The sequence below is a fragment of the Bacillus sp. 0102A genome (assembly GCF_036765155.1).
Classification (GTDB): Bacteria; Bacillota; Bacilli; order Bacillales; family Bacillaceae; genus Bacillus; species Bacillus subtilis_G.
Genome location: NZ_JBAIZW010000007.1, coordinates 1 through 115,343, shown reverse-complemented (window position 1 = coordinate 115,343; position 115,343 = coordinate 1). Strand labels below are relative to the sequence as shown.

Below are 115,343 nucleotides of genomic sequence, written 5' to 3'. Positions count from 1 at the left end.
CCCGCCTAAACCAAGCGCAAATAAGAACAAGGCAATTAAGCTCAACATACTGGAAAGTCCGCCTCGTTGAAGCAAGCTATCAACCATGTCAATGCCTGATTCAACTGTATACCCGCCATAGAACGTATTCATGACATCTTGAAAACCCAAGCCTTGATAGAACATCGCGATAACGCCGCCAACAGCTGCCCCAATGAAAATGGAAGGAATCGCTGGTTTCTTTAACATTAACAGCGCAATGAGAACAACAATCGGAATCATTGGTACAAGTCCTAGATGGAACGTTTCGTTCAAATAAGACGTCAGTTGATTGACACTTTCTGAATTTACAGATGCGGAATTGTATCGCAAACCAACAATCGTATAAATGATCGCTGCAATGATATATGCAGGAATTGTCGTCCAAAGCATGTGTTTAATATGGCTGAAGATTTCTCCGCCGGAAACAGTAGGGGCTAAGTTCGTCGTATCCGATAGCGGAGACATTTTATCTCCGAAATACGCTCCGCTGACAATAGCGCCGGCAGTCAGCCCTGCCGGTATCCCCATCGTGGCTCCAACACCCATCATTGCAACCCCGGCAGTTCCGACTGTTCCCCATGACGTACCTGTTGCGACAGATACTAATGAACAAAAGACTAAAGTAGTGACTAAAAAGAATTGTGGTGAAATCGCGTGTATACCGTAATAAATTAATGTAGGTACTGTCCCAGATGCGATCCATGCGCCGATTAAAATCCCGACGGTTAGCAGTATCAGCCCAGGCTGCAGTGCCCTGCTCATCGATTTCATCATCGATTTTTCTACTTGTTTATAGGTAAAACCCAATCCCATCATAAAGGGGATCAATACAAGCATGCTGATAAACATCAGAATTTGAATCGGTGCATCAAATACAAGAATTCCAATTGATATCACACTAACCGCTGCAATCAGCATCGATAGTGCATACATAAACGAAGGCCTTTTTATCTTATCGGTTTCCAACAAACCACTCCTTTGAATAAGTTGATCTTACATCTAAATCTGGAATACGTATTGACTGGCACTTTCATAAGATCAAGTGAATTTTTAAAACGGGGACTCATTTTGATTGAATGGAGAATACTTTATACGCCGGGCGAAGGATTAGGTCCATTCACCCATAAATAAATGATGGGGTATAACGTTTTACCACATGGGAAATGGTATGTGAACATCTTACTACAAAACAAAATGTTCAGTAAAATTGAATATCCTCTGATATTTCATCATTATCTCAGTTGAACCGGTCTGAAAGTCATTATCCTGCTATATCTATAAAAATGCTCCGTTATCGTGCCAAATCATCTAGAAAACAGGATCGTACGTTCGCTATCGGCTTTTTATCCCGGCCATTTTCCTAAAAATCGCCAACGAAATGATAAAGATCAGCAAAAACCCATCTTTTACAGAATTACTGTATTATTATATTATCGAAATAATCAACATGCCGAAATATCATCCGGTTTTCCGACCTCCATGTTTCACCGCACGATCCATTTCAGTAATTGGCATTTTCTTCTTTTCACCATACCCCTTATCTTTTTTGTCTAAACCTTTTAGCTGACCTATTTATTGAGAAAACGCAGCATTCACATTGATAATGAGAATCAAGTCAGCAATCGGGCAAGTAGTTTTAGCATCTGCTTCAAAAAAGAGAAACACCCGTATGTGACTTTAATTGTGATATTTTGAGCTGTAGGAAACCATACTATATAATAGAAAGTTGAAACCTCTCCCGAGCAGCTTCATGTTTTTTATCCGAATCTCTCCTTTTCACTTGACAAGAGAAAAGGTATTATATAATAATTTATACAGAATTATAATTATTATAGATAGCGGGAGCATGGCTTCACATCATCTATAATGTCCATTTATCACTATTAGGAGGAAGATATTATGTCTTTAATTGGAAAAGAAGTACAACCATTCGAAGCGAAAGCATTTAAAAACGGTGAATTCATCGATGTAACAAACGAATCTCTGAAAGGCCAATGGAGCGTATTCTGCTTCTACCCAGCAGATTTCTCTTTCGTATGTCCAACTGAACTTGAAGATCTTCAAAACCAATACGCTGCACTTAAAGAATTAGGTGTTGAAGTATACTCTATCTCTACAGATACTCACTTCGTACACAAAGGCTGGCATGACAGCTCTGAAAAAATCGGCAAAATCACTTACGCAATGATCGGTGATCCTTCTCAAACGATCTCTCGCAATTTTGACGTATTAGATGAAGAATCTGGTCTAGCTGACCGCGGAACATTCATCATCGATCCAGACGGCGTTATCCAAACTGTTGAAATCAATGCAGGCGGTATCGGCCGTGATGCAAGCAACCTGATCAGCAAAGTAAAAGCAGCACAATACGTTCGTCAAAACCCAGGTGAAGTTTGCCCGGCTAAATGGGAAGAAGGCGGCGAAACTCTTACACCTAGCCTTGACCTAGTAGGTAAAATCTAAGGAGTGCATTCCATTGGTACTTGATGCAAATATCAAAGCACAATTAAATCAATACATGCAGCTTATTGAGAATGACATTGTTCTCAAAGTGAGCGCAGGTGAAGATGACATTTCTAAGGACATGCTGGCTCTCGTTGATGAGCTGGCTTCCATGTCATCTAAAATCACAGTTGAAAAAGCTGAATTAAACAGAACGCCAAGCTTCAGTGTCAATCGTGTCGGAGAAGATACTGGCGTTACATTCGCCGGTATCCCTCTGGGCCACGAATTTACATCATTGGTTTTGGCGCTGCTCCAAGTAAGCGGCAGACCGCCTAAGGTAGACCAAAAAGTCATTGATCAGGTGAAGAAGATCAGCGGTGAATACCACTTTGAATCTTATATCAGCCTGACATGCCACAACTGTCCTGACGTTGTACAAGCCTTAAACATGATGAGCGTGCTCAACCCGAACATTACGCACACGATGATCGACGGTGCAGCATACAAAGCAGAAGTAGAAAGCAAAAACATCATGGCAGTGCCGACCGTTTACCTGAATGGCGAATCCTTCGGAAGCGGCCGTATGACGCTTGAAGAAATTCTTGCGAAAATGGGCAGCGGCGCAGACGCATCCGAGTTTGCTGGCAAAGAGCCGTTTGACGTTCTTGTTGTCGGAGGCGGACCAGCTGGGGCAAGTGCAGCCATCTACACTGCGCGTAAAGGCATCCGCACCGGTGTTGTCGCTGAGCGCTTCGGCGGACAGGTTCTCGACACAATGAGCATCGAAAACTTCATCAGCGTCAAAGCGACGGAAGGACCGAAGCTTGCTGCAAGCCTTGAAGAACACGTGAAGGAATATGATATTGATGTCATGAACCTTCAGCGCGCAAAACGCCTTGAAAAGAAAGACCTGTTCGAACTTGAACTCGAAAACGGCGCTGTCCTGAAAAGCAAAACAGTGATCCTATCAACAGGTGCCCGCTGGCGCAATATCAACGTACCTGGTGAACAAGAGTTCAAAAACAAAGGTGTCGCGTACTGCCCGCACTGTGATGGGCCATTGTTTGAAGGCAAAGACGTAGCGGTCATCGGCGGAGGAAACTCTGGAATCGAGGCTGCTATCGATCTCGCAGGCATCGTCAAACACGTCACTGTGCTTGAGTTTGCACCTGAACTGAAAGCTGACGAAGTCCTGCAAAAACGCCTCTACAGCCTGCCTAACGTCACTGTCGTGAAAAACGCACAAACGAAAGAAATCACAGGCGATCAAAGCGTAAACGGCATCACATACGTTGACCGTGAAACAGGCGAAGAAAAACACGTTGAACTCCAAGGTGTATTCGTGCAAATCGGTCTCGTGCCAAACACAGATTGGTTAGATGAAACGGTTGAACGCAACCGCATCGGCGAAATCATCGTCGACAAGCACGGCGCGACAAGCGTTCCAGGCTTATTCGCTGCCGGCGACTGCACAGACAGCGCGTTTAATCAAATCATTATTTCGATGGGATCAGGTGCAACTGCCGCTCTCGGCGCGTTTGATTACCTTATCCGCAATTAATACAAGAAATCCGCTATATTGCCAGATTGGCAGGATAGCGGATTTTTTTCAAACTCCGGGCCAGCTGATTATAAGTCCTCGCCGTTCGTTTGAATGACGTTTTTGTACCACTCAAATGAATCCTTCTTATATCGTTTCATGGATCCGTTTCCTTCATTATCACGATCAACATAGATCATGCCGTAGCGTTTTTTCATTTCGCCTGTTGTAAAGGAGACAATATCAATAATGCCCCATGGCGTGTAGCCTATCAAATCTACACCGTCATAAGTGACCGCTTTTTCCAATGCTTCAATATGTGATTTCAAATATTGGATGCGTTCCGGATCATGGATCTTGCCGCCTTCCTCCACCCTATCCACCGCGCCAAAGCCGTTTTCCACGATGAATAACGGGATTTGGTACCGATCATAAAAACGGTTTAACGTATATCTCAACCCGGTTGGATCAATCGCCCAACCCCAGTCACTCGATGTGATGTACGGATTTTCGACACTATTCGGCAATCCGCCGTTGACGATATCACCCGTATTATCATTTTCCACATCGCTTTTCACAGTTGTTGACATGTAATAGCTAAAGCCTAAGTAGTCGACGGTGCCGTTTCTTAAAATCTCATCATCGCCATCTTCGAAAGTGATGTGATAGCCTTCTCGTTCAAATTCCTTCAGCGCGTAGCTCGGATAATAGCCGCGAACCTGCACATCCGGGAAGAAATACCGCTGCCTCATTTCTTCCTCAGCCAGCATCACATCTTCAGGATTGGAGGAGAAAGGATAAATCGGCACGTGTGACACCATGGCCCCAATCTGGAAGTCTTGATTGATGTCTTTTCCTTTTGCCACCGCTAATGCGCTCGCCACTAATTCATGGTGCGCCGTTTGATACATGACTTCCTTGGCATTTTCGTTTTCTCCGACCGTAACACCTGAATTCGTCCATAGGAACAGCTGGTTATTCACATCCATTTGGTTGTTGATCTCGTTAAAGGTCATCCAGTACTTCACTTTATCTTTGTAACGACTGAAGCAGGCCTCTGCGAAATTGACGAAGAAGTCCACGACTTTCCGATTTCTGAAGCCGCCATATTCTCTTGCCAGATGCAGCGGCATTTCAAAATGGGACAAGGTAATGACCGGCTCGATCCCATGCTTCAGCAACTCATCAAACACATCATCATAGAACTGCAAGCCCGCTTCGTTCGGCTCAGCCTCATCGCCTTTCGGAAAAATCCGGCTCCACCCAATGGACGTTCGCAAGCATTTTAAGCCCATTTCCGCAAACAAAGCGATATCTTCCTTGTATCTGTGATAGAAATCAATAGCTTCATGGTTCGGATAAAACTCGTTCTCTTCAATCGTATCCGTGATTTTTCTTGGCACGCCGTGCGCACCCGCCGTCATCACATCAACGACACTCGGCCCTTTCCCGCCTTGATTCCAACCGCCTTCAAATTGGTGTGCAGCCAATGCGCCGCCCCATAAAAAATTCTTCGGCATGTGTCCCATGTTTTATTCCTCCTCAGCTTACGACTGTAAATAATTTTTGGTCTAACGCACTTTCTTCAATATCTTCGATGAGAATTTCCTGATACGCATGTGAATTCGTGATGATGACTGGGGTAATCGTTGTTAACCCTTTCTCTTCAATGAAAGCTTTATCAAATTCTACAAGCACTTCGCCTTTTTTGACTGTATCGCCCTCTTTCACTTTCAAGGAAAAAGGAGTGCCGTCCAATGTCACTGTATCCAGCCCGATATGCACAAGCAACTCGACGCCAGACGCCGAACGAAGGCCGATCGCATGCTTTGTAGGCGCGACCATGACGACGGTTCCGTCAAACGGAGCATAAAGCTTATTTTCAGATGGCTCAATCGCCAACCCTTGTCCCATTGCGCCTGAACTGAATACCTCATCAGGCACCGTAGAAAGCGGGATCACCTTGCCGCTAAACGGTGCATATACTGTTTCTTCATTTGCCTGTGCCGTTTTAAGATTTTCCTTATCCGGCAGTGCAGCTGTATCTTCACCGTAGCCAAAGATTTGAATCAGCACAACAGGGAGAATAATCGCAATCGCCGCACCGATCAAAATGCCCCAAATGGACGTAGGGAATTGTTCATTGATGCCATTCACGATCGTCAGCGGTCCCGGAAGCCCCGCATACGCAAAGTAATACGGATTGAAAAAGCTTGCCACAACGGCCCCAACCGCGCCGGATATACAGCCAAAGATAAATGGTTTCTTAAATCTCAAGGTCACACCGTAAATCGCCGGCTCTGTAATGCCAAACAAGCCTGTAACCCCAGCTGAAACGCTGACTTTTCTCGTTTCCTTGTTTCTCGCTTTAAGGATGACGCCAAGCACCGCCCCAACCTGCGCAATGACCGCAATCGTTTGATACGCCTGGAATGAATCCCGTCCGTATAAATCATAGTTCGCCAATACCATCGGCGTGATGCCCCAATGTACCCCAAAGATGACGATGACCTGCCAGAAGGCGCCGATGATCGCTCCAGCCAAAGCTGGCACGTTTTCCGCCAAGAAGTTGTAACCGTTTGCAATTCCATTTGCGCCTAATGTTGTCACAGGGCCAATGAGGACAATCGTTAACGGCACCATAACCACCATGCACAGAAACGGAACAAATAACGGCCTGACCACTTCGTTCATTCTCTTATTCAAAAATCGTTCAAGGTAAGACAAAATCCACACTAAAAATAATGGCGGCAGAACGGAGGACGTGTATGTTGTTTCCGATAAAGCAATCCCTAAGAAAGAAATACTCTTTCCGTCTGCGATTTGAACGGCTATCTCCGCCCATGTCGGACTGACTAACGCGGCACAGCACGCCACAGCGATATACATGTTGGTCTTAAAATGCTTTGATGCCGTAATTGCGATAAAAATAGGCAAAAACGTAAACGGCGCCCAAGATATGAAACTAAAGACCTGATAAGCTCCTGTTTTCTCAAAGCCATCAAACAATAAATTAATGATAATTAATGCCCCTTGCAAAATACCAGCTGCGGCCAGAATGTATACAAACGGCGCAAACACCGCTGACATCGTCGCAATGATCCGGTTCAGAACCGTCCCTTTATTCTCGCTCTGTTCCTCAGACAGATCAATATTGACCAGCTCTGAAAATTCTTCGAAGACTTCTCCCACGTGCTGTCCAATGACAATCTGAAATTGGCCGCTGTTCTCTACCACCGTAATGACGCCGGGCATCGATTTCACGATATCCTTCGCTTTAGGGTTAGACCGCTTCAGCACCAACCGAAGCCTCGTCGCGCAGCGAGAAGCTCCAATGACGTTCTCTTCCCCGCCTACGGCCTCCAAAATGTCTTTTGCTAGTCTGCTATAATCTCTCACTTTCCCCGACATTTTCACCCACCCCTTCGTTTTGGTTACGCTTTCATTATAATTGTACCGGTATAATTTATCAATACCCAAACAAAATATTTATTCATTAACTATAATTGTAAGCGGTTTATGCTATAATTTTGACAAGTGAAACTAAACGAAAAAATGAGGAATGCGTATGTTAAAGTACCAGCAAATCGCAGCAGAAATTGAAAAGTATATAGAAGAACACGAGCTGAAACAAGGAGACAAACTGCCAGTGCTAGAAACCCTTATGACCACATTTGAAGTCAGCAAAAGCACAATCACAAAATCCTTAGATCTATTAGAACAAAAAGGCGCGATCTTTCAGCTCAGAGGAAGCGGCATCTTCGTCAGAAAACATAAACGAAAAGGCTACATCAGCCTCCTGTCGAATCAGGGATTTAAAAAAGACCTCGAGGATTTCAATATCACCTCAAAAGTCATTGAACTGGACGTGAGAAAGCCGACACCGGAAGCGGCAGAAAATCTGAACATCGGACTTGATGAGGACGTCTACTTTGTTAAAAGGGTCCGTTACATCAACAACCAAACCTTATGCTTCGAAGAGTCCTATTACAGCAAATCCATTGTGACATATTTAAACAACGAAATCGTTTCTCATTCAATTTTCCATTACATCCGCGAAGGACTGGGATTAAAAATCGGTTTTTCTGACTTGTTTCTTCACGTGGGACAGCTTAATGAAGAGGAAGCGAAGTATTTGGAGCTGAAGGCTGGACTGCCGAAGCTGTATATAGAAAGTATTTTTCACCTGACGAATGGCGTTCCGTTTGATTTCTCGAAGATTTCTTATAATTATGAGCAGTCGCAGTTTGTAGTGCAGGCGAATAGTTTTTTGTTGTAGGGCTGCTTCGCTACAGAAGGTGTCGACATGTACAAAATCATCATTCCTGCCATACTAGCCATCTTCGTACTTTGGATACTATTACAGATTTCACTAGAGATGAGCATCTTTAAGAATCCAATGAATTACTTTATCTTATTCATTATCTTTTTCCTCTTTATGAAGGTGATGAAAGAAAAACAACAATAGATTGGGTGATACAAGCAGGAAGACCCCCCTTAACAAAATCAACAGGCCACATGGATTTATCTCAGAGTTTAACGACAATATAGATGCACACAAAAAGCTACTTCACTGAGAGAAGTAGCTTCCTTTATCATATGCCCATTTTGATCCATCTTGTTTTAGAAAAGCGAAGTATAATCGCATTTATGATCATGATTGAAACTAAATATAAAATAATATATAAAATGTCATTATTCCCAAGTGTCATGTTATCAGATTGTAATACTCTTTCTATTCGGGGATACATCGTGTTACCTGCCTCAAATGGAGCAATAAAACCAAACACTTTATTGCTTACAGCTACTAAAATAACAGAAGTCATCCAATAAACGATACTTACACCTATGCTAATTAATATATTTGGACATAGCATGCTTATCGTTCCAATGATGAAAATATACTGTAATATAACTGCGGAAAATAAAAACAGTAATAATGTAAAATGCGAAAAATCACCGTACATCAACGATATAATTAGCAGGCCTAATGCGATAAACGCAAAACATTCCAAAAACAAAACAGCTATCTTTTTATAAAAGAAGGTATAGATGTTGTCCCCAATTAATTTGTAAAAGAGAATATTTTTGTTTGAGTACTCTCTATTAATAAAGAAAGCTATAACAAATGAAAATAACATTAAACCAAACTGGGTCGCAACGGTATAGGAGCTAAAGAAAAACATCTCAGGTGTAACATGGCTGACTTTATCGATTCCAACCAGTAAAAAATATCCCAGTAAAAATAAAAACACGAACATAGATCCTAAAATAATGAAAACTTTGTTGCTTATACTCTTTTTAAACTCTAATTTCATCTTAAGCCCCCACTGTTTTATTACTCATTTATATACACTTCAATTAATTGATCCACTGAATGATACTGTTGGATTTCTTGGTGATTAAATATAAAATAATCCCCTTCTATCGCCTTTAAATCAGACAAATCATGTGTAATATTAATGATAATCTTCTCTGGGTTCTCCTGAATATACTTGTTTATGAAGCCATGAATCTCTATAACCGTTTTTTTGTCTAATGAATTCGTTATTTCATCTAGAACAATAATATTTTTATCCTCTAGTAAGAAGCTAAGCAGTTTTAATTTTTGCTTTTGGCCATCACTCAAATTCTTAATAAGAACTTTACCGTCGATATTATCAAGATTAAGTAAATGTGCAATCTTATTTATCTTTTCGGAATCAAACCTTTCGCTCAAAAAGTGTAATAAAAAGTCCTTAGAAACATCATGAGGTATATTCGACGAGCTAGATATTAAAGATACATTTTGACGAATATCTCTGCCGATTCGTTTGCTATTATTTAATAAAAAGTCTTTAGCAAGCTGTGATTTACCGACTCCATTTTTTCCGACAACATGATTGATTCTCCCACTCGAAAAATGCAAGTCAGTGTCCTGAAGTAACGTTTTCCCCTTAACTTTTAAAGTATAATTCGCTATATTCATATACATACTCCTAGGAAATATTTGAATTTTCAAGGTGCCTCTTTCGTTTCCGGTTCGGAACTGTAAGAAATGTTGTTTGATGATTAATTTGGATATCTTTTACTCCAGTTTACAATATATAACACTCAATGTACAACAACGGCAGTTTCCTCAAGGTAATTCCTTACATGATAATTGACAAGCCAAATAAACGGATCGTCAATACCATATCAATACATATTGATAACAAGAATAAGGGGGATACTGAACCTTTCAGTCTAAGCCCTTGACTAAATAACCTCCTCCGTAGATACTGCTGAAAGGTTTTTTAGCTCTAGCTGCCTTAATCTTTCTCTCTTTTTTCTGCTTTTTCTTTATCCCCGCTCATCTCGGCCCTCTTTCCCTCATTTTCATTGTCTCTAAAAGGAGTTATGCGTTACTATCATATAAAGGTCTAATGATGAAAAATAATGTCATACTTTTAAATTCACCTGATCATGCACATGCTCATAAATAGGGGTTTATTCTAAAAAGGGGATGGACGATTTTGGAAAGCAAATACTTAGATTTACTCGCGCAAAAATACGATTGTGAAGAAAAAGTGGTAACGGAAATCATTAATTTGAAAGCGATTCTGAACCTGCCAAAAGGCACCGAGCATTTTGTCAGTGATCTGCATGGGGAATATCAGGCATTCCAGCACGTGCTGCGTAATGGTTCAGGACGAGTAAAAGAAAAAATTCGCGATATTTTCAGCGGTGTCATTTACGATAGAGAAATTGATGAATTAGCAGCGTTGGTCTATTATCCAGAAGACAAACTGAAGTTAATCAAACACGACTTTGATAAGAAAGAAGCATTAAATGACTGGTATAAAGAAACGATTAACAGAATGATTAAGCTCGTTTCTTATTGCTCCTCGAAGTATACCCGCTCCAAACTGCGCAAAGCACTGCCTGCCCAGTTTGCTTATATTACGGAGGAGCTGCTGTACAAAACAGAAGAAGCCGCCAACAAGGAGCAATATTACTCTGAAATCATAGATCAGATTATTGAACTTGGCCAGGCTGATAAGCTGATCACCGGCCTTGCTTACAGCGTACAGCGACTGGTGGTCGACCATCTGCATGTTGTCGGCGATATTTACGATCGCGGTCCGCAGCCGGATCGGATTATGGAAGAACTGATCAACTATCATTCTGTCGATATTCAGTGGGGCAATCACGATGTCCTTTGGCTCGGCGCTTATGCCGGTTCCAAAGTATGCCTGGCCAATATTATCCGTATCTGTGCCCGCTATGACAACCTGGATATTATTGAAGACGTGTACGGCATCAATCTCAGACCGCTGCTGAACCTTGCCGAAAAATATTACGATGATAATCCAGCTTTCCGTCCAAAAGCTGATGAAAACAGGCCTGAAGCTGAGATTAAGCAAATCACAAAAATTCATCAAGCGATTGCGATGATCCAATTCAAGCTTGAGAGTCCGATTATTAAGAGACGGCCGAACTTTAATATGGAAGAACGCTTGTTACTAGAGAAAATTGATTATGATAAAAATGAAATCACGCTGCACGGGAAAACATATCAACTGGAAAACACCTGCTTTGCAACGATTAACCCGGAACAGCCAGATGAGCTGTTAGATGAAGAAGCAGAAGTGCTGGACAAGCTGTTATTCTCTGTCCAGCATTCCGAAAAGCTGGGCCGCCATATGAAATTCATGATGAAAAAAGGCAGCCTTTATTTAAAATATAACGGCAACCTGTTAATTCACGGCTGTATTCCTGTCGATGATAATGGCAATATGGAAACAATGATGATTGAGGATAAAGCCTATGCGGGCCGTGAGCTGCTCGATGTATTTGAACGGTTTTTACGAGAATCTTTTGCTCACCCAGAAGAAACCGATGATCTGGCGACAGATATGGTCTGGTATTTATGGACAGGCGAGTACTCTTCCCTCTTCGGAAAACGCGCCATGACGACATTTGAGCGGTACTTCATTAAAGAGAAGGAAACGCATAAAGAGAAGAAAAACCCGTATTATTATTTACGTGAAGACGAGGAAACCTGCCGAAACATCCTGGCAGAATTCGGACTCAATCCAGATCATGGCCATATCATCAACGGCCACACACCAGTAAAAGAAATCGAAGGAGAAGACCCAATCAAAGCAAACGGAAAAATGATCGTCATCGACGGCGGCTTCTCCAAAGCCTACCAATCCACAACAGGCATCGCCGGCTACACGCTGCTATACAACTCCTACGGCATGCAGCTCGTTGCCCATAAACACTTCAACTCCAAGGCAGAAGTCCTAAGCACCGGAACCGACGTCTTAACCGTGAAGCGATTAGTGGACAAAGAGCTTGAGCGGAAGAAAGTGAAGGAAACGAATGTTGGTGAAGAGTTGTTGCAGGAAGTTGCGATTTTGGAGAGTTTGCGGGAGTATCGGTATATGAAGTGAGGGTATGGGGTTCAGAGATCATGGTATACTCTCCCGGAAGGTAGATAGATGAATTATAAAATCTGTTTCTTCAGGGAGTTTTTTCAGGATTGGAAAAACGTAATAAAAAGGAGGAAAACTCTGAATGTGATAAATGCTTCGGTGAAAGAGATTCAAAAAAATACAGCATTCACACCTATTCGAGAATGGAGAACTTCTGCACGTCATAGTCAAGTTGAGAGTGCGGTACATTAAAATATCATAAGTTCTACTCAATGGAACTGAGGCACATTGCTGTGAAGGACCTCTTATCCATCATCAACTCTCAGAGATATATCACGATAACATATCAAATTTCCATATCTCCGTGTTGAACAGATGAAGAAGGGGATCGGGATCGCTCCCCTCTATTGTTACTTACTATGGAAGGTTGTCGGAAATGTACAAAATCATCATTCCAGCAATACTAGCATTGTCGTTCTCTGGATACTATTACATATTTCACTAGAGATGAACATCGTTAATAATCCAATGAATTACTTTTAAGTATTCATTATCTTCTTTCTCTTTACGAAGATGGTGAAAGAAAAATAAAAATAGTTTACTTCAAACACTGTGGGGAAAACAGACTTGCATTAGAATTTTGCTTCGAACAATCCTTTTACAATAAATCCATTTATGTTTCATAAGGTCTCCCACTCACTTCCATTTTCAAACTCTATACACTCTTCAATACTATTTATCCAAATTGCAATTAATTACATAATTTTAATCTGCAGCTAATTTTTCTATGTCATATAGAAAATCTTTCACCTCTTCCTCATTTTTCATTTCCCACAAATTGTAAAATATATCAACAACTAAATTAAAATCGATATGCGTTTTATTTGATATTTCCATCAACCAATCATGTGATTCACTGCCTTGAAGATTACCTAATATCATTCTAAAATCTCTCTCATCAATACCTAATTTAGTACTTAGTTCAACAAAATGAGAGCGAGTTAATTCCATAAATTCTTCCTCCAGGCTTTTTTCACCTGGTAAAAACTTATATGGCATATTTAGAGATTCAATCGAAATCTTACCACTATTCTTCATATCTCCATCATAAAAGCCTACAATATTATATTTCATATTATCTAGTCGAGGAATGCTTAAAATTTTAGTTATTTCAGAAAAGCCATTAACCTTTTCTAAATCAAAATATTTCAATAAATAGTTTGCATGTTTTTTACACATGCTTTTGAAAAACTCAATAGCTAATATATCTTCAAAAATAAAAATGCCTTTTTTGTTAGTATAAAGCCCTAAATTCTCTAATGTTTCTTCTTTAGATTTTGGACTATTTACGTCAATAACATCTAAATAATTATTTAAAATCAACATCCTTTCAGTACTTAGATTCTTCAGAATAAAAGGAGAATGTGTAACTAGAATTACAGAGAATTTGTGATCATTGATCTTCTTAGCAATAAAGTTCATTAATTTAACTTGTGACTTTACACTAATAAATACTTCTGGCTCTTCAATCAATAATATTCCGTATGTAAAAATCCTTTTGAATAACCAATAAATGTAAAATAAGAAGTGTTCTCCTGTACCCATTTTTAAACTGTCATACTCAAGACCATTACATTTCACTTGAAAATAAGGGATAACTTTTTCATCCTCTACTTCAATTTCCCTTAAAACTACAGAATCATATGTTTTTCCAATTAAATAATTAAGGGATTGTAAATCATCATAATCAAATATGTTATCATCATGTTGTTCAACTAATTCATTAAAGTTAGGTTGGTCAATATAATCATAAATTCGGATAAGCTTTTGAAAGTTGATATCTTCTAAGGTGAGTTCACCTTCAACAACATCTATTAATCTTTTTCCATCAATATTCTTGAGTGTAATATCTTTATTACCATCTTTTAGTTTGCCCGTAACCTCAATGTCTTTTATCTTAACCCTATCTCTATCACTTATACTTAAGCCTAAAATATCTTTTACTGCTGTAAAAACTGTTGATTTCCCAACTCCATTTAAACCGCAAATCGAGAAGATACCTTTTCTAAAACTAATTGGTTCATTTATTCCTAAAATTCCATTTAAATTTATACTCTCAATATAATATCTATAATTATTTCTATCTATTTTCCTCCATATATCAGGGACTTTAGCTGAACGTATCATTGATTAATAGTGCCTCCCCAATTAAATTTATGTGCTATCAACTCAAGTAAAGAACCTACACTTCTATCATTTCCATTTATGTTATATACATCTAGATCAACGTTATTTCTTATATTAGGGAAATATATTTTTAGGTATAGTTCTAAAATAATATCTCTATATATTATTGAATTTACATCAGTGCTTCCCATGCTAGCTCTTTGATTAAAAATTAACAGCATTTGATTTAAAAGAACGTTACTATCCAGAAGATCTGCTATTTTTTGGAACCCCAATGGTATTATTTTAATTTTGCCTTTGATAACTTCGCGCGCATATTCAAATGTGTAAATTAGCTCTGCCATCTCTTCCATCATAATGTTATTTTTATTCCTATATGAAAATACTAACCAACTAAACAAAGTAGCCTTGTTAATATTCAAATTTGCTATTAGAAACTTATCTTGACCTTTCTTTGAACTCTTTGTAAAAAATTCAATAGTATCTTTAACTTCCTCTAATACCTCATTACTAAATGGATCGTTATTTCTATACTTTTCTGATATATTAGAAGATGTAATTTTCTTTTTGAGACTTTTAAGCTCAAGGGTATAACAAAATTTCGAGATAATATCATCATAAGCCATTCTCGAATTGGAAAATCCAATTGTTTCTTTATTAGCACCTAGTTCTTCAAAATAGTTTACAAGTTGTTTAATTTGATTTCTTGTGTCTCCAATATAAGAATTTCTTTGCTCTGCAGAAGTTAAAGTTGCAGGCTGATTCAGTCTGAAAAATAACTCGGCTGGTTCCTCCGGAGAAAATTCAGTTAATCTAATAACAGTTAAACTATACTTTTTAAATTTCCGTCGATAGTTTATTTCTAAATCAGTAAACTTTAAGTTGTCTAAAGTTGAGATGTTTTTATCTATTGGTTTTAAATTACCATCAATTTTAAATCTATTTTCTATAAAGTCTCTTATAGCTGCTAACCTTTGTTGTCCATCTAACACCTCATCTGTATACTCTGGAGTTTCAATGAGATGTATAGGTGGTATTCTCCATCCCCTAAGTATTGAATCTATTAACTTTTTCTTTTTTGCAACACTCCAGACTTCCCCTCTCTGGAAGTCTGGACTTAAATTTAAATCGCCACCTTTAATTCGTCCATATATTGTTTCTATTTCTAATTCAGTAACAGTACATTTCAAAAAAAGTCCTCCTCATAGCTTATATAAAGTTTTTACTCATGAATATTTTAAAAAAAAATTAAAAATGACCCAACATAAATTTAATAACTAGACAATTTATATCACCTTATGGTTCATACTTTAAATAGAGCTCGTTGTGCCCTTTGTAAAAGCTATATGCATTTCAAAATCATCTATAGAAGGATCTTATATTTCTGGATTTATCAATCTTAATTTTTCTATTATTACTCTGCAATATGCTCTTCTAATTCTTCCTTAATTTCTATCAAACGCTTACGAAATTCATCACCTAAGTATTTTTTATTTTTAAAATACCTAATTGGCCCATCGTTCCTTTGGCGTGTCATAAGGTCTTTTTCCAGTACATTAAGCTCCTTAACGAATGATTTATTGAAATTAGTTCCTGATAAATCAAATTCCGCCAATACAGGCATGTTATCTACACCTTTAAAAAACATACGTATTGTATACCTTTTCATTATCTCATTGATCGCTTCATCATTAGTTACAAATATTGGTATTTTATTATTGTGTTTTATTTCTTGACATACATCTACAACCCAAGCTAAATCAAGAGCTGCATTCCAGATTCCCCTTATATATGACTCCCTTTTTGACATGTTTTTCTTTTTAGTAATATGTATTAGCTTTGTTATGTTCTTTCCGCTTTTTAATTTTAGTCCCCCGAAGCAAAGTATAGCTGTGCCCCAATGAACTAAACTAATAACATCAACCTTATTAGTCATAAAGTCATAAAAGTCTCTTAATTTTTGAAAATTATTCTTACTGGTGTCACTAATTAGTTGCTTTATCTTAAGTGTAAAAACATATGATAATATTAAATTCGTTGATGTTTCTGGAGAATCAAAGGCATTAATTATGGGTTGAAAAACCATCCTCATATAATTGATATCATTACTTGAAACAAATGGCCCAGAAGGATAAAGAACATCTTTTATAGATAAATCCTCAATTAAATACTGAGCTTTGTCTATTCTACGAATAAATTTATCTGTATTTAAAGAATAATCCCCCAGAATATCTCTGCAATTTTCATTTAATGCGTTACTAATACTAAATTCTAATTTTCTTCCTCTTATACACTTAATCATTTCAAAAAAGTCTGTTAATAATTCATGATTATTATTATTATTCCAATTACTGATTGTACCAACGGGGTCATCAAAGTAGTTTTCTAAATATATACTTACATTAGAATCCATAATCAAAATATAATCTCTTGATTCCTTTTCTCTCAAGAAGTCGTCTAAATTAATAAAACTAATCATTTTAGAAGCAGGAGATGAATACATTAAATGCATTAGTTTCCCTCCATTTCTAAGAGTTTAAATCCTTTGGTGTAATATTAAAGTTGGTTAGTTTACCGTCTATATTTAAATAATCAATTACTGCAACTTCTAAATACATTAAACCTCTCCCTTAAAATGCAATTTTTCTAAAAAACTCATTCACTTATGATAAGGCTCCCCACGATTAATCCGAAAAGCCCGATAAATCTGCTCGACTAGTATGAGACGCATCAACTGATGAGGAAACGTCATTTTTGAGAACGACAGCTTCTCATCCGCTCGCTTCATCACTGCGTCACTCAATCCGAGTGATCCGCCGATGACGAAGGTGACTTTGCTTTTTCCATAAGTAGCCAGCTTATCTATTGTATCGGCTAGTTCTTCGGATGTTTTCATTTTTCCTTCGATGGCGAGGGCGATGACGTGGGCGTCGGGGCTGATTTTTGATAGGATGCGGTCGCCTTCTTTGTCTTTTATGATTTTCATGTCCTGGTCGCTTAGGTTTTCCGGCGCTTTTTCGTCCGGGAGTTCGATGATGTCGATTTTTGCATAGGCAGAAAGTCGTTTGGTGTATTCTTCAATGCCTTGCTTGAGGTATTTTTCTTTTAGTTTTCCGATTGTCACAATATTGATATTCACAGGTCATCCCCACTTTAGAAACAAGTTATTCATATATGTTGTCCACAATTGTGGATATCTTTTCTGTATTTTGTGTAAGATCATTCGTTCCCCACTATATATACTGCGGGGTCTCCACATAATTCACAGGCTGTGGATAAACTGTTAGTATGTTCGATTTTTCTGATTTCGGGCGGCAGCTCGTGGTCGTCTATGTACATATCCAGCACCGTTTCGATGTGTTCTTCACAGGAATAATAAGCATTTTTCATTTTTAAGTCCTCCGATGTTTTCTTGCATTCTGCAAATGTTCTCTTCCCAATATAACCTATTTATTCACATGTTAGTAGTGCTTCGGGCTGAGTTTTATCCACAATTCGACAAGCAAAGCTGTTGATGAATTCGTTTTCTCACAAAAAAGCCGGCGTTCCCAGAACGTCCGGCTTTCCCTCTTGATTTAGTTCAACGTTCCATGCGGATCAATCACAAATTTCTTCGCGGCACCTTTGTCGAAGTCGCTGTAACCGTTTGGCGCGTCGTCCAGAGAAATGACGGTGGCGTTGACGGCTTTTGCGATTTGCGCTCTGCCGCTCAGGATCGCTTTCATCAAATTGCGATTGTATGTCATAGCGGGTGTTTGTCCGGTGACGAAGGTGTGGGCTTTAGCCCAGCCGAGTCCGAAGCGGATTTTTAAAGAGCCTGTTTTGGCGTCCGCATCCTTTGCACCGGGATCTTCGGTCACGTATAAGCCTGGAATACCGAGACTTCCGCCAACCTGGGTGACGTCCATGATCGAGTTCAGTACGGCGGCTGGCGCTTCCCCCTGGCTGCCGTGTCCAGTTGCTTCAAAGCCGACACAGTCCACTGCGGCATCAACGGTCGGTTCACCTAGTATTTGTTCAATTTGCTCGCCGAGACGGTCGTGTTTTTGCACGTTGACCGTTTCACAGCCGAAGCTTCTCGCCTGTGCCAGTCTGTCTTCGTTCAGATCGCCGACAATCACCGTCGAAGCACCGAGGAGCTGGGCGGAGTGTGCAGCTGCCAAGCCAACAGGCCCCGCTCCCGCGATATAGACGGTTGAACCTGTTTGCACGCCCGCTGTATAAGCTCCATGGAAGCCAGTCGGGAAAATGTCGGACAGCATGGTCAAATCGAGAATCTTTTCTAGCGCCTGTTCTTTATCAGGGAACACCAAAAGCTGAAAGTCGGCGTACGGCACCATGACGTATTCAGACTGGCCGCCGACCCAGCCGCCCATATCGACGTAGCCGTAAGCCGATCCTGGCCGTTCCGGATTGACATTCAGGCACACGTGCGTTTTCTGCGTTCTGCACATCACACAGCGCCCGCAGGCAATATTGAAAGGTACGGATACAATGTCGCCTTTTTTGATAAATTCGACATCCCGACCCGTTTCAATGACTTCTCCCGTGATTTCATGCCCGAGCACCAAGCCTTCCGGCGCGGTCGTGCGGCCTCGCACCATGTGCTGGTCGCTCCCGCAGATGTTTGTGGTAAGCACCTTCAAAATCACCCCGTGCTCACATTTTCGGTTCACATTCGCTTTCGGAACGCCGGGCCCGTCCTTCAAGATTAACTCCGGATAACCGATATCCTCCACCGCTACAGTTCCTTCGCCTTTGTACACAACCGCTTTGTTTCCAGTCAACGTCATTCCTCCCATTCATGTTTTTGGACTCTGCGTCCTTGAACATGACTTCGGTTCGGCATGACCCTTTCCCTTTTTCACGACTGTTTTTTCTGCATCTTAACGACAATAAAAATACCAAGCCAGCACCCGACAATGGTTCCGACGATGTCCAGCCAGCCCGCTTTTCCCCCGTTCAGCAGGAACACAGTAACCGCCGAAGTCAGACCAATAATCGCTGCTTGCAGCATGACACGTTTGGTGCCCATTTGATCCCTCCTTTACATTCTTTTCTATACCATACCTAAAATCACTGCAATATTGGATTCAACAAAAAAAGAGACTTCACAAGTCTCTTCATAAACAGCGGTCAGTTGAATAATAATTTCCTGAGAAATAATGTGACAACACTGGCTGCTAATGCAATTGCAGTATAAAGCACAACCCAAAACATGAATGAACTGTTGCCAGAGGCTAACGTAAACAACAATATCAAACTCGCAATAAGCACGATGAGCGGACCAATCCAAACTTTCTTCCATAGGAGATAACCCGCTGCACCGATTACGCCTGACATCATCGGAAAAACAAAAACGACGAGCAGTATAACGGCTCCCAAATCGGAACCCCCTTCACCTTAAAAATCCTTCATCACCTCAAAATCATACAGCTTCAAATGACTCTTCGGCGTCACGACATCTTTTACCTTCCCATTCTCTTTTTCCTTCACTTTCTTTCCGGTTTTTAGGCTGTATTGTTCAATGTATGCAGGCTGGTTGTAGGCGTATGTGAAGAAATAAAGATTGCTGCCTTTTCGGGTAATTTCTTTGAAATCGGCTTTCATTTTTTCTGGTGAAAGGGTGAAGGCAATGGTTGATTTTCCTGTCTTGCCATTGATTTTGTATACCTTTCCGAAGCCGTCAATGAAGTACAGGTATCCATCATGAGAGAAAAAGCTGTTTTTAAAGCTGAAGGGCATGGAGTTGTAAATCGTTTGTTCGTCGTTTTTGTATTCGGCAATATCGTACAGCTCTACTTTGCCGCTTTTCTTGTTGATTTTGACCATTTGATATAGATTGCTCGCCTTTTGGCCGCGCATCATGACATAGACAGCTTGATCGTCTACAGCAAGCTGGGATTCGATTGAGGCTCCTTCCCGGTACTGCCATTCTGTTATCGTGTGATAGGTGAGCTTCTGTTGATCCACTTGAATCTGGAGGAACTGATAGCCTTGTTCGTCAGCTGTCGGGATCAGTGCGTAAATGGCGCCGTCATGAAAACCGGATGCGCGGATGTAATAGGGGATAACGTCTTTTTTCCACTCTCCGTCCATCTGGCGGTACAGCTCTGAGCGGTACCCGTCTCCCTTTTTATCGTAGCCGGAGTTGTAAAGGGTGTAAAAACCGTCCGTCTGTTGTAAAAAGCCCGCGCTGTCACCGGTGTGTTGATAGGCTCTTTTATGGGAGCGCAGGCCGTTTTTGATTGTGAAAATCGTGTTTTTGTCCTCCAGCATCACACTATCGTCGTGAACCTTGGCTGAGCCCAGCTCAAGACCCTTCATCTTAAAAGAAGACAGCGACCCGTCTCCGCTGATAAACAGGGCGTAGCTTTTCCCGCCGCCAAATGCATCTTGATCCGCAGAGGTTGAGAGATACAGTAGGATGTCCTTGTCGTCCAGAAAATCGGTGTCCCTGAGATCCTGCTGATTCACGGCTTTATGGCTTTTGAGAGGAGAAACGAAGACAAATAGTGCGATCCCTGCAAGAATCAGCATGGAGATGGTAATCATCCACTTCTTCATATCTTTCTCCTTAGTAAATGGTCATGATGGTTGACGTATAGGAAGAGCTTGTAATGTCGCGCGGATATACGCCTAAGCCTCCGTTGCCATCTATATCAATGCCTGCTTTCAGCAAAAAGGCGGACCATAGGAGCTTTGAACAGTTTTTGGCGCCATCATGGCCGGTATTTCTGTTATTGACGAAGTTAAATGAGTATGCGTCGCCGACTCTTGAGACCGCCCAGTCGGCAGCGGATGTTTTTTGAGAAGAGGTTACGCTGACTGTTTGCACGATGGAGTTGTCTTCCACGTCTCTGGCATTGTAAGCGATCTGCCTGACCCCGTCGCTCGGGACAGATTCAACAATTTTGTCAGCGGCGGAGTACATGCCGACGTGGCCGTGGTTGTAGAAGGCTGTGTAGGAGTTGGTGTAATAGATATTCCCTTTCGCGCTTGTCGGAAGTTTTTTCGTACCGGACGAGCCGCCCATGATGGACATGCCGCTTTCCTTGGCGAGCCTGTCGCCTTCTGCTTTATCCGCAGTGATTTCTTCATAGAATTGTTTCAGAATGACGTCTTGCTTGACGTGCTGCTGTTTGGCAATCTGACTGGCGGACTTCATGATTTCTTCCGGTGTCGTGCCTGGCTGAAGTGCGGCGATTTCTTCTGCATAGTTTGTGGTCTTGACGGCTTTGGCGGGAGAAACAAACAGTCCGCCACACATTGTAAGCGCTACCATAAACAATACCACCCGTTTCTTGAACTTCATTACATCTCCTCTTTTCTTTTGAATGTAGGGAAGGTGACTTCCTTCACCCACATTATATTAGGAAAATAAGGAAAGTAACTAGGTCATTTACAGAATTTTTAGAAATCATTTACAGAAGGTGTCCGCAAAAAAAGGCCTTTATCAGGCCTTATATAACATTAAAGCTTCTTACTCATCACCACGTCCGTTTCTTGAAATCCGGTTCGCTCATATAACTTCCGCGCCGCCTGATTGTGGGCAAAGACGTGGAGGGACAGCTTCCGAATTCCCATACTGCGTGCTTGCTGGTCTAATACCGCCAACGCTTGCTTTGCGTAGCCCTTGCCTCTGTATGGTTCATATAACCCGAAATCGTAAATAAACGCTTCCTGTTGCGCATGCTCCGGTTCAGCGTGTATCCAGAGCCAGCCAACGATTTCCTTTTCATTCAGCGTGAGACTCCATAAGTGATGATGGGGAGTTTCCAGGCCTTTCGGAAGCAAATTAGAAAAGGTCTGCTTAGACAATAGCTGTGCGTCTTCAGGCAGCCATGTCCCCGCCTTTACTTTCTCTTCCGCGTAATGCTTCGCTGTGTACGTAAGATAAGACTTAAATTCTTCTGTCTGCATGGGTCTCAACATCATTGTCATATCATCGCTCCTTCATTTATTGACTATAGGGTTTTACATAAAATAGAAAGTGGTGTTACTATCAGAATAAACAACTGAGGTTGATAAGTCACTAGAGAAAGGAGCTTCAAATGAATAAGATTGCACCCGCAGAAATCGCTAACATGCTCAATGACTGGTATCTTGCGATCAAGAAACATGAAGTTGAAGAGTCCTCCCGTATTTTTGAAGAAGTGAAGCCTTTATTGGATGACATGGAAGAGGATCAGGAGGTGCTTGCCTACTTCTCCTTATTGGAACTGCGCCACAAGGTTTTGCTTCACGAGGCGAGAGGACAGGGTTTTCAGCATGAGGAGCCTTCTCATATGAATGCTACGTCAGACATGCTGAAATATTACTTTTTTCTGTTTGAAGGCATGTATGAAGCCTATAAAAATAATTACGACATCGCCATTGGGTTGTATAAAGAGGCGGAGCAGTATCTTGGCAACATTCCCGACCCGATTGAAAAAGCCGAATTTCATTTGAAGGTTGGAAAGCTCTATTATAAACTGGGACAAAATATTGTGTCTCTCAATCATACACGGCAAGCAGTCAAAACGTTCAGGGAAGAGACTGATTATAAAAAGAAACTGGCCTCAGCGCTGATCACCATGTCAGGCAATTTCACCGAGATGAGCCAGTTTGAAGAAGCTGAAACGTATTTGGACGAGGCGATTCGGATGACGAAAGAATTAGAGGATCATTTTTTCGAAGCCCAGCTTCTGCATAACTTCGGACTTCTTCATGCGCAAAGCGGCAAATCAGAAGAAGCGGTCTCCAAATTAGAAGAGGCCTTACAACACAAAGAATATGCACGCTCCGCCTATTACTATCATTCTAACTATTTGCTGATTCGAGAGCTGTTTAAGACTCAAAAGAAAGAACAGGCCTTATCTTATTACCAAGAAGTGAAGGAAAAATTGACGGCTGAGCCGAATAGAATATGTGAGGCAAAAATAGATATTTTATATGCCATTTACGCAGAAGGAGGTCATGCGGAAACGTTTCACTTATGCAAACAACATATGGATGATTTGTTGTCCGAGAAAGAGTATGACAGTGTAAGAGAACTTTCCATTTTGGCTGGCGAACGGTATAGGGAATATGAGCTTTACAAAGAAGCTGCCCACTTTTTTTATGAGGCATTACAAATTGATGAATTCATCAAAAGAACGGAGGTTATATAAATGAAAAAATGTCTGATTGGTATAGGCGTCGCAGCGGTGATTTTATCAGGATGGTTTATTGCGGATCATCAAACCCATTCACAGGAGATGAAAGTCGCTGAGAAAATGATTGGATAAATCAAAACCCCCGCAGAATGCGGGGGTTTCAGATTGTAGACAAAGTCCTAAAACGGTTTTTGTTTTAGGACTTTATCATCTATCAGCGTGATTGAAAACCCTTGAAGTCGAGGAAGGACGAGCATTGGAGCAGACTTTCACAGGATGTGATGACGGCGGTGTTTAGGCAGGACGCCTAAGCATTTAGCCGCCGTTCCTTCCGTAATTCGTGAGCACCAACGCGCAGGACTGACAACGAATGCGAGGGTTTGTCGACACGCTGAAACCCCCGCGGGATGCGGGGGTTTTCTTATTACAGCAACTTCTTCCCTAGCAGGGATTCTGCGAGCTCTACTGCTGTTCGTCCAGTCTTGTTTTCATGGTCAAGAATCGGATTGACCTCAACGAATTCAGCTGAGGTGATGATGCCTGCGTCATACAGCATTTCCATTGCCAAATGGCTCTCCCGGTAGCTGATGCCGCCGATGACAGGGGTTCCGACACCCGGTGCGTCGTTTGGATCAAGTCCGTCCAGATCAAGGCTGAGATGGACGCCGTCACATGATGATAAATAATCTAGGGTTTCTTCCATAACTTTTGTCATGCCAAGACGGTCGATTTCGTGCATCGTGTACACCTTCATGCCGCTTTCCCTGATATACTTGCGCTCCCCTTCATCAAGTGACCGGGCGCCAATGATGACGACGTTTTCCGGTTTGATTTTAGGCGCATAGCCTTCAAGATTCACCAGTGACTCATGGCCGATTCCGAGGCTGACGGCAAGCGGCATGCCGTGAATATTTCCCGATGGTGATGTTTCAAGCGTATTCAGGTCGCCGTGCGCGTCATACCAGATGACGCCGAGATGATCGTAATGCTTCGCTGTGCCTGCCAGCGTACCGATCGCAATACTGTGATCGCCTCCCAGAACAAGCGGAAATTTTTTCTCTTCGATGACTTTGTTGACCTTTTGAGCGAGTTTTTCATTTCCCGCCAAAACCGAATTCAGGTTCTTCAGGTCTTCGTCATTGTTGATCTTTTCGCGGTTGATCGGAATGTCACCGAGGTCTTCAACCTTATAACCCATGTCTGACAGTCTCTCAATCAAATGGGCGTACCGGATGGCACTCGGGCCCATGTCCACTCCGCGTCGTGCTTGTCCTAAATCCATTGGCATTCCAATAACCGAAATCGTTTTATCCATCTGTGATTCCACCTCAACATATAAGATAATGTCCTATGCGGGTTATAACAAAGATGACTTGCGGACAATGTTTTTAAAGCTCTAGCTGACGATTTGCCTGCTGGCGTTTTTTAATGACGACATGATAAATGATGTAGCAAATGATCATAAACGGTATGCCGCAATACAGCGCGATACGCTGCTCCGGATCAAACGCAAGGCTGATGAGAACCACCGTATTTAACGTCAGGCCGATCAGCGGAAGCACCGGATACAGCGGTGTTTTGAATTTCAAATCTTCCTTCTTGCCGCCTTCACGAATATATTTGCGTCTGAACATGATTTGAGAAAGCGTAATCGTGATCCAGCCGACCTGAGCGCTCATGCCCGCCAAAGATAGAAGCACCATATACACGGTTTCAGCCGCCGCCACTTTCGATAGAAGCGATAGGCAGGCCACAGCCATCGTTACGATTAACGCATTCAGCGGCACACCTCGTTTGTTTGTTTTGCCCAGCGCTTGGAAGGCCTGTCCTTCATTCGCCATCGCGTACAGGATACGTGTCGATGCGTATAAACCTGAATTCGCAACAGATAATAGCGCGATTAAAATAACAAAGTTCATGATATCAGCGGCATACGGGATTCCGATTTGCTCAAATACGGCAACAAACGGACTTTCCACAACTCCCGCCTGCTTCCACGGAATCATGCCGGCAATGACAATGATGGATAGAACAAAGAAGACAAGCGTTCTCCATACTGTCTGTTTGATTGACCGCGGAATCGTTTTTTCAGGATCTTCACTTTCTCCGGCTGCAACCCCGATCAGCTCAGTCCCCTGGAATGCGAAGTTTACAGCAATCATCGTTATCAATATTGCCTTTATCCCGTTCGGGAATAACCCGTCTTCATAAAAATGTGTCAAAAACGGTGCCTGCTCTCCGCCTTTCAAATCAATCAGGCCAAACATGGCAGCTCCACCGAGAATAATAAATAAAAGGATAATCAAAATTTTAATGCCTGAGAACCAGAATTCCGATTCTGCAAAGGCTTTGGCTGTTATTGCATTTAGTATAAACATCAGTGCCGCAAATACCAGACACCAGATCCACACGTCTACGTGCGGAAACCAGCGGAGCATCAGCTGCCCCGCTGATAAGAATTCAATGGCGCATGTAACCGCCCAGCCGAGCCAGTACAGCCAGCCGAACGCAAATCCAAAGGCCGGGCTGATAAATTTTGTCGCATAGGTCTGGAAGGACCCCGACACAGGAAAGGCGACTGCCAGCTCCCCTAAGCAGAGCATCGTCAAAAACATGATAAAGCCGCCTACTAAATAGGACAGAACCGCGCCGAGCGGTCCCGCTTGGTTAATGGTAAACCCGGTTCCAAGGAAGAAACCGGTTCCGATCACTCCGCCCAATGAAATCATGAACAAGTGGCGTGATTTCATTGTCCGCTGGAGCTGATTTCCGTTATCTTGGTTTGTATTCACATTCTGCACCCCTTCAGCAACTTGTATTGGATCTAAGCTGGAACGACTACACGGTGCATATCCCAGTTTGCTGTCCAAAGAGCCTTTATCTATTTAATATAAAATTCACTTCTTCTCATAAAGATACATTATACTAAAATATTGTAGCTGGGCAAATAGGGAGTGCTGATTTTTCTGTTGTAAATTTATACAAACGAAGTGAATATCCCACCGTGGTGCGGATTTATGCGTTTTGCAGCACGTGCTTAATTTTCTCTATTGCCCAATCCAAATCTTTTTTCGAAATGATTAATGGCGGTGCAAAACGAATAACTGTATCATGCGTTTCCTTGCATAAAAGCCCTTCTTTCTTCAAGCGCTCACAATACGGGCGCGCGGCTTCCGTCAATTCCACACCGATAAACAGCCCTCTGCCGCGGACTTCTTTAATGACAGGGTTATCAATGCTCTCAAGTTCTCTTTTAAAGTATTCGCCAAGCTCAAGAGAACGTTCCGCCAGCTTTTCATCCTCCATCACTTCCAACGAAGCGATAGACACCGCACATGCAAGCGGGTTTCCGCCAAATGTCGAGCCGTGTGAGCCCGGGTTAAACACACCTAAGATCTCGCGGTCCGCCGCAATGCATGAGATCGGGAACACACCGCCGCCAAGCGCTTTACCCAAGATATACATATCGGGAACAATGCCGTCCCAGTCACACGCAAACGTCTTGCCTGTACGTCCAAGACCCGTCTGAATCTCATCGGCAATAAACAGGACATTCTCTTTCTTACAAATCGCCGCCGCTTCCTGTAAAAATCCTTCAGGCGGAATGACAATCCCCGCTTCGCCTTGAATCGGTTCAAATAAAAATGCCGCTGTATTCGGCGTAATGGCCTGACGAAGCGCTTCCGCATCGCCGTAAGGGATTAACTTGATTCCCGGAAGCATCGGGCCGAATCCTCTTTTATATTCCTCTTCAGAAGACAGAGATACCGCCAGCATCGTCCGGCCGTGGAAGTTCCCGACACATGCGATAATTTCAGCTTGATTGTCTGCCACGCCTTTTACTTCATAAGCCCAGCGTCTCGCCGCTTTCACCGCAGATTCAACCGCTTCAGCTCCTGTATTCATCGGCAAAATCATCTCTTTGCCCGTCAGCTTAGCTGTTTTTTCGTAAAACGGTCCCAGCTGATCGTTGTGAAACGCGCGTGACGTGAGGGTAATTTTATCAGCCTGATCCTTCAATGCCTGAATGATTTTCGGATGTCTGTGACCTTGGTTTACCGCAGAATAAGCACTCAGCATATCCATATATTCATTGCCTTCCGGGTCCTTTACCCAAGCACCCAGCGCTTCAGAAATGACAATCGGGAGCGGATGGTAATTGTTGGCTCCATAATGAGACGTCTGATCAATAATTTCTTTGGATTTAGATAAAGCTGGCATATTTGAATTCCCCCTTGTTTTCTGTTTCAACATGTTATCCTGCTTTCCCTTTTTATAAATGCAAGTTCTGTGCCAAATCAAGATTTCGTGTGTTTTCTACAAATTTCGTGGACAAGGTGCAAAAACATTCAGATATTTCGAGCAAAAATTTCAGCAAGTGCAAAATTCTTTTGCATATCCTCTCCATTCTTTTATAAAATAGAAGCAATATTAAGAAAATAATTGAGGGAGGTTCATACAGTGGTCAAGGACAGCGAATTCCTCACATTGGTTTTTCAAAGCATTTTGGATGAGATTGATGTTGGCCTGCACGTGGTAGACGAGCATGGAAACACAATCGTTTATAACAACAAAATGATGCAGATTGAAGATATGGAGAAGCATGACGTCCTCAATAAAAACCTGATGGATGTGTTTATGTTTTCTAAACAGCAGGACAGCACTCTGGTACAGGCCCTTCAGGAAGGCACAACGATTAAAAATGTGAAGCAGAGCTACTTCAATAATAAAGGCCAGGAAATCACGACGATCAATCATACATATCCCATCGTCCAAGACGGCAAAATCAGGGGCGCAGTCGAAATTGCCAAAGATGTGACAAAGCTTGAACGGCTGATCAGGGAGAATATGAATAAAAAAGGCAGCACAACTTATACATTTGACAGCATTCTCGGCACCAGCCCTGCCATTCAAGATGTCATCGAAAACGCGAAGCGGGCAACCCGCACGTCATCATCGGTCCTTCTCGCAGGCGAAACCGGCACGGGAAAAGAGCTGTTCGCGCAAAGTATTCACAACGGCAGCGACCGCTCAGGCGGCCCGTTTATTTCGCAAAACTGCGCGGCGCTGCCAGACAGCCTTGTAGAAAGCATTTTGTTTGGAACGAAAAAAGGCGCGTTTACAGGCGCTGTCGACCAGCCCGGACTGTTTGAACAAGCACATGGCGGCACGCTGCTGTTAGATGAAATCAACTCGCTGAATCTGAGTCTTCAGGCGAAGCTGCTACGCGCTCTTCAGGAACGGAAAATCAGGCGCATCGGTTCGACAAAGGATACGGCGATTGACGTGCGTATAATTGCCACAATGAACGAAGACCCGATTGACGCGATTGCGGGCGAACGAATGCGGAAGGACTTGTATTACAGGCTGAGCGTCGTGACACTGATCATCCCGCCGCTTCGGGAACGGAAAGAAGACATTTTGCTTCTCGCGTCAGAATTCATCCAAAAAAACAACCACCTGTTTCAAATGAATGTCGAACACATCAGCGAAGACGTGAAGCAATTTTTTCTATCTTATGACTGGCCGGGAAATATTCGTGAGCTTGAGCATATGATCGAAGGCGCAATGAATTTCATGACGGATGAGCAAACGATTACGGCTTCCCATCTACCCTATCAATACCGCATGAAAATCAAGCCAGCCAACATCTCAGAACCGGAAACAGCAAGACACCAGCCGGCCGCGGACTTAAAAGAAAAAATGGAGAGCTTCGAAAAATATGTGATTGAGAATGTGTTAAGAAAGCACGGCCATAACATCTCACAAGCTGCTCAGGAGCTTGGCATCAGCAGACAAAGCCTTCAATACCGGCTGAAGAAATTTTCCCACCCGCCTGCCGAGTAACAGCCCTATTCCGGCGCAGGAAGCCTGACGTGTATGTCGTTAAACGGCAAAGCTCACACCCAACTGCAACAGCGGAAAAGCCTTCAAACATCATGTTGACAGCAAACCGCAATCACAAAAAACATCGCGCTGAACACATGCAAAAGGCACAATAAAACTTCTGTATCGAGGGAAGAAAATGAAATCTATGTATACATCATAAAATTCATCACCAGCAACCATACGGAACAAACCATTAAGTCAATGCTGGTCAGGCACTGCCTATTGTTTCACGTGTAACCCCATCTAGTATTTTTCTTCATATTCGATAGATCCTTTTTCAACTGAACGAGCGTGACCCTCGTTCAGTTTTTTTTTTGCATAAAAAAACAGTCTGGCACGGTGCCAGACTGTTTCTGTTAACTTCCTAATTGGTCTGCGGAGGAGAGCTGAATGTCAACGGCTTTTTCTTTTCCGCCACGGTAAAACTTCACTCTCACCCGGTCACCGACTTTTTTCTGATAAAGCCGTTTCCGCAGATCAACAATGTCATTTACTTTGTGACCGTCAAATTCTGTGATGACATCCAGTTCCTTAAGCCCTGCTTTTCCGGCAGGTGAGAAGGCATCTACCCCCATCACAACCGCTCCATTGGTGACATCCTTAGGAAGCTTCAATGTTTCGTCCCAATGATAGCTGGCGATGTCGCTTAGCGATTTCATCTCAATGCCAAGGAACGGACGTTTAACCTCGCCGTATTTCTCCAAATCCTCTATCACCGGGATCACAAGCTTAGAAGGAATCGACAGGCCAATTCCTTCAACCGCCGACTCGGCAATTTTCATTGAATTGATGCCAATGACTTTTCCGTCCATATTTAACAAAGCGCCGCCGCTGTTCCCAGGGTTAATGGCCGCATCTGTTTGCAGGACTTCTGCATTCCAGTCAGGCTGTCCATCACCATTCGAATCCACTGGGATGGCTCTCTCCGTACCCGAGATGACGCCCTGTGTGACAGAGCCTGCAAATTCAAGGCCTAACGGGTTCCCGATCGCAATAACCGGCTCCCCTGATTTCACTTTATCTGAATTACCAAAATCAGCGACTGCTTTAATTTTATCGCTTTTCACTCGTAAAACAGCAAGATCCATCAGCTGGTCGCTGCCGATAAGTTCAGCCGATACACGCGAGCCGTCTTTCAGGCTGATTTCAATTTGGGAAGCGCCCTCGATGACATGATGGTTGGTCACGACATAAGCGGAGTTGTCATTTTTCTTATAGATGACGCCAGAGCCGCTCCCAGCCTCACCGCTCTCTCCCCAAATATCTGATTTTTGAATGTTCACAACACCGACAACGGCGGGCGACACATTGCTGACAATCTTGGTGACTGCGTTGTTGACACTGACATTGACCGTCCTGATTGATTCCCGGTTATTGTTGTTCTGCTGCTCTTCTAAGACGCCCGTATCTATCCCTTCATTTGAAAGGTACGGCATGATAAACGCCATTAATACGGCACCGACAATCACGCCAATCAGACTAGAAAGGAAATATCCTTTTTTGCTTCTCTTTGGCTGTTCAGGAGCAGTATGTTCTTCCTCACGATCGTAATCCACCATATTCCATCCTTTCCAAGAACGTTAATATGGTTATATTGTGGGTTAGAAACTCCTATAATAGTCATGATTTACATAGAAAAATTATACAGCACAGAGCGGTGTGGCCTTCTTCGGATCGGTGTCAAACAAATCAAATGTTTCCCCCGTCACAAACCCTTTAGAAGCCAATGTCTGCTGTACAGACATTCTCGCCAAATCCTTCATGTTGTTGTCCTGGCTCAAATGCGCCAAATAAATACGAGACGTCTCGTCGCCAATGACATCGGTCATCGCTAAGGCAGCATCTTCATTTGAAACGTGCCCGACGTCACTTAAAATCCGCCGCTTAATGCTCCATGGATATCTTCCCATTTGCAGCATGCCGACATCGTGATTGCTTTCAAACACAAACATATTCGCTGAGCGGATGATCCCTTTCATCCGGTCGCTGACGTACCCCGTATCTGTCATTAAAGCAAGCTTTCGGCCGTTATAATGGAACACATAAAACATGGGCTCCGCCGCATCGTGTGAGACGCCAAACGATTCCACATCAAGTCCGCCGAACGACTTCACCGTCTCCATCGGAAACACAAATTTTTGATCGGTATCAATTTTGCCAATTTGGTTCTCCATCGCTTTCCATGTCTTCTCATTCGCATAGATCGGAAGCTTGTACTTTCTGGCGACCACGCCAAGGCCCTTAATATGGTCACTATGCTCATGCGTCACAAAAATGCCGTCTACATCATCCAGCTTACGCCCGATTTGCGCCATCAATCCATCCATGGCTTTCCCGCTCAAACCGGCGTCTACCAAAAATGCGTGATCCTCGGTTTCAAGGTAAAACGCATTTCCCGTACTCCCGCTCGCAAGTACGCTAAATTGCAAGCTCATGTGTCTCACTCCATTATTTTCATTGATCTGTATCTAAAATCGTACTCTCCAAAGCATTCACTGTAAAATACTCTTGTACTGTCTTTTTCTCACCGTTCACTTTTTTATCGTACTCGACTGTAATTCTCCATACCGGCGCCAGCACCTGTGTACTTGTCAGCGGATATTGCGCGACGTAGCCAAATTTGACACTTTTTATCGTACTGTTCTCTTTTAATTGATTTTGATAGTACAATAACTCAACCGCATCCATTTCAGTGATTAGGCTTTCCTTCTGAATTTGCTTAAAGGTCTCAAGCGTCGTCTGGTCGTATGACACAACCTCGTTTTTATCGTTTAAACGCAAAATCACTTGCCCGATCATATTAGAAGAAGTGTCGGTCTGCTGATAAATATAATGGCCCTCATATGTTTGGAAGAAAATAATTTCTTTTTGCGATTTATCAACCTTCCAAAGCTCATATTTTTCACCGTCTTGGATTTTCGAAGAAACAAGCGCCTGAGCATCGTCCTCAATCTTCTTCTTTGACAGGGCGATCGGATTCGTAAATTTCATTTTCAGGGTCGTTACTTTACGATCATCACTAGGCATGTCCATCAACGGCTTTTGATCCTTGAGCGCCTCAATTTCGTCCTTGGTGAAGGCCTTTTGATTCGCTGTGATTCTATAGCCTTCTGTTGCTTCCTTATTCAGCCCTTCATACGTAATATGATCGGCCTTCATGTCATGCTCGACATCATTTTTAATGACTTCATAATCTTTGCTGGTAGACTGCCATTTTTGAAAAAACTGATAGCCTAAAAAAATATCTAAAATGAGGAAGGCAACGATGAAGATTGATTTTGTCTTATTCCACTCCACTGTTTGCCCCCTCCTTCGTTAATAGGTCCTTCGTGATCGGCACAATTTTCCCGTTTATTTTCATCCCCCAAACCGGTTCCAGTTCAACAAGAGGGTCATTATTGGATGATGTTGATACCAATTGATACGAAAGGAAGATCTGATCAATTTTATCCGTATTATATGCGGTTTGTTTAGAAAGCAGCATCTTTACTTCGCTCCCGCTCATCAGCTCAGTCTCTGTCGTTTTAATCGGATTCGTTCCGAGACTGTAATTCGGCCGCTTATAGCTGAGAATTTCATCGTTGGCCCATTGCACCGTAATCGCGGATGTCGCTCCGAATGGTTTGGCGGTACTGTTAATGACCGGCATCTGGTCCATAAAGATATAGAAGCTTAACTGCTGGCTGTCATTGATATTGAAAAATTGATAGTGATCTGTCCAGCTGCCCGTATCCTCAAGGTATTTTTGGCTTTTTTTAATTAATTCACCTGTTTGATAGGAAGTGCTCTGCACCAAATTGCGCTGTTGGAATTGTACCTGGCGCTGGCTTAGATTCACATCTAAACGGCTGATTCCATCTGTCAGCACATTTCTGTTGTTGTAATTCGAATCTTCCCTTACAATACTTGGATCGCTGAACAAGGCCTGCTTAAAGGTGTTTGTTTTAATCGATTCTGTGACAAATTCTTTTTTGTCCATCGTAAGCGTTTTGTTCGGCAGCAGAAACTCTTTCTTTGAACCGATTGAGAACAGACTGAATGCCGGCATGTTTGATTGACTGTTTTTCAAGTCATTCATCATGTTCCGGTAGTTAGCCGATTCAACGGTCACTTCCAGAATCAGCTGCTTACTGAAAGATACCAAATAGATTTTCTTGTTCGCTTTTGTTTCATTAATCGGAATCAAAATGTGATCAAATGAACTGTACTCAAATGACTGGTTAGACCATTTAAACAGCGTTTGGTAGATATCAATAGGAATCGTGTCGTTGAATTGCAAGTCAAGCTTCGCATCATAACCGCTTATCCCGTAAAACCAGCTCTTAAATGAAGTCTTATCATACTGATCAGAAATATCTTTGATCCCTTTTACATCCCAATGCGGCAAGTCAGACCAGACTTCGTTATAAAGTGAATCATCATTCACTTTATAATGAGCACCGCCATCATGGATAAACATGTCTCTCGGCCTTACCGTTTCAGACAGCTTTTGGGTGTTTTTTTCAATTTTATGCTTCTCACGCACAGGAGACGCTGTTGATGATGAGCCTCCGGAAAAGTTTGGCTGGAACGTCCATATCCCCCACGTAAACACAAGGCTGATGACGACGAGTATCGTAAGTAATATCGTTTTTATATTTTCACGCTTCATCCCAATCATCCTCTTGTTCCTCTTTATATGGAAGAGTAAATGTAATCGTCGTGCCTTTTCCTTCTATGCTGTCCGCCCAAATATCTCCGCCATGCGCCTGAACCATTTCTCTGGCAATCGCCAGTCCCAGACCGGTGCCGCCGAGCTTTCTCGTTCTTGCTTTATCCACCCTGTAGAAGCGGTCAAAGACTTTTTCGACATCTTTTTTCGGAATACCGATCCCTTCATCCTTGACGCTGATATAGAGAAGCTCTTCCTCTTCGTTTACGTCAATTGAGAACGTCACATGTCCGCCTTCCGGTGAGTATTTTAAAGCGTTGGAAATAATATTATCAAGCACCTGTGTAATTTTATCCTGGTCAATCTCAACGTACAGATTTCTGTCCGGCAGATTACGAATAAATTCCACATGCTGTTCTTTTGTCATTTCAAAACGGTCAATAATCAGAGACATAAACCGGACAATTTGAATCCATTCCCGGTTAAATTGATAATCCTTGCTGTCGAATTTCGAAAGCTGAAGCAAATCATTGACAAGCCGGATCATGCGCTCTGTTTCATTTTGCGTCACCATTAAGAAACGCGGGGCAATGTCTTTATTTTCCCATGCACCTTCAGCTAACGCTTCTAAATAACTGCGCATTGTCGTAAGCGGCGTCCGCAGCTCGTGTGATACATTCGCCACGAATTCTCTGCGTTCCTGATCCATTTTCTCTTGCTCGGTTACATCGTAAATAACAGCAATTAAGCCATCAATTTTGCCATGTTCCCTTTGAATCACAGAAAAATTCACGCGAAGCACTGTTAATTGATCATCTCGCTCAATTTCAAGCAGCAAAGAATCCTGCTGCTCCACTAAATCTTCAAACGTATAATTCTCTTGAATCCCAAGCAAACTCGTAATCGGCATTTCTAAAGCTGTTTCACGTGAAACGTTCAACAGCTCCAGGGCCGGGCTGTTTAAGAGAATAATCGCTCCGTTACGGTTTGTGGCGATCACGCCGTCTGTCATATAAGCAATAACAGAAGCTAGCTTTCTACGTTCTCCTTCTGTCATCGCCTGGGCATCTTCAAGCTCTTTCGTTAAGTGATTAAACGTGGTGGCCAGCTGCCCGATTTCATCATGCCCATACTTTTTAACCTTCCTCGAGAAATTCCCTTTCGCGAGCTCCATGGCCTGCTTTCTCATATCTGAAAGCGGGTGGGTGATGGTTCGTGCCAGAAAAATACCGAGAAGGGCCGTCAAAACGAGCGCCAAACCAGTGCCGGACGCCAGTATGGTGTTGATAGTCTTCATTTGATTAAAGACTTCTTCCATACTCGCGACAACATAGATCGCGCCGACAACCTCTTGGTTTTCAGTCATGACAGGCTTTGCGGAAATGAGAACTCTGATTTTGCTTTTCGGGTCATAGTACTTTCTTAAATACGATTGTTTAGTAGAAAAAATCCTTTTAAATATCAGATCGGTCGTTTGTTTCCCTGCCACTTCCTCACCATACGGCTTTGAAGAACCGACCACTTCATAGCTTTTATCTACAAAACTAATTTCCCGGACCTCATCACTTTTCGTGAAATCATTCAATATACGGCTGACATCATCCTTAATGACGGTGCTGTCGTTATCGCTTTTATATTCTTGTTCGATATAGTAAGAAAGGTTGTCGATTCGCTGATTCAGCGATTGTTCATAAGAGCTCATCAGCGATTTCTCGACCTGATTGACAAAATACACCCCAATGATTTGCATGGCAATGATGATCAAAAGCACATATATCAAGGTAATCTTAAATTGGATCGACCGAAAAAAACCAACCTTATTCATAAGGGCATTAGTCCTGTTCTGGATTTCTCAAGTAATAACCTACGCCGCGGCGTGTGACAATCCAATTTGGATGGCTTGGGTTATCCTCAATTTTTTCACGAAGCCGGCGGACTGTTACGTCAACCGTTCTGACGTCACCAAAGTAATCATAGCCCCAAACGGTTTGAAGCAAATGTTCACGGGTCATCACTTGTCCGATATGTTTTGCTAAATAATGAAGCAATTCGAACTCACGATGAGTCAATTCGATTGTTTCATCTCGTTTTGATACGACGTACGCGTCAGGGAAGATGACGAGAGAGCCGATATGAATTTCGTTAGAGGACGACTCTTCCTCCGCAGGCGCTGTTGTCAGCTGGCGGCGCAAGTTCGCTTTCACACGAGCCAGAAGCTCACGTGTGCTGAATGGTTTTGTGACATAGTCATCAGCACCGATTTCAAGCCCGATGACCTTGTCAATTTCTGAATCCTTAGCTGTCAGCATAATAATCGGCATATCGTATTTCTTTCTGACTTCACGGCACACTTCAACGCCGTCTTTATTAGGAAGCATAATATCTAAAAGAATTAAATCAGGCTGAAGCTCTTCTACCATTTCAACCGCTTCATTTCCGTCGTGGGCACAGTGCACTTCATAGCCTTCTTTTCTTAAGTTAAATTCCAATATATCTGCAATCGGTTTTTCATCATCTACTACAAGGATCTTCTTATCCATCATTTTGATTTCCTCCTGCCGAATAACTTCTTTTCATCTAAATAACATTCGTTTCATCAAATGGCCCGTGTAAACATTGGGTCCTTGTCTATTATAACGGTTAAAGGTCAAAAGATAAAAAAAATAAAGGTTTAGAAAAAAACACATGTTTCACCTTTATCCGCCAATTGTTTCTCTTTTGTCATCCTGGTCAACTTTTTTTAAAAAAGATAACTTAACTGAAACCTCCCGACATCGGAGTGCGTCTTTATAGATGACGTCTTCTTCTTTGAGCCGGCCGCAGAGCCGGTTCTCCCTTTTTCTTCTATTATAACACTTCTCATGTTCGCCTTTTCCTAAAAGAAAAAACGCACCTACAATTGCAGATGCGTTTGGTAAGTGGCTCGGGACGGAATCGAACCGCCGACACACGGATTTTCAGTCCGTTGCTCTACCAACTGAGCTACCGAGCCAAATGTTTATTTTTCTCTACTAAGTAAAGTAAAATGGCGGTCCGGACGGGACTCGAACCCGCGACCTCCTGCGTGACAGGCAGGCATTCTAACCAACTGAACTACCGGACCTTACAGTAATTGCCTGGAGAGCTGTCGTGTCAGCCCTCGCAGACAAATAAGGAATTTAGCAATAACGCTAAAGTAAATCAATGACCCGTACGGGATTCGAACCCGTGTTACCGCCGTGAAAGGGCGGTGTCTTAACCGCTTGACCAACGGGCCTTCACGAAATGGTGAGCCATGAAGGACTCGAACCTTCGACCCTCTGATTAAAAGTCAGATGCTCTACCAACTGAGCTAATGGCTCTTAAGATGTCGGAGTTTCCATAGAGCAAACAACTTTGACCAAGTTCTTATCTAGTACTCTATTGAAGCAGTTTCCGTAACAACGAGATTTATAATATCACGAACAAATAGAAGTAGCAATAACTTTTTTGGTTTTTTTTCATATTTTTTTCTCAGACCAACTTAGATGCGGCTTTCAAACAAAAAACAAGCCCCTGAATTCAGGGGCCTGAAGCATAATCTATTTAGTTCGCACGGTACACGCTGCGAAGGACATTTGTCTGTGAACGGTCTGGGCCGACAGAGAAAATAGAAAGCGGAATGCCTGTCAGCTGAGACACACGCTCAAGATAGTGGCGCGCGTTTTCCGGAAGCTCGCTCAAGCTTTTCGCACCTGTGATATCCTCAGTCCATCCCGGCATTTCTTCATATACCGGCTCACATTCAGCAAGTGCTTTAAGGCTTGCCGGGAATTCTTCAATGATTTCGCCTTTGTAGCGGTACGCCACACAGATTTTCAGCGTTTCAATTCCTGTTAAAACGTCGATTGAGTTCAGAGAAAGATCTGTAATTCCGCTCACACGGCGGGCGTGGCGGACAACGACGCTGTCAAACCAGCCGACACGGCGCGGACGGCCTGTTGTTGTTCCATACTCCCGCCCGACTTCACGGATTTGATCGCCGATTTCATCTTTCAGCTCAGTCGGGAAAGGACCGTCGCCGACACGAGTCGTATATGCTTTTGATACACCGACAACGTGCTGAATTTTGGTCGGGCCGACGCCAGATCCGATCGTGACACCGCCGGCAACCGGGTTAGATGACGTAACAAACGGGTATGTTCCTTGGTCGATATCGAGCATTACCCCTTGCGCGCCTTCAAATAACACGCGGCGCCCATCATCAAGAGCATCATTTAAAACAACAGATGTATCGCAGACATATTTTTTAATCTGCTGGCCGTACTCATAATATTCGTCTAAGATATCCTCAATTTTAAACCCTTCTGTCTCGTACATTTTCTCGAGCAGGCGGTTTTTTTCTTCAAGATTGCGTTCAAGCTTCTCCGCAAACGCGTCACGGTCTAACAGATCCGCGATGCGAATTCCGATGCGGGCTGCTTTATCCATATAAGCAGGGCCGATTCCTTTTTTCGTTGTGCCGATCTTGTTAGCCCCTTTTCGCTCTTCTTCCACTTCATCCAATTTCAAATGATACGGCAGAATGACGTGAGCTCTGTTGCTGATTCTCAGGTTGTCTGTACTGACGTTGCGCTCATGAAGATACGCAAGCTCTGTGACTAATGCTTTCGGATCTACAACCATTCCGTTTCCGATCACACACGTTTTATCCTTATAGAAAATTCCAGACGGGATTAAGTGAAGCTTGTATGTGACTCCGTCAAACTTGATTGTGTGCCCTGCGTTATTTCCGCCTTGATAACGGGCGATCACTTCTGCATTTTCTGAGAGGAAATCTGTAATTTTACCTTTTCCTTCATCGCCCCATTGCGTACCTACTACAACTACTGAAGACATGTCCGTGCACCTCCGTTAACCTTTAAAACGATTCTATTCAAACAAATCAAGTTTATCAGTGAAGAAACAGAAAGTCAATCTTAAATCCGAACATTAAATTAATATAAAACTATATTCGTTCGCTTCCTTTCTTTTTAGAAGCGTTTTCTAACGGCTTCATCATAAAAAGCTTGTGAAACTTTTGTCCTTTAGCATGAAAAAGTATCATTTGCCTGAAATCCCTTTGGTATTCATAAAAACGACTCGCCAGCCGTCCGGATCCTCTATCGTCACGCCTCCATGACTCCAGTACGGGTTCTCTGATTCGACCTCTTGATAGCCCATGTGTTTTAGCCTTGAAGTGATCGATGCCAGTTCATCCGTATTCGGCACATAAAAAACGAGGAGGCTGTCGGGATGCGGAACGGGAGCAGTGCTTTCCCCATCCTCATACTGGGTGAATTCCAAATGATAATCGGCATGAGGAAGGCCGAACATGACACCTCCATACCCGTTATGCTGTGAAAATTCGCCGATTCGTTTCAAATCCAGTCCCTCTTCGTAAAAACGAATGATCTCATCAAGCTGGCCTGTAGGCCGCGCAATCCGGATTTGCGCTGCGTGAAAAGATGAAAAACAGTATCCCATGTTACCATCTCCTTTACGCCCTATTTTATTAAACCGCTTTCAAATTCACATCCGCTGTGCGTCCGGTTTTTCTTCCATCTTTCGAATGAAAAAACCCCAAGATCAGCTCTTGGGGTTTATGCGCCGGGCGGAACACCTGCGTCATCAAAACGCCGTTCCAGGTTGACGAATTTATTGTATTCTTTTACGAACGCAAGAGACACGGTTCCTACCGGGCCGTTACGCTGTTTGGCAATAATGATTTCGATAATATTTTTATTCTCAGATTCTTTGTCATAGTAGTCGTCACGATAAAGGAACGCGACAATATCCGCGTCCTGCTCGATACTTCCAGATTCCCGGATATCAGACATCATCGGACGTTTATCCTGACGCTGCTCAACGCCCCGGGAAAGCTGAGAAAGTGCGATAACAGGGACTTGCAGCTCCCTGGCGATCGACTTCAGTTCACGGGAAATTTCTGATACTTCCTGCTGACGGTTATCCTTTGAACGTCCGCTTCCCTGAATCAATTGCAGATAGTCGATCAAAATCATGCCTAGTCCGCTTTCCTGCTTCAAGCGGCGGCATTTGGCGCGGATTTCACTCACGCGGATACCCGGTGTATCGTCAATGTAAATCCCGCTGTTCGACAGGCTTCCCATCGCCATTGTCAGTTTGCCCCAATCCTCTTCCGTCAGGTTGCCGGTACGAAGATTTTGGGCATTGATGTTTCCTTCGGCACAAAGCATACGCATAACGAGCTGCTCTGCACCCATCTCAAGACTGAAAATCGCTACGCTCTCGTCGGTTTTGGTCGCCACGTTTTGTGCGATGTTCAGGGCAAAAGCCGTTTTCCCCACTGACGGACGGGCGGCGACAATGATCAAATCGTTGCGCTGGAACCCGGCAGTCATCCGGTCAAGCTCCGTAAATCCTGTCGGAATTCCGGTTATATCGCCTTTACGATTGTGAAGCTGTTCGATATTGTCATAGGTCTGGACAAGGACGTCCTTAATGTTTTGGAAGGCACTCGTGTTTTTGCGCTGCGCCACTTCCATAATCGTTTTTTCCGCTTCACTGAGTAAATCCTCAACCTCATCCTCACGGGTATATCCGTCTTGAGCGATGGTTGTCGCCGTTCTGATTAATCGGCGAAGAATCGATTTTTCCTCAACGATTTTCGCATAATATTCTATGTTAGCCGCTGTCGGCACTGAGTTTGCGATATCTGTCAGATACGAAATGCCACCCACTTCTTCCAGCAGTTCTGTGTTCGCAAGCTCTGACGTAACCGTCACTAGATCAACCGGTTCACCTCGGTCACCGAGCACCAGCATTGCATTATAGATTTTTTGGTGGGACATTCTATAGAAATCATCTGGAATCAATACTTCTGAAGCCAGTGTTAAAGCAGACGGCTGTAAAAAAATAGCGCCTAACACGGCTTGTTCGGCTTCTATATTTTGCGGAGGAAGCCGATCATTTAGAAGGTCTGTCATGCTAAGCACCGTCCTCTCATTAAAAAATCTCCAAACTCCATTCTACCATTTCTACAGAAAAAAAATAGAAAAATTGTCTGTTTCCTGTTTTTTTCAGGTAGCCGATTGGATCGTTTCGGACAGTAACAGGTCGGGAAAGACGAAATAAAACGTGAGGGAGGAATGAAAGATGATGAAAGAATATGCCGTTACACCCAATGTCGATGCGGATGGCTGGTTTATTAAGGTGGAGAATGTGGCGCCGACAGCTTTGTATACATCTAAAGACGCCGCAATTGAAAAAGCCAAACAGGTGGCAAAAGAAAACAGTCCGGCAAAGCTTGTGATTTATGACAAGTTTAAAAATGTAGAAGAGGAATACTCATATTAATGAATGAAACCCTTCGCTGCAGCGGGGGTTTTTTTACGGATATCTCTTATTTCATCCATTGGAACCCTGTGTGCATCATCAAATCCGCCGCTTTTTGATACAGATCCCACTCCTCGAACGAAGCACATTTTCTCATCAGCTTCTGAAGCTTTAGCCTCACTGCTAAATATTCTTCAACGGTAACAGCTTTCTCAGTGTCTTTTTGATGTTCTTTCAGCATTTGTTTTAATATTGGCAACTGCGCATGCATAAAGGAACCCTCCTTACCTCTTTTATAACGGGCATTTTCGAATTGCTCCACTCCTTTGTGACATCTTCTTACGTTTCCCATCTGATTCTTGTACAATGGACAGAAGAGAGGAGGGATCTTTTGTGAGACCTTTGCAAATTTCTGCTGAAACTGCCCAAAAGCTTGCAGAGTCCTTGAATCTGCCGCTTGAACAGATCATGCATATGCCTCAGCATATCCTGCTCGCCAAAATGGCCGAATTGCAGAAAGAAGAACAATCGTAGCATTCATTCGCATACTTGCTTACATCTTACGGAATTATATTTAGTATATGTTAGAAAGAAGGAGTAACTGCTTTGCCAAAACATAAAAATATCCAATCTTTTTGGCTGATCATCGGCATTATATTTATCGCCTTTAACTTGAGACCTGCGATCACTTCAGTTGGTCCGGTTATCAGCTCGATTCGGGCAGATCTACATATGTCGAATGGGACAGCCGGATTTTTAACAGCGCTGCCGCTGCTTTCGTTTGCGGTTCTTTCTCCGCTTGCGCCTAAGTTTGGACAGCGGCTTGGAAATGAACGGACCTTATGGCTCGGCCTTTTGATGTTATTGATCGGGATTTTGCTTCGTTCTGCCGGCTTGACCTGGACCTTGTTTGCCGGAACGGCATTAATCGGCATCGGCATTGCCATCGGAAACGTTCTGCTCCCAAGCTTAATTAAGCATAAATACCCTGAAAAATCAGGAATCATGATCAGCTTATATACCACCTCAATGTGTATATTCGCCGCTTTAGCGTCAGGTGTCAGTGTACCTCTGGCAGCACAAATGGAGGGCGGATGGAAACAGGCCTTTCTCTTATGGGGCGGTTTGGCTTTCCTTGCATTGCTCATCTGGATTCCTCAGCTGCGCCACCGGGATACGGCAAACAAGGCGGTAAAGCTACAAACCAGCTCCATTTGGGCTTCCAAAATGGCATGGCATGTCACCATTTTTATGGGACTGCAATCCTTTTTATTTTACAGCAGCATCGCATGGTTTCCCGAAATTCTCCGTTCACACGGGATTGATACGTCAACAGCCGGATGGATGGTGTCACTCATGCAATTTGCGAGTCTGCCTTCCACGTTTCTGACACCTGTTTTCGCAGATCGCTTGAAACACCAGCGCGGCATTGTTGCGGGGCTGACTGCCGTTTATCTCATCGGGCTATGCGGATTGCTGGCGGGCGGTAGCCATATCCTGCTTGCCGTCTGGATGATCATCATCGGTATCGGACAAGGCTCCAGCATTAGTCTGGCGCTCACTTTGATTGGTCTCCGCAGTGAAAATGCCCAGCAGGCCGCAGCGCTGTCAGGCATGTCTCAGTCGTTCGGCTACCTGCTTGCAGCCGTCGGGCCAATCTTTGTCGGCTATCTCTTTGACCAGACGCATTCATGGACAATGCCGCTTGTCCTTCTCATTGCCGCCCTTATCGCAATGGGAGCAGCCGGGCTGGGAGCCGGTCGGGATCAATACATTCTTCAGCCAGAGAAACAAAGAAATTCAGCCTAAAAAGCGGGGAAGATCTCTCCGCTTTTTCCCATGAAATTCTTTGAACATTTATGGTTTATTCATAAGTTTTTCATATTTGTTTTTTACAATTAGACACCATAAAGAGGTGAAAAACGATGAAAAACAAACGATTCGACTTTATCCTTATTCTCATTTTGCTTGCAGCGGCTTTTCTGAATACGTATAACATTTGGCAGGATGACACGGTGAACCAATACTATTTGGCGGCTGTGAAAAGCATGACGCTAAACTTCCACAATTTCTTCTATGCGTCATTTGACCCTTCCGGATTTGTAACAGTGGATAAGCCGCCTGTTGTTTTATGGATTCAAACGATTTTCGCACTGATTTTCGGCGTTCACACGTGGAGTGTAATCATGCCTCAGGCTCTCGCCGGAGTTGGATCTGTATACCTTATCTACAGAATGATCAAACCGGCCTTTGGAATTGGAGCGGCCCGCATTGCCGCACTTGTCATGGCACTGACGCCTATCGCAGCAGCCGTCAGCCGAACAAACAACATTGACAGCATGCTTGTCTTTACCTTATTGCTCGGTTCAGCTTGCCTGCTCCGGGCAGTAAAGCAAGGCAAACTGCTTTGGCTGTTGACGGCATTTGCCCTGATTGGACTCGCCTTTAATATGAAAATGATGCAAGCGTTTATGGTATTACCTGCATTTGTGTTATTCTACCTGATTGCATCTCGGGTTTCTCTGAAGAAAAAAATCGGCTCTCTGATTCTGTCTCTCATCCTTCTGACAAGCCTTTCGCTCTCATGGGCAGTTGTGGTCGATTCAGCCTCATCCTCCAGCCGCCCGTATGTCGGAAGCAGCCAGACCAACTCAGTGTTAGAACTGGCCTTCGGTTACAACGGCACAGAGCGTCTGTTAGGACAAACCACTGGTCTTGCAAAGGGTGATACAAATGCCGCCGGCGGTAACACGCAGAATCATAACACCATGCAACCGCCAAACGGCAACGGATCATCTTCCTCTCAGGACGGAACCAGCAAGCCTGACGGAAGTACCTCCAATCAAAACGGCAATCAATCATTCGGAAACAATTCACAGGCACCTCAGCCGCCCAGCGGACAGACCGGCGCTTCCAATGGAGGCGCCGGCACACCTCCAACAGGCGGTAATGGACCTGGAAACGGCGGGCCCGGCGGTGGTGACGGAAAAAGTATGAATATGTTCGGCACCGGCGATGCAGGACCGCTTCGTCTCTTCCAATCGGCGCTTTCCGGCCAAATCAGCTGGATGCTTCCATTTGCATTGATCGGATTGCTGGGCGGAATCGTTAGCTGGTACCGTGATCGCCGCGGACAAGCAGCTGAAATGAAAGAAACGATCTTCTGGACGGCTTGGCTCGTTCCTGTGGCTGGTTTCTTCAGCGTCGCAGGATTCTTCCACCAGTATTATTTGATCATGCTGGCACCGCCGATTGCCGCACTTTCCGGTATTGGCTGGTATACGATGTACCGTTTATACAAAAACAATAAAGACTGGGCCAGCTGGCTGCTGCCCGCAGCCGTTCTGATCACAGCCGCGTTTCAGGTTTATATTCTGAGCGGTTATACAAGCCAAATCGGCAGTGTATGGATGTATGTACTGGGGCTATTAGGACTTGGCGTCACTCTTGCGCTTCTGATGCTTAAACGCAGCCATCCGTTCAGCAAGCAGCTGACCATCATCAGCCTATGCGTTCTGCTGCTCACACCGGTCTACTGGTCAGCAACACCCCTTCTATACGGAGGCAACAGCGTCCTCCCGGAATCGGGTCCGCAGCTCAAAAGTTCAGCAAACGGCGGGAGCATGTTCTCCTCAGAGGTCGACACCGCACTCCTGTCCTATCTGAGAAAGCATAATACCGGTGAAGAGTATTTATTCGCTACTTTGACAACCGTAACAGCTGCGCCATATATCATTAATGAAAATGAATCTGTTATGGCAATGGGCGGATTTAACGGCACAGATCCTATTCTGACTGTTTCCGAACTGAAAAAACTGGTCAAAGAAGGCAAAGTGAAATACTTCCTTCTGCCAGGAAATAACTCAGGCAACAGCGATCTTGTTTCCTGGATTAAGAAAAACGGAAAAGAAATATCATCTGACGAGTACAGCAGTTCCTCCAGCAACACAAACAGCAGTCAGCAAGGCATGAGAGGAGGACCTGGCGGTGAAAGCCAGCAAACTCTTTATCTTGTAGAATAAAAAAAGAGGCTTGGATTGCTCCAAGCCTTCTTTTCTATTTCTATTAAGCTTCTTCTTTCACATGTACCTTCAACACAGCCTGCACCTCAGGATGAAGCTTCACAGGCACGTTTGTATATCCCAACGCACGAATGCCGTCCGGCAAGTCAAGCTTCCGCTTATCTACTTTAATCTTATGATCTTTTTGGAGCTGTGCAGTAATTTGTTTACTTGTTACAGAACCGAATAAACGGCCGCCTTCACCTGATTTCGCGCTGAGCTCAACAGTCAGTTTTTCTAAAGTCTCTTTTAAGTTCTTTGCCTGCTCAAGCTCGGCGATGGCTTCTTTTTTCTCTTTCTGCTTTTGTCCGTTTAGCACGCTGATATTTGACGCGTTCGCTTCCACTGCGAGGCCTTTTTTAATCAGAAAGTTTTGCGCATATCCGTCTGCTACGTTTTTGACTTCGCCTTTTTTTCCTTTTCCTTTTACATCTTGTAAGAAAATAACCTTCATCTCTGTACGCCTCCCTCAAAATACTCATCTATGGCGTGCTTCAGCCGTTCCAGCGCTTCCGTTACTGAAATGCCGGACAACTGAGTCGCCGCATTTGTTAAATGTCCTCCGCCTTCCAGCGCCTCCATGATGATCTGAACATTGACCTCGCCAAGTGACCGCGCACTGATACAAACGGTTTGTTCATCCCGTCTCGCCACCGCAAATGAAGCCTCAACCTCACTCATAGAGAGCAGCGAGTCAGCCGCCTGCGCCACCAGCACTTGATCGAAGTATTCCTCCTCATTTTCAGGAAGAGAAGCAATCGCAATGTTCTCTTTATAAAGGACCGTATGCTGGATCAGCTTCGCCCGTTTAATATAGGAATCAACGGTTTCTTTCAGGAACTTCTGCACAAGCACCGTATCGGCGCCTTTTGCCCTTAAATAAGAAGCAGCATCAAAAGTCCGCGATCCTGTGCGGAGAGAAAAGCTCTTTGTATCCACTATTATACCAGCTAATAGGGCTGTTGCTTCAATCATATTGATTTTTAAGCGCTTCGGCTGATATTCAAGCAGCTCTGTCACCAATTCAGCTGTCGAAGAAGCGTACGGCTCCATATAAACGAGCAGCGGATCTCTGATAAACTCCTCACCCCTGCGGTGATGGTCGATGACCACGACATGTTCAATTTTATTGACCAGCCGTTCCTCCATGACCAGTGACGGCTTATGTGTATCAACGATCACAAGCAACGTGTCATCATTGGAAATCTCCATCGCTTCTTCAGGGGTAATAAACCTTGACCACAGCTCTTCGTATTTTTTGATTTCTTCAATCAAACGCTGGACACTTGATCCGATTTGGTTTGGATCAATGACGATAAAACCATCTTTGTTATTTGCCTGAGCCACCTTTAAAATTCCGATCGCTGCGCCGATAGAATCCATGTCAGGGAATTTATGCCCCATGATAATCACATTGCTGCTTTCAGAGACGATTTCCTTTAAGGCATGGGAAATGACACGGGCCCGCACCCTTGTTCGTTTCTCCATCGGGTTTGTTTTACCTCCGTAAAACTTCACCTTGCCGTTCGGCAGCTTAATGGCTACTTGGTCTCCGCCGCGTCCCAGCGCTAAATCCAAGCTGGATTGCGCCAAATCGCCAAGTTCTTTCAGCGAGGAGACTGAAGCCCCGACACCAACACTTAACGTCAGCGCAACGCCGTCGAATGAGGTTTTTTCCCGTACCTCATCAAGAATTGAAAACTTCGAATTTTCGAGTTCAGTTAAGATGTGTTCATTAAGTACAGCAATAAAGCGTTCTGAAGACGTCCTTTTCAGGAAGATCCCGTACTCCTGCGCCCAAGCGTTCAGCAAAGATGTCACCTGGCTGTTCATTGTGCTTCTCGTCTGGTCATCCAACCCTTGTGTCACATCATCATAGTTATCAAGGAAAATATACGCCAGCACGGTTCTTTCGTTTTCATAAAGCTTTTCAATCTGGATTTGTTCCGTTACATCAAAGAAATACAACAGGCGCTCATCCCGTTTGATGACAACCTTAAACTTACGGTCATTCAATGTAACCGTTTCCGATTCCACCTCTTGTTTGATGAGCGGCACAACCGATTCACAGGTATCGTAAAGTGATCTCCCCACTAATGTGCTTTCATTAAAGCAAGAAGAAAGAAACGGATTTGCCCATTCTATATAATATTGATCATTAAAAAGCATGATGCCGATCGGCATTTCCATCAATGCCTCTTCACCGACTTTTTTCAACCTGTAGGATAACGTAGAAATATAATCATCAATCTCTTGTCGAATAAGAGAATCAGCGCGTTTAATAAAAAACAAAATAACTGCAAGCAGCAGCACTTCGACGGTTCCTAATATCCAGTTAAAATAAAAGCTGATGAGGATTGCCATGATTGACAGAGCAATCATGGCATAGATGGGATACCGAAACAGCGGTTTTTCATAAAAGCTTGGCATTTCTATCACTCCCCACCATGTGAGTAAAACTCATGTTCATTTCACCTTATTCCTTATATTAAAGCCTATATCTATAACGCCTAAAATGCGAATCGCTGCCGTAAAAATCGGATGCACGAGCCCAAGAACCACTGCAATCACAGCCACAGCCTTGGGATATTGTTTTTTATGGCAATAGAAAAAGATAAATGATAAACCTTGGATGAAAATCAGAAACCCGAGTATAAACTCCCCATTTAAAGCGATAGAGTACAGCATTTGGCCCTTTTCTAAAGGCAAAAATGAAAGCAACACAATCATTAAATACAGCACTACAACACTTTGCGGAAACTTCAACTCTCTAAAAGGCTTTAGATTAGGAATATCGGGGGAGAATCGCCTTAAGAGCGGCTTAGCGATAAGGTAACTGAGGAAAGAAAAAACAGCTCCTACCATCACAATAGCTGTTGGAAAAAGATATTGAACGATACCCAATTGTTCTTCCATCAGTTTCAATTGCTTCTCAAGCTGTTCAGCATTGCCCGACTGCTTCACTACCGTTCCTACCATATCAAGGGACTGTCGGTATTGTGTCATTGCTTCATCAATGATATTGATACCCAAAAATTGAATGCTTATCACAAAATAGAAGACAATACAGAGCATATAAATAAGAGCGCCCGAAATGACAGCGTTCCCGGGTTCTTTCTTTTTGAAAAAATGCCCCATGGCAATGCCGGCGCAAGCTGACATAAAAGCTAAAATAAGGCCGTTAAAGGACCCGACAATAAAAACAACCGGAAGACTGACAGCGCCCATCCATATTCCCAATTTGAATCCATGTCTAATCGTATACAGAATCATGGGCAGCGGCAGTGCAAAAAACAAAATTGTTCCGATCACAGGTACATATACGACCAAAAGCGTGATGATCGCAAACAGACTGATTAAAACAGCGCCTTCCATTAAAGCTCTCGTTTGTTTCACTTAGTCACCTCGTATCATCCTTAAAACACGAATAGAAAAGAGCAGCATAAACGACTGCTCTTTTTTCATCGTTGCAACATGCTTTGCATCGAATGTTTTAATATCTTCTCTACATTTTACTTTTATATTTTAACATAAGTCCAAATCGCAAGTAAAATGACGCTGATGTTTCATGTGAAACATTGCAAATGAAAAGACATTCTTTGAAAAGAATGCCATCACGATTAATGTTTATCATCCATAAAGCCAGAAGATTCCTTGTTTTTCTTTTTCGTTTTTCTGACATACATAAAGATTATGATCACCAGTAAAAGGGTTGTTGCCTGCAGAACGCCGCTGCTAAACAAGAAAAAGTTCTTTATCATGTCCCACATGTGTTTCACCTCTTTTTGCATTTCTCAACCCGTATCGTATATAAGATGAATTTCCCGTTTTAAAAACTTCAAAACATCATGAACAATATTGAGCGTTAGGCATATGCTGATATGGAATCTGATTGATAAAGGAGAATTGTTACATGGATGAACGCAGAACATTGGCTTGGCATGAGACATTAGAGTTGCATGAGCTGGTCGCTTTTCAGGCAATCGGACTCATTAAACTGAAGAAAATGATAAAAGAAGTAAAAGACCCTCAGCTTAAACAGCTTTATGCCGTATCCATACAAGCCATTGAGCAAAATTTAAGAGAGCTTCTCCAGTTCTTCCCTCAGGCACCGATGCCTCGTGAAGACGAAGAGGAACGTGCGGATAACCCATTCTACAGCGGCGACTTGCTTGTTCTTGCCAAAACATCTGTCCGCAACTACGCCATTGCCATCACTGAAACAGCGACACCTCAATTAAGAAACGTGCTTGTTAAACAGCTGAATGCAGCCATTAAATGGCATGCGCAAATATTCCAATACATGTATCAGCGTGGATACTATCCAGCTTATAACCTTTCCGAACTTTTGAAAAATGATGTCAGAAACGCCAACAAAGCCCTTTCAATGAAATAAAACAAGCAGCAAAGGAGTTCCCTTTGCTGCTATTTCTGCTGATCCTTCAGCAAGCCGTTCGAACGATAAGATTCCAGCACATCTCTGTTGGATTCTCCCCATTCCTTCATTTGCAAAACAATCGGTTCAAGCGTTCGCCCAAATTCCGTCAGAGAATATTCAACCTTGGGCGGCACCTGATGGTAAACCTCACGATGCACGATACCATCCGCTTCCAGCTCCCGCAGCTGGAGGGTGAGCATTCTTTGGGTGATACTCGGGCAGATTCGGCGAAACTCATTAAACCGTTTCTTGCCATCTATCATGTGATAAAAAAGAATTCCTTTCCACTTTCCGCCAATGACATCTAGCGTAAATTCAACTGGACAGCCTTCTTTGTTCGGGTATTTATTCTTTTTTTCACTCATACTTGACCTCCCATAGTACCTTTTTTGATACTACATCACATTTCGCAACTTAGCTACCCAGTATTTTACACGCCTTTTCTCTTCAGCTCAAAGAAAATGCTTCTTATTCACATCAATTTTTAAGGGTTTGTATGATTACACTCGCAACAAGACGTGTTAAACTATATAAAGATTACACTACTTAAAAAGGATAAGGAGCTATCATGGAAAAGATACTTATTTTCGGACACCAAAACCCAGACACAGATACGATTTGTTCTGCGATTGCTTATGCTGATTTGAAAAACAAACTCGGCTTCAATGCTGAGCCAGTCCGTCTTGGACAGGTCAACGGCGAAACACAATACGCGCTTGACTACTTCAAACAAGAAAGCCCTCGTCTTGTAGAAACAGCTGCAAACGAAGTGAACGGCGTTATCCTTGTTGACCACAACGAACGCCAGCAAAGCATCAAGGACATTGAAAACGTTCAGGTTCTCGAAGTCATCGACCACCACCGTATCGCAAATTTCGAAACAGCTGAGCCGCTTTACTATCGCGCTGAGCCTGTAGGCTGTACGGCTACAATCTTAAACAAAATGTACAAAGAAAATAACGTGAAGATCGAGAAAGAAATTGCCGGCCTTATGCTGTCTGCGATCATTTCTGACTCACTGTTATTCAAATCTCCAACTTGCACAGACCAAGACGTAGCGGCAGCAAAAGAACTTGCGGAAATCGCTGGCGTAGATGCTGAAGAATACGGCTTGAACATGCTGAAAGCTGGCGCTGATTTAAGCAAAAAAACAGTGGAAGAGCTGATTTCTCTTGATGCGAAAGAATTTACACTCGGCAGTAAAAAAGTCGAAATCGCACAAGTGAACACAGTAGACATTGAAGATGTGAAAAAACGCCAAGCTGAATTAGAAGCTTCGATTTCTAAGGTTGTGGCTGAGAAGAAGCTTGACCTATTCCTTCTTGTCATCACAGACATCTTAGAAAATGATTCACTTGCCCTTGCGATCGGTAACGAAGCAGCGAACGTGGAAAAAGCGTTCAACGTTACATTAGAAAACAACACAGCCCTCTTAAAAGGCGTTGTTTCCCGTAAAAAACAAGTCGTCCCTGTCTTAACAGACGCAATGGCTGAATAATGAAAAAGCATCCCGCGCAGGGATGCTTTTTTCTTATTCGCCCAGCTTTTCAATCTGCCACATCACATCAGTGATTTGATTTGCGTTTTGGACAATGTCCGACTGCTCCAATGTTTCCAGCGATACCTTGCCTTCTTCCACTTGTTTTAATACATCTTCAGCGCTTTTCTGCAAGGTTTCGTTATGCTCCTGAATGGTTTGATGAATCTTCGCTGCGGCATCAGGCGGTGTTAATTCATTAAAATCAGCGGCAGCTTGCTGAATCGACTCAAGCTTTGCTTCAAGTTTTTCTTTCGCCCCTGTATCGTTTACGGCTTGCTCTGCAAGTTCAGGCGCCTCCTCTGCAAATGTCTTTACCTTTTCCACATAGCCTGCGGCTTCACTTGTATAATTCAATCCGTCATTCACCTGGTCCAACATGCCACATCCGCCTGCACTCAAAAGCACCACACCGGCAAGAACAGTCAAAATGATTTTCATCGTTAGCCTCCTCATCGCTTCTTCTTCATTTTTTCCTTTAAGATCGGGATCAATTTCTCTTTTGCTAACGGCAGCCCTTTCCTCACCATTTCACGCTTCAGCCACTTTTTCAGCTTAGACATACCGACGCTCCTCTCCATTTTTGATAAAAATGAAAAAACTCCACCGATTTGGTGAAGTTCCGAAACAAAAAGACCTTCACCAAATCAGATTTGGCAAAGGTCTCGCTAACAATGAGATTGCCAGCAAAGCCGAGGACATCTTGTCCCGTAATGACGACTTTACTGTAAAAGCTACTCCCCTTTGGAGTGTTCATTTTTATTACTTTCATTCTAAAGCACCGGGCATTTTCAGTCAAACTCCTGCTGTCCGTTTACGCAAAAGCACGCTGTGGTATTTAAAATTTGAATGGTATTTTCATCAGGAGATCATGCTATGACAGAGGAGGTTTTCATGATGAGTCAAGAGCGCGTGAAACGGCCTGGGCATACCAGATGGTACATTTCTTCGTTACTCAGCGGCATTATTATTCTTAATTATTTTGACCGAGTGGCCATCTCTGTAGCGGCCCCTGCCATACAAGATTCGTTTCACCTTACAGCAACAGAACTCGGCATCGTGTTTTCAATTTACACCTATTCCTATACACTGATGCAGCTGCCTGTCGGGAGTTTGCTGGACCGGTTTGGCGTGGCATGGGTAACAAGGATCGGAATGACAATATGGAGCTTTTTAACGATCCTTCTTGCTTTTTTGCAAGGAAAATTGCTGTTATATTTGTTCCGTTTTCTCATTGGGCTGACGAGCGCCTCTGCGTTCCCTGCCGCTTCCAAGGCAACCGCTCTATGGTTTCCTCCAAGCGAGCGGGGCTTGGCCAACTCACTGTTCGACTCGGCCGCCAAGTTTTCAAACGTAATCGGCGCGCCATTGGTCGCCTTTCTTGTCACCGCGTTTGACTGGCGTGTCGCTTTTTTAACGATTGGGTGCATCAATGTGCTGTTTACGATCTTTTTCTGGCATTATTATGAGCAGCCTGAACGGCACAAACGCATTTCCAAAAGCGAGCTAAACTATATTCAAAAACACAATTCAATGAACACAGAGCAAACCCCTTACAAAACGGGTCCGCTTTTAAAAAAGCTTTTCTCCAACCGTAAAGTATGGGGCTTGATGATTGGATTTACTGGGTACGGCTATACATTCAACCTGCTGCTCACCTGGCTTCCGACTTTCTTTAAACATACATACGGAATGGATATCATGTCGTCCGGTTTATTTACAGCCGTGCCCTGGCTGATCTCAACCATTTCCGGAATTGTCGTCGGCGGCTGGCTCGTCGATTACTTCATTAAGAAAGGTTATCCTAACACCAAGGTGTACCGAACGGTAATCATTGTCGGCATGAGCTTTGGTTTTTTCTTTTTAGGATCTATTCTGACGAACAATATCACCATCGCGATTATCTGTATTTCAATCGGGCTTGCCGGTATTTCTGCAACCGCACCAGTCGGCTGGTCCATCTCCGCAGAATTGGCCCCGATCGGCTCCGTGTCCATGCTGAGCTCCATGGTAAATCTGGCAAATAACCTGTTTGGAGGCATTATTGCTGCTTCACTGACGGGATATTTGGTTGATGTAACAGGATCTTTTACGCTCAGCTTTCTGGTAGCCGGTTTTGTGCTGCTGCTCGGGCTGATTTTTTATGTGTTTGTATTAGGAGATGTAAAACGAATTAATCTGGAATAAAGAGTGCTCGTTGAGAGCGCTCTTTTTCTTTGATCATAAAAAGGAGCCATCAGTTTGTCGAACGGCTTTAAGGACCCATCACTTGTTTGGACTTCTATCTCATTCACCGGCCATATTCTATTCTCTCCGAATGAAAATACCTTCATTTTATTCTTGACTCCAACCAAAGGTAAGGCCTCATAGTGAAAGAAGAAAGGAGGAATTGGATTGTGAAATTAACAGTAAAAGAACTATCTCACATTGCGAACGTGACAATCAAAACGCTTTATCATTACCATAAAATCGGTCTGCTGGCTCCAAAAGAAATAAGCGAAGCCGGATATCGGTACTATGGTGCTGACGAACTAAAAAGACTGCAGGAAATCCTTTTTTACAAAGAATTAGATATTCCTTTGTCAGAAATAAAAACATTATTAGATGAAGATGCTGAAAGAACTAGTACATTAGAAAAACAAAAAAAGCTGTTTGAAAAGAAAATTGAAAAGTATCAGCGCCTCATTCAAACAGTCAACACGTCTTTAGAATACACAAGAAAAGGTGAGAATATGGATCATCAGGTCATGTTTAAAGGATTTGAAAGCGCTGAAGAATGGAAGCAATCTTTAGCAGAACAAAATGGCTATTTAAAAGATCATTACAATTTTGAATTAGATACCACTGCAATCAATGTAAATGAAATGAACAAAATGGCGATAGAGGCAAAACATTTTCTTGATGGAATGGCTGATTTTTTAAGAAGCGGCGTGACGTATCAAGCCCCTGCCGTACAAGAGCATGTCATGAATCATCTTAAGTTCCTAAATCAGAACGGGCATCCGATAAGTAAAGAAGATTACGTAAAACAAACGCGATTTTTTATGCAAGATGATTTCCATAGAGGAATGTTGGAAGAGCAGCAAACCGGTTTATCTTATTATTTGACCGTCGTTGCAGAACACCTGTAGCGTGAGTCTTTGTCACTCTATATAGGGAGACAGCCTTCATGAAGATGAGACAGCACCGCCAACAATTGATACATTCTGCCGGTCAACGGCAAAACTCCGCCCGTTCCATTTCAATACAGTTTGAACATATCCTAATGAGTCGGCGTTATACCTTCCCGCTATCCGCTGATACGCCAGCAGTTCGTATACGCCGTCTCTGTTGAAATCAATTGGATACAGGCCGGACAAAGGATTGACCCAGCCTTCTATCGGCATTTTCAATACTCCCTGCTGGGTATAAATCTCATTCAAATATTCCCTGCCCTTGTAAGTAAGGTCGAGGATATATATTTCGTTTTGCTGATGACTGATAACGCTCGCTTTATATTGATTTTGATAGCTCACACTGTACTTCAATTCAGCATTGAACACATCCGAATTAAAAATCTGTCGGAATTGCCGATTTAGATAGGCAAAAACATACGCATATATCGTGCCGCCGCTTCCCCCAGTGTCTATTACCACTGCCACATCATCCATCTTGTCGCCTGTCATATCCCCGAGAAAAAGAGACGGATTATATCCCATATTGTTTTGGAGCTGAATTCGCTGTTCCTGATGGGTTCTGCCGTCACGGATCACCAATGTGATATTTCTCCATAAAGGGCTGCCAGGCATTTGGATGCCAGTGAGAAAGACCTCATCAATAACGCCGTCTCCCGTTACATCTCCGCGGGCTGATGTAATGATTGCGCTGGAGGATGCAATGGGTTGCCGAAATACGTATGGATATTGAACAAACCCTCTGTGCCTGCCTGCATAAAACCAATAAGGATTCATTCTGATGTCATACAGATTCAATGAAGTCACCTTCCCTCATCAGCTGGATGAATCATTATATGCGCAAATAGCACATCAAAGACATATCTGGACGCTAAACACCAATTAAATCCGTACCATATGAATTATCGATGGCACAAAGCCACTCGCCTTGCGCATTCTTCTTAAACACATAGGTCGCCCTTCTTTCCATCGCATACTCGGAATCTGTCTTATCCGAATAAAGCAGTGTCTGAGATAGGACGAGTACAGTGTCACCTGCTTCCAACATGATCATTTCTCCTTGTGTCGGGACAATATGATGATTGAAATAGTCCGCGATCGCCATAAACGCTTTTTTGATTTCTTCTTTGCCTCGCGCGATCATGCCGGGCTTCACAACTAAAATGGCATCTTCCGTGTAGTAATTCATCAGTGTATCAATATCTTCATTTTGAATTGCCAAATCACACGCAGAGATGATGTCTTTTATTTGCTGTTCCAAAGGATTCCCTCCCAATCATCATGATTGGATATATTATACATTGTTTAGCCATCTGAAACCCTAAAAATAAAATGACAAGTACCCCTATTCCCTATATAATCAAATAGATATATTTAACAAAGTTCCCAAGTGGAGGGTGAACGATATTGTCTGCGGAAGTAACGTTACATGATAATATACATGATGATTTAAGTGCGGATTGCCAGCACTGTTTTGGCCTGTGCTGTGTCGCTTTGCCTTATGCGAAATCAGCGGATTTTGCTTTTGATAAAGACGGGGGCACGCCTTGCCGCAATTTACAATCAAACTATCAATGTTCTATCCATAAAGACCTCCGAGAAAAGGGGTTTCGAGGCTGTTCTGCTTATGAATGCTTTGGCGCCGGCCAGAAAGTATCCCAAATCACTTATGAGGGAAAGGATTGGCGAAACCACCCGGAAACAGCCAACAAAATGTTTGACGTTTTCCCTATCATGCAGCAGCTGCACGAAATGCTCTGGTATTTACATGAAGCGCTTTCTATAGAGACGGCCAAACCGCTTCATCGCGAGCTGCGGGCCTGTTTCGAAAAGATAGACAAGCTCACCAGACTCAGCAAGGAAAATTTGCTGACACTGCAGGTACACGAGCACCGGGCTGAGATCAATGAATGGCTGTTAAAAACGAGTGAGCTGGTGCGCGCCCAAGCACGCAATCCAAAACGCCCGAAAAAAATCAGCCAGGGAAGCGTCCTGATCGGCGCGAAACTGAAAGGGCTGGATTTACGCGGAGCAAACCTAAGAGGAGCGCTGCTCATTGCTGCGGATCTGAGAACTGCAGACTTGAGAATGTCAGACTTTATCGGTGCAGATGTAAGAGATGCTGATCTGAGCGGCGCCGACCTGACCGGGAGCATTTTTCTGACACAGGCACAGGTGAATGCCGCCAACGGCGATGCAAATACAAAGCTTCCTCCATCTCTACAAATCCCTGCTCATTGGAAATAAAAAAGGACCCGCCTGCGGTCCTTTTTTGCTGCCAGCATTTCAAACCTTTTCCCCTATTGCATGGAGTCATTTCCATGGGGTTTTGGTTTATTTGGGGTTATTTATGGATTCCAACTAACATCGGACTGCGTTATATTTCTCCGTTCCGTTTCACAGCCCGACGGTCACCTATAGGAATTAATCTACTAAAAAAGGCTATGAACGTAACCCTTTGTAGTACTATCATTTTCTATTTATTTTTGACTTTAAGGGCCTTAATTACTTCTTTTGTTGCCTCAGCAATAAGCTTGTCATTATAATCAGCATCTTTTTTATCACGACTTGAAAGTACAGCAAGAACAATAGGATCTCCTTTTGGTGGCCAAATAATCGCAATATCATTTCGCGTACCATATGATCCTGATCCAGTCTTATCAGCCACTTCCCAACCTTTAGGCACTCCAGCACGAATTAATGCATCTCCAGTAGTATTTCTCTTCATCCAATCTATCAAAAGTTCACGTTTCTCAGTTGGGAGTGCATCTCCCAGTGTAAAAGCTTGAAGACTAGTAGCAAGTGCTTTTGGTGTACTCGTATCATGAGTTTCACCTGGATTAACTTCATTTAAATCTGGCTCAAATCGCTCAGGGTTGGTAACATTATCACCCATTTCCTCAAGCGCCTTTTTAAATCCAGTCGGTCCCCCTAGTTGTTTGAGGATAAGGTTTCCAGCAGTATTGTCACTGTATCGAAGAGAAGCATCGGCAAGCTCCTTCAGGGTCATCCCCGTATCAACATGCTTTTCAGTAATCGGATTATAATTGACAAGATCCCCACGTGTATAGGTAATTCTTTGATTCAGGTCTTCTATTGACTTCTGTTGTAAAAGTGCTCCTACAGCTAGAGCCTTATGGGTAGATGCATAAGCAAAACGCTCGTCTGGATGATAGGTTACTGTTTGATTTGTACCAGTATCCAATGCAAAGACACCAAGTTTAACATCATATTCTTCTTCAAGCTTGGCAAAATCATGGTCGCTGGAAGTTTCTTTTTTTTGGTGTTTAGTTGATTCAGCATCAACGTTATTGTTTGAACAGCCTACAAGTGTTGCACATGAAAGAAATAGTACAGGTATCATCTTTCTGAATACTGAAGTACGAAAAATATTGCTCAACGATTTCATTTAAACTCAACCTCTTTCTAAAAAATATATTAAGTGTTTTTTTCCAAAGGGATCCTTTTGTCCTTTTTCCATATAAAAATGCACCCCAAGATACATACATAGATTACTTGGAAATTTTATCTATGTCTATCTTAAAGGGCGCACATCAAGCTATCTGGAAGGGAATTGAGAAGTTATATATACATTAAATTGCTTTAACATTAACCAGCAGACGTTCCTCCATCGATTGTCAATGTAGTCCCCGTTACAAAAGAGGCTTCGTCAGAGAGTAGCCAGGCGATGCCTTTGGCAATCTCCTCAGGTGTACCGACCCGCTTGCTTGGGATCATCTCTGAGTAACTATTAAGCAGAGCCTCATCATTTTCCATTTTCTCTGTTCGTGTCGGTCCCGGAGCTACGGTATTGATAGGAATGCCTTGGTTTGCATAGTCAAGCGCCGCTGATTTGCTCAGCCCTTCAACAGCATATTTTGACGTATCAGGACCATTTACATCAGTTATAACGCTTTATCAGGCATTTTCACACTTCTAGCCAAGTATCTCGACAGCCATAACGCAACCAACAGCATGAAGATGATCATGCCGACGACACCCAGCCAGTGAAAAGCAGACCAGAATAGCCCGCCGACTGTTCCGCAAATACTTGAACCGGCATAATAAAAGAACAAATACAGCGATGACGCCTGCGCTTTGTTGTGCAGTGCTCTCCTGCCCACCCAGCTGCTGGCGACTGAATGCCCGCCGAAGAAGCCGAATGTAAAGAGCGCAATCCCCAGAATTTTCACTGCTAACATACTGTTTATCGTTAATAAAGCACCTGCGATGACAATGAAGATATTCATCATCAGTATTTTCGGATAACCATATTGATCAACCATTCTTCCAATGAAAGACGAGCTGAAAATCCCTACAATCATCACAATAAAAATCCAGCTGACAAATGCTTTATTAAACGAATACGGCGGTTCCAACAGCACATACGCAATGTAGTTGAACAATGCAACATTGCTCCCGAGCAGTAAAAAACCAATGAGAAACAAGCTTAATAGTTTCCGATCCTTCAAGTGGCTGATTAAAGACATTCCCAATTGCCCGAGCTCCAATTTTCTCGGCGTGAAGTGCCTGGATGGAGGCAAATTTATAAAAAATATAATACTTGCGATCAAACTAATTACACCAATTGCCCCCATCGCCATATGCCAATTAAAAAACTCGCTCAGGAGCCCTGAAACGATCCTTCCAAAAACGGCGCCTATCGCGTTTCCGCTGATATACAGCCCCATCGCCGACCCAAGGCTTCCGGGTTCAATCTCTTCTCCCAGATAAGCCATCGCAATCGACGGAAGCCCGGCAAGCGCAATCCCTTGAATGGTTCTCAATACGAGCAGCGTATGAAAATTCGGGCTGAAGGCCGACGCCAGACAGAGCACGGATGCGGCCAGCATGGATACAGCCATAATCGGCTTGCGCCCCCACACCTCTGACAACGAACCAAAGACAAGCATACTCACAGCTAACAGCATTGTGGTAACAGATAAAGAAAGACTTGCCATCGTAGGCGTTACATGAAATTCCCGTGTGAATTCCTTCATAAGCGGCTGTACGCAATAAAGAATTGCAAATGTATTGAAACCTGCAGCAAAGAAAGCAAACGTAATTTTTCGAAAAACCGGTGTGCCTTTTTGAATGAATGTCATCGGGACTTTTTCGGTCTCTCATCATGTTGTTGAGCACAGCAATTCATAAACAACCATCCTTTATGTCTTACGAATTCAAACATCCTCGAGTCTGTTTATACATTTATCTTAGCACCGTTAATATATGTTGTATAATGCATATAAAATATGGTTTTCATGCTTATATGTAATATAGGAGGGATGATGATTGGAATGGGAACAACTTGAATATTTCCAAACACTGGCCCGGATGCAGCACGTGACGAAAGCGGCAAAAAGCCTCTCTATCACACAGCCTGCGCTTTCACGCTCAATCGCCAGACTGGAAAACCATTTAGGCGTACCGCTATTCGACAGGCAAGGACGATCCATTACCTTAAATCAATATGGTCACATCTTTTCACGGCGGGTTCAGACAATGATGAAGGAGTACACCGAAGGAAAAGAGGAAATCCAAGCTTTATTAAAGCCAGACCAAGGTGAGGTGTCTCTCGGTTTTTTGCATACGTTAGGGACAACGCTCGTGCCTGATCTCATCGGCTCCTTCCAGCAGGAATATCCCAACATTGCCTTCCAGCTGAAGCAAAACCATTCTTATTGGCTGCTTGAACGATTAAAATCCGGAGACCTGGACCTCTGTCTCCTCGCTTCGATCAACCCTGAAAAGCCGATCCAATGGATCAAGCTGTGGAGTGAAGAACTATTTGTATTTGTGCCAAATGATCACCCCTTAGCCAATCGTGAAAGCATTACCCTGAGTGAGATTGCCGGGGAGCGTTTTATTTTATTGAAAAAAGGCTACGCACTTCGAATGACAGTAGATGAGCTGTTTGAGAAAGCCAACATACAGCCGAACATTATATTTGAAGGGGAAGAAGCAGCCACTGCCGCAGGTTTTGTCGCTGCCAGGCTTGGCATATCCATTCTGCCAGACCTGAAAGGCTTAGACCAAAGCAAAATCACAAAAGTCCGTGTCAGCTGGCCGGAATGTCAGCGTGTCATAGGAATCGCCTGGATTAAAGGCCGGTTTTTATCGCCGGTCGCTGAGACCTTTAAACAATATGTCATCAGCCATTTTTCTGAGTAAGGGAGGATTACATCATGAAAGTTGAGAGAATAACGTCAGAACATGATTTACATACAGCGTTCGAAATCAGAAAGACAGTATTTGTAGAGGAACAAGGCTGCCCCGTTTCCGATGAATTCGATGAGTTCGATACACTCCGTGAAGATTGCCGGCATCTCCTCATTTATCATGAGAATGAACCTGTTGGCACTGCACGTGTGCGTATCGTGGATCACGCGGGCAAACTGGAAAGAATCTGCATTCTGAAGTCTTATCGCAAATGCGGACTGGGCAAAGTGATCGTTGATGCGTTGGAACGAATTGTAATGGAACAAGGCATTTCTTCATTCAAACTGTACGGCCAGACACAGGCGGCAGGCTTTTATGAAAAACTCAGCTATCAGACAGCATCAGAAGAATTAATGCTGGACGGCATTCCGCATGTGCTGATGACAAAAGAAGAAGATTCTGGCGAATAAATTGTTCACAAATTTATCACTTATGAGCATGAGCGGTTCATTGGTATACTAATCACCTATTATTAAGAGAAGGAATGTTTGTAGTATGCCAGCAAATAAAAAAGAAGGTCTTATCTTTGGCGTGATGATGTGTTTTGGGATGGTCTGCGTCATGTCGATTTACAATGCCATCATCAACGGAGCAATACATGATTTTTCATTGGTGACAGCTTTTAAAATGGTCATCGGTTTTATTGTCGCGCTTCTGTTAGATTTACTGTTAGTGGGCCCCCTTGCCAAAAAGATTGCATTCAGCATGCCGTTCGACAAGTCTAAGACATCATATGTCGTTCTTGCCGTGTCGACGTGTATGGTGATCGGCATGGTCCTTTGTATGTCTGTGTTCGGTGTAGTGACAGCTGCTTTATCGAATGGACTGAACGGGAACAGCCTTTTCAGCGCTTACCTAATGATTGTATTGAAAAATTTCATCTTAGCTTATCCATTGCAATCACTGATTATGGGTCCATTAGTCAGAGGGATTTTTATGAAATTTGTAAAACCAAAGCTCACAGCTGCTGTTTAAATAAAATAGGAGCGGGCGTTACACCCACTCCTTTTCCCAATGATTTTCAGCATACCGCCTCACGAACCGAATGTAAAACAAGCTCCGCAAAAGCCTCCGCGGCAGGCAGCTGCCATTTTTTCTTTTTGATTAACATATGAGAGTAAAGCGGATCAAAGGTTTCAGCATGATGAAGGATTTTCAGCTTGCCCGCCTCACTTGTATTCTGGATTATTGATTTCATTCTATTACAGCTTAAGTCTATTATTAACTTTTACGAGCCCTCCTTTTATTCGGTTAATACCAGTGAACGGAGAATAGAAAATAATAAAGTTTAACGTTAGTAAGATCACTTCAAGAAAGAGCAGAGTTTTTATACTTATTTACTCCCTTTTACCATCAGCCATCCTTTATTTTTATTCTCATAAGATATTACGTTATGAAACCCAGTGTTTATTAATAATTGCTCCATCTCATCCTTCGTTTTATAAGATTCCATGTGGTAGTTCATTTTGTATACCTCGGCAACCAACAATACGCACCCTCCATGTTTTAAAATTCTAAAAATCTCTTTCACACCACTTTCTATATCGTCCCAAAAGTAATGGGTTTGAAAACCAGTTATCGTATCAAAAAACTTCTCTTGAAAAGGAGCGTTTGTAACGTCTGCTTTAAAAATAGTTACTTTCCCTGTTTCTACATCCTTAAAATTCGCTTGGATAGAATCCTTTACAGCTTGTTCTGAATAGTCTATTCCATATATCTTACCTTCAGGAATGATTTTTGATAGAGCCTGTATGGTTTTTCCCCCACCGCAGCCTATGTCCAACATGATCGAATCCTTTTCTAAGGGTAACTTCTTAAAAGCCCATTTATTCATTCCAGTATGGACCGTATTCATCATCCGTAACATAAATGAACCTACCCAGCCATTCGGGTTTTTAGCTTGTTCTATCAAACTGTTTAAGATTCTCAACTTTCCACATCCCATCTCAAAAACTGCTATGATATGTCGAAGTACAAAAAATAAAAAAGATTTTCGTGTAAAACAGCTTTAGTATCACAACTGTCATGTCATATTCCTCATTTTACCTTTTACTCTATCATACTTCCTTTAGCCCCTATACCTTAACACGTAGCTTTTATACAACTCTTCGTTATAAACAATTTCTTCCCCATGTGAAGAGCAAATGAGCGTTGGTTTAATATCGTCTATGATTGCGCCGCTATCGATGTTCTCATTCATATCAACACTGAATCTTCTGATAGGCGGGTGTAAATTTTTCTTACTTGTGATAAAAAGATCACCTGATAATAGAACATGATCGACTTCATGATGATACACAACATGCCCCGGGGAATGTCCGGGTGTTAGATAGGATTGCAGCGGCAAGTGGGCAAGCGTTTGTTCCGTCAGCGGCTGGACAATATGGGCTACCCCTGTGTTCTCCACCTCATTTTTGTTCGGATAAGGCGCTTCCCCATTGATATAGATTAGTTCTTTCTGATGGGCATAAATTGGAATATCAAATCTCTCTAACCATTTTGATGCACCTTGAATATGATCGCTGTGGCCATGGGTAAGCAAAATGGCTTTTGGAAAGCCGATCGCTAACGCTGCCCTGATCTGAGCATCCGCAAAACGTTCTATTCCCGTATCAATGATATAAATATCATCACCATCTTTAATAAACCAAATATGAACCGGAATCCGAATAGGCACATCAAGCTCAAATTCACATTGAAAGACATGTTCTGACAATTGTCTCAAATTCATGCCAACCACTCCCTTTGGAAATTTTTTTATATATTTACTGTAATACATCTTAGTTAGTTATGTAATGACGCACATTTTTGTAACTTACATTGTGAGGTTACAGATATGGGAAACCGGTTAAATGGATTTGGCGCTTGCAGTGCAGATGTCGAAAAGGCTTGTCCAGTTGAAATGACGCTGCATATTATCGGCGGGAAATGGAGTAGCCCTTTTAAAAATACATACTGTTTGAATAGCACCAATCCCGTCAGGCACACTTGACGAACTTAAACCTTGTTTCTCGAAAATTAATCAGTTAAACTGATTATATGTTAAGGTGATTATCAGGAGGTGGACACTTCGTTGGAAAAATGGAATCAATCCTATGGTTTTCTACTCGGAAAAGTTCTCCAGCGAATGGAAAATACATTTGCTGAAGGGCTTAGACCGTATGAGATTAACGCAAGACAATACGGAGTTCTTTTATTTATCAAAGGAAACCCTTATTCATCACAAAAAGATATTTCTGAAAATCTGCAAATCGATCGGACTACGATGGTGAGTCATATCGATCATCTTGAGACTTTAGGATTTGTTGAGAGAACAAAAAATCCTAATGACAGAAGATCCTATAGCCTTAAGATTACTGAAAAAGGCAACGATGTATTGGATTCACGTTGGGAGTTTTTAGTTAATACGGAATTAGAGGTATTAGCTCCGTTAAATCAACAAGAAAGACAATTACTTAAAGATTTCCTTATTAAAATTTGGAGATCCCTTTAAAAAACAGGAGGTTTTACAATATGCAAGCTCTCGATTATTTTAATGCACGTCTCGAAGCAACGATAAGCCCTATGGATTTTTTGAAAGCTAAGCAAATGAATCCCGAGAAATACGTCTTAATCGATGTTCGAAACGGTCCAATTCATGTAAGGAATGTAACAATTAAAGATGCTCACATTATTCCTGAACAAGAACTGCAAGCTCGTTTAAACGAAATACCAAAAGAAAGAGAAATCATTGTTTATTGCTGGGATGTCTGGTGCAATACCGCTGCAAAAGTTGCAACATTTTTATTAGAACATGGATATAAAGTGAAAGAGCTGACCGGAGGGATTGCAGCATGGAAAGAAATGAACTTCCCTGTCACAAATACAAATCAAGACAATCACATATCTGATGATTGTGGATGCTGACTCTGTGCCTGTGCAACATAAAAGATACTGGGTGGGGGTGGCTTCCCGAGATCACGTAATAAAAGCAATTCAAGGCGGGTTTGCACAACTTTGTCATGGCAAAGAGGCACCCTTAAAAAAGATGAATAAAGGTGATTGGATCATTTATTATTCTCCAAAGGTCAATATTAAGGATAGTACGCCATATCAAAAATTTACGGCTTTAGGCAAAGTAGTAGATCGTCATATTTTTCAATTTGATATGGCAAATGATTTTCAGCCTTTTCGAAGACATATACATTTCATTCATTGCACAGAAATACCCATTCGCCCATTAATCCCATACCTTTCTTTCATAAAAGACGAGAAGCGTTGGGGCTACTCATTTCGGTTTGGGCATTTTGAGATCAGTGAAAAGGATTTTAAGCTAATTGCACAAAAAATGGTTGATGGTAAAGGAGATTAGATGGCTTTGATCTCCTTTAAGCTTTCTTTATACTCACAATATCACCTAACCATTCATTACATTGTGATATCATGACGATGAATCATTGGTTATTTCTAAAAATCGAGGTGGCGAGTTATGAATCACGAGGAAATGATCAATTACTTCCTGTCATATCCAGATACCTATAAAGACTATCCTTTTGGCGAAGGACGAACGGTGATGCGTCACAACGGGAATAAAAAATGGTTTGCGCTTATCTTTCATCTTGATGGCCATTTATGCGTTAACCTTAAGTGCGAACCTGAGCGAGCCAATTTCCTGCGTAGTATTTTTAAAGAGGTAAAGCCCGGGTATCATATGAATAAAGACCATTGGAATACAGTGATCTTAGATGGCAACCTCTCACAAGAGGCTCTTGATGATATGGTGCAACATAGTTTCGAATTGACAAAGCCAAAGAAGTCTTAATGTTTATTCACCATGATGATCAGCAGGAACCTATAATAAGTTCCTGTTTGTATCTTATCAAAATCTTTTACCGTTTCATTAATACGGATAACTCACCTTCAAACACTTTTTCCTCTTTTTGATTATAGGTAGATAACAATACAGTAAGTATTCCCGTTTGACTTTTATTTGGTTTTTTATCAATAACCTTAACTATAGTGTTCAGCTTATCATTCGGGTATACGGGTGCTAGGAATTTTATATGATTCATTCCTGTTCCAGCAATAATATCGTCCTCATGACACCCTTCTTCTATCCAGAGCTTAAAAGTGATGGCTAACGTTTGTATTCCAGATGCAATGATTCCGTTAAATCTGCCCATTTTTGCTTTCTCTTCATTTACATGCATGTATTGCGGATCATATTCTTCTGCAAAATTCATTACATTCTCTTTTGTTAATTCAAATGGTTTAGTTTGAAAAACCTGTCCAATAGAAAATTCATCTAACTTCATAGGGACACCTCCTTGTATCTCACCTTCATAAAATAACCTACGTAGCATTTTAACACATTCAGTAATCTCACCGAGAGGAATACCCTCTGCATGTTAATCGATGAGAAGTCCTTGTACCTGTTTCACCACGCCCACAATCGTGCGAACTGCCTACTTAAAAGCGAAATGCGAAAACCAGCCGGTTCTGGTTAGCATCGGTTATTCGGCTTGCATTTGGTGGTAAGTTGTATATCTACATATACTTACAGTCAATTTGTCTTAGCTATATTTATTTGTAAACAAGATAATCTATTATTGTTTCTATTGTTTTATTAAAATGTAAGGAGCTTTCAAAGTATTGAAGATTGTACTTTTGGCATTCCTCTTTTATCAGGATACTATCTGTTTTAATCCGCTCTAATTCTGATTTGATCTGAACATTATCTAGATTTCTCAATCCGTCATTCTCTGTCATGCTGGAGTGAAATTTCATTTTATCTATGTTATTTTCTATGTCTATTTCTGATATTCCTATAAAACAGGCCTTAACATTCCCAGAATAACGTTGCTCAAACTTTGCTACGTGGCTAGGAATGAATTGTACACCTTCTATTATGTAATCTATTTTGTTCTCAACCATAGCTATCATCAAAGGATTAATGATTTTCCAGAGTCGTTGCCCATTTTTAAAATCACCATCAGTTGGATGAACCTCCATTTCTGGTACCCCATTCGCAATTCCCATCATTAAATAGTCTAACGAGAAATAAGGGATTTTTGTTTCTGCTAACATTCTCTTTGCTGTAGTTGTCTTCCCACTCCTTGAAGAACCGCCAATAAGGTATAACACACTTATCTCTCCTAAATGATTAAAATTTCACAAAGCGATTGTTCACCTGATTAATCTAACTGTTTCTCCATACCTGACATTGATTTAAATCCAAACTTTTCATGCACTTTTTCACTGTAGAACTAGACCATAATCTAGCACGTTTTGTCCCCTTATTACTTTAATTATAAACAAACGACATCCACAAGTTGGTAGGTCACTCCGTTTCTTCTATGTTGCTTTAAAGTATAAACAGCTATTATCCAGCTGCAATATAGACACTATTGAATCCATACTTGCCCGCATCGGTTAGTCTACCCGTCATTGATGACATATAAAAAGCCTGGATGAATTGCTAATTCATCACAGGCTCTAAGTGCCTCACTTACAAAAAATTCAGATAAACGTAATCATCATTTCGGTTTTACCTCTACATAATGAATATGCCGGCCGTCTATTTTGTGCACTTTAAACACATATCCTTCGGCTTCTAGTTCAGAGCCAAGTTTGGCATCAATATTTTGAGTCATAAACCAGCCGCCTATTGTATCGACATCTGCACTCGCTAACGCGGTTTCCAATAGTTTATTTACATCCTCAATAAGCACTTTTGAATCTAAAATGTAATGATCATCATTTATTTTTCGAATGTCAGGCACTTCATGTTCATCAAATTCATCTCTGATGTCGCCTACTATTTCTTCAATAATATCTTCAACAGTGACCAAGCCTGAAGTACCGCCATATTCATCCACTAGAATAGCGATATGAGTTCGCTCTCTTTGCATTTTCACTAATAAGTCATGAATCGGAACCGATTCAATCACATGGATAACAGGGTTGATATGATTTTCTAACTTGAAATGATCCTTTGTTTTCTGATCTGTATCAATATAAACTGACAAGAACGCCTTGGCATTGATAAAACCAATAATCGTATCTTTATCTCCATTTAAAACCGGATATCTTGTATAGCTCTCTGTCTTAATAGTCTTAACAACAGATTCATAAGAATCATCGATAGAAATTGCTAGTATTTCTCTTCTTGGAATCATGATTTCTTTAGCGATTCTTTCATCAAATTTGAAAATGTTATTGACATACTTTAACTCGTTCTTATTGATTTCACCGCTCTTATAGCTTTCAGACAGTAAAATGCGCAGTTCCTCTTCAGAGTGGGCAAGCTCATGTTCTGACGCAGGTTTTAATCCGAAGAGTCCGACGATAAACCGGGCTGAACCATTTAAAAACCAGATAAAAGGATACAAAATGCGATAAAACCAGATAATAGACTTTGCTGTTAAAAGAGTGATCGCTTCAGCTTTTTGAATCGCAAGTGTTTTGGGGGCAAGTTCTCCAACGACCACATGCAAAAAAGTCGCCATGACAAAAGCAATAACTAAAATCAATACATGTGAGACGGGTTCACTTACATGAAAATAAACAAATAAGGGGTGTAGAATCACTTCAAAAGTCGACTCTCCAACCCAGCCAATTCCTAACGCTGTCACAGTGATTCCCAGCTGACAAGCTGACAAATATTCGTCCAAATGAGTCACAACTTTTTTTGCTGATACAGCACCTTTTTTGCCCTCTAATATGAGTTGGTCTATTTTCGAAGTTCTAATTTTTACAATCGCAAATTCAGTTGCAACAAAAAATGCAGTTAACACAATTAAAATGGCAAAAATAATAAGATTAAGGGTTGTCAATCGCTTGCCTTACCAAGTAAGGCGAACACCTCCTGTATAAAGACCTCCCTTACATATTCCTTAGTATTGATAATTTAAACATACAATAACCGAACAAAAATGTTTTATCTCCATTTCTGTTAAACATATATCACCTATATCATATCGATAAGTTCTTCTGAACCTAAAATCAATAATGATTATTTTAAAGTAACCTGTATGAGAATTTTTTTATCTGATTGTGATAAGTTAGTATTGAGAATACATTTATCAAAATCCAAAAATGAAGAAAGAAGGTGATCCCATGCCCACTAACAATAAACCCAATCGTTTAATCGCTGAGAAGTCTCCTTATTTACTTCAACACGCTCACAACCCCGTCGACTGGTTCCCTTGGGGAGAAGAAGCCTTCGAAAAAGCAAGACGCGAAAACAAGCCGGTTCTGGTCAGTATCGGTTATTCGACTTGCCATTGGTGCCATGTCTATTAAAGTAACCAAAATAGACAACCAAGGATCATTGAGTACAAATCCCTGTGATTTTTTCAAAGATGGAATGAGAGAGAAGAAATTATCCGTAAGTAGTTGGAGGGATGATTGAAGTATGTTAACAAGAGAAGATATCTTTAAACACGTCAAAGAAAAATACGGTACATCGCCTGATTACCCGTGGAAGAAATACCCACAATATGCTTCTTTGAGACATGAATCAAACAATAAATGGTACGGTCTTATAATGAATGTTCTCCCTGAAAAATTAGGATTAAATGGAAGTGACGAAATAGATATTCTGAATCTAAAATGTCCACCTGAAATAAGTGATAGTTTAAGAAACGGAAAAAATATCCTGACCGGATATCATATGGATAAGGAACATTGGATTTCACTTGTTTTGGAACGTACAGATCCAGAAGGAGAAATTTATTACTTAATCGAGCAGAGCTTTAATTTAACCAAGTAAAGATAAAGAGTGTTCCTGCTAATCAAGCTAGATTAGTGAACACTCCATCATATATATTATGAGTGCTGATTTCTCAAGTATAGCATTTGAAGAACGTAAGTTTTTGAGTCTCGTTTTTTATTCAATATAATTTGAACCTGAATTTTTTTTGTAAAGCAACGTTGTCACAAAATATAGTACGAAACCAAATATATATCCACAATTAATAAAGCATTTTCAACATAAAAATTAATGTTGATGTCAATAATTTCACAAATGCTGCTGTCGAAACTCTGTAGGTGTACAACCTGTTTCACGTTTGAAAAATTTGTTAAAGTGGGTAGGTTCCTTAAAATTGAGTTTTTCCGCAATGTCGCTTATAGAATAGTCAGTATGCATTAGCAACCGTTTCGCTTCAAGGTTAATTCGGGCAGAAATAAAAGCTTTGGCACTTATGCCGACTGCTGCCATAGTTGCTCGATTCAGAGTTTTTTCTGAGCAGTTTAGCCGAATAGCATAATCACTGACATGATTTAACTCAGCAAAGCATTCATCAACGAGTTTTTGGAATTTTGTAAAACGCGGCGATGTGTGAGAGTGAATGTTGTCATGCATCTGTTTTTGTTTATGAAGAATATTGAGCCAAGCCACAAATGCATAAAGTTGGTAACGTAATAACATATGAACATCCTCTTCTTCCCCTTCAACTAACGAGTCTTCAATCATTCGTTCGATTGAAATGATTCCACGACGTAACTCCTCATTATTTAAATTTAATATGTTTGGTAGCCTATCAAAGTCAAGAGCTAGCTTATGCTCATTTAAGGTTGTTGTGTTTGGTAAAAGAAACTCCGAACGAAACAAAATAATCCACCCGTCCCAATTCTCATCATGTCCAAAATTATGAACTTGACCTGGAGATATGGCAAGTAAGGTTCCTGTTCTACAGGAAATCGGCTCAAAATCGATCCATTGTACACACTCCCCTTGAATAACACATATAAGCATATAGAATTCATACCTATAAGTTATATGCATCTTTTCTTTCGGTGTTCGCTGTTTAAGATCAGAGAAAGGAAAGATTTCCAAATCGTATGGATAAGGTATAGCAGGTTGATATTTAATACGTTCTATGTTTACTTTTTGTTTTGCCATTCGAGCCATTGCGTAAACCCTCCTTTATTCTAAAATTACACCAATGTCCGAAAAGTATCATTAAAAGTCTTGATTTAACCTTTATCTATTGTATTCGTTGGACTAAAATGACTATATCACTTCATAGATTCTAAAGAAAATGGGTGTAAAAGAAATAGTTGAAACTGTATTGAATATAGAACGTGCTAATAATAAGTGATGGGATCAAGATAAGAGAATTTGTACCAAGCATCAAAAAACTATTTGACGATTTTTCTTTAGTCTTGTATATGATTTTAAAAAAGAAAGAGGTAAAACGATGAATAATAAGCAAGCTATTATAGACAAAATACTTAAAAATGAAAAAGCAATTAATGAACGTTGGAATAAAGGAGATTATTTTGGCTTTTTAGATTCTTATATTGATGATGTAACTTTTGTTGATCCGAGTATTCCTAGCATGTTTCAGAGTCGTGAAGAGGTTAGAGAACATTTGGAGCCTAATTTTCCATATAAAGAATTTCCGGTTGTAAAATCTGAATATTCTAATGAAAAAGTTGTAGTAAGTGATGGAGAGGATATGGCAGTTTTAACTTATAATCTTCATAACTATGTACAAGGGAAAAATGGAAGGGTATTACCATTACCGCTTTGGCATTGCACACAAGTTTATCAACTTATTCAAGGTGAGTGGAGAATAGTTCATAATCATTGGTCTTTTGCACAAGTACCCGAATTGATGGAAAGTGTACAAGCTATTTTTACTGAATTGGCAAAAGAAGATTAAGTTAAAAAATTGATTTATAAAATTAGTTATAAACAAGTTTGGCTCAGAATGTAAATTTTTGAGCCAAGCTTGTTTATAGTTTTTTCTAATGGATAAGCTAAGCACATTTCAATTAAGTAATGCTTTTGAATGTCATCTCGGTTAGTGACCTCCTGCTCTTCTTCAGTTTAAGGTCTTTAAATAAGCGTATAGGGTTTGGTTAAGCTTTCTTTTGAACCAATAGATTCATCTGTATAAATACTCGAGGCTATACAACCTGGTTTTGGTGCCATGACTCTTAAAATAACCAATAAACAATTCATGTTAAATCATTTCATTTTAATCTTACATATCAAAGCAAACTAAAAAATTATATCCCCTGAGCTAAATCAGAGGATACTTATCCTAAAAAAAGTCATCTAGTAGCAGATTCATTTCTTGATGTTCTTGTTCTAATTTTCCCAAAATTTCTAAACCTGTTTTTATCCTGAATTCAATGGGTTTTAACATACCTAAAACTTCTTGTTTTACTTCGGAACAACCATATTGCATTGATAAGTTTACATTTATTCCAATTTGTCGAGTTAATTTTTCTTCGTTTTTATACTGGTCGAAAAACTCAATTGAATTTTTTAATTTATTATTAAATCTTTCATCGAAATTGAAAAAATTAACGAAAGAGTAAAGTTCATCTAAACTTTGAACCTCTTTTCTCCAATGCCTAACTCCATACCGGTTTTCAAGTTCTGTAAACATTTGGTTATATTCTGGAAATTTGTAATATTCTCTTCTCATGAATGATAATAAAGGAAATAATTTGGAAAATATTCCGGCAGTCATAGTTGATGTTAATTGAAATGAACCATCACGTCTTTTGTTAATCCTGAGCATTAAGAATCTAGTGTTTTCAACAATATAATCAATCATTCCATCAGTTATAACTTGCTCACGTATCTCACTTAGACGTGGAATAAATAGCTGTCTTTCAACCATTGTTCTATTTAAGTCACACAAAATATTTAGAACTTGGTCACTGCTTATTGAATGACCCTTATTATTAACCAGTCTATATAATAGCTTTTTTTGTCTTTCCTCAGGTTGTCTATTTATATATCTGGCTGTAAAGTATTCTTGAAATGAGCGATGCTGATATGTGTATTTCAAACCTTCAAGGTATAATATACATACAGCTTCAATTAAATCATCCGTATAATATTGTGAATTAAATTCTAATCTTTCAATTTTTTTTGCATTATTTATATAATCAGTGAGTTCTTGACTTGAAAATGATAATTTATCTTCAAAATAGCTAAAAGCAGAGATGGCCTCAAGTATCTTAGAAAAGCCATCAGATCCTAAGTTAAAAGCATCCGTTTTTCTATTCCTTTTAAAACCAGGTTTTGTGGCGTCATGTCTTCGATCTAAGACATCGTATGCTTGACCATAAAAAACATGCATTTTATCAGGAATCTCTGCAAATTCATCAAATGTTATTAACATTAAAGTTAATAATAAAGGGTTTGAACAGAAATCATCATGTTTACGGTATAGTGATTCATCTAATGTTCTTAAAAACCTTGACTTAACCTCACCATCATAATATGGAAGTCTTTCAATTAATTGAATAGCTTTTTCTTTACTAAGAGATAGCATATCAAACACAACACAACGATCCCCTCCGATTGATAAACTATCTGATCTTCTTGATGACACCAGAAAGCTATTTTGATAATACTTATTCATTAATATTTCAATTTCTTTAATTATTTTCAGTTGCTTGTTGTCTTCTACTTCATCAAATCCATCGAATAAGAATATATATATACCCGTATCAAGAGATTCTAAAAAATATTTTTTTTCTAATGTGAAACCTAAACTGCTAATTGTTTCATACATACAATCAGTTAAAGATTGCTCTGAATCATTTACATTTCTAAGTGGAATCAAAATAGGAATTTTATTAGTAGTATGTAAAGCGTTGATAAACAAATGTTTAAAAAGTGTTGATTTCCCGCTTCCACCACTTCCTAAGATCATATTATACTTACTAACGTGTAAAATATTATTTATATCTTTGGCCGAAATAATTGTGTCTTCACACTTTAAATCTGTATGAACATAAAAATCATATAAATTAATAGGAACACTCTTGTGAATAAGTGTCTTAACTTTTCCATATCTCTCAGTCGCTCTGTTCAAATATTCTTGGTAAGCATTCTGTGTTTTAATTTTATAATCTGCAACTTTATCTTTACTGAAGTCAAAAACTCTTTTGACGATAGTCTCTAAGTTTTTTTGAACTACATCTACTATAAACTTACTTGAATCTATCGGTGTCTGCTCCATAACCTCTGCTCCTTTTATTTTACAATCCCTTAATGAAAAAGAAATCTTAACCTATAATATAATTATATTACATTTGAAGGTGATATAGCATGGAACAAAAGGAAAGGATCAAACGAGTCGCCCTATATCTTAGAAAATCCCGCAATAACGAAGGCGAAGAGACTGAAGAAACTCTAGCAAAACACAGAAAACGCTTATTAGATATTGCAGAAAAAAACAACTGGGAGATCAAATTGTTTCAAGAAGTTGGCAGTTCAATGGATGAAAATCGACCGGAGTATCAAAAAATGATCTGCGAAATTAAAGAAAACCTTTTTGATGCTGTTTTATCTGTTAACCTTGCACGTGTTACTAGAGACGATGCTGAAACACCTAAATTTATGAGTTTATTAAGACAAGAAGATGTCCTCTTTGTTACCGATAGTGAACGTATCTATGACTTAGAAATCCAAGAAGATTGGCAAGCTTTAAAATTCACCGGGTTCGTAAATAACTGGGAGTACGAAAATATAAAAGCGCAGCTAAGGAAAGGAAAAAAGGATAGTGCAAAGTTAGGCAGGTGGTCAAACGGAACCCCGCCATTTGGTTATATTTATAACCCTTTAGAAAAAAGAGTGGAAATTGATAAAGAACGGGCAAAGGGTGTCAAGTTGGCTTTTCAGTTGGTTTTAGATGGAATGGGTGTCGATAATATCACTATAAATCTAAACCAGTTAGGTTATCGAACTAAAAGAGGGAATTTATTTAGTGGAAAAAGCATTGAAAGAATGATCCGTTCTGAAATTTACAAAGGATGGATAGTTTCCAACCGACTAAAAGGAAGGAATACTCACCAAGGAAAAATAAGACCTAAAGAACAATGGATTATTGTTAAAGATGCAATAAAACCTTGCATTATTGATGAAGAAACGTGGGACATAGCCAATGAAAGATTGACCCTTAGACAAAGCCTTGCCCCAAGAGCAAGAACGGAGACACGGTTTATCGAATTTGATTAAATGTGCCTTATGCGGAAGAACTCATTCAGTGACCATAAGAAAGGATCGAAAACAGAAAAAGGAACTTAAACCTTGCAATAGGAAAGACTCTTTAGGCAACAGATGCTATAACAGAGGTTTAAATTATAATTCTATGATGGATCTTATAATAAACAGAATAAAAATTAGGCGGGAAGAAATAATTGCTGAACTTCAAAATTTAAAAGAAGAATCCCACCCTTTTGATTCTAAAACTACCAAAATACAAATGATTGAAGAACGAATAAGGAAAGTACAAAAAGCGCTGAAAATGCTTCAAATACAATTAGAGGAAGACTTAATTAGTTTAGAAGAATTTAAAGAAAGAAAAAAAATACGTTCACGAGTATTAGATAAGCTTCAATTAGAACTCCAAGAAACAGAAAACATAACACAAGAAGATGAGATAAGAGCAAAAGAAACTCTCGTTGAGCGACTAGATCACTTTCTTAACAATTGGAAACAGCTCGATGATACGAAACTAAATGAAGGATTAACATCATTTATAAGTAAAGTAATATGGCATTATCCTAAAGGTAGCAATAAACCACCATCATTAAATATAGAATGGATAGATTAACGTTGCAAAGATTACTCCAAAATTATATACACAAAAAAAGAGGAGAAAACATATATGTCTAATATGCTTTCTCCTTTATTTTAAGGGTTTTTATAATTTAGGTCTTGATAATTTAAACCTGTTTGTATCCCGTTTTTAAAACAATTAGAAACAATTATCAACAACGTCACCTAAACTAAAGAATTCTAGTACGGCTTTTTGAGTTTCACCTGGTAGTGCCTTAGTAGATACTTTTACGGCTTTTTTTATAGCATTTGTTCTAGAAAGTCCTAGGTTTCTTTGATGTTTATAAGCTGTGATAATTGTTTTTGTCATTGAATTTAGTCCGCCCATTAATTTTGCTGCTTTTTTAACTTTTAAGATCTTTGCCCATGGGATAGCATTTACTGCTATAGCTTTAGCAGCACTAGAAATGCAACTCCATGTACTCAATACTATAAATGGTCCTATACTTTCTTGGACGGTTTTAACAGCAGTCAGGTTTTCTCCATCAGCAACAAATTCATAACCTTCAAATTCGTTCCCTTTATGTACGTTTAACCATTCAACACCGGAGTTTATTCCTTGTTCAGCAACATCCTCTGGCATTTGATCAATTAACTCTAATAGAGGTTCGAGAGTTCTTTTCATGTTTTGAGCCTCTACATTAACTTGCTCAGAAGAAACATCATTAGAACTTTCTTTTGCGTTAGCTATTGGTATTGTTATAGTGGTAAAAATTAGAGAGAAACAGATTACAATGACCAATTGTTTAATGCTTTTCTTCACGATAAAACTCCTTTACAATATTTTTGTAGAATTATTTTCCGATGAAAATAATAACATATTTTTTAAAAAATAGGAGTGTGTTTATGAAAAAAAGTTTATATTTTTTGATACTATTGATCGTTGCAGGCTCGTTTATTGTTAATATTTTTGTAGATAATGAATCTATTTCAACAATAGTTAATATTATTGGACTAATTGCAATTATTATTATGGGCATTGTTTTAAGAATTACTTTTGGTAACTCTTCTGAAAAATAATTCTTTTTAAGATCAAAAGAAAAAAGCATCCTCAATTTTACAAAAATGAATTACAAAAAGATGCATTGTATCCACTCAGTAGCTGTTATATCAATACTTTGTGACTTGACGCCAACATCACGGCAATTCTTTTATAAACAGAAAAAAGAGGAGTAAACACAGGGTTTACTCCTCTAACTTTGTTTCTTTACCTTTGGCTTCTTTATGTTTATTGAACACGAAGGTAAGTTTTTCAGGGATACCCTTTGGGAGTTATCTAAAGGTATAAGTTTATTTATAAATTGGGTTTTATCCGAAATCCCTAAGGATATTAGTTCAAACCCTTCAGATAATGATTTTTTCCCACCTTTTATGAATTTATATGCACACTTTCATGATTGGTCTGTCGGGAAGATTGAAGAATTCAAAGAACTCTTGTGTTTTCAACATTATAAAATTTTAGAACTTTTCGATTCTAGTGAGAATACAGATGAAGTACTTTCAACTCTAATTTTTCTAGGTAAAGATCTTACTTGAAGAGTGATTATAGAGAGTATTAAAGAGATTTATATCAATCAAAACGGCAAACCTCAAGTGAAATTGCACTTTCTTGAAGAAATTAAAAATAAACAATACAATCGAAGAGAATACCGAAACTTAAAATTAGAAATGTCAGAGTAGATTCACCATCAGAAGTTAAGATTTCATTACTAATATTTCCTCTATAATTTGTATAAACTAATTATGAATTAATATAAATCTAATCGAAAGAAGGGGATGGCTTAAGAAATGGGGAAAATATCTTACCCGGATATCATAAGGATAAGGAACATTGGATTTCAGTTGTTTTAGAACGGACAGATCCAGAAGGCGAAACCTATAAATTAATCGAGCTGCGGAGAGTAGTGGGCACTTTCATTTTAGGATATTGTTCTTCACTTTGTCCACAAATGCAACTTAGTCCATCTGGTGTGTGAGTGGGAGAAGAATTTCTACCAACTTCTTATGTGAAAGGATGAATAGTTATGACAAATAACTTAAAACAGAGAAAAATAGTGTTAGATTTAGCAGTTACTTTAGATGGTTTTATTGAAGGGAAAAATGGAGAAGTTGATTGGTGCATTATGGACCCTGATATGGGGTTTACTGATTTCTTAAATCAAATTGATACTATTTTATATGGTAGAAAAAGCTACGATTTATGGGGACAATATATTCCAAAAAATGAAGACCCTGATACAGAAAAGGAAATTTGGAAATTGGTTCATAGTAAAAAGAAATATGTTTTTTCCAGAACACAAAATGAGATTGATAATCAAGCCATATTTATAAATGATAATATTCTTGAAGAAGTAAATAAATTGAAGAAAAAGCCTGGCAAAGACATCTGGCTATATGGTGGAGCGAGTCTCATTACAACTTTTATAAATTTGGGGCTTGTTGATGAATTTAGATTATCTATTCACCCTGTTGTTTTGGGAGAAGGAAAACCGTTGTTTATTGATGTAAAACAGAGGATAAATTTAAAAATGGTGAATACAAGAACATTTTCCTCTGGTGTTGTGCAAATCGTTTATCATTGGAATGGCTAAAAAAATCTTTCCCTCCAAAATATACATTGTGAGGTAACACTCAACAGTTATTTTTCTTATTGAACTAAAGGGGAATCTTCCGGTGATCCCATGCCAAACAAAAGTAAACCCAATAGATTAATCGCTGAGAAGTCTCCTTATTTACTTCAACATGCTCATAACCCTGTGGACTGGTTCCCTTGGGGAGAAGAAGCCTTCGAAAAAGCGAAATGAGAAAACAAGCCGGTTCTGGTCAGCATCGGCTATTCGACTTGTCATTGGTGACAAGACTATTAGAATAACCAAAAATATGGTGAATATAACCCCACATGTTTACTCCACATTATTAGTCATCACTTTCAAAATCATATATTTTCAAATTACTAATATCGATAAACTTTCAACCGATATTTACGATATAAAGATACTATAAAAACTAAAATTTAAAGTTAATTTAAGAATTGTATAGGTAAAAATTCGTTGATTTACCTCGATCTGCATGTTATACATATATAGGAGTTAAATTTTGGAGGGATTAGTTTGAAAGATTTTGTTCTAAAAATTGGAAACTAGGCGTTGCAACAACTTGTGCTGTTACGATATCATTGGGAGTTGTAACACCTTTTGCCAGTGCTTTAACTACAGACAAACTAGAGCTAAACAATCAAAGTTTTGAAGTTAAAGGGACTGTTTTTTCTCAAATGAAAAATGACACAAGTACAGGCTTAGAGGAAAACTCTGATGATCAAAACTCTCAAGATAATAATGATGCTTCTGATGCAAGTATGTCAAAAGCAGAGCTGGATAAGATCATTCAAGAAGTTGCTAACGAATTTGTTGGTGATGCATTGAAAAATGATGATGAATATCTTAATCCAGTTGATAATACTTCTAATTCATATACTAAATCAAAAAACGATATACATACTTCAACAGTAGGCTTTAGTGATATATCATCACCAATTTCTAATACTATTCAGCTGAGTACTACAAGTACTAATTCAATTGTATTGAATCCAAATGCTAAAGTAAGTTCAGGTGATATAAAGGTTGAAAAGGTAGGTTATATTTCTTTAGGGCGGAAATTAATAACGGTATTCGGAAAATCATATGTAAAGAAAAAATTACCTGATGCAATCTATAAAAAGTTTCCTAGTGCATTAAAACGCAAATTTTCACGTGCCCAATGGCTTTCTTTTTGGAACGGAATCGTACTTATGGGTCCATTAGATGAAGTACATGATACAGTAACAGACTATCTTGATAAGTATGTTTGGCATGCAGTAGCTAGTTCTTGTGGATATATTGCACAAGGTGTTGTATATGCAATTCTCTAAAGAAAGTGTTGATTAATTTGAACAAAGAGTCATTTAAATTCATACTAATTTTATTTGCAGTTTTTGCCGTCATTCAGGTGACAAATGAAATTAACTTTACTAACTATTGGTTTATAGACAGACTTATTCAATTTATAATTTGTATTATTGTTTTTTTAGTTTTGACTTATATATTCCCAGTTAAAAAAACAAGTGAACTTAGGATAGAGCTCTATTGAGCTCTATTTTTCATTTTGTAAGATTTGTATTTAAAGTGAGATTATGGGCTATTCAACTCGGCATTGGTGGCCTAGGATAATCAAATCGTAAGGAACTCCATTAAAAGATAACAGAAGCCATTTTAAACGATAATACTATTTGTTCAAACAATACAGTTTAAATTTTATGTCATTCATTTTCTAAAACCTGCAATCCGTAACCATGCGGTAGCAGTTTTTTTATTTGCTTGACTTAGAGTTAACTCTAAATTGTAAACTAACTTTAATTAAATGAGAGGGATGATGTTGTTGTATTCCATTAGTAAAGCTGCTGAACAGGCTAGTATTAGCTCTTATACATTAAGATATTACGAAAAGATTGGGTTACTCCCACCACCAAAACGAAAAAACAGTGGAAGGCGTTTTTATACAGAGACTGATATTCAATTCATGACATTCCTTAAAAGTTTAAAGGAAACAGGTATGTCTTTGGAGGATATTAATGAGTTTGTCAAAGACGGCTGCATTTTGGAAAAAATCAATTCGGATGTTAAATCGTCACAACTCTCCCCATCTATAAATAAACGTATTGAGATTTTAACCAAGCACTTAGAGAAAATGGAAATTAAAAAAAAGGAACTGGAAGAAGTAATTTCTGCTACAAAAGGAAAACTGGATACATATTATTCAATTTTGAAAGAGGAAGTGGAAAACAAATGAAACATTTAAATATATACCTGATGTTACTTGGCTTCTCTATTTTTACAGGAGCTACTTTTAATCTTGCAAAATATACAGTTGGATATTTTTCTCCATCGTCTTCTGCGGGATGGCGTTTCGGTTTAGCTGCTGCGGTGATGCTCATCATTTTGATTTTTACTGAAGGTATAAAGAAGAGTCAATTACGGAAAAACGCCGTTTCATACATTGTTCTTGGAATTATAGGAATCTTTGGATTTAATGCCTTGTTTTTTGTTGGTTTAAAATATACATCTCCCGTTAACGGAGCATTAATAATGGGTCTGAATCCTTTATTAACAGCAATTTTCGCTAGAATTATCTTAAAGGACAAAATGACAAAAAAACAAGTGCTCGGCATATTCTTTGCATTCATCGGTGTATTGCTAGTCATTACACAAGGTTCTATCGAAATCATTAAAACCTTATCAATTTCAGGCGGAGATTTAATAATCTTTACAGGTAACGTTTGTTGGGCACTTTATGGTGTACTTGGACGTCGGTTTGTAAAAGATGGTACTCCGCTATCTACAACCACTTATACGATGGTTATCGGTGCTGTTTGTTTAATAGTTGTTTCCTTATTTACATCCAATCCTGTTTCTTTACCGAACATCCCGATTGGAGTTTGGGGAGCAATTGCTTTTATGGCTTTCTTTACAAGTGTTTTGGGTTACCTATGGTGGAATCAGGGGATTAAGGAGATTGGAGCAAGTAAAACATCTTTATTTTTCAACCTTGTTCCCGTTGTAACGATGATTATTTCATTTGCAATTGGAACACCGATAAAGGTATTTCAAGTTATTGGGGCTGTGTTAGTTATATTAGGGGTTTTAACTGATTCGGGGGTAATACGTATTCCTAAGTACAAAACTAAAGAACAGTCAGCTATATAAAGAAATAGGGATTATTTTTGAGAAAATGTGTTAAGTTAAATATACACTAATTATAGAAAGAAGGTGATCCCATGCCCACTAACAATAAACCCAATAGATTAATCGCTGAGAAGTCTCCTTATTTACTTCAACATGCTCACAATCCTGTTGACTGGCACCCGTGGGGAAAAGAAGCCTTCGAAAAAGCGAAACGCGAAAACAAGCCGGTTCTGGTCAGCATCGGCTATTCGACTTGTCACTGGTGTCACGTCATGGCTCACGAAAGCTTCGAGGACGAGGAAATTGCGCGTCTCCTCAATGAACGGTTTGTGGCGATTAAAGTGGACCGGGAAGAGCGTCCGGATGTGGATTCTGTTTATATGAGAATCTGTCAGCTGATGACCGGGCAGGGCGGCTGGCCGTTGAATGTGTTTATCACGCCTGACCAGAAGCCGTTTTATGCGGGTACATACTTTCCAAAGACGAGTAAATTCAATCGTCCCGGTTTTGTTGATGTGCTTGAGCATCTGTCTGAGACATTTGCAAACGATCGCGAACATGTCGAGGATATTGCGGAGAACGCCGCTAAACATTTGCAGAACAAAACAGCTGCAAAATCAGGCGAAGCCCTTAGCGAGTCAGCGATTCACCGGACATTCCAGCAGCTTGCCAACGGGTTTGATACAATCTACGGGGGTTTCGGGCAGGCGCCGAAATTTCCGATGCCCCATATGCTGATGTATTTGCTTCGTTATCATCACAATACGGGGCAGGAAAATGCTTTATACAACGTGACGAAAACGCTGGACAGCATGGCGAATGGCGGCATTTACGATCATATCGGCTATGGATTTGCCCGCTACTCGACCGATGATGAGTGGCTCGTTCCCCATTTTGAAAAAATGCTATACGACAATGCGCTGCTGTTGACGGCTTATACAGAAGCTTATCAAGTTACGCAAAACAGCCGGTATCAAGAGATTTGCGAACAAATCATCACCTTCATTCAGCGGGAAATGACTCATGAAGACGGAAGCTTTTTCTCCGCTTTAGACGCGGACACAGAAGGAGAAGAAGGAAAGTACTACGTGTGGTCAAAGGAAGAGATTCTGAAAACGCTCGGAGACGATCTCGGAACGCTGTATGGCCGAGTGTATGATATCACTGAAAAAGGGAATTTTGAAAGCAAAAATATTCCGAACCTCATTCACACAAAGCGGGAACAAATCAAGGTTGAATCCGGTTTAACTGAGGAAGAGCTCAGCCTCAAGCTTGAGGACGCAAGACGACAGCTCTTGAAGACACGCGAAGAAAGAACATATCCGCATGTCGATGATAAGGTGCTGACCTCTTGGAACGCGCTGATGATCGCGGGTCTCGCCAAAGCTGCAAAGGTATTCCAGGAACCAAAATATCTCAGATTAGCGGAAGACGCCATCACATTTATTGAAAACCAATTAATCATTGACGGGCGTGTGATGGTTCGGTATCGAGACGGAGAAGTGAAAAACAAAGGCTTTATAGACGATTACGCTTTTCTCCTATGGGCTTATCTGGATCTCTATGAAGCCTCGTTTGATCTTTCTTATTTAGAAAAAGCGAAGAAACTGACAGACGATATGATTCGCTTATTTTGGGATGAGGAGCATGGCGGGTTCTATTTCACCGGACACGATGCAGAAGCTTTAATCGTCCGGGAAAAAGAAGTGTACGACGGGGCGGTCCCTTCCGGAAACAGCGTGGCAGCCGTTCAGCTGCTGCGACTCGGACAGGTCACAGGCGACTTATCACTGATTGAAAAAGCGGAAACGATGTTTTCTGTGTTCAAGCCGGATATCGACGCGTATCCGAGCGGCCATGCTTTCTTTATGCAAAGCGTGTTAAAGCATGTGACGTCTAAAAAAGAAATCGTTATTTTTGGCAGCGCAGACGATCCAGACAGAAAACAATTGATAACTGCGCTTCAAAAAGCCTTTAAGCCGAACGACTCCATTCTGGTGGCAGAGCATCCTGATCAATGCAAAGACATAGCACCATTCACAGCAGACTACCGCATCATAGACGGCAAAACAACCGTGTATATTTGCGAAAACTTCGCCTGCCAGCAGCCGACAACAAATATCGAAGAAACCATCCAAACATTAATAAGCAGCAGGGATTAAGCCCCTTGCTGCTTACTTTGTGATTTCTTATGGTACCATAACGCGATTCCCGCAAAAACAAGATTGACCGCTATCGTAAATAAAGCCTCCCACATCGGGTTCCCCCGCGTAACCGTAAATAATGAAGGAATTCCTCCATACACACTGTTTTTTTCTGTAATAAACATACACAAAAACATATTATTCGCGGTATGGGCGCCAAGTGATATTTCAATACTGCCTGTTTTAATCGTGTAATAGGTCCACACAAAACCAAATGTTAAATACTCAATTCCTACCCAGACAGCGCCATTGTTCATTTCTGGATTCGCAAAATGCAGTGCGCCAAACAAGCCTCCGACAATCAATGTCAAGATAAGAGGATTTTTCGTCACTCTCCCGAAAGCTTGAAGCAAAAATCCTCTGAAAAACAGTTCCTCAGCTGACGTTTGAAACGGAACCAAAATGAGAGCCGCCGCCACTAGCCAGATAAACCGTGAAGGATCAACATCTTGCATTGAGTAGCTGTCAGGATGAATCGCAAAGTCAATCAATTGTACGGCGATCATCAGCAAGAAATAAGCAATAAAGCCAAAGGAAATTCTCCGCCAATTGATCTTAGCGTTTGGCGTAATGACCGATCGAAACGGCCGTTTCAGAATAAAGCGCACAGCCAGCCATACTCCCGGAATCGCAAATAAATAAATGACATGAGCCAAATATAGATCGACCAGAGGATCACTCAGCACAGCTTCATCCAAATCAAACGTGATATCGGGATTCACAATAACCGTGAACAGTATAGCGAAAAGGTAAGCAATATTCCCGAATACATATAAACCTACCATCACCAAAAAGGCGAAAAAATATCTCCACAACGTATTGTTTCCTTCTAATGGACGGATAAATGAATTCATTCCTTCTATGTCTCTTCCTTTCAATGAGAATATTCCTATATATTTGCATAAATTGGTCTTCAAATCTACTGTTTTAGAAATCTTTTAAGCAAAATGAAAATAAAGAGTGCGAATTTAGTTCTTTCATCTAGTGATTTGAACTCTGTCGCCAATGAATCAAGATACTTATAATAATTCCAAGAGGGGAATTTTCAGTTTTTTCTTACTAATCAAAAGGGGGTTTTTTATGAATACGATCTTCAAACAGAAGAACACACATCCTTTCTCCAACGCAGCGAATCGTTTAGACCGCCTTCCGATTTCTCGCGTTCACTTTCAAGTATTAACCGCTCTCGGCATTGTTTATTTCTTTGACCTTGCAGATTTATTTACCCTTAGCAATGTAGCGCCGGCACTAATCGAACATTGGGGCATCCCGCTTTCAACCATTGCCAATATAACGGCGGCTTCATTTTTAGGCATGTTTTTAGGCGCATCGCTGGGAGGAAGGCTGTCAGATCGAATCGGCCGCAAAAAAGCCTTACATCTATTTGTGTTTGTTTTCTCAATCGCATCGCTATGCAATGCCGTGGCATGGGATATCCCGTCTTTAATGACATTCCGTTTTCTCACCGGATTTGGTGTCGCAGCCGCCATGGTGATTACCAATAGCTATTTGGCGGAATTTTTTCCTTCCAGTGTCCGCGGGAAATATATTTCTTTCTGCGCCATGATTGGATTGGTCGGCGTTCCGATCACCAATATTGTGTCTGCCTTTGTCATTCCGCTCGGCTCATGGGGATGGAGGCTTGTATTTGTATGGGGTGCCGTCGGCCTTATTTATTTTTTCTTTATCCGCCGTCTGGAAGAGTCACCTCGCTGGCACGAAAATCGCGGTGAATATGCGAAAGCCGATGCGATCCTCAACAGAATTGAGGCGCAGGTTGAACAAGAGAAAGGCCCGCTTCAGGAACCAGCTCAGCCTAAAGCAAACAGTGCCGTTCAGCAGCATGCCGGTTACGCAGGTTTATTGAAAGGAAGAAACCTCAAAATCACCATCGTTTTATCTGCTGTATGGATTTTTGAAACGTTTGGATTTTACGGATTTGCCTCATGGGTCCCAAGCCTCTTAAAAAGCAACGGCGTCTCCATGGAAAATACATTGTGGTATAACGTACTGCACTCCGTCGGCGCTCCGCTTGGCGCATTGCTTGGTTCGATGATTTCTGAAACATTTCAGAGAAAATGGATTTTAGCCGCCAGCGCGTTTCTGACAGCCATCGCCGGTCTCTTATATGGCATGACTTTTATTCCGATCATGATTATTGTGTTTGGTTTTATTGTGAATATCACGGAACGGGTTTTCACCTCGAACTTATACGCTTATACGTCAGAACCTTATCCGACTGAATACCGCTCATCTGGCAGCGGTTTAGCCTATGGCCTCGGCCGCTTTTCAAACATTTTCGGCTCATTGCTCGTCGGATTTATCGCCGTTCAGCTCGGCTATGTCAGCGTCTTTTTATTTATCGGCGGCTGCTGGCTCGCATGCTCCTTACTGTTAATCTGCTTCGGCCCTAAAACGAATGCGAAACAGATTTGAAAAAAGTCAGTGCGGACCTGCCGCACTGATCTCATTACAATTCCTTCAACATCCTCGCAGGGTTTCCGCCTACAACAGTATTAGCAGGTACATCCTTAGTCACAACAGCCGTTATCACCAATCGTCACTCCCGGGTTAATCACCGCCCGGCCTCCGATCCAAACATGATCTCCAATGGTCACAGGCTTACCGAACTCCTGGCCGGACTTTCTTTCAATCGGATCAAGCGGATGACCGGCCGTATAGATATGTACCCCTGGCGCAATCAAACAGTGACATCCGATACCCACCTCACACACATCTAAAATAACACAGTCAAAATTAACAAATGTATGATCTCCAATATGAATGTGATAGCCATAATCACAGCGAAATGTCGGCAAAATCCTGACTTGATCACCAAGCGAGCCGAGCAGCTCCTTCAAAAGCTCCGTCCGCACTGCATCATCTTCTGGTGTTTCGTTATATTGTCTACTCAACTGTCTCGCATGTTTGCGTTCAAGTAGTAGTTGTTGATCTTCCGGATTATATAGTTCTCCGGCTGCCATTTTTTCTTTTTCTGTCCTCAGCATTCAAGCCACTCCATGTCAGATTGTAATCTCAATCAAATTTCCTTCATCATCTTCAATCACACTTTCATAGTAGCCGTCTCCTGTTGTCCTCGGGCCGTTTAATACGGCAAAACCATCCTTCTTCAATTGATCGGTCAGTTCATCAACCTTCTCCCGGCTTCCAACGGAAAAAGCAATGTGCGCCCAACCTGTCATTGTTTGTGAAGGCGGATCAGTCACACTTCCTTTTTTCATGATTTCCAGCCTTGCTCCGGAATCAAACGTCATAAAATAAGACTTAAAATCCTTTTTCTCATTATGATACAAATCATTCGCTTTGCCATTAAAATACGTTTCATAAAAGGATTTCATTCGCTCTAAATCATTGACCCAGATCGCTGTATGCTCAATCCGCATTTCTTCCTCCTCCTCCATCTTCACCTTCAATGAAGTTATAAAGTATGAAATGCATTTCAGTTCAAGCTTTTTTCTCGAATTGATGCTGAATTTTAGTATCAACCGGTTCATCCTGCAAGAATAGGGAGAATGCTGCGATGCCGAGCTGCTCAAGATTCAAATCTAGCGACGGAAAGCCAAGAACTCGGCTGATAGAAGAATTCCCCTCGCCAATGATTTCAACATCCCATTTATTCTTTTGGGCAAATACATGGATTCCAGCTGCCACTTCATCACTATTTGCGTAAATAGCAGTCGGAATCTGCCCGCTCGTATAAAAGTGCTGTGCAGCCCGCTCACCGTCATTCATATCGTTGCATCCTGACAGCATATGACGGTCTTCCAGCCTCCCGCAGACGGCTTTATAGGCCGCAGCTTTATCAGCCGTGCTCGGGCTCCTGCCGGCATCTCTGACGCACGTAAAAGCGATATTCTTATGTCCCCGGCTCTTTAGATAGCGGAAGCTCTCTGCATACGCAGCTTTTCTGTCATTGTACGCACATGGGACATCAATCTCTCCGGTATCCTCACATGCAATGATCGGCCCATACTCCTGATAAGCGATAATGCTGTCCCAGTCATTGGCGCGAGATGTAATGATGAGACCATCTATTTTCTTCGTTCTTAACAATTCTAGATATTTGATTTCAAAAGCGGAGTTGTAATCGGTGGGGAGGAGGGTTGTTGCATACTCATGCTGAAAGGCCGCCTTGGTGATCCCGTTTACAATTTTATCAAAGCAGGGATGATCGCTATAAGGCAGAATCACACCAATAGTATGGGTTTTCCCGCGAATGAGATCGATTGCGGTTCGATTTGGTATGTAATCTAATTCCTTTATGACTTGATGAACAAGTTTTCTCTTTTCTTCAGACACATAAGGATGATGATTCAATACACGTGAAACAGTCGAAACAGATACATTTGCGAGTCTTGCAATCTCTTTTATGTTTGCCATCTCTTTCTCCTTTTTTCATATAAAAAAGCAGTAAGTGTAAATTCCTTACTGCCATCTCATCATATATTGATCATAAGTTCAACAGGACAATGGTCGGAACCCATGACGTCCGCTGATATGCAGGCATCCCCAATCTGTCCCTTCAGCCTTTCGGAAACAACAAAATAATCGAGACGCCATCCGATATTTCTTTCCCGGGCGCCGGCGCGATACGACCACCAGGAATAAGCGCCTTCAAGATTAGGATAGACATGACGGAATGAGTCAATAAATCCAGCTTCTAAGAAACGAGTGAATGCCCCTCTTTCTTGATCAGAAAATCCAGCGTTATTCCGATTCACTTTTGGATTTTTCAAATCGATCTCCTGATGAGCTACATTCAAATCGCCGCATAAAATGACCGGTTTTTTCTTATCCAATTCAAGAATATAAGATAATAAAGCCTCTTCCCATTGCATTCGATAATCGATCCGCTCCAAACCCCTTTTAGAATTGGGCGTGTAAACGGTCATTACAAACATGTTTTCAAATTCCAGCGTAATCACTCTGCCTTCTTGATCATGCTCTTCCTTTCCGATACCGTACATAACCCGCAGCGGCTCTTTTTTTGAAAAAACAGCCGTGCCGGAATATCCTTTTTTCACTGCGTAATTCCAATACACATGATAGCCTTCAGGCTGAAGATCGACCTGGCCGTCCTGTATCTTTGTTTCCTGAAGACATATAATATCTGCATCCTCTTCTTTCAGATAAGAGAGGAAATCCATCTTTCTCATAACAGCCCGCAGGCCGTTTACATTCCAAGAAATCAGCTTCATGTTTCATCCCCCTATAAAAAAGAGCAAGAACCCGAAGGTCCTTGCTCTTTACGTATCAGCTTACTCACCAGTTACGTATGGAAGTAAAGCCATTTGACGAGCGCGTTTGATCGCTGCAGTCAATTTACGTTGGTATTTAGCGTTTGTTCCAGTTACACGACGTGGTAAAATTTTACCGCGCTCAGAAACAAACTTTCTAAGAAGATCTACATCTTTGTAGTCGATGTGCGTGATACCGTTAGAAGTGAAATAACACACTTTACGGCGTTTCGCACGACCGCCTCTGCGTCCTCCTGCCATTGTCATTTCCCTCCTTTCTGTTTTAGATTAAGCGATATTCTCATTAGAATGGAAGATCATCATCCGAGATGTCAATCGGTTTGCCGTCGTTGGCAAACGGGTCATCATTAAAGCTATTTCCCTGATTGCGTCTCTGGTTGTTGTTCTGATTTCCCCCGAATGGATTATCATTTTGGCCTCCGCCAAAGTACTGGCCTCCGCCGCTGTTTCCTTCGTTGTATCCACCTGAACCAGAACCGCCGCCGCTTTTAGGCTCAAGAAACTGAACACTTTCAGCTTGAACTTCGGTCACGAAGACACGTTGTCCTTGCTGGTTTTCATAGTTTCTTGTTTGTAAACGGCCATCTACGCCTGCAAGGCTTCCTTTTTTCAGGAAGTTTGCAACGTTTTCAGCTTGTCTTCTCCAAGTGACACAATTAATGAAATCGGCTTCACGTTCTCCGGACTGGTTCGTAAACGTACGATTCACAGCAAGAGTAAACGTGGCAACAGCCGCACCGTTTGGCGTATAACGAAGCTCTGGGTCTTTTGTCAGTCTTCCGACTAATACAACTCGGTTAAGCATAAGAAAGACCACCTTTTACCATTATATATTTCAAAATTGCTTATTCTTCTTCTTTAACAACAATGTGGCGAATGATATCGTCACTGATCTTAGCTAGACGGTCAAATTCTTGAACTGCCGCAGCATCAGCTTGAACGTTTAAGATTTGGTAGAAACCGTCGCGGAAATCGTTGATTTCGTAAGCAAGACGACGTTTACCCCAATCCTTTGTTCCAGTGATCTCCGCACCGTTAGAAGTCAGAACGTTGTTGAAACGCTCGATAACTGCTTTTTTAGACTCATCGTCAATGTTTGGGCGGATAATGTACATAACTTCGTACTTTCTCATCTGTTTGCACCTCCTTTTGGACTAAGCGGCCCATAATGGGCAAGGAGCAATAATTCTATTACTCACAATTTTATATTATACCAAAGCTCTTGTCCCTTTACAACTGCATCCTATACATTAAATCGGAAATGAATAACATCCCCGTCTTGGACCACATATTCTTTCCCTTCGAGACGGACTTTTCCTGCTTCTTTGGCTCCTGCCATGCCGCCGCCCGCAAGAAGATCCTCATAAGCAACAGTTTCAGCACGAATGAAGCCTCGCTCAAAGTCACTATGAATAACTCCTGCACACTCAGGGGCTTTCATGCCTTTTTTGAATGTCCAAGCTCTGACTTCCTGTTCTCCGGCTGTGAAATATGTTGCAAGGCCAAGCAGAGAGTAAGACGCTTTGATCAGCTGATCCAGACCTGATTCTTCAATGCCCAACTCTTCAAGGAACATTTGCTTTTCTTCGCCTTCAAGCTCGGCGATTTCGGATTCAATCTTCGCACAAACGACAATGACTTCGGCGTTTTCGCCGGCAGCGTATTCACGAATCTTCGCTACATTTTCATTGCCAGACGGGTCAGCCACTTCCTCTTCACTTACGTTCGCCACATACAAGATAGGCTTCGAAGTCAGTAAATGAAGCTGCTTTACAAGCTTTTGCTGCTCTTCAGTAAACTCAACAGAACGAGCAGGTTTTTCATTCTCAAACGCTTCTTTCAGTTTAGACAGAATCTCAAACTCAAATACAGCGTCTTTATCTTTTTGCTTTGCAAGTTTGCTGACGCGTGTAATCCGCTTTTCAACCGTCTCCATATCAGCAAGGATCAGCTCAAGGTTGATTGTTTCAATATCATCAATCGGATCAACTTTTCCGGAAACGTGTGTAATGTTGTCATCAGAAAAAGCACGGACAACGTGGCAAATCGCGTCAACCTGTCGAATATGAGAAAGAAATTTGTTACCGAGTCCTTCTCCTTTAGACGCGCCTTTTACGATCCCTGCAATATCAGTGAATTCAAAAGCAGTCGGCACAGTCTTCTTCGGTTTGACCAGCTCAGTCAGCTTTTGCAGACGATCATCCGGTACTTCTACAATTCCCACATTCGGATCAATCGTACAGAACGGGTAGTTGGCTGATTCGGCACCGGCCTGTGTAATTGCGTTAAATAATGTTGATTTCCCAACGTTCGGCAAACCGACAATTCCAGCTGTTAAAGCCATTCTTTCATCTCCTCTATATAAAACCGTCATTGTATAAACGTATTTTGAACCTAGAGCAATTATAAGGAGGTTCACTGGAAAAGACAAGCTGACAAAAAAGCATTTTCAGCCTGTTAATCCCTTTGATTATGCTTTTTTCAAACCTACTAAACAGTCAAAAAGCGTACTTCCCATTCCATTATCGGAATTTGTATCGTTTGTCAGTGTATTGACTGAGCCTCCAAAAGCCGCCCACATGCCCTCATCTATATTAACCGTCTTCGGATGAGCCTGCTTCATCACCTTCACCTTGCCCTTCAAGCGCCCGCGGTCATTAAAGATACTGACCTCGTCTCCGTCCTGAAGATTCTGCTCCACCGCTATATCTTGAGAAATATCAACTTGAATATGCTGAAGCTTTTCAATAAACGGCACATGCTGAGAGTGATTAGAGCGTTGCGGATGAATAGACAAAAGCGTGTAGGGATACTTTTCGGCTAACGCTTCATTATGGAAAACAGATTCTTCGGGTACGTTTAATTGAAGCAAACCGCTAAATCCTTTTTCCTCAGCTAACGACGAAGTAAATTCAAATTTTCCGCTCGGCGTCAAAAACTGATAATCCTCCCACGGAACCTGCTTGACCGGAAGAGGGAGGTGGCCTTTTTCTTTCAATCGCTTAAGCGTCACATTCTCTGCTTCCAATGAAGAAAGCCCCATCTCTAAAAATTCTTGAGTGCTGTAGTCAAACAGCTCGCCAAATCCAAGGCGTTTTGCAAGCTCTGACCAAATCCAGCTGTCCGACTTTGCTTCTCCCTGCGGTTCCACAAGCTTCTTCCCGTACTGAACGTAATGATGATACATGCTGGAGTAGTAGATATCCTCTTCTTCAAAAACAGTGGCAGTCGGCAGCACATAATCACACAGCTTTGCCGTATCCGTCATGATAGAATCAATCGCCACCGTCATCGGCACGTTTTCAAATGCTTGTCTTACTTTATTGGTATTTGGCACCTGAGTCAGCGGATTTCCGCACGTCACAATGATCATCTCAATAGCTGGATCAGCAGCAGTCAACACCTCTTCAGCCTGCGTCATCATGGAAAACGAACGTGATGCTGTTTTTAATTCCTGCAGGGTCAGCTTCGTTTTTGCAAAGCTCTCACCGATCTGAACGTTCCCGAAATTCGCGCCGCCGCCTTTAATTCCGACATTTCCGCTTGCTGCAACGAGTGCATCAATCCAGCGAATCGTTTCACCGCCGTTTTTATATCGCTGCATGCCGAGCCCCATAAAGGTAGACACCGGGCCATCAGCATACAAACCGGCCAGATAATTCAGCTCCTCCATAGAAGTTTCTGTTTTCACAATAAACTCTTCTAAAGAAACGGTGTTCAAAAGCTCTTTCACATCATCAAAGCCGGCAGAATGATCAGAGATAAACGTCTCGTCCGTTCTTCCTGTCTCAATCAGAACCTTTAAAATGCCTGCCGCAAGCCAGCCGTCCATTCCCGGTTTGACAGAGATATACCGGTCTGCAAGCTTGGCAGTCGGGTTGAAGATCGGGTCAATCACCGTAATCGTGGCGCCCTTTTTCTTCACCTGCTGCAAGTGATGGTATAAGTGCATATTTGTTCTGGATACATTTCTCCCCCACACAACAACATGTTTGCTGTTGTAAATATCAAGCGGGCCGTGCCCATACGAACGGCCGAAATCCCAGCTTTGCGCCTCGATACCTGAGCCCCAACATATGCTGCCGACGATTTCAGTCACGCCGCCATATCCATTAAAAAAACGCTGATCTAGCGCTTTTAACAAACCGTTATTCGCATAATCATGGCTGTGCAAAACAGCAGTTGTCTCCGACGTTTCCTTGATCTCCCAGAGTTTATCGGCAATTTCATCAAGCGCCTGCTCCCAAGAAATCCGTACAAACTCGCCATTTTGTTTTTTCATCGGATAGCGAAGCCGATCAGGCGAATTTGTTTTTGTCTCAAGCATTCTGCCGCGGCCGCAGATTTTGCCTTCCGTAATCGGATGATTCGAATCTCCGTCCACTTTTGTTACCTTTCCCTCATCAACAGTCACCAAAAAGCCGCAGCTGTCCCAGCAATTCAGCGGACAAGCTGACTGATGCACTTTGCTCATCGCCGTCTTCTCCTTACCTTCTATATGAAAAAGCATGAGTGCAGGCCTTTTTATGAAGTAGGCTCCTCATGCTTGACTAGTACTTTTTTTAGTTTTCTTTCAAATTCTCTTCTAGGAATCATTACACTGTGAGAGCAACCCTCACACTTAATTCGAATATCCATTCCCATGCGTATAATTTTCCAGCTGTTCACTCCGCATGGATGCGGTTTTTTCATTTCTACGACATCATTCAGGCCAAAGTCTTTATCCGCCAAGACCCTTCACCTCTTTTCATAAACTGCTGTATCTATTGTACAAAAAAATTGATCATAAGAGCAATCAAGATATCCGAAAAGAAATACATCCTTTTATTTCCATTTACTCAAAATAGGATATAACAGAAGACAAACTAACAAGTACAAATTCAGCAATCCGTATATCGGATACAAGAACGCGATCAAATCAGAAAATCCGAAAGAAGTAAAAGGCACCATCAACGCTAACAGAATCAACACAATCACCCATCTCGGCATATGAACAAACGCCATCAGCCGGCTGGACAGCCCCAGCAAACCAGCTACCGTCGTCGTATAAATCGCCAGACACAGAACCGCCGTCATACATAAAAAAAGGAGATAAGGCGCACCCTCCAAAACGGCAAACAACGGTATTTCAAACTGAGAAAGGGAGCCCGCCAGCTCCACTAACGTTTCATTATAAATAAATGAGATCACACCAAAAATAAGACCGCTTGCCACACTGGCGATTTTCGCTTCTCCGAGTCCTTTCATTTCTTTCCCGACGGAAGATAAAATCGCAACCACTGAAAGGATGTTCAAAGAGGTAAACGTAATGCTCGCAGGCCAGTTATACTGCCGGGTCAAATCAATCGTCCACGTATGGTGGTGAGTGTTCTGAAAGGAGATCAGCGCATACAGCAGACCCGCAACTAAAACAGGTATTAAAACACCATTTACTGATAATATCCCTTTCACATCCCAGAAAAACAAACACACAGTCACGATACAAATCAGCGCAATTCCCCACCAGAAAGGAAGCTTGTACATTTGCAGGGTCACACCGCCTCCGGCAATCATCACCATAGTCGTCGAAAATAAATAAAAAACAATGAGGACATCATAAATTTTCGCCAGCCATGGTCCCATCAGATGCTCCAGAACCGGCAGAAAATGAGTGGATTGAACCTTAAAACTAATTTTCATCACAATATAAGACGAGAACATGAACATGATTGTAAACAGCACAATAGCAAGTCCGCTTTCCACTCCAAAAAACTGCCATATCTCCTGACCGCTCGCATATCCGGCCCCGATCAGGCTACTTAATATGAGTAACATCCACTTCATCCCAGCTCTCCACAACATCATCACCTCATAGCACAGAGTTCAGCTTGTTCCCGCTATTGTTACTATATAAATCACAGAGAGCAAACATGCCATATTTTCATAGACATTGGCCGCAAGGTGAAATTATCATACGAAATACACATAAAAACTATCAGTGCAGACAGTCCGAGATGTTTAAGAAATGACCTCATTCTTCACTTTTTCTAACTATGCCGCCGATTGAAGAACGGATGAAAATCACTTCTGATACCGGAACCTTTGACTTCGCCGGCATTAAAACACAATCAGTATAGACATCTATTCTCAATTGTTTTGTAAGCAGACCCTAGCTTGGTCATGATCGAAGCATTGGGGCACAACACTTGTAATCAACCTACTAACCACTCATATTGCGCCCTCTATTGATAAAAAATATCCGGCTCCATACACGAAGCATAAAAGGCCCTGCTGCTGGATATACTGTAAACAACCTTACATATCTAAACACACACCACAGCTATTTTGCTACCTACTATAACAAGGAAGTGAAACCTATGAATCGAAAAGGCGGGCTTTTTTCCTCTCAGGAACGAGTAAAGCATTATGTTTCACATACGGATGCAGCTGCAGCAAAACAAATCCAAACCATCCTTTCTTCATCCTTACGTAAAGCTGCCGGCAGACCGATTATCGTGGTTTGTATCGGAACAGACCGTTCAACCGGTGATTCATTAGGCCCGCTCGTAGGAATGAAACTCAAACAGATGCAGCTCACTAGATTTCATGTCTATGGCACTTTATCTGACCCCGTTCATGCTGTAAATATGAAGGATAAAATCAATGACATTCAAAAAATACATAAAAACCCGTTTATTATAGCGGTCGATGCATGCTTAGGACGCGTTAAAAGTGTGGGATCGTTTCAAATCGGAGACGGGCCATTAAAGCCGGGAGCTGGTGTGCAAAAAGACCTTCCTGAAGTGGGAGATCTTCATATTAACGGAATTGTGAATGTGAGTGGTTTTATGGAATACTTTGTTTTACAAAATACAAGGCTGCACTTGGTCATGAATATGGCAAGTGTTCTTGCTGAAGGATTGAGTTTAACAGATCGGACAGAGTGGAGGCAGGAACGCCTTAGCCCGCTTCAAAGGATCACTGGGCGAATATAAAACAAAAAACCATCTTCGTTTGAAAGATGGTTTCTGTAATATTTATGAATCTCGTTCAGACAAAAGCTCTAAAATCCGGTCAAGATCTTCATTAGAGAAAAATTCGATTTCGATTTTGCCTTTTTTCTTTTGCCGTTTAATATTAACCGTTGTTCCAAAATAATTTTGGAGGTAGGATTCTCGTTCTTTTAGAACCATGTCTTTCACAGGTTCTTTTTTCTTTGTTTCACGTGAAACATTCTGATTTAACTGCTGAATCAGCTGTTCAAGCTGGCGAACATTGAGGTGTTCCGCAATCACTTTTTGTACAAGCGGTTCAAGCTTATTTTTGTTTTTCAGGCCAAGAAGCGTGCGTCCATGTCCCATTGAAAGCGTACCTTCGGCAATAAGCTGCTGAATGTTTTCTGGCAGGGTCAGCAATCTTAAATGATTCGCAATATGCGGTCTGCTTTTCCCAAGACGTTTGGCAAGCTGTTCTTGTGTGAGGTCTAAGTGTTTCAGCAAAGAGTCATAGGCCTGAGCCTCTTCAAGCGGCGATAAATCTTCACGCTGAAGGTTTTCCAATAAAGCAATTTCTCTCATTAATGCCTCTGATAATTCACGGACAATCGCCGGAACCGTGTCTAAACCCGCCAGCTTTGCCGCTCGAAAACGCCGTTCGCCCGCAACAATATCATAGCCTTTTAAAGATTTTCTGACGATAAGCGGCTGTAGAATGCCATGCTGCAGCACAGATTCTTTTAGTTCAGCTAATGCCTCGTCATCAAAGTGTTTTCTTGGCTGATAAGGATTAGGGCGTAAATCAGCAACTTTAATTTCTTCAACTGTCTCATCAGACAAATCGACCTGATTAAACAACGCATTAATCCCTTTTCCAAGGCCTTTAGCCATTCGCAGCCACTTCCTTTGCTAAATCTAAATATACTTCTGCGCCTCTTGACCGCGGATCGTATAAAATGATGGGTTTTCCGTGACTCGGTGCCTCACTCAGACGGACATTACGCGGAATAACCGTCTTATATACTTTATCTCTAAAATACTTTTTAACTTCTTCAATCACTTGAATGCCGAGATTTGTCCGGGCATCAAGCATTGTCAGCAATACACCTTCAATCATTAAATCGGTATTCAAATGCTTTTGCACAAGACGTACAGTATTTAATAACTGGCTGAGCCCCTCCAAAGCGTAATATTCGCACTGTACAGGAATCACAACGGAATCTGAGGCAGTAAGCGCGTTAATCGTCAGCAGCCCCAATGACGGCGGACAATCAATAATAATATAATCATAATTCTGCTTTACTGCTTCAAGCGCCCTCTTCAGTCTCACTTCTCTTGAAATCGTCGGAACCAGCTCTATTTCAGCTCCTGCAAGCTGAATCGTCGCAGGAATCACGTCCAAGTTCTCTACTGTCGTTGCTTTAATTATATCTATTACATCTGCATCATCTACTAAAATATCGTACACACACTGCTCTACATCGGCTTTTTCAATCCCTAATCCGCTTGTCGCATTTCCCTGCGGATCAATATCTACCAGCAGAACCCTTTTCCCTATGTAAGCTAAGCATGCCCCAAGGTTGACAGACGTCGTTGTTTTGCCGACTCCGCCTTTTTGGTTCGTAATTGCTATGATTTTTCCCACGATGTCACCTACTTTCACATGAACATGTACTATCTTATTTCTATTCTATCAAAAAAAGATTAAAGCGTTTCATTTTTTTCATCATTTTGTTTCGATTCAGAAGGGAAATAATTGAAAATTTAAAGAACAGCTAATACTTTCTCTTATAAATTCTGCGATTTCTATGTTTTTTTGACTTAAAAAAGGGATTTCTCAAAGAAAAAAAGAAGAAGTTACCGTGCAGAATGTACAGGACGGTGAGAATATGGTTTACAAAACAAAGAGAGATGTACCCGTTACGCTGATGATTGCTTTTCTCATATTACTGATACAAGCAGATGCCATTGTTCCTTTTGTGCTGGGAAATATGAGGGTTTCAGGCTGGATCATTTTTACTCTGCTGACGCTTTTAAATGTGCTCATCATTTGGAGCTTTATTGATCTGAAATATGTATTAAAGGAGCATGATTTGATCATTAAAGCCGGACTGATTAAACATCAAATTCCTTACGAAAAAATCGACAAAGTGGTTGAGAAAAAGAAGCTGTGGTCAGGTTTTCGTCTAATCGGCTCTCGTCATACCATCACGATATATTATCTGGGCGGCTGGGGGCACGCAGTGATTTCTCCGCAAGATACTGAAGAATTTATCCTCATGCTCAAAGAAAAAAATTCTAATATAACAATATTGACTAAAAGTAATTAATTCCCTTTTACAATAAAAATAAAAGCTCTCCTGCTTTTCAGGAGAGCTTTTATTTTGGTATGCGAATCGTTAATTGAATATATTCTTCAAATTCTTCTTCTTCTGTATTCAATTTTACACCGCTGTCTTCAACCATTGTTAGTGACTGGCGAATCGTGTTCATTGCAATTCTTGTATCTCTACTGAACGCTTTGCGTCTCGGCTTCGGTTTTCTCTGGCCTTGCTCCAGCATTTTCACCACGCGGTCTTCCGTCTGCTTTACATTTAAACTTTTCTCAATAATCTCTGTGAGCAGTGTGACTTGGAGCTCAGGCTGTTTCAGCGGAATCAGCGCTCTGGCATGCCGCTCAGTGATTTTCTTCTCCATAATCGCGTCTTGGACCGGATGAGGCAGCTTTAATAACCGCAGCTTGTTCGCAATTGTTGACTGCCCTTTTCCTAAACGCTGCGCGAGTGCTTCCTGTGTTAAGTCATGCAGTTCAAGAAGCCGAGCATAGGCATGCGCTTCCTCAATAGAAGACAGTTCTTCCCGCTGCAAGTTTTCAATTAACGCCACAGAAGCGGTTTCCGTGTCAGAAAAATCCTTAATAATAGCCGGAATCTTTTCCCACTCGAGCGATTGTACCGCTCTCCAGCGTCTTTCACCTGCAATGAGTTCGTATTGGCCTTCTTCTTCTGTATGCCTGACAACAATCGGCTGAATAATGCCGTGTGTATGAATGGTCATTGCTAACTCTTTGATTTTTTCATCTGAGAAAATGGTGCGTGGCTGAAAACGGTTGGGAACGATAGCATTTACCGGTATTTCCAGAATCTCTTCTTTGTTTGTCTCTTGTTCAGCAATCTCCGGTTCCTGTTCCTTCTCACCAAGCCCGAAGAAACGAGAGAATGAATGCTTCATGTACCTACACCACCTTTAAAAACTGCCATTTTTATAATTCTATTTTCTCATGGTTTTTCCTGCTGTACATCCATCAATTTTGATGAAAATATGATGGTATTGTCACATCAGGCTGTCTAAATTACCCTTCGATTGGCGATTTATTAGGAGTTCCCGGTTTTCTTGGATACTTCTTAGGTGTATTTTTTGTCTTTCGTATCACCATAATATTACGATCGCTTTCTTCAATAGGCAGCTTAAAGGAATGGGTATTCTCAAGTTCTCCTCCAAGCGTCGTGATCGCTTTTTTGCCAGCATTCAGTTCTTCTTCAGCTGATGCGGCTTTTAAAGCAACAAATAAACCGTTTTTCTTCACCAGAGGCAGGCAAAGTTCGCTCAAAACAGATAGTCTTGCAACTGCTCGCGCCGTCACAATATCATAGCTTTCCCGTACGTCTTTCCGATGTCCGAATGTTTCAGCTCTGTCATGGCAGAATGTCGTATTCTCCAATTGCAAAGCTTCAGACAACTTTTCTAAAAACGTAATCCGTTTGTTTAGTGAATCCACGATTGTGACATGGAGGTGCGGAAAGCATATTTTAATCGGAAGACTCGGAAAACCCGCTCCCGCTCCGACATCACAAATCGTGTTCATCTGATTGAAGTCGACATAAAAAGCGGCTGTAATAGAATCATAAAAATGCTTAAGATACACTTCTTTTTTCTCTGTAATTGAAGTCAGATTGATTTTTTCGTTCCATTCAACCAGCATGTCATAATACAGATCAAATTGCTCCAGCTGACGGGGAGAAAGGGAGATCCCTTTTTCCGCCAAACCAGAAGTGAATTCTTCAATATTCATGCCGTCATCCTTTCTATTCGGCTATCTTCGCAATGCGTCCCTGCTCTAAATACACCAATAGAATTGAAATGTCTGCCGGGTTTACACCGGAAATGCGGGAAGCTTGGGCAACAGACAAAGGACGCACATTTTTTAGTTTTTGACGCGCCTCAGTCGCGATCCCTTTGATTGCGTCATAATCAATTCGATCTGGAATTTTTTTGTTTTCCATCTTCTTCAGTTTTTCCACTTGCTGAAGGGATTTTTCAATATATCCTTCATATTTCACTTGGATTTCTACTTGTTCTGCCACGTCTTGCGGAACCGGCACTTCTGGCGGCGCCAGTTTAGTGACTGTTTCATAGTTCATTTCAGGACGTTTCATCAAGTCTGTGCCGCGAACTCCATCTTTCAATTCGCTTCCGCCAAGAGAACGGATATATTCTTGATTTTCCGGAGATGGCTTGATAATCACAGAGTGAAGACGTTTTTTCTCCGCTTCGATCGCCGCTTTTTTCTTCCCAAAAGCTGCATATCGCTCATCAGAAATCAATCCAATGCGGTGTCCGACTTCTGTCAGACGCAAATCAGCATTGTCATGGCGAAGAAGCAATCTGTATTCTGCACGTGATGTCAAAAGACGGTATGGTTCATTGGTTCCTTTTGTCACAAGGTCATCAATCAGAACCCCAATGTAGGCATCAGAACGGCTTAAAATCACTTCTTCTTCTCCAAGCGCTTTTCGTCCTGCATTGATTCCCGCCATAATTCCTTGTCCCGCAGCTTCTTCATAACCGGATGTTCCGTTAATTTGACCTGCCGTGTAAAGGTTTGTGATTTTTTTCGTTTCAAGTGTCGGCCACAGCTGTGTCGGTACGATCGCATCGTACTCGATCGCATAGCCGGCTCTCATCATTTGCACGTTTTCAAGACCCGGAATCGTTGCAAGCATTCTTTGCTGTACATCTTCTGGAAGACTTGTAGATAAACCTTGGACATAGACTTCCTGCGTATTTCTGCCTTCCGGCTCAAGGAAGATTTGGTGACGCGGTTTATCATTAAAACGGACAACTTTATCTTCAATGGACGGGCAGTATCTAGGACCCGTCCCTTTGATCATACCGGAATACATCGGTGAACGGTGCAGGTTGCCGTCAATAATCTCATGTGTCTCAGGGCTTGTATATGTCAGCCAGCAAGGAAGCTGATCTGTAATATATTCCACTGTTTCATATGAGAAAGCGCGAGGCACATCGTCACCAGGCTGAATTTCCGTTTTGCTGTAATCAATCGTGTCGCTTTTGACGCGAGGCGGCGTGCCTGTTTTAAAACGAACAAGGTCAAAGCCCAGTTCCTCCAAATGCTCAGAAAGCTTGATAGAAGGCTGCTGGTTATTCGGACCGCTTGAGTAAGACAGATCTCCAAGAATGATTCGTCCTCTTAAATATGTCCCTGTCGTCATGACAACTGCTTTCGCACGATAATGCGCGCCTGTTTGTGTAATGACACCGCGGCATTCGCCGTCTTCAACGATCAGCCGCTCCACAATTCCTTGCAGCATTGTTAAGTTAGGTTCTTTTTCAAGTGTATTTTTCATTTCGTGCTGATATTGGAATTTGTCTGCTTGTGCACGCAATGCGCGGACGGCAGGACCTTTTCCAGTATTCAGCATTCTCATTTGAATATGCGTTTTATCGATGTTTCTGCCCATTTCTCCGCCGAGCGCGTCAATTTCGCGGACGACAATCCCTTTTGCGGGGCCGCCGACAGACGGATTACATGGCATAAATGCAACCATATCTAGGTTGATGGTCAAGACAAGTGTTTTGGCGCCTTGGCGTGCTGATGCGAGGGCAGCCTCAACACCGGCATGCCCGGCGCCAATCACAATCACATCGTATTGGCCTGCTTCATACCCCATGATTCGGTTCCTCCTTTTATTATTTTCCTAAACAGAACTGTGAAAAGAGCTGATCAATCAAGCTTTCGTGGACAGCATCTCCGATGATTTCGCCCAACAGCTCCCAGCATCTTGTAAGGTCAATTTGCACCATGTCGATCGGGACATCCTGTTCGATGCCGCTAAGCGCATCTTCAATGGCACGTTTTGCTTGCTGTAAAATGGAGATATGGCGTGTATTGCTGACATACGTCAGATCTCCGCTTTCAATGGCACCCGTGTAGAAAAGCGATTGAATCGCTTCTTCTAAATCATTGATGCCTTCCTCTTTTAATAGAGATGTCGTAACAACAGGACGTCCTTTGGCAAGCTCACGGACACGCTCAATGTCAATCTTCGCCTCAAGGTCAGTCTTATTCATAATCACGATAACATCCATGCCCTCAACCGCTTCAAAAAGCTTTACGTCTTCTTCAGAAAGCTCTTCACTATAATTAAGCACAAGTAAAATCAGGTCCGCTTCCTTTAGAACCTGGCGAGAACGTTCAACACCGATTCGTTCAACAATATCCTCTGTTTCACGAATACCTGCAGTATCAACCAGACGAAGCGGAACGCCCCTTACATTAACGTATTCCTCAATCACATCCCGAGTCGTTCCGGGAATATCGGTTACAATGGCTTTCGCCTCATGAACGAGGCTGTTCAGAAGAGATGATTTCCCTACATTCGGCCGTCCGATAATGACAGTAGAAAGACCTTCACGCAAGATTTTTCCCTGCTCAGAAGTCCTCAGCAGCGCCTCAATTTCTTTTTTCACGGCGGTTGCCTTTTCAACTAAAAGCTGATGTGTCATTTCCTCAACATCATCATACTCCGGATAATCGATATTCACCTCAACATGAGCCAGTGTTTCTAAAATCTCACTGCGCAAACGGCGCACCAAAGCAGAAAGACGCCCTTCCATTTGATTCATAGCGACATTCATTGCCCGATCCGTTTTCGCTCTGATTAAGTCCATAACCGCTTCAGCCTGTGAAAGATCGATTCGGCCGTTTAAAAACGCGCGTTTCGTAAATTCACCCGGCTCTGCCAGTCTCGCTCCCTCTCTCAATGCGAGCTGAAGCACTTGGTTTACAGTCACAATTCCCCCGTGACAGTTGATTTCGATGACGTCTTCACGTGTAAAAGTTCTCGGCGCTTTTAACACTGATACCATTACTTCCTCAACGACACGATCCGAAGGTCTGTCTACGATATGACCATAATGAATCGTATGTGATTCAACCGAGCTGAGTGTTTTCCCCTTCGGCCCTTTATACATTTTATCAGCGATTTGAATTGCTTCTGGTCCGCTCAACCGTACAATCGCAATCGCGCCTTCTCCCATCGGAGTGGAAATTGCCGCAATTGTATCCATGCTGTTCACCTCTCTTTACTTATACTTTCATCTATATAAAAAAATTTTATTATGCCAAAACTAAAAGATAACATAGTTTGGTTCGAAGTGGAAGATCTGTTATCCACAGAATTAGGTATTCACCCTCTATTACTTTAACTTATCCACATGTGAATAACAATTAATTTTATTTCCTGAACTTCCTTTTTATCAACAGGATACACCTAAAAAGAAAAAACTTAAACGGCAAAAGCTTGATATTACTAGGAAAAATAGCTTTTTTCCATATAAAAAAACCGAAATCCGCTTTTTACCGGACTTCGGTTTTATGCTATTTTTTATGGGAAATAACGAGATGGCGATTTTCGCCTTCACCCATTGAATGCGTTTTGATCTGGTGATTTGCATATCCAGAAAGAGTATCATGGATGACTTTTCTTTCACTGGACGGCATAGGTTCAAGATGAACTGCTTTTTTCGTTTTCAATACCTGATCTGCAAGCCTGTTGGCCAGCTGACTCAGAGTTTCTTTTCTTTTCAAGCGATAGTTTTCAGCATCCACCGTCACATGTTTAAATGGGCCTGAATAACGATTAATAACAAGCTGTGTCAAAGTTTCAAGGGCATTTAAGGTTTGTCCTCTTTTCCCAATCAACAGTGCCGCTTTTTCACCTGTTATATGGAAACTCACTGTCTTTTTGTTTTCTTGAACAGTCACATCAGACTTCCCGGCAATGGCTTCGGCAATTGTTTGTAGATAAGACTTCGCTTGCTGAATCGGGTCAATCTTTTCAACAAGCTTTACGACCGCCGGCTTTTTACCGAAAATACCGAGAAACCCTTTGTTTCCCTCATCAATAACAGTAATTTCCACCTTATCCATTGGTAATTCCAGCTCTTGCAACCCAGACTGTACTGCTTCATCGACATTTCGCCCTGCAGCAGTCACATTCCTCACTTTTTCTTTCCTCCGGCTTTTTGCGGCTCAGGATCTTTTTTAATATCAGGTCCTTTGATAAGGAAAGTTTGCGCAATCATAAACAAGTTACCGACTACCCAATAAAGAGAAAGAGCCGCCGGGAAATTGATTGCAAATACGATAATCATGATCGGCATAATCCAAAGCATCATCGCCATTTGCGGATTTTGCTGCGCATTCCCCGCCATCATAAGCTTTTGCTGAACAAATGTAGCGACCCCGGCAACGATAGGAAGAATATAGTAAGGATCTTTTTCTCCTAAGTCAAACCATAGGAAACTATGCTCTGATATCGCCTGTGTTCTCATGATCGCATGATAGAATCCAATTAAAATCGGCATCTGGATTAAAATCGGGAAACATCCCGCCAACGGATTGACACCGTTCTTTTGGAATAAAGCCATTGTTTCCTGCTGAAGCTTTTGCTGCGTTTTTTGATCCTTTGAACTGTATTTTTCTTTAAGCTTTTGCATTTCCGGCTGTAAAGCCTGCATCGCTTTCGAACTTCTCAGCTGCTTAATCATCAGCGGCAAAATTAATAAACGAATCAAAATGGTAACAAGAATAATTGAAAGCCCATAGTTATCTCCCGTCACTTTCGCTACATACGTAATGAGCTCAGACAATGGATATACTACGTACTTGTCCCAAAAATGCGGACTATCTGCAGTGATCGGCTCTTGCACACTCGAGCATCCAGCCAAAAGCATGAATACGCCAACCATACTTAATAGCAACCCTATTCTCCTTTTCAAGAACATTTCCTCCTATAATCAATCTTTACGCTCTTTTATTGCAAAGCATACTTGTATGTATTTTAGCATCTTTCAGTTTTAAATGGTGTCTTTTTCTGATAACCAGAAAGGAAGCGCTTTTAAAAGTTGTAAGAAAGCAGTGGCAATGCCTACTTTGACGAAGATCTCTTATATAAAGAAGACTTCCTGAATAGATGCTGCAGACTTTTTTTTGTTTCCTCATATGTCAGCTGGCTCGCCGGTTTTCTGGCAATAATGATGTAATCCTTTTCCTTCAGTCTCTCTTTCTCTTCAAGAAAGGCCTGCCGAATCAAACGTTTGATCCGATTTCGCATCACAGCGTTGCCAATTTTTTTGCTGACGGAAAGCCCGACACGCAGCTCATCGTTTTCAGGCTGATCAAGCGTATATAAGACAAATTGGCGGTTCGCTACTGATGTCCCATGCTTAAACACTTTTTGAAAATCTTCATTTTTCTTTAAACGATTTCGCTTCTTCAAATGACTCACTCCGATACTGGCTGGCAGAAACTTTTAAAATTTATGATGAAAAATGAGATGCATCAGAACCAGGAAGCAAGCCCCGGTTCATTCCGCATCACATCTATCTTTTCCCATAACGTGAAAAAAGACCACTGACATTATTCAGTGGCCTAAGCTGATAATACTTTTCTGCCTTTACGGCGACGGCGTGCTAAAACTAGACGACCGTTTTTTGAACTCATACGGCTTCTGAAGCCATGAACTTTACTGCGTTTACGGTTATTCGGTTGGAATGTTCTTTTCATTTATGACACCTCCCTCGAGGAATAGCTGTTAAAGACAGTCTTACTTATTATATTTGCGTTACCTGTTCATTGTCAACTTCACTAGTGCTTTTGTTTCTCGCAACCATAATAGGATAACATACCTTTTCAACTTTCGAAACCTTATTTTTAAGATTCCTTAAATTAACGAAAAAAGACAACCTAACAATTTGCCCTAAAATCACGAGTGTGGATATCTTTTACGCCTTTTTTAATATCCACAGAGGTTATCGACAACATTTTCACAGTACCAACGTCTGTGGACAATTTTTTTTCAACAGGCTGTCCGCTTTGTGGATAAGATTGTGAGACCCATTGCAAGCTCTCGTTTATTTTGGTATTATATTTGTGTTTTAACTCTTAATTACTAATCTCACCTTCCCTTTTTATCCACAAAGTGTGGATAAGTTGTGGATTGATTTCACACAGCTTGTGTAGAACCTTGTCCACAAGTTGTGAAATTTGTCGAAAAGCTATTTATCTACTATATTATATGTTTTCAACATTTAATGTGTACGAATGGCAAGTGCCATTTGCTCTTTTTTTGTGTTCTATAACAGAGGGAGACGCTATTTTCAATGAAAAGGAGGGACGTGCCGGAAGATGGAAAATATATTAGATCTGTGGAATCAAGCTCTTGCTCAAATCGAAAAAAAGTTGAGCAAACCGAGCTTTGAAACTTGGATGAAATCAACCAAAGCCCACTCACTGCAGGGAGATACATTGACAATCACCGCTCCTAATGAATTTGCCAGAGACTGGCTCGAGTCCAGATACTTGCATCTTATTGCAGATACTATATATGAATTAACAGGGGAAGAATTGAGCATTAAGTTTGTCATTCCTCAAAATCAAGATGTTGAAGACTTTATGCCGAAACCGCAAGTCAAAAAAGCGGTCAAAGAAGAAACATCTGATTTTCCCCAAAATATGCTCAATCCAAAATATACTTTTGATACTTTTGTCATCGGATCTGGAAACCGATTTGCACACGCTGCTTCTCTCGCAGTAGCGGAAGCACCCGCGAAAGCATACAACCCTTTATTTATCTATGGGGGCGTCGGCTTAGGGAAAACACACTTAATGCATGCGATCGGCCATTATGTAATAGATCATAATCCTTCTGCCAAAGTGGTTTATCTGTCTTCTGAGAAATTTACAAACGAATTCATCAACTCTATCCGAGATAATAAAGCCGTCGATTTCCGCAATCGCTATCGAAATGTCGATGTGCTTTTGATAGATGATATTCAATTTTTAGCGGGAAAAGAACAGACTCAGGAAGAATTTTTCCATACATTTAACACATTGCACGAAGAAAGCAAACAAATCGTCATTTCAAGTGACAGACCGCCAAAAGAAATTCCGACACTTGAAGACAGATTACGTTCTCGTTTTGAATGGGGCCTGATTACGGATATCACGCCGCCTGATTTGGAGACGAGAATTGCGATTTTAAGAAAAAAAGCCAAAGCAGAAGGCCTCGATATTCCGAATGAGGTTATGCTTTACATCGCAAATCAAATCGACAGCAATATTCGGGAACTTGAAGGAGCATTAATCAGAGTTGTTGCTTACTCATCTTTAATTAATAAAGATATTAATGCTGATCTGGCCGCTGAGGCGCTGAAAGATATTATTCCTTCTTCAAAACCGAAAGTCATTACGATAAAAGAAATTCAGAGGGTAGTAGGCCAGCAATTTAATATTAAACTCGAGGATTTCAAAGCAAAAAAACGGACAAAATCAGTTGCTTTCCCGCGCCAAATTGCCATGTACTTATCAAGGGAAATGACTGATTCCTCTCTTCCTAAAATCGGGGAAGAATTTGGAGGCCGTGACCATACGACCGTTATTCATGCTCATGAAAAAATTTCAAAACTGCTGACAGATGATGAACAGCTTCAGCAGCATGTAAAAGAAATTAAAGAACAGCTTAAATAGCAGACCGGGGATTAATCGGGGAAAGTGTGAATAACTTTTCAGTAGTCATGCACAGTCTGTCCACATGTGGATAGGCTGTGTTTCCTGTCTTTTTCACAACTTATCCACAAATCCACAAGCCCTACTATTACTGCTACTATTTTTTTAAAAAATATATATAAATACATTATCCGTTAGGAGGATAAAAATGAAATTCACGATTCAAAAAGATCGTCTCGTTGAAAGTGTCCAAGATGTATTAAAAGCCGTTTCATCCAGAACTACAATTCCCATCTTGACTGGTATTAAAATCGTTGCATCAGATGATGGAGTATCCTTTACAGGAAGCGATTCAGATATTTCTATCGAATCCTTTATTCCAAAAGAAGAAGGAGATAAAGAAATTGTCACGATAGAACAGCCTGGAAGCATCGTCTTACAAGCCCGCTTCTTTAGTGAAATTGTCAAAAAACTGCCGATGGCAATGGTGGAAATCGAAGTGCAAAATCAGTATTTGACAATTATCCGTTCTGGCAAAGCAGAATTTAATCTAAACGGGCTTGACGCTGATGAATATCCGCACTTGCCGCAGATCGAAGAGCATCATGCGATTCAGATCCCAACTGATTTGTTAAAAAATCTGATTAGACAAACAGTGTTCGCGGTGTCCACCTCAGAAACACGCCCTATCTTGACAGGTGTAAACTGGAACGTGGAAAAAAGTGAATTATTATGCACTGCGACGGATAGCCACCGTCTGGCATTAAGAAAAGCGAAACTTGATATTCCAGAAGACAGAGCTTATAACGTCGTTATCCCGGGAAAAAGCTTAACTGAACTCAGTAAGATTTTGGATGACAATCAGGAACTTGTAGATATCGTGATCACAGAAACTCAAGTTCTGTTTAAAGCGAAAAACGTCTTGTTCTTCTCGCGGCTTCTGGACGGAAATTACCCGGACACAACCAGCCTGATTCCGCAGGAAAGCAAAACAGAAATCATTGTGAACACGAAAGAATTCCTTCAGGCGATTGATCGTGCATCCCTTCTAGCCAGAGAGGGGCGCAACAACGTAGTGAAACTTTCTGCAAAACCTGCTGAATCCATTGAGATTTCCTCTAACTCACCTGAAATCGGTAAAGTTGTGGAAGCGATTCTTGCAGATCAAATTGATGGTGAGGAATTAAATATCTCATTTAGTCCAAAATATATGTTGGATGCACTTAAGGTGCTTGAAGGAGCAGAGATACGCGTAAGCTTTACAGGTGCAATGAGGCCTTTCCTAATTCGCACGCCGAATGATGAAACGATTGTACAGCTTATCCTTCCTGTCAGAACCTATTAATCCGATACACGCTGCCGACCCGTTCGGCAGCTTTTCTATTCGGTATCTGCTCCGACAAGTTTTCCCTTTCCCTAATTCGTTTTTTTTTAGTACAATTAGATATTAGTGATATTTGAAAGAGGTCGATATAATGGCAAATCCGATTTCAATTGATACAGAGATGATTACACTTGGACAATTCTTGAAATTAGCCGATGTCATTCAGTCAGGCGGTATGGCGAAGTGGTTTTTGAGCGAGCATGAAGTGCTGGTGAACAACGAACCGGACAACCGCCGAGGCAGAAAGCTGTATGTTGGAGATGTGGTAGAGATTGAAGGATTTGGTTCTTTTCAAGTCGTCAATTAAAGCGGGTGATACTGATTGTATATCCAGAACTTAGAACTGACATCTTACCGCAACTACGACCATGCTGAACTCCAATTTGAAAACAAAGTAAATGTCATCATCGGAGAAAACGCCCAGGGGAAAACAAACCTCATGGAGGCGATCTATGTCTTGTCCATGGCGAAATCGCATCGGACATCAAATGACAAAGAACTTATACGGTGGGACAAAGACTATGCTAAAATAGAGGGAAGAGTGATGAAGCAAAACGGAGCGATCCCGATGCAGCTCGTCATCTCCAAAAAGGGTAAAAAGGGCAAGGTCAACCATATTGAACAGCAAAAGCTCAGCCAGTATGTCGGGGCCCTCAACACCATCATGTTCGCGCCGGAAGATTTAAATCTGGTAAAGGGAAGCCCTCAAGTGAGAAGGCGGTTTCTTGACATGGAAATTGGACAGGTTTCTCCTGTCTACCTGCATGATCTTTCTCTTTACCAGAAAATCCTTTCCCAGCGAAATCATTTTTTGAAGCAGCTGCAAACAAGAAAACAAACTGACAGAACGATGCTCGATGTTTTGACCGATCAGCTTGTAGAAGTTGCGTCAAAAGTCGTTGTAAAACGCCTGCAGTTTACAGCGCAGCTTGAAAAATGGGCGCAGCCTATTCATACGGGCATCTCAAGAGGGCTTGAGGAGCTGACCCTGAAGTACCATACGACTCTTGAGGTATCAGATCCTAAAGACTTGTCGAAAATAGGAGATAGCTATCAAGAAGCGTTTTCTAAATTAAGAGAAAAAGAAATTGAGCGCGGTGTTACGCTGTCAGGTCCTCATCGTGACGATGTTCTTTTCTATGTGAACGGACGCGATGTGCAGACGTATGGTTCTCAAGGACAGCAGCGAACGACGGCATTGTCCCTTAAACTGGCGGAGATTGACCTGATCCATGAGGAAATCGGAGAATATCCCATTTTACTATTGGATGATGTATTGAGTGAGCTGGATGATTATCGCCAGTCACACTTGCTTCATACGATCCAAGGCCGTGTACAAACGTTTGTCACAACGACAAGCGTTGATGGCATTGATCACGAAACCTTACGTCAAGCAGGAATGTTCCGTGTGCAGAACGGTGCGTTAGTGAAGTGAAGAAATGAGGTGGGCAATTGTATATTCATTTAGGTGATGACTTTGTGGTTTCAACACGAGATATTGTCGGCATTTTTGATTTTAAAGCCAACATGTCGCCTATTGTTGAAGAATTTCTGAAAAAACAGAAACACAAGGTGGTGCCTTCCGTAAACGGCACGCCAAAATCTATCGTAGTCACGGTTCAGAATATATATTACTCTCCCTTATCTTCCAGCACATTAAAAAAACGTGCGCAATTTATGTTTGAAATAGATTCTTAGAAGTTTTTTATCACGAATATATCGTTTAGAAAAGTGTAGGTGAATGACGTGGCTATGGAACAGCAGCAAAACAGTTATGATGAAAATCAGATACAGGTTCTGGAGGGATTGGAAGCTGTTCGTAAAAGACCGGGGATGTATATCGGTTCAACAAACAGCAAAGGCCTTCACCATCTGGTATGGGAAATTGTCGACAATAGTATTGACGAAGCCCTCGCCGGTTATTGTACGGATATCAATATCCAAATCGAAAAAGACAACAGCATCACGGTGGTAGATAATGGCCGCGGTATTCCAGTCGGTATTCATGAAAAAATGGGCCGGCCTGCGGTAGAGGTCATTATGACGGTGCTTCATGCCGGAGGGAAATTTGACGGAAGCGGTTATAAAGTATCCGGAGGATTGCACGGTGTAGGTGCGTCAGTCGTAAACGCGCTTTCAACCGAGCTTGTTGTGACGGTACACCGTGACGGAAAAATCCACCGTCAAACCTATAAACGCGGAGTTCCGGTTTCAGACCTTGAAATCATTGGCGAAACAGATCATTCAGGAACGACGACACATTTTGTCCCGGATCCTGAGATTTTCACAGAAACAACTGTGTATGATTATGATTTGCTTGCTAACCGTGTGCGCGAATTAGCCTTTTTGACAAAAGGCGTAAACATCACGATTGAAGATAAACGTGAAGGACAAGAGCGCAAAAATGAGTACCATTACGAAGGCGGAATTAAAAGTTATGTAGAGTATTTAAACCGTTCTAAAGAAGTTGTCCATGAAGAGCCGATTTACATTGAAGGCGAAAAGGACGGCATTACGGTTGAAGTGGCTTTGCAATATAATGACAGCTACACAAGCAACATTTACTCGTTTACAAATAACATTAACACGTATGAAGGCGGGACCCACGAAGCAGGCTTCAAAACGGGTCTGACTCGTGTAATCAATGATTACGCCAGAAAAAAAGGGCTCATTAAAGAAAATGATCCGAACTTAAGCGGTGACGACGTAAGAGAAGGGCTAACCGCGATTATTTCCATCAAACACCCTGATCCGCAGTTTGAAGGCCAAACGAAAACAAAACTAGGCAACTCGGAAGCGCGGACGATCACTGATACGTTATTTTCTGCGGCATTGGAAACATTTATGCTGGAAAATCCAGATGCGGCCAAAAAAATTGTCGACAAAGGTTTGATGGCGGCAAGAGCAAGAATGGCTGCGAAAAAAGCGCGTGAATTAACACGCCGCAAGAGTGCTTTGGAAATTTCAAACCTTCCCGGTAAGCTAGCGGACTGCTCATCAAAAGATCCGAGTATTTCCGAGTTATATATCGTAGAGGGTGACTCTGCCGGAGGATCAGCTAAACAAGGCCGCGACAGACATTTCCAAGCCATTTTGCCGCTTAGAGGTAAAATCTTAAACGTTGAAAAAGCAAGATTGGACAAAATCCTTTCCAACAACGAAGTTCGTTCTATGATCACAGCACTTGGAACAGGTATAGGGGAAGATTTCAACTTGGGGAAAGCCCGTTACCACAAAGTTGTCATTATGACTGATGCTGACGTTGATGGCGCGCACATCAGAACACTGCTGTTAACGTTCTTTTACAGATATATGCGCCAAATTATTGAAAATGGCTACGTGTATATTGCGCAGCCGCCGCTCTACAAGGTTCAACAGGGAAAACGTGTTGAATATGCATATAATGACAAAGAACTTGATGATCTGTTGAAAACTCTTCCTCAAACGCCTAAGCCTGGATTGCAGCGTTATAAAGGTCTTGGAGAAATGAATGCGACCCAGCTATGGGAGACTACTATGGATCCGAGCTCCAGAACACTTCTTCAGGTAACTCTTGAAGATGCAATGGATGCCGATGAGACATTTGAAATGCTAATGGGCGACAAAGTAGAACCGCGCCGAAACTTCATAGAAGCGAATGCGAGATACGTTAAAAATCTTGACATCTAATCATAAAAAGCCTTATTTCCAATAAGAAATAAGGCTTTTTTCTGAACGAGATCAGATGCAGTAATGCTTGCAATACCTATATATTCTAGCAATTTAATGTGTATAATCATAAGTTTATTGATATAATGGAGAATAGTGAAATCGTATTGAAGATCATAATGGACAATCTACTCCCACATATTTCATGTGATACTTCAGGGAGGTTTTTTAATGAGTGAACAAAACACACCACAAGTTCGTGAAATAAATATCAGTCAGGAAATGCGTACGTCCTTCTTGGATTATGCAATGAGCGTTATCGTGTCCCGTGCTCTTCCAGATGTCCGTGACGGTTTAAAACCGGTTCATAGACGGATTTTGTATGCAATGAACGATCTGGGCATGACAAGTGACAAGGCTTATAAAAAATCCGCGCGTATCGTCGGAGAAGTTATCGGGAAATACCACCCGCATGGTGATTCAGCGGTATATGAATCCATGGTCAGAATGGCGCAGGATTTCAACTATCGTTATATGCTCGTTGACGGTCACGGAAACTTCGGTTCTGTTGACGGGGACTCAGCGGCTGCCATGCGTTATACGGAAGCAAGAATGTCTAAAATCTCGATGGAAATTCTTCGAGACATCACAAAAGACACAATCGATTATCAGGACAACTATGACGGGTCAGAAAGAGAACCTGTCGTTATGCCTTCAAGGTTCCCGAATCTGCTTGTAAACGGCGCTGCCGGAATTGCGGTAGGTATGGCAACAAACATTCCTCCGCACCAGTTGGGAGAAGTCATTGACGGTGTGCTTGCTGTCAGTGAAAATCCTGAAATCGCAGTACAGGAGCTTATGGAGATTATTCCTGGTCCTGACTTCCCGACTGCGGGGCAAATTTTGGGCCGAAGCGGTATTCGGAAAGCATACGAATCAGGACGAGGCTCGATTACGATCCGGGCAAAAGCGGAGATCGAACAAACATCGTCAGGAAAAGAAAGAATTGTCGTAACAGAACTTCCATACCAAGTAAATAAAGCAAAACTAATCGAAAAAATCGCTGATCTTGTCAGAGATAAGAAGATAGAAGGTATTACCGATCTACGTGATGAATCTGATCGCACAGGTATGAGAATCGTCATCGAAATCAGAAGAGATGCCAACGCGCATGTCATTCTAAATAATCTATATAAGCAAACAGCTTTGCAAACTTCTTTTGGTATCAATCTGCTTGCGCTTGTTGACGGACAGCCAAAAGTTTTAAATTTAAAGCAATGCTTGGAGTATTACCTAGATCACCAAAAAGTCGTAATCAGACGCCGTACTGCTTATGAATTGCGTAAAGCGGAGGCAAGAGCACATATCTTGGAAGGATTGAGAATTGCTCTTGATCATCTTGATGCAGTTATTTCCCTTATCCGTAATTCTCAAACGGCTGAAATTGCGAGAACAGGATTAATTGAACAATTCTCGCTGACTGAAAAACAAGCCCAAGCTATTCTTGATATGAGACTGCAGCGTTTAACAGGATTGGAACGTGAAAAGATTGAAGAGGAGTACCGATCCCTTGTTAAATTAATTGCAGAGCTGAAAGAAATCTTGGCCAATGAAGAAAAAGTGCTTGAGATCATTCGGGAAGAACTCATAGAAATTAAAGAGCGTTTTAACGATGAAAGACGCACTGAGATCGTCACTGCCGGTCTTGAAACAATTGAAGATGAAGATCTCATCGAAAGAGAAAACATCGTTGTCACCCTGACACACAACGGATATATCAAACGTCTGCCTGCCTCAACCTACCGCAGTCAAAAGCGCGGCGGAAAAGGCGTTCAGGGCATGGGGACAAACGAAGATGATTTCGTTGAACATCTGATCTCTACATCAACGCATGACACGATTCTCTTCTTCTCGAACAAGGGGAAAGTGTATCGTGCAAAAGGATACGAAATTCCTGAATACGGCAGAACAGCAAAAGGAATCCCGATTATTAACCTGTTGGAAGTAGAAAAGGGTGAATGGATTAACGCGATTATTCCAGTCTCTGAATTTAACGCGGAACTTTACCTTTTCTTCACAACAAAGCACGGGGTTTCAAAACGAACTTCGCTTTCTCAGTTCGCTAATATCCGAAACAATGGCTTAATCGCTCTGAGTCTTCGTGAGGATGATGAATTGATGGGTGTACGTCTAACTGACGGCACAAAACAAATGGTCATCGGAACGAAAAATGGATTGCTGATTCGTTTCCCTGAAACGGATGTTCGGGAAATGGGAAGAACTGCGGCAGGCGTAAAAGGCATCACCTTGACCGATGACGACGTTGTTGTCGGCATGGAGATATTAGAGGAAGAATCACATGTCCTTATCGTAACTGAAAAAGGTTACGGAAAACGAACTCCGGCTGAAGAGTACAGAACCCAAAGCCGTGGCGGAAAAGGACTCAAAACAGCGAAAATCACCGAGAACAACGGCCAATTAGTAACAGTAAAAGCTACTAAAGGTGAAGAGGATCTAATGATTATTACAGCCAGCGGCGTACTCATTAGAATGGACATCGATGATATCTCAACCACCGGACGTGTCACTCAAGGTGTGCGCCTCATCAGAATGGCGGAAGAAGAGCATGTTGCTACAGTAGCATTGGTGGAGAAAAATGAAGAAGATGATCAAGATGATCAAGAAGAAACACAAGAAGAAGTGTGAGAAAAAGCGCAGCTGAAAAAGCTGTGC

113 protein-coding genes, 4 tRNA genes and 6 pseudogenes (1 of these 123 running past the window's edge) are annotated in these 115,343 nt (G+C 41.5%); 48 read left to right on the top strand and 75 right to left on the bottom strand.

From position 1 onward, the window contains the following. Positions 1-987: the 5' portion of a Na+/H+ antiporter NhaC gene (gene nhaC, locus V6D41_RS16310; protein ID WP_333518909.1), read on the bottom strand. Its footprint begins 441 nt before the window's first position; only the first 987 of its 1,428 coding nucleotides appear in the window; the start codon lies at positions 985-987; its stop codon lies beyond the left edge, outside the window. Positions 988-1,920: 933 nt separating this feature from the next. On the opposite strand from nhaC, the gene ahpC reads away from it, so the two are divergent. Next, positions 1,921-2,484, top strand: a complete 564-nt coding sequence (gene ahpC / locus V6D41_RS16305) for an alkyl hydroperoxide reductase subunit C (protein WP_024123485.1) — start codon at positions 1,921-1,923, stop codon at positions 2,482-2,484. Positions 2,485-2,497: 13 nt separating this feature from the next. Then, entirely contained in the window at positions 2,498-4,027 is a 1,530-nt protein-coding gene (gene ahpF, locus V6D41_RS16300) for an alkyl hydroperoxide reductase subunit F (protein ID WP_333518908.1), read from the top strand. A gap of 68 nt (positions 4,028-4,095) precedes the next feature. On the opposite strand, the gene bglA is transcribed toward ahpF, so the two are convergent. Continuing rightward, positions 4,096-5,535: a 6-phospho-beta-glucosidase BglA gene (gene bglA / locus V6D41_RS16295; RefSeq protein ID WP_333518907.1), complete on the bottom strand. Its 1,440-nt coding sequence runs from the start codon at positions 5,533-5,535 to the stop codon at positions 4,096-4,098. A 13-nt stretch (positions 5,536-5,548) separates the two neighbouring features. Then, positions 5,549-7,417 carry a beta-glucoside-specific PTS transporter subunit IIABC gene (locus tag V6D41_RS16290; RefSeq protein WP_333518906.1) on the bottom strand — a complete coding sequence of 623 codons (1,869 nt, stop codon included), beginning with the start codon at positions 7,415-7,417 and terminating at the stop codon, positions 5,549-5,551. Between the two features lie 157 nt (positions 7,418-7,574). Here V6D41_RS16290 and V6D41_RS16285 point away from each other — a divergent pair, with 157 nt between their 5' ends. Continuing rightward, on the top strand, positions 7,575-8,285 hold the full coding sequence (locus V6D41_RS16285; protein ID WP_333518905.1) for a GntR family transcriptional regulator: 711 nt from the start codon (positions 7,575-7,577) through the stop codon (positions 8,283-8,285). Between the two features lie 27 nt (positions 8,286-8,312). Beyond that, positions 8,313-8,474: a hypothetical protein gene (locus V6D41_RS16280; protein WP_333518904.1), complete on the top strand. Its 162-nt coding sequence runs from the start codon at positions 8,313-8,315 to the stop codon at positions 8,472-8,474. A 127-nt stretch (positions 8,475-8,601) separates the two neighbouring features. Here the strand turns inward: V6D41_RS16280 and V6D41_RS16275 are convergent, their stop codons facing one another. Continuing rightward, on the bottom strand, positions 8,602-9,324 hold the full coding sequence (locus V6D41_RS16275; protein WP_253268726.1) for a peptide ABC transporter permease: 723 nt from the start codon (positions 9,322-9,324) through the stop codon (positions 8,602-8,604). Positions 9,325-9,344: 20 nt separating this feature from the next. Beyond that, entirely contained in the window at positions 9,345-9,974 is a 630-nt protein-coding gene (locus V6D41_RS16270; RefSeq protein WP_333518903.1) for an ATP-binding cassette domain-containing protein, read from the bottom strand. 526 nt (positions 9,975-10,500) lie between these two features. On the opposite strand from V6D41_RS16270, the gene fbp reads away from it, so the two are divergent. Together fbp and V6D41_RS16260 are read left to right on the top strand one after the other, a co-directional pair. Then, on the top strand, positions 10,501-12,426 hold the full coding sequence (fbp, locus tag V6D41_RS16265) for a fructose-1,6-bisphosphatase (protein WP_333518902.1): 1,926 nt from the start codon (positions 10,501-10,503) through the stop codon (positions 12,424-12,426). A gap of 418 nt (positions 12,427-12,844) precedes the next feature. Next, positions 12,845-12,948, top strand: a pseudogene (locus tag V6D41_RS16260) (hypothetical protein); the annotation flags it as partial. 225 nt (positions 12,949-13,173) lie between these two features. On the opposite strand, the gene V6D41_RS16255 reads toward V6D41_RS16260, so the two are convergent. The 11 genes from V6D41_RS16255 to V6D41_RS16205 form a co-directional block, all read right to left on the bottom strand. Further along, positions 13,174-14,595 carry an ATP-dependent nuclease gene (locus tag V6D41_RS16255; RefSeq protein WP_333518901.1) on the bottom strand — a complete coding sequence of 474 codons (1,422 nt, stop codon included), beginning with the start codon at positions 14,593-14,595 and terminating at the stop codon, positions 13,174-13,176. Then, positions 14,592-15,785 carry a DUF262 domain-containing protein gene (locus tag V6D41_RS16250; protein ID WP_333518900.1) on the bottom strand — a complete coding sequence of 398 codons (1,194 nt, stop codon included), beginning with the start codon at positions 15,783-15,785 and terminating at the stop codon, positions 14,592-14,594. Before V6D41_RS16250 ends, V6D41_RS16255 begins: the two co-directional genes overlap by 4 nt. A gap of 224 nt (positions 15,786-16,009) precedes the next feature. Then, the gene (locus tag V6D41_RS16245; RefSeq protein WP_333518899.1) at positions 16,010-17,107 is read right to left on the bottom strand and encodes a hypothetical protein; all 1,098 of its coding nucleotides are present in this window, start codon (positions 17,105-17,107) and stop codon (positions 16,010-16,012) included. Between the two features lie 147 nt (positions 17,108-17,254). Beyond that, complete coding sequence (gene rlmH, locus V6D41_RS16240) at positions 17,255-17,734, bottom strand: 23S rRNA (pseudouridine(1915)-N(3))-methyltransferase RlmH (RefSeq protein ID WP_003226975.1); 480 nt, start codon at positions 17,732-17,734, stop codon at positions 17,255-17,257. 80 nt (positions 17,735-17,814) lie between these two features. After that, positions 17,815-17,985, bottom strand: a complete 171-nt coding sequence (locus V6D41_RS16235; RefSeq protein ID WP_268519982.1) for a CxxH/CxxC protein — start codon at positions 17,983-17,985, stop codon at positions 17,815-17,817. Between the two features lie 185 nt (positions 17,986-18,170). Beyond that, a complete protein-coding gene (gene fdhA / locus V6D41_RS16230) occupies positions 18,171-19,397 on the bottom strand; it encodes a formaldehyde dehydrogenase, glutathione-independent (RefSeq protein ID WP_333518898.1) in 1,227 nt (408 codons plus the stop codon). Between the two features lie 62 nt (positions 19,398-19,459). Beyond that, positions 19,460-19,630, bottom strand: a complete 171-nt coding sequence (locus V6D41_RS16225; RefSeq protein WP_087993692.1) for a hypothetical protein — start codon at positions 19,628-19,630, stop codon at positions 19,460-19,462. Positions 19,631-19,731: 101 nt separating this feature from the next. Further along, the gene (locus tag V6D41_RS16220; protein WP_333518897.1) at positions 19,732-19,980 is read right to left on the bottom strand and encodes a DUF2651 family protein; all 249 of its coding nucleotides are present in this window, start codon (positions 19,978-19,980) and stop codon (positions 19,732-19,734) included. An 18-nt stretch (positions 19,981-19,998) separates the two neighbouring features. Further along, entirely contained in the window at positions 19,999-21,162 is a 1,164-nt protein-coding gene (locus V6D41_RS16215) for a hypothetical protein (RefSeq protein WP_333518896.1), read from the bottom strand. A 10-nt stretch (positions 21,163-21,172) separates the two neighbouring features. Then, positions 21,173-21,910, bottom strand: a complete 738-nt coding sequence (locus V6D41_RS16210; protein ID WP_333518895.1) for a hypothetical protein — start codon at positions 21,908-21,910, stop codon at positions 21,173-21,175. A gap of 158 nt (positions 21,911-22,068) precedes the next feature. Continuing rightward, positions 22,069-22,539 carry a GNAT family N-acetyltransferase gene (locus tag V6D41_RS16205; RefSeq protein ID WP_333518894.1) on the bottom strand — a complete coding sequence of 157 codons (471 nt, stop codon included), beginning with the start codon at positions 22,537-22,539 and terminating at the stop codon, positions 22,069-22,071. 110 nt (positions 22,540-22,649) lie between these two features. On the opposite strand from V6D41_RS16205, the gene rapG reads away from it, so the two are divergent. Both rapG and V6D41_RS16195 read left to right on the top strand, forming a co-directional pair. Beyond that, entirely contained in the window at positions 22,650-23,747 is a 1,098-nt protein-coding gene (gene rapG, locus V6D41_RS16200; RefSeq protein WP_333518893.1) for a response regulator aspartate phosphatase RapG, read from the top strand. After that, complete coding sequence (locus V6D41_RS16195) at positions 23,748-23,864, top strand: Phr family secreted Rap phosphatase inhibitor (protein ID WP_333518892.1); 117 nt, start codon at positions 23,748-23,750, stop codon at positions 23,862-23,864. It begins immediately after the preceding gene. Positions 23,865-24,156: 292 nt separating this feature from the next. On the opposite strand, the gene rocF is transcribed toward V6D41_RS16195, so the two are convergent. The 3 genes from rocF to rocD all read right to left on the bottom strand — a co-directional run bounded on the left by rocF (position 24,157) and on the right by rocD (position 27,953). Next, positions 24,157-25,047: an arginase gene (gene rocF, locus V6D41_RS16190; protein WP_333518891.1), complete on the bottom strand. Its 891-nt coding sequence runs from the start codon at positions 25,045-25,047 to the stop codon at positions 24,157-24,159. A 73-nt stretch (positions 25,048-25,120) separates the two neighbouring features. After that, entirely contained in the window at positions 25,121-26,524 is a 1,404-nt protein-coding gene (locus V6D41_RS16185; protein WP_333518890.1) for an amino acid permease, read from the bottom strand. Between the two features lie 223 nt (positions 26,525-26,747). Then, positions 26,748-27,953 (bottom strand): ornithine aminotransferase, encoded by a 1,206-nt coding sequence (rocD, locus tag V6D41_RS16180; protein ID WP_148963193.1) that lies wholly within the window; start codon positions 27,951-27,953, stop codon positions 26,748-26,750. A 240-nt stretch (positions 27,954-28,193) separates the two neighbouring features. Here rocD and rocR point away from each other — a divergent pair, with 240 nt between their 5' ends. Further along, positions 28,194-29,579 (top strand): arginine utilization regulatory protein RocR, encoded by a 1,386-nt coding sequence (gene rocR, locus V6D41_RS16175; RefSeq protein WP_333518889.1) that lies wholly within the window; start codon positions 28,194-28,196, stop codon positions 29,577-29,579. 398 nt (positions 29,580-29,977) lie between these two features. Here rocR and htrC read toward each other — a convergent pair whose 3' ends face one another. The 13 genes from htrC to dnaB form a co-directional block, all read right to left on the bottom strand. Beyond that, positions 29,978-31,180 carry a serine protease HtrC gene (gene htrC / locus V6D41_RS16165; RefSeq protein ID WP_333518888.1) on the bottom strand — a complete coding sequence of 401 codons (1,203 nt, stop codon included), beginning with the start codon at positions 31,178-31,180 and terminating at the stop codon, positions 29,978-29,980. A gap of 81 nt (positions 31,181-31,261) precedes the next feature. Continuing rightward, entirely contained in the window at positions 31,262-32,056 is a 795-nt protein-coding gene (locus V6D41_RS16160; protein WP_087993681.1) for an MBL fold metallo-hydrolase, read from the bottom strand. A gap of 19 nt (positions 32,057-32,075) precedes the next feature. Next, positions 32,076-32,918, bottom strand: a complete 843-nt coding sequence (locus tag V6D41_RS16155) for a two-component system regulatory protein YycI (RefSeq protein WP_087993680.1) — start codon at positions 32,916-32,918, stop codon at positions 32,076-32,078. After that, a complete protein-coding gene (yycH, locus tag V6D41_RS16150) occupies positions 32,905-34,272 on the bottom strand; it encodes a two-component system activity regulator YycH (RefSeq protein ID WP_333518887.1) in 1,368 nt (455 codons plus the stop codon). The genes V6D41_RS16155 and yycH overlap by 14 nt, the downstream gene beginning before the upstream one ends. Then, positions 34,262-36,097, bottom strand: coding sequence for a cell wall metabolism sensor histidine kinase WalK (gene walK, locus V6D41_RS16145; protein WP_148963186.1), 1,836 nt, complete (start codon positions 36,095-36,097; stop codon positions 34,262-34,264). The genes yycH and walK overlap by 11 nt, the downstream gene beginning before the upstream one ends. 7 nt (positions 36,098-36,104) lie before the next feature. Beyond that, positions 36,105-36,812 carry a cell wall metabolism DNA-binding response regulator WalR gene (gene walR / locus V6D41_RS16140; protein WP_032731843.1) on the bottom strand — a complete coding sequence of 236 codons (708 nt, stop codon included), beginning with the start codon at positions 36,810-36,812 and terminating at the stop codon, positions 36,105-36,107. A 379-nt stretch (positions 36,813-37,191) separates the two neighbouring features. Then, positions 37,192-37,264, bottom strand: a tRNA-Phe gene (locus V6D41_RS16135). Between the two features lie 34 nt (positions 37,265-37,298). Beyond that, positions 37,299-37,375: transfer RNA gene (locus V6D41_RS16130), tRNA-Asp, on the bottom strand. A gap of 81 nt (positions 37,376-37,456) precedes the next feature. Next, positions 37,457-37,528: transfer RNA gene (locus tag V6D41_RS16125), tRNA-Glu, on the bottom strand. Positions 37,529-37,537: 9 nt separating this feature from the next. Further along, positions 37,538-37,613, bottom strand: a tRNA-Lys gene (locus tag V6D41_RS16120). A 223-nt stretch (positions 37,614-37,836) separates the two neighbouring features. After that, positions 37,837-39,129 carry an adenylosuccinate synthase gene (gene purA, locus V6D41_RS16115; protein ID WP_148963185.1) on the bottom strand — a complete coding sequence of 431 codons (1,293 nt, stop codon included), beginning with the start codon at positions 39,127-39,129 and terminating at the stop codon, positions 37,837-37,839. A 204-nt stretch (positions 39,130-39,333) separates the two neighbouring features. Further along, positions 39,334-39,756 carry a VOC family protein gene (locus V6D41_RS16110; protein ID WP_148963184.1) on the bottom strand — a complete coding sequence of 141 codons (423 nt, stop codon included), beginning with the start codon at positions 39,754-39,756 and terminating at the stop codon, positions 39,334-39,336. A gap of 116 nt (positions 39,757-39,872) precedes the next feature. Then, a complete protein-coding gene (gene dnaB / locus V6D41_RS16105) occupies positions 39,873-41,237 on the bottom strand; it encodes a replicative DNA helicase (protein WP_039074908.1) in 1,365 nt (454 codons plus the stop codon). Between the two features lie 169 nt (positions 41,238-41,406). Here dnaB and V6D41_RS16100 point away from each other — a divergent pair, with 169 nt between their 5' ends. Next, entirely contained in the window at positions 41,407-41,607 is a 201-nt protein-coding gene (locus tag V6D41_RS16100; protein ID WP_148963182.1) for a DUF2188 domain-containing protein, read from the top strand. Between the two features lie 46 nt (positions 41,608-41,653). Here the strand turns inward: V6D41_RS16100 and V6D41_RS16095 are convergent, their stop codons facing one another. Then, positions 41,654-41,857 carry a hypothetical protein gene (locus tag V6D41_RS16095; RefSeq protein WP_333518886.1) on the bottom strand — a complete coding sequence of 68 codons (204 nt, stop codon included), beginning with the start codon at positions 41,855-41,857 and terminating at the stop codon, positions 41,654-41,656. Positions 41,858-41,979: 122 nt separating this feature from the next. Between V6D41_RS16095 and V6D41_RS16090 the strand changes: the two genes are divergently transcribed. The 3 genes from V6D41_RS16090 (at position 41,980) to V6D41_RS16080 (ending at position 45,608) form a co-directional block, all read left to right on the top strand. Continuing rightward, positions 41,980-42,120 (top strand): YycC family protein, encoded by a 141-nt coding sequence (locus V6D41_RS16090; RefSeq protein WP_333518885.1) that lies wholly within the window; start codon positions 41,980-41,982, stop codon positions 42,118-42,120. A 72-nt stretch (positions 42,121-42,192) separates the two neighbouring features. After that, positions 42,193-43,395 carry a CynX/NimT family MFS transporter gene (locus V6D41_RS16085; RefSeq protein ID WP_333518884.1) on the top strand — a complete coding sequence of 401 codons (1,203 nt, stop codon included), beginning with the start codon at positions 42,193-42,195 and terminating at the stop codon, positions 43,393-43,395. 116 nt (positions 43,396-43,511) lie between these two features. Continuing rightward, on the top strand, positions 43,512-45,608 hold the full coding sequence (locus V6D41_RS16080) for a glycosyltransferase family 39 protein (protein ID WP_333518883.1): 2,097 nt from the start codon (positions 43,512-43,514) through the stop codon (positions 45,606-45,608). Positions 45,609-45,651: 43 nt separating this feature from the next. On the opposite strand, the gene rplI is transcribed toward V6D41_RS16080, so the two are convergent. The 4 genes from rplI to V6D41_RS16060 all read right to left on the bottom strand — a co-directional run bounded on the left by rplI (position 45,652) and on the right by V6D41_RS16060 (position 49,417). Beyond that, a complete protein-coding gene (gene rplI, locus V6D41_RS16075) occupies positions 45,652-46,101 on the bottom strand; it encodes a 50S ribosomal protein L9 (RefSeq protein ID WP_087993671.1) in 450 nt (149 codons plus the stop codon). Then, the gene (gene gdpP, locus V6D41_RS16070) at positions 46,098-48,077 is read right to left on the bottom strand and encodes a cyclic-di-AMP phosphodiesterase GdpP (protein WP_148963178.1); all 1,980 of its coding nucleotides are present in this window, start codon (positions 48,075-48,077) and stop codon (positions 46,098-46,100) included. Before gdpP ends, rplI begins: the two co-directional genes overlap by 4 nt. 36 nt (positions 48,078-48,113) lie before the next feature. Beyond that, entirely contained in the window at positions 48,114-49,043 is a 930-nt protein-coding gene (locus V6D41_RS16065) for a YybS family protein (protein ID WP_333518882.1), read from the bottom strand. Positions 49,044-49,267: 224 nt separating this feature from the next. Continuing rightward, positions 49,268-49,417: a hypothetical protein gene (locus V6D41_RS16060; RefSeq protein ID WP_148963176.1), complete on the bottom strand. Its 150-nt coding sequence runs from the start codon at positions 49,415-49,417 to the stop codon at positions 49,268-49,270. Between the two features lie 143 nt (positions 49,418-49,560). Between V6D41_RS16060 and V6D41_RS16055 the strand changes: the two genes are divergently transcribed. Continuing rightward, positions 49,561-50,043 carry a spore coat protein gene (locus V6D41_RS16055; protein ID WP_202327761.1) on the top strand — a complete coding sequence of 161 codons (483 nt, stop codon included), beginning with the start codon at positions 49,561-49,563 and terminating at the stop codon, positions 50,041-50,043. A 29-nt stretch (positions 50,044-50,072) separates the two neighbouring features. Here the strand turns inward: V6D41_RS16055 and hypR are convergent, their stop codons facing one another. Continuing rightward, entirely contained in the window at positions 50,073-50,450 is a 378-nt protein-coding gene (hypR, locus tag V6D41_RS16050) for a transcriptional regulator HypR (protein WP_202327760.1), read from the bottom strand. 203 nt (positions 50,451-50,653) lie between these two features. Between hypR and V6D41_RS16045 the strand changes: the two genes are divergently transcribed. Beyond that, positions 50,654-51,583 carry a manganese-dependent inorganic pyrophosphatase gene (locus V6D41_RS16045; protein ID WP_333518881.1) on the top strand — a complete coding sequence of 310 codons (930 nt, stop codon included), beginning with the start codon at positions 50,654-50,656 and terminating at the stop codon, positions 51,581-51,583. A gap of 33 nt (positions 51,584-51,616) precedes the next feature. On the opposite strand, the gene V6D41_RS16040 is transcribed toward V6D41_RS16045, so the two are convergent. Then, the gene (locus tag V6D41_RS16040; RefSeq protein ID WP_333518880.1) at positions 51,617-52,063 is read right to left on the bottom strand and encodes a DUF6376 family protein; all 447 of its coding nucleotides are present in this window, start codon (positions 52,061-52,063) and stop codon (positions 51,617-51,619) included. Positions 52,064-52,498: 435 nt separating this feature from the next. Between V6D41_RS16040 and V6D41_RS16035 the strand changes: the two genes are divergently transcribed. Further along, complete coding sequence (locus V6D41_RS16035) at positions 52,499-53,809, top strand: MFS transporter (RefSeq protein ID WP_333518879.1); 1,311 nt, start codon at positions 52,499-52,501, stop codon at positions 53,807-53,809. A 206-nt stretch (positions 53,810-54,015) separates the two neighbouring features. After that, a complete protein-coding gene (locus V6D41_RS16030; RefSeq protein ID WP_333519053.1) occupies positions 54,016-54,753 on the top strand; it encodes a MerR family transcriptional regulator in 738 nt (245 codons plus the stop codon). Between the two features lie 36 nt (positions 54,754-54,789). Here the strand turns inward: V6D41_RS16030 and V6D41_RS16025 are convergent, their stop codons facing one another. Together V6D41_RS16025 and V6D41_RS16020 are read right to left on the bottom strand one after the other, a co-directional pair. After that, positions 54,790-55,593 (bottom strand): hypothetical protein, encoded by an 804-nt coding sequence (locus V6D41_RS16025; protein ID WP_333518878.1) that lies wholly within the window; start codon positions 55,591-55,593, stop codon positions 54,790-54,792. Between the two features lie 73 nt (positions 55,594-55,666). Continuing rightward, positions 55,667-56,056, bottom strand: coding sequence for a YybH family protein (locus V6D41_RS16020; RefSeq protein WP_333518877.1), 390 nt, complete (start codon positions 56,054-56,056; stop codon positions 55,667-55,669). A 146-nt stretch (positions 56,057-56,202) separates the two neighbouring features. Between V6D41_RS16020 and V6D41_RS16015 the strand changes: the two genes are divergently transcribed. Then, complete coding sequence (locus V6D41_RS16015) at positions 56,203-57,042, top strand: pentapeptide repeat-containing protein (RefSeq protein WP_333518876.1); 840 nt, start codon at positions 56,203-56,205, stop codon at positions 57,040-57,042. 229 nt (positions 57,043-57,271) lie between these two features. On the opposite strand, the gene bla is transcribed toward V6D41_RS16015, so the two are convergent. The 3 genes from bla to V6D41_RS16005 all read right to left on the bottom strand — a co-directional run bounded on the left by bla (position 57,272) and on the right by V6D41_RS16005 (position 59,900). Next, positions 57,272-58,204: a class A beta-lactamase gene (gene bla / locus V6D41_RS16010; RefSeq protein WP_333518875.1), complete on the bottom strand. Its 933-nt coding sequence runs from the start codon at positions 58,202-58,204 to the stop codon at positions 57,272-57,274. Between the two features lie 200 nt (positions 58,205-58,404). Then, positions 58,405-58,704, bottom strand: coding sequence for an SDR family NAD(P)-dependent oxidoreductase (locus V6D41_RS21565; protein ID WP_442893077.1), 300 nt, complete (start codon positions 58,702-58,704; stop codon positions 58,405-58,407). Then, positions 58,701-59,900: an MFS transporter gene (locus V6D41_RS16005; protein ID WP_333518874.1), complete on the bottom strand. Its 1,200-nt coding sequence runs from the start codon at positions 59,898-59,900 to the stop codon at positions 58,701-58,703. Before V6D41_RS16005 ends, V6D41_RS21565 begins: the two co-directional genes overlap by 4 nt. Before the next feature lie 187 nt (positions 59,901-60,087). Here V6D41_RS16005 and V6D41_RS16000 point away from each other — a divergent pair, with 187 nt between their 5' ends. The 3 genes from V6D41_RS16000 to V6D41_RS15990 all read left to right on the top strand — a co-directional run bounded on the left by V6D41_RS16000 (position 60,088) and on the right by V6D41_RS15990 (position 61,989). After that, positions 60,088-60,966: a LysR family transcriptional regulator gene (locus V6D41_RS16000; RefSeq protein ID WP_333518873.1), complete on the top strand. Its 879-nt coding sequence runs from the start codon at positions 60,088-60,090 to the stop codon at positions 60,964-60,966. Between the two features lie 14 nt (positions 60,967-60,980). Then, complete coding sequence (locus tag V6D41_RS15995; RefSeq protein WP_333518872.1) at positions 60,981-61,424, top strand: GNAT family N-acetyltransferase; 444 nt, start codon at positions 60,981-60,983, stop codon at positions 61,422-61,424. Between the two features lie 85 nt (positions 61,425-61,509). Then, positions 61,510-61,989, top strand: coding sequence for a DUF2798 domain-containing protein (locus tag V6D41_RS15990; protein WP_333518871.1), 480 nt, complete (start codon positions 61,510-61,512; stop codon positions 61,987-61,989). 46 nt (positions 61,990-62,035) lie between these two features. Here V6D41_RS15990 and V6D41_RS15985 read toward each other — a convergent pair. The 3 genes and pseudogenes from V6D41_RS15985 to V6D41_RS15975 all read right to left on the bottom strand — a co-directional run. Then, positions 62,036-62,185 (bottom strand): annotated as a pseudogene (locus tag V6D41_RS15985) (LysR family transcriptional regulator); the annotation flags it as partial. A 162-nt stretch (positions 62,186-62,347) separates the two neighbouring features. Beyond that, the gene (locus tag V6D41_RS15980) at positions 62,348-62,944 is read right to left on the bottom strand and encodes a class I SAM-dependent methyltransferase (protein ID WP_333518870.1); all 597 of its coding nucleotides are present in this window, start codon (positions 62,942-62,944) and stop codon (positions 62,348-62,350) included. Between the two features lie 138 nt (positions 62,945-63,082). After that, on the bottom strand, positions 63,083-63,745 hold the full coding sequence (locus tag V6D41_RS15975) for an MBL fold metallo-hydrolase (RefSeq protein WP_333518869.1): 663 nt from the start codon (positions 63,743-63,745) through the stop codon (positions 63,083-63,085). A 342-nt stretch (positions 63,746-64,087) separates the two neighbouring features. Between V6D41_RS15975 and V6D41_RS15965 the strand changes: the two genes are divergently transcribed. The 4 genes from V6D41_RS15965 (at position 64,088) to V6D41_RS15950 (ending at position 65,815) form a co-directional block, all read left to right on the top strand. Further along, complete coding sequence (locus V6D41_RS15965) at positions 64,088-64,507, top strand: MarR family winged helix-turn-helix transcriptional regulator (RefSeq protein ID WP_087993892.1); 420 nt, start codon at positions 64,088-64,090, stop codon at positions 64,505-64,507. Positions 64,508-64,527: 20 nt separating this feature from the next. Next, entirely contained in the window at positions 64,528-64,920 is a 393-nt protein-coding gene (locus V6D41_RS15960; protein WP_148963165.1) for a rhodanese-like domain-containing protein, read from the top strand. A gap of 10 nt (positions 64,921-64,930) precedes the next feature. After that, positions 64,931-65,365 carry an EVE domain-containing protein gene (locus V6D41_RS15955; protein WP_333519052.1) on the top strand — a complete coding sequence of 145 codons (435 nt, stop codon included), beginning with the start codon at positions 64,931-64,933 and terminating at the stop codon, positions 65,363-65,365. A 117-nt stretch (positions 65,366-65,482) separates the two neighbouring features. Continuing rightward, a complete protein-coding gene (locus tag V6D41_RS15950) occupies positions 65,483-65,815 on the top strand; it encodes an MmcQ/YjbR family DNA-binding protein (protein ID WP_333518868.1) in 333 nt (110 codons plus the stop codon). A gap of 67 nt (positions 65,816-65,882) precedes the next feature. Here V6D41_RS15950 and V6D41_RS15945 read toward each other — a convergent pair whose 3' ends face one another. The 3 genes from V6D41_RS15945 to V6D41_RS15935 form a co-directional block, all read right to left on the bottom strand. Beyond that, positions 65,883-66,308, bottom strand: a complete 426-nt coding sequence (locus V6D41_RS15945; protein WP_087993889.1) for a MaoC family dehydratase — start codon at positions 66,306-66,308, stop codon at positions 65,883-65,885. 268 nt (positions 66,309-66,576) lie between these two features. Next, positions 66,577-67,137, bottom strand: coding sequence for an adenylate kinase (locus V6D41_RS15940; RefSeq protein ID WP_333518867.1), 561 nt, complete (start codon positions 67,135-67,137; stop codon positions 66,577-66,579). A 392-nt stretch (positions 67,138-67,529) separates the two neighbouring features. Next, entirely contained in the window at positions 67,530-68,828 is a 1,299-nt protein-coding gene (locus V6D41_RS15935) for a hemolysin family protein (protein ID WP_333518866.1), read from the bottom strand. A 283-nt stretch (positions 68,829-69,111) separates the two neighbouring features. Here V6D41_RS15935 and V6D41_RS15930 point away from each other — a divergent pair. After that, positions 69,112-69,291: pseudogene (locus tag V6D41_RS15930) on the top strand (DUF255 domain-containing protein); the annotation flags it as partial. 118 nt (positions 69,292-69,409) lie between these two features. Further along, positions 69,410-69,766 carry an MmcQ/YjbR family DNA-binding protein gene (locus V6D41_RS15925; RefSeq protein ID WP_333518865.1) on the top strand — a complete coding sequence of 119 codons (357 nt, stop codon included), beginning with the start codon at positions 69,410-69,412 and terminating at the stop codon, positions 69,764-69,766. Positions 69,767-70,015: 249 nt separating this feature from the next. Here V6D41_RS15925 and V6D41_RS15920 read toward each other — a convergent pair whose 3' ends face one another. Further along, positions 70,016-70,909 (bottom strand): AraC family transcriptional regulator, encoded by an 894-nt coding sequence (locus V6D41_RS15920; protein ID WP_333518864.1) that lies wholly within the window; start codon positions 70,907-70,909, stop codon positions 70,016-70,018. Between the two features lie 289 nt (positions 70,910-71,198). On the opposite strand from V6D41_RS15920, the gene V6D41_RS15915 reads away from it, so the two are divergent. Further along, positions 71,199-71,666 carry a YybH family protein gene (locus V6D41_RS15915; RefSeq protein WP_333518863.1) on the top strand — a complete coding sequence of 156 codons (468 nt, stop codon included), beginning with the start codon at positions 71,199-71,201 and terminating at the stop codon, positions 71,664-71,666. Positions 71,667-72,050: 384 nt separating this feature from the next. Here V6D41_RS15915 and V6D41_RS15910 read toward each other — a convergent pair whose 3' ends face one another. Further along, on the bottom strand, positions 72,051-73,991 hold the full coding sequence (locus V6D41_RS15910) for an NACHT domain-containing protein (RefSeq protein ID WP_333518862.1): 1,941 nt from the start codon (positions 73,989-73,991) through the stop codon (positions 72,051-72,053). Between the two features lie 89 nt (positions 73,992-74,080). Between V6D41_RS15910 and V6D41_RS15905 the strand changes: the two genes are divergently transcribed. Together V6D41_RS15905 and V6D41_RS15900 are read left to right on the top strand one after the other, a co-directional pair. Continuing rightward, positions 74,081-74,989 carry a recombinase family protein gene (locus tag V6D41_RS15905; protein ID WP_333518861.1) on the top strand — a complete coding sequence of 303 codons (909 nt, stop codon included), beginning with the start codon at positions 74,081-74,083 and terminating at the stop codon, positions 74,987-74,989. Between the two features lie 28 nt (positions 74,990-75,017). Then, complete coding sequence (locus V6D41_RS15900; protein WP_333518860.1) at positions 75,018-75,587, top strand: hypothetical protein; 570 nt, start codon at positions 75,018-75,020, stop codon at positions 75,585-75,587. Between the two features lie 144 nt (positions 75,588-75,731). On the opposite strand, the gene V6D41_RS15895 is transcribed toward V6D41_RS15900, so the two are convergent. Then, positions 75,732-76,355 (bottom strand): hypothetical protein, encoded by a 624-nt coding sequence (locus tag V6D41_RS15895; protein ID WP_014662887.1) that lies wholly within the window; start codon positions 76,353-76,355, stop codon positions 75,732-75,734. Positions 76,356-76,438: 83 nt separating this feature from the next. On the opposite strand from V6D41_RS15895, the gene V6D41_RS15890 reads away from it, so the two are divergent. The 8 genes and pseudogenes from V6D41_RS15890 (at position 76,439) to V6D41_RS15850 (ending at position 83,471) form a co-directional block, all read left to right on the top strand. Continuing rightward, positions 76,439-76,612: a hypothetical protein gene (locus V6D41_RS15890; protein ID WP_187441521.1), complete on the top strand. Its 174-nt coding sequence runs from the start codon at positions 76,439-76,441 to the stop codon at positions 76,610-76,612. Positions 76,613-77,367: 755 nt separating this feature from the next. Then, positions 77,368-77,568 (top strand): annotated as a pseudogene (locus V6D41_RS15885) (hypothetical protein); the annotation flags it as partial. 48 nt (positions 77,569-77,616) lie between these two features. Next, positions 77,617-78,183 (top strand): dihydrofolate reductase family protein, encoded by a 567-nt coding sequence (locus tag V6D41_RS15880; protein ID WP_333518859.1) that lies wholly within the window; start codon positions 77,617-77,619, stop codon positions 78,181-78,183. Between the two features lie 90 nt (positions 78,184-78,273). After that, positions 78,274-78,393: pseudogene (locus V6D41_RS15875) on the top strand (DUF255 domain-containing protein); the annotation flags it as partial. A 374-nt stretch (positions 78,394-78,767) separates the two neighbouring features. Beyond that, on the top strand, positions 78,768-79,499 hold the full coding sequence (locus V6D41_RS15870) for a hypothetical protein (RefSeq protein ID WP_333518858.1): 732 nt from the start codon (positions 78,768-78,770) through the stop codon (positions 79,497-79,499). 500 nt (positions 79,500-79,999) lie between these two features. Next, positions 80,000-80,416, top strand: coding sequence for a MerR family transcriptional regulator (locus V6D41_RS15860; protein ID WP_333518857.1), 417 nt, complete (start codon positions 80,000-80,002; stop codon positions 80,414-80,416). Then, positions 80,413-81,330 carry a DMT family transporter gene (locus V6D41_RS15855; RefSeq protein ID WP_333518856.1) on the top strand — a complete coding sequence of 306 codons (918 nt, stop codon included), beginning with the start codon at positions 80,413-80,415 and terminating at the stop codon, positions 81,328-81,330. The genes V6D41_RS15860 and V6D41_RS15855 overlap by 4 nt, the downstream gene beginning before the upstream one ends. A 71-nt stretch (positions 81,331-81,401) precedes the next feature. Beyond that, a complete protein-coding gene (locus V6D41_RS15850; protein ID WP_333518855.1) occupies positions 81,402-83,471 on the top strand; it encodes a thioredoxin domain-containing protein in 2,070 nt (689 codons plus the stop codon). On the opposite strand, the gene V6D41_RS15845 is transcribed toward V6D41_RS15850, so the two are convergent. Beyond that, positions 83,468-84,367 (bottom strand): CPBP family intramembrane glutamic endopeptidase, encoded by a 900-nt coding sequence (locus V6D41_RS15845; RefSeq protein WP_333519051.1) that lies wholly within the window; start codon positions 84,365-84,367, stop codon positions 83,468-83,470. The two genes, V6D41_RS15850 and V6D41_RS15845, sit on opposite strands and share 4 nt — an antisense overlap. Positions 84,368-84,593: 226 nt before the next feature. Between V6D41_RS15845 and V6D41_RS15840 the strand changes: the two genes are divergently transcribed. Then, on the top strand, positions 84,594-85,949 hold the full coding sequence (locus tag V6D41_RS15840; RefSeq protein ID WP_333518854.1) for an MFS transporter: 1,356 nt from the start codon (positions 84,594-84,596) through the stop codon (positions 85,947-85,949). A 34-nt stretch (positions 85,950-85,983) separates the two neighbouring features. On the opposite strand, the pseudogene V6D41_RS15835 reads toward V6D41_RS15840, so the two are convergent. From V6D41_RS15835 to V6D41_RS15785, 11 genes and pseudogenes are all read right to left on the bottom strand, one after another. Then, a pseudogene (locus V6D41_RS15835) lies at positions 85,984-86,521 on the bottom strand (sugar O-acetyltransferase). A gap of 15 nt (positions 86,522-86,536) precedes the next feature. Next, positions 86,537-86,917 (bottom strand): VOC family protein, encoded by a 381-nt coding sequence (locus tag V6D41_RS15830; RefSeq protein WP_333518853.1) that lies wholly within the window; start codon positions 86,915-86,917, stop codon positions 86,537-86,539. Between the two features lie 61 nt (positions 86,918-86,978). Further along, complete coding sequence (locus V6D41_RS15825; protein WP_333518852.1) at positions 86,979-87,914, bottom strand: LacI family DNA-binding transcriptional regulator; 936 nt, start codon at positions 87,912-87,914, stop codon at positions 86,979-86,981. A gap of 59 nt (positions 87,915-87,973) precedes the next feature. Beyond that, positions 87,974-88,732 (bottom strand): exodeoxyribonuclease III, encoded by a 759-nt coding sequence (gene xth, locus V6D41_RS15820; protein WP_333518851.1) that lies wholly within the window; start codon positions 88,730-88,732, stop codon positions 87,974-87,976. Positions 88,733-88,792: 60 nt separating this feature from the next. Beyond that, a complete protein-coding gene (rpsR, locus tag V6D41_RS15815; protein ID WP_010332656.1) occupies positions 88,793-89,032 on the bottom strand; it encodes a 30S ribosomal protein S18 in 240 nt (79 codons plus the stop codon). A gap of 43 nt (positions 89,033-89,075) precedes the next feature. Beyond that, positions 89,076-89,597, bottom strand: coding sequence for a single-stranded DNA-binding protein SsbA (ssbA, locus tag V6D41_RS15810; RefSeq protein WP_039074877.1), 522 nt, complete (start codon positions 89,595-89,597; stop codon positions 89,076-89,078). A 40-nt stretch (positions 89,598-89,637) separates the two neighbouring features. Further along, positions 89,638-89,925 carry a 30S ribosomal protein S6 gene (gene rpsF / locus V6D41_RS15805; protein ID WP_014115888.1) on the bottom strand — a complete coding sequence of 96 codons (288 nt, stop codon included), beginning with the start codon at positions 89,923-89,925 and terminating at the stop codon, positions 89,638-89,640. 110 nt (positions 89,926-90,035) lie between these two features. After that, positions 90,036-91,136 carry a redox-regulated ATPase YchF gene (gene ychF, locus V6D41_RS15800; protein ID WP_333518850.1) on the bottom strand — a complete coding sequence of 367 codons (1,101 nt, stop codon included), beginning with the start codon at positions 91,134-91,136 and terminating at the stop codon, positions 90,036-90,038. A 126-nt stretch (positions 91,137-91,262) separates the two neighbouring features. Next, positions 91,263-93,266 (bottom strand): molybdopterin-dependent oxidoreductase, encoded by a 2,004-nt coding sequence (locus V6D41_RS15795; protein WP_333518849.1) that lies wholly within the window; start codon positions 93,264-93,266, stop codon positions 91,263-91,265. Between the two features lie 50 nt (positions 93,267-93,316). Continuing rightward, on the bottom strand, positions 93,317-93,523 hold the full coding sequence (locus V6D41_RS15790; protein WP_087993753.1) for a DUF951 domain-containing protein: 207 nt from the start codon (positions 93,521-93,523) through the stop codon (positions 93,317-93,319). A gap of 93 nt (positions 93,524-93,616) precedes the next feature. Next, positions 93,617-94,633: a YkvI family membrane protein gene (locus tag V6D41_RS15785; RefSeq protein WP_333518848.1), complete on the bottom strand. Its 1,017-nt coding sequence runs from the start codon at positions 94,631-94,633 to the stop codon at positions 93,617-93,619. 515 nt (positions 94,634-95,148) lie between these two features. On the opposite strand from V6D41_RS15785, the gene yyaC reads away from it, so the two are divergent. Then, positions 95,149-95,766 carry a spore protease YyaC gene (gene yyaC, locus V6D41_RS15780; RefSeq protein ID WP_148963137.1) on the top strand — a complete coding sequence of 206 codons (618 nt, stop codon included), beginning with the start codon at positions 95,149-95,151 and terminating at the stop codon, positions 95,764-95,766. Between the two features lie 42 nt (positions 95,767-95,808). Here the strand turns inward: yyaC and spo0J are convergent, their stop codons facing one another. After that, entirely contained in the window at positions 95,809-96,657 is an 849-nt protein-coding gene (gene spo0J, locus V6D41_RS15775) for a stage 0 sporulation protein Spo0J (RefSeq protein WP_333518847.1), read from the bottom strand. Further along, on the bottom strand, positions 96,650-97,411 hold the full coding sequence (gene soj / locus V6D41_RS15770) for a sporulation initiation inhibitor protein Soj (RefSeq protein ID WP_003219244.1): 762 nt from the start codon (positions 97,409-97,411) through the stop codon (positions 96,650-96,652). Before soj ends, spo0J begins: the two co-directional genes overlap by 8 nt. A gap of 244 nt (positions 97,412-97,655) precedes the next feature. Between soj and V6D41_RS15765 the strand changes: the two genes are divergently transcribed. Then, positions 97,656-98,096, top strand: a complete 441-nt coding sequence (locus V6D41_RS15765) for a PH domain-containing protein (RefSeq protein ID WP_333519050.1) — start codon at positions 97,656-97,658, stop codon at positions 98,094-98,096. 49 nt (positions 98,097-98,145) lie between these two features. On the opposite strand, the gene noc is transcribed toward V6D41_RS15765, so the two are convergent. The 8 genes from noc to rpmH all read right to left on the bottom strand — a co-directional run bounded on the left by noc (position 98,146) and on the right by rpmH (position 105,637). Further along, positions 98,146-98,997 (bottom strand): nucleoid occlusion protein, encoded by an 852-nt coding sequence (noc, locus tag V6D41_RS15760; protein ID WP_333518846.1) that lies wholly within the window; start codon positions 98,995-98,997, stop codon positions 98,146-98,148. A gap of 121 nt (positions 98,998-99,118) precedes the next feature. Continuing rightward, positions 99,119-99,838, bottom strand: a complete 720-nt coding sequence (gene rsmG, locus V6D41_RS15755; RefSeq protein WP_333518845.1) for a 16S rRNA (guanine(527)-N(7))-methyltransferase RsmG — start codon at positions 99,836-99,838, stop codon at positions 99,119-99,121. Positions 99,839-99,851: 13 nt separating this feature from the next. After that, the gene (gene mnmG / locus V6D41_RS15750) at positions 99,852-101,738 is read right to left on the bottom strand and encodes a tRNA uridine-5-carboxymethylaminomethyl(34) synthesis enzyme MnmG (RefSeq protein ID WP_333518844.1); all 1,887 of its coding nucleotides are present in this window, start codon (positions 101,736-101,738) and stop codon (positions 99,852-99,854) included. Between the two features lie 19 nt (positions 101,739-101,757). Continuing rightward, complete coding sequence (gene mnmE, locus V6D41_RS15745) at positions 101,758-103,137, bottom strand: tRNA uridine-5-carboxymethylaminomethyl(34) synthesis GTPase MnmE (RefSeq protein ID WP_148963131.1); 1,380 nt, start codon at positions 103,135-103,137, stop codon at positions 101,758-101,760. A 310-nt stretch (positions 103,138-103,447) separates the two neighbouring features. Beyond that, positions 103,448-104,074 carry an RNA-binding cell elongation regulator Jag/EloR gene (gene jag, locus V6D41_RS15740; protein WP_333518843.1) on the bottom strand — a complete coding sequence of 209 codons (627 nt, stop codon included), beginning with the start codon at positions 104,072-104,074 and terminating at the stop codon, positions 103,448-103,450. Next, on the bottom strand, positions 104,071-104,856 hold the full coding sequence (gene spoIIIJ / locus V6D41_RS15735; protein ID WP_087993744.1) for a YidC family membrane integrase SpoIIIJ: 786 nt from the start codon (positions 104,854-104,856) through the stop codon (positions 104,071-104,073). Before spoIIIJ ends, jag begins: the two co-directional genes overlap by 4 nt. A 143-nt stretch (positions 104,857-104,999) precedes the next feature. Continuing rightward, positions 105,000-105,350 carry a ribonuclease P protein component gene (gene rnpA / locus V6D41_RS15730; RefSeq protein ID WP_333518842.1) on the bottom strand — a complete coding sequence of 117 codons (351 nt, stop codon included), beginning with the start codon at positions 105,348-105,350 and terminating at the stop codon, positions 105,000-105,002. Positions 105,351-105,502: 152 nt separating this feature from the next. Next, a complete protein-coding gene (rpmH, locus tag V6D41_RS15725; protein ID WP_003178075.1) occupies positions 105,503-105,637 on the bottom strand; it encodes a 50S ribosomal protein L34 in 135 nt (44 codons plus the stop codon). A 621-nt stretch (positions 105,638-106,258) separates the two neighbouring features. Here rpmH and dnaA point away from each other — a divergent pair. The 7 genes from dnaA to gyrA all read left to right on the top strand — a co-directional run bounded on the left by dnaA (position 106,259) and on the right by gyrA (position 115,316). After that, complete coding sequence (gene dnaA, locus V6D41_RS15720) at positions 106,259-107,599, top strand: chromosomal replication initiator protein DnaA (protein WP_039074864.1); 1,341 nt, start codon at positions 106,259-106,261, stop codon at positions 107,597-107,599. A 187-nt stretch (positions 107,600-107,786) separates the two neighbouring features. Beyond that, on the top strand, positions 107,787-108,923 hold the full coding sequence (dnaN, locus tag V6D41_RS15715) for a DNA polymerase III subunit beta (protein WP_333518841.1): 1,137 nt from the start codon (positions 107,787-107,789) through the stop codon (positions 108,921-108,923). Positions 108,924-109,053: 130 nt separating this feature from the next. Then, entirely contained in the window at positions 109,054-109,269 is a 216-nt protein-coding gene (gene rlbA, locus V6D41_RS15710; RefSeq protein WP_003219264.1) for a ribosome maturation protein RlbA, read from the top strand. A 15-nt stretch (positions 109,270-109,284) separates the two neighbouring features. Beyond that, positions 109,285-110,397, top strand: coding sequence for a DNA replication/repair protein RecF (gene recF, locus V6D41_RS15705; protein WP_333518840.1), 1,113 nt, complete (start codon positions 109,285-109,287; stop codon positions 110,395-110,397). A gap of 17 nt (positions 110,398-110,414) precedes the next feature. Then, the gene (remB, locus tag V6D41_RS15700; RefSeq protein ID WP_003219266.1) at positions 110,415-110,660 is read left to right on the top strand and encodes an extracellular matrix regulator RemB; all 246 of its coding nucleotides are present in this window, start codon (positions 110,415-110,417) and stop codon (positions 110,658-110,660) included. 54 nt (positions 110,661-110,714) lie between these two features. Beyond that, positions 110,715-112,631, top strand: a complete 1,917-nt coding sequence (gene gyrB, locus V6D41_RS15695) for a DNA topoisomerase (ATP-hydrolyzing) subunit B (RefSeq protein WP_148963437.1) — start codon at positions 110,715-110,717, stop codon at positions 112,629-112,631. Positions 112,632-112,841: 210 nt separating this feature from the next. Beyond that, positions 112,842-115,316, top strand: coding sequence for a DNA topoisomerase (ATP-hydrolyzing) subunit A (gene gyrA / locus V6D41_RS15690; RefSeq protein ID WP_333518839.1), 2,475 nt, complete (start codon positions 112,842-112,844; stop codon positions 115,314-115,316). Positions 115,317-115,343 lie beyond the last annotated feature (27 nt).

What these genes read in the sequence shown, in the direction of transcription:
- bla (WP_333518875.1), bottom strand. Translation starts at nt 58,204, where the DNA reads ATGAAATCGTTGAGCAATATTTTTCGTACTTCAGTATTCAGAAAGATG.
- V6D41_RS15950 (WP_333518868.1), top strand. Translation starts at nt 65,483, where the DNA reads ATGAATCACGAGGAAATGATCAATTACTTCCTGTCATATCCAGATACC.
- V6D41_RS16280 (WP_333518904.1), top strand. Translation starts at nt 8,313, where the DNA reads ATGTACAAAATCATCATTCCTGCCATACTAGCCATCTTCGTACTTTGG.
- V6D41_RS16040 (WP_333518880.1), bottom strand. Translation starts at nt 52,063, where the DNA reads ATGAAAATCATTTTGACTGTTCTTGCCGGTGTGGTGCTTTTGAGTGCA.
- V6D41_RS15765 (WP_333519050.1), top strand. Translation starts at nt 97,656, where the DNA reads ATGGTTTACAAAACAAAGAGAGATGTACCCGTTACGCTGATGATTGCT.
- noc (WP_333518846.1), bottom strand. Translation starts at nt 98,997, where the DNA reads ATGAAGCATTCATTCTCTCGTTTCTTCGGGCTTGGTGAGAAGGAACAG.
- walK (WP_148963186.1), bottom strand. Translation starts at nt 36,097, where the DNA reads ATGAATAAGGTTGGTTTTTTTCGGTCGATCCAATTTAAGATTACCTTG.
- xth (WP_333518851.1), bottom strand. Translation starts at nt 88,732, where the DNA reads ATGAAGCTGATTTCTTGGAATGTAAACGGCCTGCGGGCTGTTATGAGA.
- yycH (WP_333518887.1), bottom strand. Translation starts at nt 34,272, where the DNA reads ATGAAGCGTGAAAATATAAAAACGATATTACTTACGATACTCGTCGTC.
- spo0J (WP_333518847.1), bottom strand. Translation starts at nt 96,657, where the DNA reads ATGGCTAAAGGCCTTGGAAAAGGGATTAATGCGTTGTTTAATCAGGTC.
- V6D41_RS16210 (WP_333518895.1), bottom strand. Translation starts at nt 21,910, where the DNA reads ATGAAGTTCAAGAAACGGGTGGTATTGTTTATGGTAGCGCTTACAATG.
- V6D41_RS15850 (WP_333518855.1), top strand. Translation starts at nt 81,402, where the DNA reads ATGCCCACTAACAATAAACCCAATAGATTAATCGCTGAGAAGTCTCCT.
- V6D41_RS15785 (WP_333518848.1), bottom strand. Translation starts at nt 94,633, where the DNA reads ATGTTGTGGAGAGCTGGGATGAAGTGGATGTTACTCATATTAAGTAGC.
- gyrB (WP_148963437.1), top strand. Translation starts at nt 110,715, where the DNA reads ATGGAACAGCAGCAAAACAGTTATGATGAAAATCAGATACAGGTTCTG.
- rplI (WP_087993671.1), bottom strand. Translation starts at nt 46,101, where the DNA reads ATGAAGGTTATTTTCTTACAAGATGTAAAAGGAAAAGGAAAAAAAGGC.
- V6D41_RS16055 (WP_202327761.1), top strand. Translation starts at nt 49,561, where the DNA reads ATGGATGAACGCAGAACATTGGCTTGGCATGAGACATTAGAGTTGCAT.
- V6D41_RS15910 (WP_333518862.1), bottom strand. Translation starts at nt 73,991, where the DNA reads ATGGAGCAGACACCGATAGATTCAAGTAAGTTTATAGTAGATGTAGTT.
- spoIIIJ (WP_087993744.1), bottom strand. Translation starts at nt 104,856, where the DNA reads ATGTTCTTGAAAAGGAGAATAGGGTTGCTATTAAGTATGGTTGGCGTA.
- V6D41_RS16235 (WP_268519982.1), bottom strand. Translation starts at nt 17,985, where the DNA reads ATGAAAAATGCTTATTATTCCTGTGAAGAACACATCGAAACGGTGCTG.
- yyaC (WP_148963137.1), top strand. Translation starts at nt 95,149, where the DNA reads ATGAATCGAAAAGGCGGGCTTTTTTCCTCTCAGGAACGAGTAAAGCAT.
- V6D41_RS16215 (WP_333518896.1), bottom strand. Translation starts at nt 21,162, where the DNA reads ATGAAGAAGTGGATGATTACCATCTCCATGCTGATTCTTGCAGGGATC.
- rpsF (WP_014115888.1), bottom strand. Translation starts at nt 89,925, where the DNA reads ATGAGAAAGTACGAAGTTATGTACATTATCCGCCCAAACATTGACGAT.
- V6D41_RS16290 (WP_333518906.1), bottom strand. Translation starts at nt 7,417, where the DNA reads ATGTCGGGGAAAGTGAGAGATTATAGCAGACTAGCAAAAGACATTTTG.
- V6D41_RS16245 (WP_333518899.1), bottom strand. Translation starts at nt 17,107, where the DNA reads ATGCATTTAATGTATTCATCTCCTGCTTCTAAAATGATTAGTTTTATT.
- rlbA (WP_003219264.1), top strand. Translation starts at nt 109,054, where the DNA reads ATGGCAAATCCGATTTCAATTGATACAGAGATGATTACACTTGGACAA.
- gdpP (WP_148963178.1), bottom strand. Translation starts at nt 48,077, where the DNA reads ATGCCAAGCTTTTATGAAAAACCGCTGTTTCGGTATCCCATCTATGCC.
- V6D41_RS16270 (WP_333518903.1), bottom strand. Translation starts at nt 9,974, where the DNA reads ATGAATATAGCGAATTATACTTTAAAAGTTAAGGGGAAAACGTTACTT.
- rocF (WP_333518891.1), bottom strand. Translation starts at nt 25,047, where the DNA reads ATGGATAAAACGATTTCGGTTATTGGAATGCCAATGGATTTAGGACAA.
- V6D41_RS16160 (WP_087993681.1), bottom strand. Translation starts at nt 32,056, where the DNA reads ATGAGCTTGCAATTTAGCGTACTTGCGAGCGGGAGTACGGGAAATGCG.
- V6D41_RS15845 (WP_333519051.1), bottom strand. Translation starts at nt 84,367, where the DNA reads ATGAATTCATTTATCCGTCCATTAGAAGGAAACAATACGTTGTGGAGA.
- dnaA (WP_039074864.1), top strand. Translation starts at nt 106,259, where the DNA reads ATGGAAAATATATTAGATCTGTGGAATCAAGCTCTTGCTCAAATCGAA.
- V6D41_RS15890 (WP_187441521.1), top strand. Translation starts at nt 76,439, where the DNA reads ATGAAAAAAAGTTTATATTTTTTGATACTATTGATCGTTGCAGGCTCG.
- V6D41_RS15830 (WP_333518853.1), bottom strand. Translation starts at nt 86,917, where the DNA reads ATGCGGATTGAGCATACAGCGATCTGGGTCAATGATTTAGAGCGAATG.
- V6D41_RS15925 (WP_333518865.1), top strand. Translation starts at nt 69,410, where the DNA reads ATGTTAACAAGAGAAGATATCTTTAAACACGTCAAAGAAAAATACGGT.
- rapG (WP_333518893.1), top strand. Translation starts at nt 22,650, where the DNA reads ATGAATAAGATTGCACCCGCAGAAATCGCTAACATGCTCAATGACTGG.
- V6D41_RS16195 (WP_333518892.1), top strand. Translation starts at nt 23,748, where the DNA reads ATGAAAAAATGTCTGATTGGTATAGGCGTCGCAGCGGTGATTTTATCA.
- V6D41_RS15975 (WP_333518869.1), bottom strand. Translation starts at nt 63,745, where the DNA reads ATGAATTTGAGACAATTGTCAGAACATGTCTTTCAATGTGAATTTGAG.
- bglA (WP_333518907.1), bottom strand. Translation starts at nt 5,535, where the DNA reads ATGGGACACATGCCGAAGAATTTTTTATGGGGCGGCGCATTGGCTGCA.
- rocD (WP_148963193.1), bottom strand. Translation starts at nt 27,953, where the DNA reads ATGCCAGCTTTATCTAAATCCAAAGAAATTATTGATCAGACGTCTCAT.
- V6D41_RS15920 (WP_333518864.1), bottom strand. Translation starts at nt 70,909, where the DNA reads ATGGCTCGAATGGCAAAACAAAAAGTAAACATAGAACGTATTAAATAT.
- V6D41_RS16100 (WP_148963182.1), top strand. Translation starts at nt 41,407, where the DNA reads ATGATGAAAGAATATGCCGTTACACCCAATGTCGATGCGGATGGCTGG.
- rpsR (WP_010332656.1), bottom strand. Translation starts at nt 89,032, where the DNA reads ATGGCAGGAGGACGCAGAGGCGGTCGTGCGAAACGCCGTAAAGTGTGT.
- mnmG (WP_333518844.1), bottom strand. Translation starts at nt 101,738, where the DNA reads ATGGGGTATGAAGCAGGCCAATACGATGTGATTGTGATTGGCGCCGGG.
- V6D41_RS16205 (WP_333518894.1), bottom strand. Translation starts at nt 22,539, where the DNA reads ATGACAATGATGTTGAGACCCATGCAGACAGAAGAATTTAAGTCTTAT.
- dnaN (WP_333518841.1), top strand. Translation starts at nt 107,787, where the DNA reads ATGAAATTCACGATTCAAAAAGATCGTCTCGTTGAAAGTGTCCAAGAT.
- V6D41_RS16225 (WP_087993692.1), bottom strand. Translation starts at nt 19,630, where the DNA reads ATGGGCACCAAACGTGTCATGCTGCAAGCAGCGATTATTGGTCTGACT.
- V6D41_RS15915 (WP_333518863.1), top strand. Translation starts at nt 71,199, where the DNA reads ATGAATAATAAGCAAGCTATTATAGACAAAATACTTAAAAATGAAAAA.
- rpmH (WP_003178075.1), bottom strand. Translation starts at nt 105,637, where the DNA reads ATGAAAAGAACATTCCAACCGAATAACCGTAAACGCAGTAAAGTTCAT.
- V6D41_RS15960 (WP_148963165.1), top strand. Translation starts at nt 64,528, where the DNA reads ATGCAAGCTCTCGATTATTTTAATGCACGTCTCGAAGCAACGATAAGC.
- ssbA (WP_039074877.1), bottom strand. Translation starts at nt 89,597, where the DNA reads ATGCTTAACCGAGTTGTATTAGTCGGAAGACTGACAAAAGACCCAGAG.
- walR (WP_032731843.1), bottom strand. Translation starts at nt 36,812, where the DNA reads ATGGATAAGAAGATCCTTGTAGTAGATGATGAAAAACCGATTGCAGAT.
- V6D41_RS16045 (WP_333518881.1), top strand. Translation starts at nt 50,654, where the DNA reads ATGGAAAAGATACTTATTTTCGGACACCAAAACCCAGACACAGATACG.
- V6D41_RS15880 (WP_333518859.1), top strand. Translation starts at nt 77,617, where the DNA reads ATGACAAATAACTTAAAACAGAGAAAAATAGTGTTAGATTTAGCAGTT.
- dnaB (WP_039074908.1), bottom strand. Translation starts at nt 41,237, where the DNA reads ATGACAGACCTTCTAAATGATCGGCTTCCTCCGCAAAATATAGAAGCC.
- V6D41_RS15995 (WP_333518872.1), top strand. Translation starts at nt 60,981, where the DNA reads ATGAAAGTTGAGAGAATAACGTCAGAACATGATTTACATACAGCGTTC.
- V6D41_RS16080 (WP_333518883.1), top strand. Translation starts at nt 43,512, where the DNA reads ATGAAAAACAAACGATTCGACTTTATCCTTATTCTCATTTTGCTTGCA.
- V6D41_RS15795 (WP_333518849.1), bottom strand. Translation starts at nt 93,266, where the DNA reads ATGAGCAAAGTGCATCAGTCAGCTTGTCCGCTGAATTGCTGGGACAGC.
- ahpC (WP_024123485.1), top strand. Translation starts at nt 1,921, where the DNA reads ATGTCTTTAATTGGAAAAGAAGTACAACCATTCGAAGCGAAAGCATTT.
- V6D41_RS15860 (WP_333518857.1), top strand. Translation starts at nt 80,000, where the DNA reads ATGTTGTTGTATTCCATTAGTAAAGCTGCTGAACAGGCTAGTATTAGC.
- V6D41_RS16060 (WP_148963176.1), bottom strand. Translation starts at nt 49,417, where the DNA reads ATGTGGGACATGATAAAGAACTTTTTCTTGTTTAGCAGCGGCGTTCTG.
- gyrA (WP_333518839.1), top strand. Translation starts at nt 112,842, where the DNA reads ATGAGTGAACAAAACACACCACAAGTTCGTGAAATAAATATCAGTCAG.
- V6D41_RS15945 (WP_087993889.1), bottom strand. Translation starts at nt 66,308, where the DNA reads ATGAAGTTAGATGAATTTTCTATTGGACAGGTTTTTCAAACTAAACCA.
- hypR (WP_202327760.1), bottom strand. Translation starts at nt 50,450, where the DNA reads ATGAGTGAAAAAAAGAATAAATACCCGAACAAAGAAGGCTGTCCAGTT.
- V6D41_RS15905 (WP_333518861.1), top strand. Translation starts at nt 74,081, where the DNA reads ATGGAACAAAAGGAAAGGATCAAACGAGTCGCCCTATATCTTAGAAAA.
- purA (WP_148963185.1), bottom strand. Translation starts at nt 39,129, where the DNA reads ATGTCTTCAGTAGTTGTAGTAGGTACGCAATGGGGCGATGAAGGAAAA.
- V6D41_RS16035 (WP_333518879.1), top strand. Translation starts at nt 52,499, where the DNA reads ATGACAGAGGAGGTTTTCATGATGAGTCAAGAGCGCGTGAAACGGCCT.
- V6D41_RS16275 (WP_253268726.1), bottom strand. Translation starts at nt 9,324, where the DNA reads ATGAAATTAGAGTTTAAAAAGAGTATAAGCAACAAAGTTTTCATTATT.
- htrC (WP_333518888.1), bottom strand. Translation starts at nt 31,180, where the DNA reads ATGGTGGATTACGATCGTGAGGAAGAACATACTGCTCCTGAACAGCCA.
- V6D41_RS16095 (WP_333518886.1), bottom strand. Translation starts at nt 41,857, where the DNA reads ATGCATGCGCAGTTGCCAATATTAAAACAAATGCTGAAAGAACATCAA.
- V6D41_RS15855 (WP_333518856.1), top strand. Translation starts at nt 80,413, where the DNA reads ATGAAACATTTAAATATATACCTGATGTTACTTGGCTTCTCTATTTTT.
- V6D41_RS16285 (WP_333518905.1), top strand. Translation starts at nt 7,575, where the DNA reads ATGTTAAAGTACCAGCAAATCGCAGCAGAAATTGAAAAGTATATAGAA.
- rsmG (WP_333518845.1), bottom strand. Translation starts at nt 99,838, where the DNA reads ATGAATATTGAAGAATTCACTTCTGGTTTGGCGGAAAAAGGGATCTCC.
- V6D41_RS15990 (WP_333518871.1), top strand. Translation starts at nt 61,510, where the DNA reads ATGCCAGCAAATAAAAAAGAAGGTCTTATCTTTGGCGTGATGATGTGT.
- ychF (WP_333518850.1), bottom strand. Translation starts at nt 91,136, where the DNA reads ATGGCTTTAACAGCTGGAATTGTCGGTTTGCCGAACGTTGGGAAATCA.
- V6D41_RS16255 (WP_333518901.1), bottom strand. Translation starts at nt 14,595, where the DNA reads ATGATACGTTCAGCTAAAGTCCCTGATATATGGAGGAAAATAGATAGA.
- V6D41_RS15825 (WP_333518852.1), bottom strand. Translation starts at nt 87,914, where the DNA reads ATGGCAAACATAAAAGAGATTGCAAGACTCGCAAATGTATCTGTTTCG.
- fdhA (WP_333518898.1), bottom strand. Translation starts at nt 19,397, where the DNA reads ATGGGAGGAATGACGTTGACTGGAAACAAAGCGGTTGTGTACAAAGGC.
- V6D41_RS16005 (WP_333518874.1), bottom strand. Translation starts at nt 59,900, where the DNA reads ATGACATTCATTCAAAAAGGCACACCGGTTTTTCGAAAAATTACGTTT.
- V6D41_RS15840 (WP_333518854.1), top strand. Translation starts at nt 84,594, where the DNA reads ATGAATACGATCTTCAAACAGAAGAACACACATCCTTTCTCCAACGCA.
- V6D41_RS16110 (WP_148963184.1), bottom strand. Translation starts at nt 39,756, where the DNA reads ATGGGATACTGTTTTTCATCTTTTCACGCAGCGCAAATCCGGATTGCG.
- mnmE (WP_148963131.1), bottom strand. Translation starts at nt 103,137, where the DNA reads ATGGATACAATTGCGGCAATTTCCACTCCGATGGGAGAAGGCGCGATT.